General features: G+C 65.4%; 116 protein-coding genes and 1 pseudogene (2 of these 117 running past the window's edge). 37 read left to right on the forward strand and 80 right to left on the reverse strand.

Annotated elements, in window-relative coordinates; translation table 11 throughout:
* The 7 genes in view from ASF30_RS12210 to ASF30_RS12240 are tightly spaced (at most 41 nt apart) and all read left to right on the forward strand, a layout consistent with a single transcriptional unit that may run on beyond the window.
* Positions 1–2,578 carry the 3' portion of a CRISPR-associated helicase/endonuclease Cas3 gene (locus ASF30_RS12210; RefSeq protein ID WP_055906798.1) on the forward strand. The gene continues 218 nt to the left of window position 1, outside the view, so only the last 2,578 of its 2,796 coding nucleotides appear in the window; its start codon lies off the left edge, out of view; it ends in the stop codon at positions 2,576–2,578.
* A 41-nt stretch (positions 2,579–2,619) separates the two neighbouring features.
* Positions 2,620–3,510 (forward strand): helicase associated domain-containing protein, encoded by an 891-nt coding sequence (locus ASF30_RS12215; protein WP_055906801.1) that lies wholly within the window; start codon positions 2,620–2,622, stop codon positions 3,508–3,510.
* Positions 3,492–5,576: a type I-E CRISPR-associated protein Cse1/CasA gene (locus ASF30_RS12220; protein WP_162240760.1), complete on the forward strand. Its 2,085-nt coding sequence runs from the start codon at positions 3,492–3,494 to the stop codon at positions 5,574–5,576. The genes ASF30_RS12215 and ASF30_RS12220 overlap by 19 nt, the downstream gene beginning before the upstream one ends.
* Complete coding sequence (locus tag ASF30_RS12225) at positions 5,573–6,793, forward strand: type I-E CRISPR-associated protein Cas7/Cse4/CasC (RefSeq protein ID WP_055906807.1); 1,221 nt, start codon at positions 5,573–5,575, stop codon at positions 6,791–6,793. The genes ASF30_RS12220 and ASF30_RS12225 overlap by 4 nt, the downstream gene beginning before the upstream one ends.
* Positions 6,790–7,488, forward strand: coding sequence for a type I-E CRISPR-associated protein Cas5/CasD (cas5e, locus tag ASF30_RS12230; protein ID WP_055906810.1), 699 nt, complete (start codon positions 6,790–6,792; stop codon positions 7,486–7,488). The genes ASF30_RS12225 and cas5e overlap by 4 nt, the downstream gene beginning before the upstream one ends.
* Positions 7,485–8,039, forward strand: coding sequence for a type I-E CRISPR-associated protein Cas6/Cse3/CasE (locus ASF30_RS12235; protein WP_055906813.1), 555 nt, complete (start codon positions 7,485–7,487; stop codon positions 8,037–8,039). Before cas5e ends, ASF30_RS12235 begins: the two co-directional genes overlap by 4 nt.
* On the forward strand, positions 8,039–8,839 hold the full coding sequence (locus tag ASF30_RS12240; protein ID WP_055906816.1) for a hypothetical protein: 801 nt from the start codon (positions 8,039–8,041) through the stop codon (positions 8,837–8,839). The genes ASF30_RS12235 and ASF30_RS12240 overlap by 1 nt, the downstream gene beginning before the upstream one ends.
* Positions 8,840–8,900: 61 nt before the next feature.
* Here ASF30_RS12240 and ASF30_RS12245 read toward each other — a convergent pair whose 3' ends face one another.
* The 3 genes from ASF30_RS12245 to ASF30_RS12255 all read right to left on the reverse strand — a co-directional run bounded on the left by ASF30_RS12245 (position 8,901) and on the right by ASF30_RS12255 (position 11,754).
* Positions 8,901–9,233, reverse strand: coding sequence for a DUF4190 domain-containing protein (locus ASF30_RS12245; protein ID WP_055906819.1), 333 nt, complete (start codon positions 9,231–9,233; stop codon positions 8,901–8,903).
* 79 nt (positions 9,234–9,312) lie between these two features.
* Positions 9,313–9,888, reverse strand: coding sequence for a hypothetical protein (locus ASF30_RS12250; protein ID WP_157497325.1), 576 nt, complete (start codon positions 9,886–9,888; stop codon positions 9,313–9,315).
* Positions 9,889–9,915: 27 nt separating this feature from the next.
* Positions 9,916–11,754 carry a hypothetical protein gene (locus ASF30_RS12255; RefSeq protein WP_055906825.1) on the reverse strand — a complete coding sequence of 613 codons (1,839 nt, stop codon included), beginning with the start codon at positions 11,752–11,754 and terminating at the stop codon, positions 9,916–9,918.
* A 215-nt stretch (positions 11,755–11,969) separates the two neighbouring features.
* On the opposite strand from ASF30_RS12255, the gene ASF30_RS12260 reads away from it, so the two are divergent.
* Positions 11,970–12,824, forward strand: a complete 855-nt coding sequence (locus ASF30_RS12260) for a metallophosphoesterase family protein (protein WP_162240761.1) — start codon at positions 11,970–11,972, stop codon at positions 12,822–12,824.
* Here ASF30_RS12260 and ASF30_RS12265 read toward each other — a convergent pair whose 3' ends face one another.
* A complete protein-coding gene (locus tag ASF30_RS12265; protein ID WP_055906831.1) occupies positions 12,825–13,451 on the reverse strand; it encodes a hypothetical protein in 627 nt (208 codons plus the stop codon). It lies immediately after the preceding gene.
* Positions 13,452–13,517: 66 nt separating this feature from the next.
* Here ASF30_RS12265 and ASF30_RS12270 point away from each other — a divergent pair, with 66 nt between their 5' ends.
* The 18 genes from ASF30_RS12270 (at position 13,518) to ASF30_RS12355 (ending at position 24,145) form a co-directional block, all read left to right on the forward strand.
* Positions 13,518–13,769, forward strand: a complete 252-nt coding sequence (locus ASF30_RS12270) for a hypothetical protein (RefSeq protein ID WP_055906834.1) — start codon at positions 13,518–13,520, stop codon at positions 13,767–13,769.
* A 95-nt stretch (positions 13,770–13,864) separates the two neighbouring features.
* The gene (locus ASF30_RS12275; protein WP_055906837.1) at positions 13,865–14,113 is read left to right on the forward strand and encodes a hypothetical protein; all 249 of its coding nucleotides are present in this window, start codon (positions 13,865–13,867) and stop codon (positions 14,111–14,113) included.
* A 72-nt stretch (positions 14,114–14,185) separates the two neighbouring features.
* A complete protein-coding gene (locus tag ASF30_RS12280) occupies positions 14,186–14,479 on the forward strand; it encodes a hypothetical protein (RefSeq protein WP_055906841.1) in 294 nt (97 codons plus the stop codon).
* Positions 14,476–15,015 (forward strand): hypothetical protein, encoded by a 540-nt coding sequence (locus ASF30_RS12285; protein WP_055906844.1) that lies wholly within the window; start codon positions 14,476–14,478, stop codon positions 15,013–15,015. Before ASF30_RS12280 ends, ASF30_RS12285 begins: the two co-directional genes overlap by 4 nt.
* 65 nt (positions 15,016–15,080) lie before the next feature.
* Positions 15,081–15,881 (forward strand): thymidylate synthase, encoded by an 801-nt coding sequence (locus ASF30_RS12290; protein ID WP_055906847.1) that lies wholly within the window; start codon positions 15,081–15,083, stop codon positions 15,879–15,881.
* A gap of 21 nt (positions 15,882–15,902) precedes the next feature.
* Positions 15,903–16,175, forward strand: a complete 273-nt coding sequence (locus ASF30_RS12295; protein WP_055906850.1) for a hypothetical protein — start codon at positions 15,903–15,905, stop codon at positions 16,173–16,175.
* 118 nt (positions 16,176–16,293) lie between these two features.
* Positions 16,294–16,755, forward strand: a complete 462-nt coding sequence (locus ASF30_RS12300; protein ID WP_055906853.1) for a hypothetical protein — start codon at positions 16,294–16,296, stop codon at positions 16,753–16,755.
* A gap of 99 nt (positions 16,756–16,854) precedes the next feature.
* Positions 16,855–17,178: a hypothetical protein gene (locus tag ASF30_RS12305; RefSeq protein WP_157497327.1), complete on the forward strand. Its 324-nt coding sequence runs from the start codon at positions 16,855–16,857 to the stop codon at positions 17,176–17,178.
* Complete coding sequence (locus ASF30_RS12310; protein WP_157497329.1) at positions 17,175–17,675, forward strand: hypothetical protein; 501 nt, start codon at positions 17,175–17,177, stop codon at positions 17,673–17,675. Before ASF30_RS12305 ends, ASF30_RS12310 begins: the two co-directional genes overlap by 4 nt.
* Positions 17,676–17,696: 21 nt before the next feature.
* The gene (locus ASF30_RS12315) at positions 17,697–18,134 is read left to right on the forward strand and encodes a hypothetical protein (RefSeq protein ID WP_055906863.1); all 438 of its coding nucleotides are present in this window, start codon (positions 17,697–17,699) and stop codon (positions 18,132–18,134) included.
* 58 nt (positions 18,135–18,192) lie between these two features.
* A complete protein-coding gene (gene ligA, locus ASF30_RS12320) occupies positions 18,193–20,298 on the forward strand; it encodes an NAD-dependent DNA ligase LigA (protein WP_055906866.1) in 2,106 nt (701 codons plus the stop codon).
* A gap of 78 nt (positions 20,299–20,376) precedes the next feature.
* Positions 20,377–20,745: a hypothetical protein gene (locus ASF30_RS12325; RefSeq protein WP_055906869.1), complete on the forward strand. Its 369-nt coding sequence runs from the start codon at positions 20,377–20,379 to the stop codon at positions 20,743–20,745.
* A gap of 7 nt (positions 20,746–20,752) precedes the next feature.
* On the forward strand, positions 20,753–21,277 hold the full coding sequence (locus ASF30_RS12330) for a dihydrofolate reductase (RefSeq protein WP_055906872.1): 525 nt from the start codon (positions 20,753–20,755) through the stop codon (positions 21,275–21,277).
* Between the two features lie 147 nt (positions 21,278–21,424).
* Entirely contained in the window at positions 21,425–22,072 is a 648-nt protein-coding gene (locus ASF30_RS12335) for a hypothetical protein (RefSeq protein WP_157497331.1), read from the forward strand.
* 53 nt (positions 22,073–22,125) lie between these two features.
* On the forward strand, positions 22,126–22,404 hold the full coding sequence (locus ASF30_RS12340) for a hypothetical protein (protein WP_055906878.1): 279 nt from the start codon (positions 22,126–22,128) through the stop codon (positions 22,402–22,404).
* 61 nt (positions 22,405–22,465) lie between these two features.
* A complete protein-coding gene (locus ASF30_RS12345) occupies positions 22,466–22,999 on the forward strand; it encodes a hypothetical protein (RefSeq protein ID WP_055906881.1) in 534 nt (177 codons plus the stop codon).
* Positions 23,000–23,042: 43 nt separating this feature from the next.
* On the forward strand, positions 23,043–23,345 hold the full coding sequence (locus tag ASF30_RS12350) for a hypothetical protein (RefSeq protein WP_055906883.1): 303 nt from the start codon (positions 23,043–23,045) through the stop codon (positions 23,343–23,345).
* Positions 23,346–23,620: 275 nt separating this feature from the next.
* A complete protein-coding gene (locus ASF30_RS12355; protein ID WP_055906886.1) occupies positions 23,621–24,145 on the forward strand; it encodes a hypothetical protein in 525 nt (174 codons plus the stop codon).
* 11 nt (positions 24,146–24,156) lie between these two features.
* Here the strand turns inward: ASF30_RS12355 and ASF30_RS12360 are convergent, their stop codons facing one another.
* The gene (locus tag ASF30_RS12360) at positions 24,157–24,852 is read right to left on the reverse strand and encodes a hypothetical protein (protein WP_055906888.1); all 696 of its coding nucleotides are present in this window, start codon (positions 24,850–24,852) and stop codon (positions 24,157–24,159) included.
* A gap of 48 nt (positions 24,853–24,900) precedes the next feature.
* Here ASF30_RS12360 and ASF30_RS12365 point away from each other — a divergent pair, with 48 nt between their 5' ends.
* Both ASF30_RS12365 and ASF30_RS12370 read left to right on the forward strand, forming a co-directional pair.
* On the forward strand, positions 24,901–26,055 hold the full coding sequence (locus ASF30_RS12365; RefSeq protein WP_055906891.1) for a hypothetical protein: 1,155 nt from the start codon (positions 24,901–24,903) through the stop codon (positions 26,053–26,055).
* A 29-nt stretch (positions 26,056–26,084) separates the two neighbouring features.
* Positions 26,085–27,107, forward strand: a complete 1,023-nt coding sequence (locus ASF30_RS12370) for a hypothetical protein (RefSeq protein ID WP_157497333.1) — start codon at positions 26,085–26,087, stop codon at positions 27,105–27,107.
* 15 nt (positions 27,108–27,122) lie between these two features.
* Here the strand turns inward: ASF30_RS12370 and ASF30_RS22760 are convergent, their stop codons facing one another.
* From ASF30_RS22760 to ASF30_RS12385, 3 genes are all read right to left on the reverse strand, one after another.
* Positions 27,123–28,076, reverse strand: coding sequence for a hypothetical protein (locus ASF30_RS22760; RefSeq protein WP_055906897.1), 954 nt, complete (start codon positions 28,074–28,076; stop codon positions 27,123–27,125).
* Between the two features lie 83 nt (positions 28,077–28,159).
* Complete coding sequence (locus tag ASF30_RS12380) at positions 28,160–30,205, reverse strand: cellulase family glycosylhydrolase (protein ID WP_082467743.1); 2,046 nt, start codon at positions 30,203–30,205, stop codon at positions 28,160–28,162.
* An 83-nt stretch (positions 30,206–30,288) separates the two neighbouring features.
* Positions 30,289–31,041 carry a hypothetical protein gene (locus ASF30_RS12385; protein WP_055906901.1) on the reverse strand — a complete coding sequence of 251 codons (753 nt, stop codon included), beginning with the start codon at positions 31,039–31,041 and terminating at the stop codon, positions 30,289–30,291.
* A 26-nt stretch (positions 31,042–31,067) separates the two neighbouring features.
* Between ASF30_RS12385 and ASF30_RS12390 the strand changes: the two genes are divergently transcribed.
* Entirely contained in the window at positions 31,068–31,532 is a 465-nt protein-coding gene (locus ASF30_RS12390; RefSeq protein WP_055906903.1) for a hypothetical protein, read from the forward strand.
* Positions 31,510–32,163 carry a hypothetical protein gene (locus ASF30_RS12395; RefSeq protein WP_055906905.1) on the forward strand — a complete coding sequence of 218 codons (654 nt, stop codon included), beginning with the start codon at positions 31,510–31,512 and terminating at the stop codon, positions 32,161–32,163. The genes ASF30_RS12390 and ASF30_RS12395 overlap by 23 nt, the downstream gene beginning before the upstream one ends.
* 55 nt (positions 32,164–32,218) lie before the next feature.
* Here the strand turns inward: ASF30_RS12395 and ASF30_RS12400 are convergent, their stop codons facing one another.
* From ASF30_RS12400 to ASF30_RS12440, 9 genes are all read right to left on the reverse strand, one after another.
* Positions 32,219–32,518 (reverse strand): hypothetical protein, encoded by a 300-nt coding sequence (locus ASF30_RS12400; RefSeq protein ID WP_055906908.1) that lies wholly within the window; start codon positions 32,516–32,518, stop codon positions 32,219–32,221.
* 9 nt (positions 32,519–32,527) lie between these two features.
* On the reverse strand, positions 32,528–33,637 hold the full coding sequence (locus tag ASF30_RS12405) for a dATP/dGTP diphosphohydrolase domain-containing protein (RefSeq protein ID WP_055906911.1): 1,110 nt from the start codon (positions 33,635–33,637) through the stop codon (positions 32,528–32,530).
* Between the two features lie 139 nt (positions 33,638–33,776).
* Complete coding sequence (locus tag ASF30_RS12410) at positions 33,777–33,980, reverse strand: hypothetical protein (protein ID WP_055906914.1); 204 nt, start codon at positions 33,978–33,980, stop codon at positions 33,777–33,779.
* Positions 33,973–34,443, reverse strand: a complete 471-nt coding sequence (locus ASF30_RS12415) for a hypothetical protein (RefSeq protein ID WP_055906917.1) — start codon at positions 34,441–34,443, stop codon at positions 33,973–33,975. The genes ASF30_RS12410 and ASF30_RS12415 overlap by 8 nt, the downstream gene beginning before the upstream one ends.
* 72 nt (positions 34,444–34,515) lie before the next feature.
* Positions 34,516–36,111 carry an exonuclease domain-containing protein gene (locus tag ASF30_RS12420; RefSeq protein ID WP_055906920.1) on the reverse strand — a complete coding sequence of 532 codons (1,596 nt, stop codon included), beginning with the start codon at positions 36,109–36,111 and terminating at the stop codon, positions 34,516–34,518.
* A gap of 48 nt (positions 36,112–36,159) precedes the next feature.
* Complete coding sequence (locus ASF30_RS12425) at positions 36,160–36,933, reverse strand: exonuclease domain-containing protein (RefSeq protein ID WP_055906923.1); 774 nt, start codon at positions 36,931–36,933, stop codon at positions 36,160–36,162.
* A gap of 55 nt (positions 36,934–36,988) precedes the next feature.
* The gene (locus tag ASF30_RS12430) at positions 36,989–37,174 is read right to left on the reverse strand and encodes a hypothetical protein (protein WP_055906926.1); all 186 of its coding nucleotides are present in this window, start codon (positions 37,172–37,174) and stop codon (positions 36,989–36,991) included.
* A gap of 33 nt (positions 37,175–37,207) precedes the next feature.
* Positions 37,208–37,555: a hypothetical protein gene (locus ASF30_RS12435; RefSeq protein WP_055906929.1), complete on the reverse strand. Its 348-nt coding sequence runs from the start codon at positions 37,553–37,555 to the stop codon at positions 37,208–37,210.
* Between the two features lie 45 nt (positions 37,556–37,600).
* Complete coding sequence (locus ASF30_RS12440) at positions 37,601–38,179, reverse strand: HAD domain-containing protein (protein WP_055906932.1); 579 nt, start codon at positions 38,177–38,179, stop codon at positions 37,601–37,603.
* 54 nt (positions 38,180–38,233) lie between these two features.
* Here ASF30_RS12440 and ASF30_RS12445 point away from each other — a divergent pair, with 54 nt between their 5' ends.
* Positions 38,234–39,157 carry a restriction endonuclease gene (locus ASF30_RS12445; RefSeq protein ID WP_162240763.1) on the forward strand — a complete coding sequence of 308 codons (924 nt, stop codon included), beginning with the start codon at positions 38,234–38,236 and terminating at the stop codon, positions 39,155–39,157.
* On the opposite strand, the gene ASF30_RS12450 is transcribed toward ASF30_RS12445, so the two are convergent.
* The 4 genes from ASF30_RS12450 to ASF30_RS12460 all read right to left on the reverse strand — a co-directional run bounded on the left by ASF30_RS12450 (position 39,158) and on the right by ASF30_RS12460 (position 40,836).
* On the reverse strand, positions 39,158–39,463 hold the full coding sequence (locus ASF30_RS12450; protein WP_157497335.1) for a hypothetical protein: 306 nt from the start codon (positions 39,461–39,463) through the stop codon (positions 39,158–39,160). It lies immediately after the preceding gene.
* Between the two features lie 73 nt (positions 39,464–39,536).
* Complete coding sequence (locus ASF30_RS12455; RefSeq protein WP_055906940.1) at positions 39,537–40,322, reverse strand: metallophosphoesterase family protein; 786 nt, start codon at positions 40,320–40,322, stop codon at positions 39,537–39,539.
* A 29-nt stretch (positions 40,323–40,351) separates the two neighbouring features.
* Complete coding sequence (locus tag ASF30_RS22765) at positions 40,352–40,516, reverse strand: hypothetical protein (protein ID WP_157497337.1); 165 nt, start codon at positions 40,514–40,516, stop codon at positions 40,352–40,354.
* Between the two features lie 113 nt (positions 40,517–40,629).
* A complete protein-coding gene (locus ASF30_RS12460; protein ID WP_055906943.1) occupies positions 40,630–40,836 on the reverse strand; it encodes a hypothetical protein in 207 nt (68 codons plus the stop codon).
* A gap of 248 nt (positions 40,837–41,084) precedes the next feature.
* On the opposite strand from ASF30_RS12460, the gene ASF30_RS12465 reads away from it, so the two are divergent.
* On the forward strand, positions 41,085–41,756 hold the full coding sequence (locus ASF30_RS12465) for a hypothetical protein (protein ID WP_157497339.1): 672 nt from the start codon (positions 41,085–41,087) through the stop codon (positions 41,754–41,756).
* A 59-nt stretch (positions 41,757–41,815) separates the two neighbouring features.
* Here the strand turns inward: ASF30_RS12465 and ASF30_RS12470 are convergent, their stop codons facing one another.
* Positions 41,816–43,306, reverse strand: coding sequence for a hypothetical protein (locus ASF30_RS12470; RefSeq protein WP_055906950.1), 1,491 nt, complete (start codon positions 43,304–43,306; stop codon positions 41,816–41,818).
* Between the two features lie 60 nt (positions 43,307–43,366).
* Between ASF30_RS12470 and ASF30_RS12475 the strand changes: the two genes are divergently transcribed.
* A complete protein-coding gene (locus tag ASF30_RS12475; protein WP_055906951.1) occupies positions 43,367–46,114 on the forward strand; it encodes a hypothetical protein in 2,748 nt (915 codons plus the stop codon).
* Between the two features lie 70 nt (positions 46,115–46,184).
* On the opposite strand, the gene ASF30_RS22770 is transcribed toward ASF30_RS12475, so the two are convergent.
* Together ASF30_RS22770 and ASF30_RS12480 are read right to left on the reverse strand one after the other, a co-directional pair.
* Positions 46,185–46,331 (reverse strand): hypothetical protein, encoded by a 147-nt coding sequence (locus ASF30_RS22770; RefSeq protein ID WP_157497341.1) that lies wholly within the window; start codon positions 46,329–46,331, stop codon positions 46,185–46,187.
* Positions 46,332–46,440: 109 nt separating this feature from the next.
* Entirely contained in the window at positions 46,441–46,788 is a 348-nt protein-coding gene (locus tag ASF30_RS12480; RefSeq protein WP_157497343.1) for an NINE protein, read from the reverse strand.
* Positions 46,789–47,025: 237 nt separating this feature from the next.
* Between ASF30_RS12480 and ASF30_RS12485 the strand changes: the two genes are divergently transcribed.
* Entirely contained in the window at positions 47,026–47,373 is a 348-nt protein-coding gene (locus ASF30_RS12485; RefSeq protein WP_055906956.1) for a hypothetical protein, read from the forward strand.
* Positions 47,374–47,784: 411 nt separating this feature from the next.
* On the opposite strand, the gene ASF30_RS12490 is transcribed toward ASF30_RS12485, so the two are convergent.
* From ASF30_RS12490 to ASF30_RS12545, 13 genes and pseudogenes are all read right to left on the reverse strand, one after another.
* Entirely contained in the window at positions 47,785–48,105 is a 321-nt protein-coding gene (locus ASF30_RS12490; RefSeq protein WP_055906958.1) for a hypothetical protein, read from the reverse strand.
* A gap of 110 nt (positions 48,106–48,215) precedes the next feature.
* Positions 48,216–48,578 (reverse strand): hypothetical protein, encoded by a 363-nt coding sequence (locus ASF30_RS23350; protein WP_235480325.1) that lies wholly within the window; start codon positions 48,576–48,578, stop codon positions 48,216–48,218.
* 99 nt (positions 48,579–48,677) lie between these two features.
* Positions 48,678–48,776, reverse strand: a pseudogene (locus ASF30_RS23590) (DUF2510 domain-containing protein); the annotation flags it as partial.
* Positions 48,777–48,912: 136 nt separating this feature from the next.
* A complete protein-coding gene (locus ASF30_RS12500) occupies positions 48,913–49,935 on the reverse strand; it encodes a hypothetical protein (RefSeq protein WP_055906964.1) in 1,023 nt (340 codons plus the stop codon).
* 123 nt (positions 49,936–50,058) lie between these two features.
* The gene (locus ASF30_RS12505; protein ID WP_055906967.1) at positions 50,059–50,922 is read right to left on the reverse strand and encodes a hypothetical protein; all 864 of its coding nucleotides are present in this window, start codon (positions 50,920–50,922) and stop codon (positions 50,059–50,061) included.
* A gap of 98 nt (positions 50,923–51,020) precedes the next feature.
* The gene (locus tag ASF30_RS12510; protein WP_157497345.1) at positions 51,021–51,629 is read right to left on the reverse strand and encodes a hypothetical protein; all 609 of its coding nucleotides are present in this window, start codon (positions 51,627–51,629) and stop codon (positions 51,021–51,023) included.
* Between the two features lie 157 nt (positions 51,630–51,786).
* Positions 51,787–52,299, reverse strand: coding sequence for a hypothetical protein (locus ASF30_RS12515; protein ID WP_055906973.1), 513 nt, complete (start codon positions 52,297–52,299; stop codon positions 51,787–51,789).
* 87 nt (positions 52,300–52,386) lie between these two features.
* Positions 52,387–53,130 carry a hypothetical protein gene (locus ASF30_RS12520; RefSeq protein ID WP_055906975.1) on the reverse strand — a complete coding sequence of 248 codons (744 nt, stop codon included), beginning with the start codon at positions 53,128–53,130 and terminating at the stop codon, positions 52,387–52,389.
* Between the two features lie 78 nt (positions 53,131–53,208).
* Positions 53,209–54,138: a cation diffusion facilitator family transporter gene (locus ASF30_RS12525; protein ID WP_055906978.1), complete on the reverse strand. Its 930-nt coding sequence runs from the start codon at positions 54,136–54,138 to the stop codon at positions 53,209–53,211.
* Positions 54,139–54,326: 188 nt separating this feature from the next.
* Positions 54,327–54,647, reverse strand: coding sequence for a DUF732 domain-containing protein (locus ASF30_RS12530; protein WP_055906981.1), 321 nt, complete (start codon positions 54,645–54,647; stop codon positions 54,327–54,329).
* Positions 54,648–54,721: 74 nt separating this feature from the next.
* The gene (locus ASF30_RS12535) at positions 54,722–55,417 is read right to left on the reverse strand and encodes a hypothetical protein (RefSeq protein WP_055906984.1); all 696 of its coding nucleotides are present in this window, start codon (positions 55,415–55,417) and stop codon (positions 54,722–54,724) included.
* 41 nt (positions 55,418–55,458) lie between these two features.
* Positions 55,459–56,106, reverse strand: coding sequence for a hypothetical protein (locus ASF30_RS12540; protein ID WP_157497347.1), 648 nt, complete (start codon positions 56,104–56,106; stop codon positions 55,459–55,461).
* Between the two features lie 33 nt (positions 56,107–56,139).
* The gene (locus tag ASF30_RS12545; RefSeq protein ID WP_055906990.1) at positions 56,140–56,820 is read right to left on the reverse strand and encodes a hypothetical protein; all 681 of its coding nucleotides are present in this window, start codon (positions 56,818–56,820) and stop codon (positions 56,140–56,142) included.
* A gap of 160 nt (positions 56,821–56,980) precedes the next feature.
* Between ASF30_RS12545 and ASF30_RS12550 the strand changes: the two genes are divergently transcribed.
* Positions 56,981–57,424 carry a hypothetical protein gene (locus ASF30_RS12550; protein ID WP_055906992.1) on the forward strand — a complete coding sequence of 148 codons (444 nt, stop codon included), beginning with the start codon at positions 56,981–56,983 and terminating at the stop codon, positions 57,422–57,424.
* Positions 57,425–57,448: 24 nt separating this feature from the next.
* Here ASF30_RS12550 and ASF30_RS12555 read toward each other — a convergent pair whose 3' ends face one another.
* Positions 57,449–58,627, reverse strand: a complete 1,179-nt coding sequence (locus ASF30_RS12555) for a M23 family metallopeptidase (RefSeq protein ID WP_055906994.1) — start codon at positions 58,625–58,627, stop codon at positions 57,449–57,451.
* Positions 58,628–58,748: 121 nt separating this feature from the next.
* On the opposite strand from ASF30_RS12555, the gene ASF30_RS12560 reads away from it, so the two are divergent.
* Positions 58,749–60,437: a hypothetical protein gene (locus ASF30_RS12560; RefSeq protein ID WP_055906997.1), complete on the forward strand. Its 1,689-nt coding sequence runs from the start codon at positions 58,749–58,751 to the stop codon at positions 60,435–60,437.
* A 17-nt stretch (positions 60,438–60,454) separates the two neighbouring features.
* On the opposite strand, the gene ASF30_RS12565 is transcribed toward ASF30_RS12560, so the two are convergent.
* The 42 genes from ASF30_RS12565 to ASF30_RS12760 all read right to left on the reverse strand — a co-directional run bounded on the left by ASF30_RS12565 (position 60,455) and on the right by ASF30_RS12760 (position 109,019).
* The gene (locus tag ASF30_RS12565) at positions 60,455–61,303 is read right to left on the reverse strand and encodes a hypothetical protein (RefSeq protein WP_055906999.1); all 849 of its coding nucleotides are present in this window, start codon (positions 61,301–61,303) and stop codon (positions 60,455–60,457) included.
* Positions 61,304–61,326: 23 nt separating this feature from the next.
* Complete coding sequence (locus ASF30_RS12570) at positions 61,327–62,001, reverse strand: hypothetical protein (protein ID WP_055907002.1); 675 nt, start codon at positions 61,999–62,001, stop codon at positions 61,327–61,329.
* 101 nt (positions 62,002–62,102) lie between these two features.
* Entirely contained in the window at positions 62,103–63,164 is a 1,062-nt protein-coding gene (locus ASF30_RS12575; protein ID WP_055907005.1) for an AAA family ATPase, read from the reverse strand.
* Positions 63,161–64,237 (reverse strand): hypothetical protein, encoded by a 1,077-nt coding sequence (locus ASF30_RS12580; protein WP_055907008.1) that lies wholly within the window; start codon positions 64,235–64,237, stop codon positions 63,161–63,163. Before ASF30_RS12580 ends, ASF30_RS12575 begins: the two co-directional genes overlap by 4 nt.
* Before the next feature lie 24 nt (positions 64,238–64,261).
* Positions 64,262–65,119 carry a protein phosphatase 2C domain-containing protein gene (locus ASF30_RS12585; protein WP_055907011.1) on the reverse strand — a complete coding sequence of 286 codons (858 nt, stop codon included), beginning with the start codon at positions 65,117–65,119 and terminating at the stop codon, positions 64,262–64,264.
* A gap of 35 nt (positions 65,120–65,154) precedes the next feature.
* Complete coding sequence (locus ASF30_RS23025) at positions 65,155–66,141, reverse strand: hypothetical protein (protein WP_055907013.1); 987 nt, start codon at positions 66,139–66,141, stop codon at positions 65,155–65,157.
* A gap of 6 nt (positions 66,142–66,147) precedes the next feature.
* Positions 66,148–67,044 carry a SprT-like domain-containing protein gene (locus ASF30_RS12595; RefSeq protein WP_055907017.1) on the reverse strand — a complete coding sequence of 299 codons (897 nt, stop codon included), beginning with the start codon at positions 67,042–67,044 and terminating at the stop codon, positions 66,148–66,150.
* 118 nt (positions 67,045–67,162) lie between these two features.
* Positions 67,163–71,287 (reverse strand): hypothetical protein, encoded by a 4,125-nt coding sequence (locus tag ASF30_RS12600; protein WP_055907020.1) that lies wholly within the window; start codon positions 71,285–71,287, stop codon positions 67,163–67,165.
* 370 nt (positions 71,288–71,657) lie between these two features.
* Positions 71,658–72,788, reverse strand: a complete 1,131-nt coding sequence (locus tag ASF30_RS12605) for a hypothetical protein (RefSeq protein ID WP_055907023.1) — start codon at positions 72,786–72,788, stop codon at positions 71,658–71,660.
* Positions 72,789–73,198: 410 nt separating this feature from the next.
* Positions 73,199–74,059 carry a DNA polymerase beta superfamily protein gene (locus ASF30_RS12610; RefSeq protein ID WP_055907027.1) on the reverse strand — a complete coding sequence of 287 codons (861 nt, stop codon included), beginning with the start codon at positions 74,057–74,059 and terminating at the stop codon, positions 73,199–73,201.
* Positions 74,060–74,108: 49 nt separating this feature from the next.
* Entirely contained in the window at positions 74,109–74,429 is a 321-nt protein-coding gene (locus ASF30_RS12615; protein WP_157497349.1) for a hypothetical protein, read from the reverse strand.
* Between the two features lie 72 nt (positions 74,430–74,501).
* Positions 74,502–77,618 (reverse strand): ABC transporter permease, encoded by a 3,117-nt coding sequence (locus ASF30_RS12620; RefSeq protein WP_055907033.1) that lies wholly within the window; start codon positions 77,616–77,618, stop codon positions 74,502–74,504.
* A gap of 12 nt (positions 77,619–77,630) precedes the next feature.
* Positions 77,631–78,161 carry a hypothetical protein gene (locus ASF30_RS12625; RefSeq protein WP_055907036.1) on the reverse strand — a complete coding sequence of 177 codons (531 nt, stop codon included), beginning with the start codon at positions 78,159–78,161 and terminating at the stop codon, positions 77,631–77,633.
* Positions 78,162–78,164: 3 nt separating this feature from the next.
* Positions 78,165–78,500 (reverse strand): hypothetical protein, encoded by a 336-nt coding sequence (locus ASF30_RS12630; RefSeq protein WP_055907039.1) that lies wholly within the window; start codon positions 78,498–78,500, stop codon positions 78,165–78,167.
* Positions 78,501–78,654: 154 nt separating this feature from the next.
* Positions 78,655–79,872 carry a hypothetical protein gene (locus ASF30_RS12635; RefSeq protein ID WP_055907042.1) on the reverse strand — a complete coding sequence of 406 codons (1,218 nt, stop codon included), beginning with the start codon at positions 79,870–79,872 and terminating at the stop codon, positions 78,655–78,657.
* Between the two features lie 68 nt (positions 79,873–79,940).
* A complete protein-coding gene (gene lepB, locus ASF30_RS12640; protein ID WP_157497351.1) occupies positions 79,941–80,651 on the reverse strand; it encodes a signal peptidase I in 711 nt (236 codons plus the stop codon).
* Positions 80,652–80,676: 25 nt separating this feature from the next.
* Positions 80,677–81,501, reverse strand: coding sequence for a DUF1524 domain-containing protein (locus ASF30_RS12645; RefSeq protein ID WP_055907045.1), 825 nt, complete (start codon positions 81,499–81,501; stop codon positions 80,677–80,679).
* Positions 81,501–81,665, reverse strand: a complete 165-nt coding sequence (locus tag ASF30_RS22775) for a hypothetical protein (protein ID WP_157497353.1) — start codon at positions 81,663–81,665, stop codon at positions 81,501–81,503. Before ASF30_RS22775 ends, ASF30_RS12645 begins: the two co-directional genes overlap by 1 nt.
* 19 nt (positions 81,666–81,684) lie before the next feature.
* Positions 81,685–82,242, reverse strand: a complete 558-nt coding sequence (locus ASF30_RS12650) for a hypothetical protein (RefSeq protein ID WP_055907051.1) — start codon at positions 82,240–82,242, stop codon at positions 81,685–81,687.
* A gap of 18 nt (positions 82,243–82,260) precedes the next feature.
* Positions 82,261–83,151 (reverse strand): hypothetical protein, encoded by an 891-nt coding sequence (locus ASF30_RS12655; protein ID WP_055907054.1) that lies wholly within the window; start codon positions 83,149–83,151, stop codon positions 82,261–82,263.
* Positions 83,152–83,165: 14 nt separating this feature from the next.
* Entirely contained in the window at positions 83,166–84,068 is a 903-nt protein-coding gene (locus tag ASF30_RS12660) for a hypothetical protein (protein WP_055907057.1), read from the reverse strand.
* Positions 84,069–84,098: 30 nt separating this feature from the next.
* Positions 84,099–85,559: a hypothetical protein gene (locus ASF30_RS12665; RefSeq protein WP_055907060.1), complete on the reverse strand. Its 1,461-nt coding sequence runs from the start codon at positions 85,557–85,559 to the stop codon at positions 84,099–84,101.
* A 23-nt stretch (positions 85,560–85,582) separates the two neighbouring features.
* Entirely contained in the window at positions 85,583–87,058 is a 1,476-nt protein-coding gene (locus tag ASF30_RS12670) for a hypothetical protein (protein WP_055907063.1), read from the reverse strand.
* An 18-nt stretch (positions 87,059–87,076) separates the two neighbouring features.
* Complete coding sequence (locus tag ASF30_RS12675; protein WP_055907065.1) at positions 87,077–87,457, reverse strand: hypothetical protein; 381 nt, start codon at positions 87,455–87,457, stop codon at positions 87,077–87,079.
* Positions 87,454–87,702 carry a hypothetical protein gene (locus ASF30_RS12680; RefSeq protein ID WP_055907069.1) on the reverse strand — a complete coding sequence of 83 codons (249 nt, stop codon included), beginning with the start codon at positions 87,700–87,702 and terminating at the stop codon, positions 87,454–87,456. Before ASF30_RS12680 ends, ASF30_RS12675 begins: the two co-directional genes overlap by 4 nt.
* Before the next feature lie 20 nt (positions 87,703–87,722).
* On the reverse strand, positions 87,723–90,542 hold the full coding sequence (locus ASF30_RS12685; protein WP_055907072.1) for a helicase-related protein: 2,820 nt from the start codon (positions 90,540–90,542) through the stop codon (positions 87,723–87,725).
* Positions 90,543–90,579: 37 nt separating this feature from the next.
* On the reverse strand, positions 90,580–91,677 hold the full coding sequence (locus ASF30_RS12690; protein WP_055907075.1) for an ArdC-like ssDNA-binding domain-containing protein: 1,098 nt from the start codon (positions 91,675–91,677) through the stop codon (positions 90,580–90,582).
* Positions 91,678–91,752: 75 nt separating this feature from the next.
* Positions 91,753–92,628, reverse strand: a complete 876-nt coding sequence (locus tag ASF30_RS12695) for a hypothetical protein (RefSeq protein ID WP_055907077.1) — start codon at positions 92,626–92,628, stop codon at positions 91,753–91,755.
* Positions 92,629–92,671: 43 nt separating this feature from the next.
* Positions 92,672–93,412 (reverse strand): hypothetical protein, encoded by a 741-nt coding sequence (locus ASF30_RS12700; protein ID WP_055907080.1) that lies wholly within the window; start codon positions 93,410–93,412, stop codon positions 92,672–92,674.
* Positions 93,413–93,422: 10 nt separating this feature from the next.
* Positions 93,423–95,789, reverse strand: a complete 2,367-nt coding sequence (locus ASF30_RS12705) for a M23 family metallopeptidase (protein ID WP_055907085.1) — start codon at positions 95,787–95,789, stop codon at positions 93,423–93,425.
* On the reverse strand, positions 95,783–96,247 hold the full coding sequence (locus ASF30_RS12710) for an HNH endonuclease (RefSeq protein WP_055907088.1): 465 nt from the start codon (positions 96,245–96,247) through the stop codon (positions 95,783–95,785). The genes ASF30_RS12705 and ASF30_RS12710 overlap by 7 nt, the downstream gene beginning before the upstream one ends.
* 21 nt (positions 96,248–96,268) lie before the next feature.
* Positions 96,269–97,261: a hypothetical protein gene (locus ASF30_RS12715; RefSeq protein WP_055907091.1), complete on the reverse strand. Its 993-nt coding sequence runs from the start codon at positions 97,259–97,261 to the stop codon at positions 96,269–96,271.
* Positions 97,262–97,372: 111 nt separating this feature from the next.
* Positions 97,373–97,921, reverse strand: a complete 549-nt coding sequence (gene ssb / locus ASF30_RS12720) for a single-stranded DNA-binding protein (protein WP_055907094.1) — start codon at positions 97,919–97,921, stop codon at positions 97,373–97,375.
* A 119-nt stretch (positions 97,922–98,040) separates the two neighbouring features.
* On the reverse strand, positions 98,041–98,319 hold the full coding sequence (locus ASF30_RS12725; RefSeq protein WP_055907097.1) for a hypothetical protein: 279 nt from the start codon (positions 98,317–98,319) through the stop codon (positions 98,041–98,043).
* Positions 98,316–98,966 (reverse strand): exonuclease domain-containing protein, encoded by a 651-nt coding sequence (locus ASF30_RS12730; protein WP_055907100.1) that lies wholly within the window; start codon positions 98,964–98,966, stop codon positions 98,316–98,318. The genes ASF30_RS12725 and ASF30_RS12730 overlap by 4 nt, the downstream gene beginning before the upstream one ends.
* A 26-nt stretch (positions 98,967–98,992) precedes the next feature.
* The gene (locus ASF30_RS12735; protein WP_055907103.1) at positions 98,993–103,114 is read right to left on the reverse strand and encodes a DNA polymerase III subunit alpha; all 4,122 of its coding nucleotides are present in this window, start codon (positions 103,112–103,114) and stop codon (positions 98,993–98,995) included.
* A 22-nt stretch (positions 103,115–103,136) separates the two neighbouring features.
* Positions 103,137–103,295, reverse strand: a complete 159-nt coding sequence (locus ASF30_RS22780) for a hypothetical protein (protein ID WP_157497355.1) — start codon at positions 103,293–103,295, stop codon at positions 103,137–103,139.
* 97 nt (positions 103,296–103,392) lie between these two features.
* Positions 103,393–103,986: a YgjV family protein gene (locus ASF30_RS12740; protein ID WP_055907106.1), complete on the reverse strand. Its 594-nt coding sequence runs from the start codon at positions 103,984–103,986 to the stop codon at positions 103,393–103,395.
* A gap of 40 nt (positions 103,987–104,026) precedes the next feature.
* The gene (locus ASF30_RS12745) at positions 104,027–104,662 is read right to left on the reverse strand and encodes a hypothetical protein (RefSeq protein WP_157497357.1); all 636 of its coding nucleotides are present in this window, start codon (positions 104,660–104,662) and stop codon (positions 104,027–104,029) included.
* A gap of 88 nt (positions 104,663–104,750) precedes the next feature.
* Positions 104,751–105,374, reverse strand: a complete 624-nt coding sequence (locus ASF30_RS12750) for a LemA family protein (RefSeq protein WP_055907112.1) — start codon at positions 105,372–105,374, stop codon at positions 104,751–104,753.
* Between the two features lie 43 nt (positions 105,375–105,417).
* A complete protein-coding gene (locus ASF30_RS12755; RefSeq protein WP_055907114.1) occupies positions 105,418–105,942 on the reverse strand; it encodes a hypothetical protein in 525 nt (174 codons plus the stop codon).
* The gene (locus tag ASF30_RS12760) at positions 105,942–109,019 is read right to left on the reverse strand and encodes a hypothetical protein (RefSeq protein ID WP_055907116.1); all 3,078 of its coding nucleotides are present in this window, start codon (positions 109,017–109,019) and stop codon (positions 105,942–105,944) included. Before ASF30_RS12760 ends, ASF30_RS12755 begins: the two co-directional genes overlap by 1 nt.
* 671 nt (positions 109,020–109,690) lie before the next feature.
* Here ASF30_RS12760 and ASF30_RS12765 point away from each other — a divergent pair.
* A protein-coding gene (locus ASF30_RS12765; RefSeq protein ID WP_055907119.1) for a ParA family protein crosses the window boundary here: on the forward strand, positions 109,691–111,484 show its 5' portion. The gene runs 414 nt beyond the window's last position; 1,794 of the gene's 2,208 nt are visible here — the first part of the coding sequence; the start codon lies at positions 109,691–109,693; the stop codon falls past the right edge of the window.

A 111,484-nucleotide genomic window follows, 5' to 3' on the forward strand; every position in this document is an offset into this window, starting at 1 on the left:
GTTCGCTGCTCTCGCCGGCGTCCACGACATCGGCAAGATCAACGTCGTCTTCCAAGGACAGCTCGGCGCTGAAGGGTCCGACTACTACCGCGGTGACTTCATCGCCGACCACCTTGCAGCCCTGGCTGCAGCAGGGTACGACACCGCCGCTCCGAAGAACGGACGCATCGGCGGAGACCTGGACCTGGACGGCCCGGCCGGCCGAGCCGCCCGCCGCCACGAAGCCCTCACACTGCTGGTCGTCGCCGGCGCCTGGCCGGGGAAGTTCGACAAGGTCGCGGACAGCTGGGCTGCTGCAGTCCTCGGGGCGCACCATGGCCGGTACCACCCGAACGACGCGTCCTTCGATCAGGAGCACTCTCGTGCCGGGTTCGGCATCGACAAGAAGCTCGCCCAGTTCACCGCCGGTCGCTGGGGCGAGCAGCAGCAAGCCCACATCCACGCCGTCTGCGACGCTGCCGGCGTCGCCCCGGCGGACCTCCGCACGCCACTGCACGCCCACGGGTCCACCGCTGTCATCCTCCTGTCCGGGCTGGTGTCCCTCGCCGACTGGGTCGCATCCACCGGCCGCACCATCAGTGGTGGCCGTAACGCCGCCGCCGACCCGGTCGTTGACCCTTCCGGGTATCTGCAGGAACGCACCGGTGACCTCCCCGCCATCCTCACCGCCACTCTCGGCGTGTACCAGGACATCAAGGACCCGGTCGCGGATGTGATGCGTAAGCACAAGGACAACCTCAGCCCGCTGCAGAAGCAGTCGTTGACGGTCGGGCGTGGGTTGTGGGTGGTGACTGTCCCTGCCGGTGACGGGAAGACGGAGGCGGCTCTGCTCCGCCATTCGAACTGCCCCGGTGAGGGTCTGCTGTTCGCGTTGCCGACTCGTGCGACCACGGATGCGATGTGGGTCCGTGTGCGGAGGACGTACATGCGCACCCCGAACTACGCCGCCATCCTGCACGGCCACGCCCAGCTGAACTCGTTCTACGCCCGCCGCGCTGACCAGCGCGTGCACGTCGTCGATGACGGCTGCTCCGGCGATCACGGCCTTACCCCGAACGACTGGCTGACCGGTTCCGCGACTGCGCTGCTGGCGCCGTTGAGCGTGTCCACCTGCGACCAGGTGCTGCTCGGTTCGTTGGCGCAGCGGCGTTCGTACATGCGGTTGACGGCGATCGCGAACCGTCACGTCGTCCTCGACGAAGTCCACACCTATGACACCTTCCAGGCGTCCCTGCTGGAGCAGCTGTTGGCCTGGTGCGGGAAGACCGACACCCGGGTGACGATCCTCAGCGCTTCGCTTCCGGAGTTCCGTCTGCAACGGTACTCGGACGCGTACGGCGGCACCGCCCCGGAGCAAGCCATCTACCCCGGCACCACGTTGGTGACGTCGGAGCTGACGACACAGTCGGAGGTGAAGTCCCGCCGTTCGTTCGACCTGCAGTACCGAATCCACAACATCCCCGCGAAGGGTCTGGTGAGCAAGCACGTCCAGCTGGCCCTGCACTACCGGCGGGAGTCCGCCAACGCCCGCATCGGCATCGTCGTGAACCAGATCGACCGCGCCCAGGAGATCGGTGAGATCCTCGCCGTGCAGCACGGGCAGCGTGTCATCGTCATGCATTCGTTGATGGGCGCCGGCCACCGAAAGCTGATCAGCGACGAGCTGGAGCTCCGCCTCGGACCGGATTCGACGGAGGGCGGACTGATCGTCATCGGAACCCAGGTGATCGAAGCGTCCTTGGACATCGACTTCGACTGCATGATCTCGGACCTGGCTCCCGCTCCGTCGCTGATCCAGCGTGCCGGCCGCATGTGGCGCCATTCCGAACCGACTGACGGTGTGTGGGACCATGTCCGACCTCGCCGCGGTGACAACCCGGTGCTGGACATCCTCTGCCCGTTGGATGACGCTCACCGGGACACACTGTCCCCGGTCGCCCGGTACCCGTACCTGATGGCTGAGCTGAAGCGCACGAAAGCGTCGCTGGAAGCTCGCGACGGTATCGTCGCCATCCCCGAGGATGTGCAGGCGCTGGTGGATGAGTCCGCGATCACCGCCGAGGAAGCGGAGTACGAAACCCATGTGTCCGCGGAGGACGAGAACGACGAGTACTACGAGGAGCTCCGCCGGAACCGGAAGGCCGGCAACGTCGTCATCCCGTTCCGCGGCCAAGGCCACAACCGTCCTGTCCTCTCTGACGAGCTCGACTACCTGACGCTGTCGAAGACCACCACGAAGCATGACCTCGATGAGGCTGCGACCCGGTTCATCGACCAGGACCAGGAGACGTTTGTGATGGTCGACCCGAACGGCGTCATCCCGTTTGCGTGGGTGGGAACCGCTGAGGAGGCGATGGAGGCGACGGGCGAGAACGCCCGTGAGCTGCTGAAGTCGACGTTCACGATGACCCGGAAGCGCTGGAATCACCTGCCGGAGCTGGTGGAGCTGATCGAACCGGACGACTGGGTTCCGGCTTCGGCTGCGTTCCGTGGCGTGCGGGTGGTCACGCTCACAAACCCGGAGCTCTACTCACCTCTGCTGGGGCTGCTGAGGTCCCGTCCGGTGTTCTCCGACTGAGCATTCCAACGCTTTTGCCGCATTCCGCACATGAGGGGTATATGACTTCTCCGCTCCCTTCCCTGTTCGCCGTCCGCGTCGACGAGCTGAACCGCTTCGTCAACGACCACGGCCGCCTCCCGAACTCCCAGGTCGGCGACACCGCTGAAGCCACCCTGGCGAAGTGGTGCCAGGCGCAGCGGAACCGAACCGAAGGCCGTCTCGGAACCATGACCGACGCCGAAGCCGACGCGCTCGAGGCGATCCCCGGCTGGTACTGGCAGGCCCCGGACGGCAGCACCGTCTGGAAGGACCGCCTCGCCGAACTGCAGGCGTTCGTCCTCACCCACGGCGACATCCCCCGCCGCCGTGGCGACACCGCCGCTGAGAAGTCACTCGCCAACTGGGTGCGCGTCCAGCGTGCCAAGAAGACCAACCCCGAGACCGTCGGCACCCTCACCGTCGAGCAGTCCGACGCACTGGAGGTGATCCCCGGATGGTGGTGGTCCGGCCAGCCGACCTCAACGTTCAAGTCCGCCGCCGACGACCTGCTCGCTTGGGTGAAGTCGACCGGCACGTTCCCGAAGGAGTACACCACCGACAAGGAGGAGCGCCGCCTCGCGTCGTTCGTCACCCGGTACCGCGACTCCTTCCGCGCCGGCACCCTCGGCCGCCCTCAGGCGGAACAGCTGGAAGCCATCCCCGGCTGGGACTGGCAGATCGCCCCCGCCGAGCAGTGGTGGGACACGTTGATCTCCGTCGCAGCTTGGGTGACCGAGAACGGACGCATCCCCCGCGGCAAGTGCGACGACGAGACCGAGCGCAAGTTCGGTCGCTGGTGCGAGCACGCCCGCCGTGCAGCGAAGCCCGGCTCCGCGTCCACCCTGAAGATGACCGACACCCGCCGCCGCGCCCTGGAGGCTTTCATCCCCGGATGGTACTGGTCCAAGTGAGTTCCCCCGCCCTCGCTTCCGCGCAGGGCGCAGCCTCCACGTTCAACGTCCGCACTCTCGACTGGGTGCCGGTCAGCGTCGGCGGCCGTCACCTGCGCGTCACCCTCGAACATGCGCTGCTGAACGCGCACACCATCGACGGGCTCGACACCCGCGACCCGCTGGTCCACGCAGCGCTCACCAGGTTCCTGATCTCCGTCGCCGTCCTCGTCTGCCGTGAAGGCGGCATCGAGGAAAGCAACGCATCCCGGTTCGTCGCTGACGGCTTCCCTCCTGCCGCCATCACCGCCGCCCTCAACCGGATCGACACCCATCTGCACCTGATCGACGACGCCACACCGTTCCTCCAACTGGCGTCACTGGACGGTTACGACCAGCTCGCCAACCCGGAGAGCAGCGGAGCCCTCCCCGCAGCGACGCTGCACCCCCGCACCCCCGGACCGGCATCGAAAGCGTGGCTGGAAGTCGCCGGAGACCATTTCAACCCGGAGTCCCTGACCCCGGCGCAGACCGCGGAGGCGTTGGTCACCAACTGGTTCTACGGATGCGCTGCGAACCTGTTCACCAGGACCACCGAAGAGAAGGACGGACCGAAGTTCCGCTCCTCCGGGTCGATCGGCATGTTCGGAGCGGACACCATCGACGGGTCCAAGTCAGGGCTGACGTTCTTCCGCACCGGGCGGACCCTGGCAGCCACGCTGCTGCTGAACATCTCCCCGAACTGGCTGACGGACGGCACCCTGCCGGCGTACACCGAACCGTTCCGAACCGACTGGGGACCAGCTTCCCTCGGCGAATGGACCTTCTCCGGATCAGCCGCCCTCGCCCAGTACGACGGAGCGGCCGGGCTGTTCACCACCGTCCTCCGCGGAGGCTTCCCCGCCCCCGAGCTCGGCGACCGGTACAAGCAAGCAGTCACCGACCAGCTCCGCTCCGCCGCCACCAACGACCCCACCCGAGTCTGGGTGGACGTCGACGGCCAGGACCAGAAGCTGTTCTCCGGCATCTCCCGCACCAGCTCCACAGCCCAGCACCTCCGAGCCTGGCATGTCGACGCCGCCACACCGAGACTCGGCCGCGGGCTGCTCTCCACCCACGGCACCACCATCCAAGTGCTGGAGGTGGCAGCCACGAACCGCGGCGCCGTCGACCCGGTGCTCGCCTCCACATTCACCGTCGAATCAGACCTGCTCGACGTCGACGCTGAACAGCTGGACGTCATCCGCGACCTCGCGAACAGCGCAGCCCGGAACCCGGAGGCGGCGCTCTTCCACGCCCTCACCGCAGTGTTCCCCGCGACGGAGAAGGACGGGCGCACCATCCGGTCCCCGCACCTGAAACCGACACTGAGGACCGCGGTCGGCCAGCTTCACTCCACGTTGGAGCCACTGCTGTCCGGAGCCATCTCCGACATCTTCGGCGGCACCGAACCGACCAGCCTCGTCGCCGACATCCAAACGGCGAAGTTCGCCGCGTTCGACCGGGCCGTTGAACCATTTCTGACCGCACGCACCATCCAGCAGATCGCCGCCGGCCGCTCCCAGTTGGGCCGCGCCATCATCGCCGACGAGCTCGACCCGTCAGATCTGACGACCACCGTCGCCGAGTACATCCGCCGTATCGGCACCGACAACTCCTACAGGTTCGACGTCCGCAACCGGGTCCCCGCCCGCCACCGGAAGCTCCCGACGGCCGGGTGGGAGCGGGACGCCGTCCTGGAAGGCTTCTCAACCCTTGCCCTCCACCCGAACCTGCAGCACGCCGCGACCCTCAGCTTCGCCCGAGCTCTGCATGTCCTCACCGAGACCCTCGACCAGGATTTCAACTCGAAGACGGGCATCCCCGCCCGCATCGCCCAACTCATTCAGACGGACGGACAGTCCGCCGTGCAGACGTTCGACAGCCTCCTCCAACGCCTGGACAAGGCCCACATCTCCGTCAACTTCCACAACGTCATCACCACCCTCCGGTACTGGGACCACCCCGACATCGACCTTCGCCGGTCGCACCGCCACGGATTCGCGTACCGCTACTTCACCCGCACCAGACAGGCCCTCGCAGCATGAACCACGACTACCTCACCGTCCACATCCTCACGGCAGTGCCGCACCATGCACGCAACCGTGACGACCGCGGCGCCCCGAAGTCACACATGGAAGGCGGCGTGCTCCGCGGCATCCTGTCCTCCTGGTCGCTGAAGCGAGCAGCTCGTGTGAAGTACGAACGAGCCGCAGCCGGCAACGTCATCTCCTTCCGCTCCCGCGCGCTCGGTGAGCACATCCTCGACCGCGCCGCACAAATCGCCGAGCAGGCGAACATCCCGTTCGACCGGGACGCCGCCAGCCGGATCGTGAAACCGTTGATCCTCGACCTGACCGTCAACATCGAACGTGCCGACAAGGCCGCTCTCGTGAAGGCGCGGAAGGCCCGCGCTCACCATGAAGCGAAAGCACCGGCCGACGCCTCCCCGGAGGAACTGGCTGAGTTCATGGCCATCTACGACGCGAAGGTCGCAGCGAAGCTGGACGCCCAGATCGACAAGGCTGAGCGTGACGCTGAAACCGCTGTGTGGCTCTCCGCTGAGGAGGTCGAAGCGATCGCCCAGGGCGTCGTCGCCGACGGCAGCACCGACAACGTGTTCAGTGCCCGTTCCTCGTCACTGGCGATCGCCGGGTTCGGGCGGATGCTCGCCCACCGCCCCGAATGGTCCTCTGAAGCGGCGATCGCCGTGTCCCCTGCTACCACCACCCATTCGATCGCGGTGGAGTTCGACCTGTTCACCACCGTCGACGACCTCATCCCCCGAGGCATCTCCCACCTGAACCAGTCCGCTCACACCACCGGCGTGTACTACCGGACCGTCACGTTCGACCGGAAGCAGCTGCAGCGCTCCTGGACCGGGATCACCGCCGACGCCGCCGACGAGCAGCTGACCTCCTTCGTCCGCACCCTCATCGAAACGCTCCCGCAAGCGGGGAAGAACAACTCTGCAGCGGAGCCGCTCCCCGCTGTCGTGATCGCCGAAACCCAGCTCAGCCGCACCGGGTACGAGTTCGACAAGCCTGTGCAGCTGGGCGCAGACGGAGGCTACCTCGCCCCGTCCATGGAACACCTGTACCAGCAGGCGCGCGCCGCCCGCCTGTACGACCCTGAGTTCTTCGGCGACACCCTGATCTCCGGCGTCAACGCCGTCGGCCACGACACCGGCATCCCCGGAGCCGACGTCGTCGGGATCCGCGGCATGGTGTCGTTCATCGTCGGTTGGGTCAAGGCGGCCGCATGAAGTCCGCCGTCATCCGGCTCGCCGGGTCCGGGCAGTCCTACGCGAGCTCCCCGTTCCAGATGAAGTCCACCGAAGGCGTGCCGACTCGCAGCGCCCTGCTCGGACTGATCGGTGCTGCTCTCGGCATCCGCCGAGGAGAAAACCCCGCCTGGTTCGAGGACCTGACCATCTGGGTGCGGGTGGACCGCTCCGGCACCGTCGAGGTGGAGTACCAGACGATCTCCGCACCGCCGGAGGATCTGGCCGAGTCCCGATCCAAGGACAAGCACGCCTCCACCCTGTACTCCGGGCCGGCACGCACCTCCAACTACACAGTCCCCCGCGGCCAGGGCGGCCGCTGGGAGGTGCGCGGAGCCACCACCATGGAGACCCGTCGGGCGTACCTGTCCGGTGCTGAGTTCATCGTCGCGATCTCCCACCCGGACGACGAGAAGGTTGCTACGGTGGCGGCCGCGCTGCGCAGCCCTGAGTTCCTCACCTACCTAGGTAGGCGCGTGTTCGCTCCCACGTTCCCGTACGCCCTCGGCATCCACGAGGGATCACCGGAACAGCTGATGGAGAAGCTGCCGACCGGGTCTGCACGTGCCGCCCTGCCGGTGCACCGGATCGTCGGAGACAAAAACTACGTGTCCGCACATGTATCTCCTGAAAGACGAACCACCCCCGCAGATCTCTGGAAAGGCTGGAAGCCGTGACCTACCTCACACGCGTCCCCGCCGAACGGATCGAGAACCACGGCGAGACGTTCCACCAGATGGTGATGTCGCTGTTCCCTGAGACCCTCCCCGGTGATGTCGGCACCAGACGCTCACAGTCGAACATCCTGTTCATGGTCGACGGGCCCAACGTCATCATCAGCTCCGACGTGCAGCCCGACCCCGACAAGCTGCCTTCCCCGTCCGCGACGATCCGTCCGAGAACAGAGTTCGCTGAAGGTTCCGTGATCAGGTTCCGGGCTGCCGTGAACCCGATAGCTCGCCGCCGAACCGGCGGTGTCCGAGTTGTCGACACCGAAACCTGGCTGGCGGAGAAGACCGCCGGCGCGCTCACCCATGTGACCGTTCACACATCCAGACGAACCACAGTCGACTCCGGCCGCTCCCCCGTGATCGTCGACACCGTCGACGGGGAAGCCGTCGTCACCGACCCCACCCAGCTCGCCCGCCTGCTCAGGACCGGGATCGGACGGCAGAAGCCGTTCGGTTGCGGGCTGATGATGGCCACAACAAAGGAGGTGGCTGCCTGATGCGCACCACACCACTCACATTCACGAAGACCGCCGGTGTCCACTACGCCCAGATCGACTACGCCCGACTGGTGAAAGCCCGCGGCGGCGTCGCAGTCGTCGGCATTGAGGATGAGGACGGCGACGTCGCCCGTCAGGCTGTCCCGATCCCCGACGGTGACGTCATCGTCGGGTTCGGGCCCAGCGCCTCCCCTACTGCCGCCGGCGCCCGCCAGCTGGCAGATCTCGGCATCCGATCCCTTTCGACCACCGGAGCTCCCGGGTTCAGCCCCGCCCCACTGGAGGATGTCACCTACGCCGTCAACCAGGCGTACCTGTTCACGAAGGTCACCGAAGGCGCCCGCCGCGTCTACGCGTTCCGTCTCGGCGACGATGGCGCCTCAGCGACAGCTCAGAAGGCGTCGCTTGCCGAGCTCGACGCGCAGCTGGTGGAGGAGGTGTACGAGAAGCACACCGCCCGGTTCCGGGTCGGACGTTTCTCCCGCACGCCCGGCGGCCGCGACTTCACCAACGTCGCGATCGACGTCGCCCAGGCGAAAGCTGTCCGGATCGCCGCGGACGTCTGCACGCTCCTGGGTGTGTCGTCCGCTCTGGGTTTCATCCACCGCGGCGACCGGCTCTCGTTCGCCTACGACCTCGCATCCGCGTTCGAGATGTCCGACGTCATCCCCATCGGGTTCCTCGTCGGCGCCCGGAAGTTCGCCGACCTGGCCGATGTCGAAGCTGTGGTCGACGAGGAGCTCCACGACCGCCGTGTCGCATCTCGGATGATCGAGGCTGTCAGCCGCATCCTGGCCTGACTGCAGGCATGAAGAAGCCCCGCCCGGAAACATCCGAGGCGGGGCTTCTTACTGCGACGGGTCAGTGGCCGCTGAGAGTCCCGATGACGATCACGATGACCACGAGGAGCGTCCACAGCGCCGCGAGGCCGAGGCTGATGTAGCCGAGGATCAAGCCGGTGAGTGCGAACTCACGCCCCTTCTCACCGGTCTCCTTGATCTGCTTCAACGCCAGGTGGCCGAAGATGACGGCAGCCAGCGAGACGAAGAACGCGGAAACGAACGACACGATGGCGAACGTGTTCATCTTCGGGGCCGAGGTAGCCTGCTCACCCGGTCGGGGTGCGTAGGCGGGAGCCGGATAGTGGGCGTACGGGGCGGGCGCCGCATCCGGGTGGATGTTCTGGTCGGTCATGTCGGGTCTCCTTCTGAGAGGTGGGAGACGGCAGCATCAGCTCCGTCCAGGAGGCAGACATGTGGCAGAGCCAGCCGAGTCACTCCGGGATCGACCGGTACCGGGACAGGATCTCGGACCCCTCGATGAACGCTTCCAGGTCGCGGATCCGTTTCCGAGCCGCTTGGATCATGCGATCAGCGTCCGGGTAGCCGGGGTCGCCCTGGCGGAGGCCGGCGAGTGTTCCGAGGAGGTGGTCGTACTGCTCCTCTGCTTCCTCGAGCTGGGCGCGGCTGTTCACAACGGCGACCTTCCCTCGGAGGCGGAGCAGCTCCTCTGTCTCCAGGAGCGCCGCACGAGTCTCCTTCTGTGCTTCGACGAGTCGCTCTTCGGCGGCAGCGACACCAGCGGCAGCAGCCTTCCCGGCCGGCTGAGCTTTGGCGTCCCGGGCCGCCTCAGAGGCCCGGTAGTGGTTGAGTGAGGCCCCGATGCTCCGGGCGCGGTTCGCGTCCATCAGCATTTCCACCTCAGCGGAAGTCGGGAGCATCTCGAACTGGCTGGTGACGGTGCGGTCCACTTCGGACTGCCGACGTTCCCCGAGCCGGCCGTCGGCCCCGCGGTTCTTCTCGAACTGGTCGGCTGCGGCTCGGCTGAACCCTTTCCATGGCATCTTCATGCCACGTAAGTGTGCGGGGTGCGGCGACTAACGGATCACCTTCGCGGTCGCTCCTGATGCAACTGTGATCGTCGGGTACCCAGACAGCGACCCGGTGACCTTCGCTGTGATCTTCTTCCCCAGCTGGGCGGTGGTCAGCTTGAAGGACGACGATGTCGCCTTGCTGATCGCGACACCGTTCGCGTACCACTGGAACTTGAACGACGTGCCGGGCGTCCACGTTCCTGTCGTCTTGGTCCCGGTCGCCACAGTCAGAGTCGAGCCGACCTTCGCGGTTCCGGAGATCTTCGGCACCCCCGAGGTGGCCACCTTCAGGGTCGCTGCAGACTTCTGGGTGATCTTCTGGTAGCCGGCAAGTGTGCCCGAGACGGCGACAGTGATCCGCTTGCCGGTATGCGTGGTGGATGGTTTGAACGACGGTGACGTCGCCCCGGTGATGGCGACCCCGTTCGCGTACCACTGGAACTTGAACGATGTTCCCGCAGTCCATGTTCCGGTGACCGCAGTCAACGCTGAGCCCACCTTCGCAGTGCCGGTGATCTTCGGGGTGGCGGTGGTCGCGACCTTGACCGTCGGCGCCGAGGTGAGAGGAGCAGCTGCGGCGTACCCAGGGAAGGTGGCCGACATCCGCACTGTCACAGTCTTGCCGGCGGCGGCCGAGGTCAGAGGGAAGTTGAACTTGGTGGCTCCGGGGACGGCGACGCCGTTCAGCAACCACTGGTACGTCTTCGTAGCCCCGACCGGGTAGACGTCGGTTGCGGCCGCCAGAGTTCCACCGACACGCACTGTCTGGCTGATCGTCGGGCGGAGGATCGTTACGACGCCCTCTTTGAACGGACGGATGGAGATGCCGGTCGTTTCCTTGCCGGTGTCGACGCGGATGCTCCGGGCTTCAGTGATGGAGGTGATGCCGTAGTCTCCGGCGGCGTACGTGCTCGGGTAGCCGGTGAAGGCGTCGTCCGCACCAGCCGATGCGTACACCTTGTAATTACCGGACCACAGCCCGGACGCCAACCAGCTTCCGTCGGCTTCTGCCCTCACCGTGGTGACCGGGTCACCTTCCGGAGTCACGACGTTGATGTTGCCGGTGATGGGAGCCAGGACACCGTCGACGATTGCGTACAGACTCCCGCTGATCGCCGCTCCAGTCATGTACACGCCGTTGATGTTGATGGCGTCAACCCCGGGGGTGACGATGATCGGGGTGGCCGTGGACATGGTGGTCTTCGATCTCCACCATTGCGTGGCCATGGCCCCTGGGGTGCTGGTGTAGCCGCTGAACCGCACCTTGTACGTTCCAGCCGGGAGGGTGGCCGTTTGCCACTTGCTGCTCAGCATCGACGGGAAGGCGACAACGTCTCCCGCTTCATTGACGACGAGTATCGACACTCCAGAGACTGTGTTGCCGTTGCTGGTGGTGAACTTCCCGCTGATCTTCGCTCCGCGCTTCAGTGTGAAGTCGAGGAGGGAGGTTCCCGCGGCGAAGTTGGTGAATGCAGCCTTCTCCTTGGTGGTGGAACCGTCTGAGGCTTGTGTGTAGATCGGGTCTTGCGACGACGGAGCGGCGTACCAGAGGAAGTACGAGCCGGGCAGCAGGTTGCTGACGAAGTACTGCCCCTTCGAGTTGGTGGTGACATACCTCGGGACGGACTGGTCGGTCTTTGCGATGACCTGAAGTCTGACTCCAGCTGCCGGAGTGGGAGCCTCAGCGCCGACGCCCTGGGTGAGGACGGTGCCGGTCAAAGTCGTGTACGGGGTGTCCGATGCGGCCGCCGGCACGGCGGTCAAGCCGACAAGCAGAGCAGCGAGTGCGGTGATGGCCGCGAGTTGCGCCCGCCCCCGACCGGGTTGTGATCCGTAGCTCATGGTTTCCGATCTGTTCGAGAGCTGGTCTTCATCGACGCTCGCCTGTGCACCAGCATGGTGGCCGCGATCGGGCCGACACTCGAGTGTTCCAACCCAATGTCCCACGCCATCATTTCCTGGCCAGCACCCCAGTTCGGGATCGTGACCCAGCGTTGGTGGAGATGGAACCCGACACCACGTAAGTGTGCGGGTCCGCGCATGTAGGGTGCATGAGCATGCACGCCCCCTCAATCGACCGGGGTGACCGAGTCATCGCGGTCGCCGGAGATTGGCATGCCAGCACCGCCTGGGTGAAGCAGGTGATCCCAAAGATCGCCGCCGCGGGCGTCCGCACAATCCTCCACGTCGGTGACTTCGGCTTCTTCCGAGGCTCGACACCCGCCGACCACTACCTCGACACCGTCTCCGCTCTCTGTGCGAAGCACGACATCGAGATCTGGGTAACCGACGGGAACCACGAGGACCACGCCTGGCGTCTGGAGCTCGAAGCTGCCTACCGCGGCCGCCCGGCACCGCTCCGCCCGCATGTGTGGCTGCTGCCCCGGAACTTCCGGTGGACCCACGCCGGCAAGTCGTTCCTGTCGTTCGGCGGCGCCCCATCCGTCGACTACGCCAACCGGTTCCCCGGCCGCGACTGGTGGTCCGAGGAGGTCGTCACCGAACGCCAGGTCGATGAAGCGATCGCCGCCGGCCACGCCGACATCATGGTCGCCCACGACTCCCCGAACCCGTCAACCTCCACCATCGACCTGATCCGTGCTGGCAACCGCGGCAACTGGCCTCTGAAGGCGCTCGCGTACGCCGCTGAAGGCGAATGGCGGGTCACTCGCGCCTACGATGCGGTGCAACCCGACCTGTTCGTTCACGGCCACTACCACGAGGACGACGCACGCTCCTTCGACGACGGTCGCACGATCGTGTCGCTGAACCGCGACCGGTTCGCCGGCAACGTCATCATCGTCAACCTGGACACCCTCGATTACGAATGGTTGGACGTGCCCGGAGCTCAGGGGTACGTGCGGAAGCTGAAGAACTGGGACGCGGCGTTCCAGGTGGACCCGGAGTCTTGATCAGGGCCGGTCGTCCTCGGATGGCTCGTTGTCAGCCCATCTAGCGAGCTGCGCACGGATCCCGTCCACCTCAGTGGAAGCGTTCTCGTAGTCGCGGTCCGCGACTTTGCATGCGGACAGCGATGTCGTGATCTGCAGCATCTTCCGGCCGTAGTCCAAGTCTGAGGGCGCCATCGGCTCAAGCGCTGCCTTCAGCTCTTCGTGGGCCGCGTACCGTTCCTTCTGCAGGGCGCGGGATTCGGCGGCGTCGATCATGAAGTTGTTGAGCAGCGCTTCGAACAGAGCGCGGCGGGCAGTCAGCGCAGCCACTTCGGCGGCTTCGTTCTCGGCGGTCTGACGCTTCAGTTCGGCGCCCTTCCCGCGGAACCATTTCTGCTCCTGGGTGTCGGTGAGGTTGCGTGAGGTCCTCCCCCAGTTGTCCCACTGCTTCCACCGATCTCGGCCGAGACGTTCCATCGTCTCCGGGGAGATGCGGACGGCGGGCGTCTGGAACTGGTCCGTGACCGCACGGTCGGGGTCCTCGTGTGTGCGAGCTCCGAGATGGCCGGTTCGCTTGTCACGTCGAGCCTCGAACCCGGCGGCAGCTCCACGGGAGAAGCCGTTCCATTTCCGTTCCTGTTTCACCATTCCGCCTAGGTGTGTGGCCCGACGATCGCCACATGCCCTACAGACACCCCGACAGAAAGCACCGCCATGACCGCCGCCACCATTCCCGCTGAGAACCTCTCCGCACTTGTCGTCCTCCGCGACGACGAGGAGATCATCGCCGAGATCGCCGAAGCCCTCTACCCCGGCTCCGAAAAGCTGGTCGGACTCAACCGCGCGTACGTGATTGGGCGCGCCGAAACGGTCTGGCACGACACGGTCGACCAGTTCATCGCCGGCACGGCACAGCTCAGCACATGCGTTTGCAAGGGCGGCTGCCCGACCTCCGCAGCGGCGTAACCGACAGCCGGGCTCCCAGCCCGCGCATAGGAACAGTGACGCGGATGCCCTGATGGCATCACCCGCCGCGGACACTTTCCCAGGAAGGCACCACCATGAGCAAGCTCACCACCGCACTCACCGCCGATCTCACCGCCAAGCTCGACGCGAAGCAGACCCAGGGCCTCGCGATCAGCGTCGCCGCGTTCTCCGGCTTCATCGGCATCGCCGGCGGCCTCATCGGAGGACCGGCGTACATCCTGTCCCTCGCCGGTCTGTTCGGAGGCCTCGTCGCGCTCCGCATCGCCGGCCCGAAGGACGCGAAGTCGTTCCGTCTGTACCGCAACGCCAAGGCAGCTTCGTAACTGCAGCTGTCGACGAAGCCCGGTAGGGGTTCCTGCCGGGCTTCGGGCCCGCCCGCCACATGTCTTGAGGGCATGACAACCGAACGTGACGGCGCCGCTACCAGCCGAGAAGACGCGATCAAGATCCACCTGCAGGGCGCGCTCCGCGGTGACGTGTACGACGAATGCGGAACCCTACTGATCACCGTCACCCCGGCATCGCCCACGAGCGAACCAGCGGCGACCAAGAAGGGCGTCAAGGACTACGGGTTGGGCATCGATGAACTCCCCGAACACGACATCAACGTCCACGCACGCAGTTGGTCCGAGCTGACCGACACCCAGAAGTTCCTGTACTCACTCATAGAGGACACCCAATCCGCATGACCCTTGATACGACCCCGCACAGTTACGCCACCTGGTACATCAAACCTCTCGGCGACCGCTGGCTGCACACCGAAGCCGTTGCAGCGAAGGTGGCAGCCGTCGCCCCGCTGCTGGGCTTGCGAGAGTTCGAGCAGAACCTCGCCGTCGGCATCGCCTGGCTGCACGACCTCGGATACGCGTTCCCTGACGTCCACCCGTGGCATCCACTCGCCGGCGCCCTCTACCTCCGCGAGAACTGGAACGCATCCATCGCCGGGTACGTCGCATGGCATTCAACAGCCGAGCATGAAGGGCCGATGCTCGGGTACGGCGCCGAGCTCATGGAGTTCGAACGCCCACACAACCTCATCCAAACCGTTGTCGACTGGGCCGACATGACCACCGGGCCGAGAGGGGAAGCATTCACCCTCCAAGAGCGGCTCGCCGAGATCGGCAACCGGCACGGCAAGGACTCCACCCAGTACAACGGCATGGTCGCTTCATTCGACCGGTTGAACACCGGCCGGAAGATCATCCGCCGACTCGTCACAGCCTGACAGCGTCGCGGCGAGGCCGCTCGCCACATGTCCCTTCAGCACCCGCCCCGATTAGGAGACTCCTCTTGACCGTCCCCACCCCCTACGAAGACCTCCTCGCTGACGTCCTCGCCAACGGCACCCACAAGACCGACCGCACCGGAACCGGCACCACATCGGTGTTCGGCCGGCAGATGCGGTTCGACCTGGCCGAGTCATTCCCGCTGATCACCACGAAGAAGGTCCACTGGGCGTCCGTCGCCTACGAGCTGCTGTGGTTCCTCCGCGGCGACTCCAACGTCCGATGGCTGCAGGAGCGCGGCGTCCGAATCTGGAATGAGTGGGCGGACGAGAACGGCGACCTCGGGCCCGTCTACGGCGTCCAGTGGCGCTCCTGGCCCACCCCAGACGGCGGGTCCATCGACCAGATCACCAAGGTGATCGAGCAGATCCGCACCAACCCGGACGGCCGCCGCCACATCGTCACCGCCTGGAACCCCACCGAGATCGACAACCAGGCGCTCCCGCCCTGCCACGCCCTCTTCCAGTTCTACGTCGCCGACGGCAAGCTCTCCTGCCAGCTGTACCAGCGGTCCGCCGACATGTTCCTCGGCGTCCCGTTCAACATCGCCTCCTACGCACTCCTCACCCTGATGGTCGCCAAGCAGACCGGCCTGGAGCCCGGAGAGTTCGTCTGGACCGGAGGCGACGTCCACATCTACGACAACCACCGCGAACAGGTGGAACTGCAGCTGTCCCGAGACGCACGCCCCTACCCGACGGTGGAGATCGCCGACCGCGGCTCCATCTTCGACTACGAGTACGACGACTTCCAGGTCGTCGGCTACGACCCCCACCCCCTCATCCGCGGCGCTGTCGCCGTCTAATCCCGACCAAGGACCTACCCCATGACTGACACCATCGACATCACAACCGACGAGAAGACCGCCAAAAAGGCGAAGCGGAAAGCCCAGAGACGCGCACGAGCGAAGCGCCGCGCCATCCTCGAGCTGGTCGTCGCCGGGATCCTGCTGGCCTCCTCGATCCTCTTCGTGGTGCAGATCATCACCGGCGTCTACAAGCCAGTGTCGATCGAAGTGCCGGCACCGTTCATCTACGTGATCGTCGCAGCATGCGTGTACGGATTCACGCTGACCGGGCGGGACAGAAGGCGCTACTGAGATCACGGGGCCGGCGCCGAAGGTCGCTATCTGCAGCCTTCGTTCCACCTGTTCACTCGCCACATGACTCCTCGATGACCCGGCCTGTTCGGCGGGCTCCCCGACCCAGAGGAACCCCATGGCAACCTACGAGCTGAGCAGCGAACTCGTCGAGAGACCCACCAACTTCATCAAATGGCCGCTGTTCGCGTTGATGGCGGTCGTGTCCGGGCTGGATCTTTGGGTCCTGGTCGGTGAGCAGACGGTGTCGTCTGACACTCCAGGCCCGATCTCGCTCACCTCCATCCACCTGACGGTCACCCTCGCGATCCTCTGGGCGTTGTTCCCGGCGGCAGCACTCACCGCATGCGTGAACGGATTCTTCCGAACCGGTGAAGTCACCAGCGGCATCTCGAACCTCTCCGCGTTCTTCATCAGCTTCGGCATCGCCATCCTCGTCACCTTCGGAGTGACGATCGCGTACATCACCGCACCCATCCCGGTGCTCCTGGTGCTCCCGATCGTGTGCGTCGGCCTGATCCTCATCGAAGTCGGACTAGACCGTGCGGAGCGCCGCTCCGACCGCGCGGCTGTCGCCTAGAACTCCTCCTGCTGAGCAACCATGACGCACCGGCCGCTTCGCGGACTCATCCAGCGAGGCGCCCTGGCCGTCGGTGCTCCGTTGCTGCATGGCGCGACGATGCCCGCCGCATTCCGGGCCCAGCTCGACGAGCTCCCTGAAGCGGTCTCCATCATCCACTTCGTCCTGATCGGAACCTCCGCTGTCACCGTCGCCGCGGTCACCTTCTACTTCGTGAGCCTGCGCCGGCGCGGGCGGAGCCTCCCGCTGCTGTCCAGAACCTTGATCTCAGCCGCCGTCGGCATCGGCTGGATCCCCATCGGATACGTCGGCGCCATGCTCGGTGACCTGAGCGTCACAGCCAACGCAGCAATCGCCCTCGCCATGGCGATCATCACCTTCATCCACGTAGCCCAACACCTCGAACACCGGAGCGAACCTTGAACATCCGCAACACCACCACCGAAGCCCATCACCCGTGGCCTGACGGGGTGCTCGTCCAAGGCGGCGGTCACGGCATAGTGTTCCGCCGTGACGGCGGTAGCGCCTACAACACTGCGTTTGTGGAGGCGTTCCCGGAAGGGACGTTCATCCGCGGTGAAGGCGCGACCATCGAAGAAGCTGAGGACGCCGCCTGGGCGAAATACCAGCAGTACGTCAGCTGCCCCACCCATGAATGGGAGCCGCGCGGTTACGTGAACGGCGCAGGGTTCTGCAAGCACTGCAACCAGTTCGGCTCCAAGGTGTTCACCCCGGAGCAGCTCGGCCTGCACTGCCACGTCTGCGGCATTCCCACCTACTGGTCATCAGCCGGCGGTAAGTTCTTCTGCCCGGACCACGAACTGTCGGTAAAGGAGTCCCGGGAGCTCGACGAAGCCGCCGGAGTTGAGCGCGGACCGCTGCAGCGACTGCTGGACGCGATGCGGGAATCGCAGGAGTGACCCGCCACATGCCCTAAGGGCATGGACAGCATCGCCGCGTACCGGAAGTCAGCAGACCTGCAACGCCGAATCGGGATCCCCGTCGGTGTCGGAGCTGGGATCCTGATCCTCCTCCACATCCTCCTCTGGCCGCTGGCTCTCCTCTCTGTCAGCGCTGAGCCTGGGGACGAGGGGTTCCTCCTGGCGGCGTTGATCTGGAACGGCAGAGATGTCGTCGGCTTCCTCTTCTCCGTCCTCGGCGTGTACTTCATCGCCTCCCGCCGGTTCAACCAACCGAAGTGGGGCGTCCCGATCGCCCTCGGGTTCGCGCTGGTCCTCGGCGGCGCCCTCGGTGTTCTGTGGACGATCTTCGGACCCAGCATCTACGGGCTCGCGTTCGACATCCTTCTCGCTGTGATGCTGTGGAAGCGTGTGAACGCTGACCGACGCGCTGCCAAGAAGTACCGCCAAACACACTGAGGCCCATGCCCCAAGCGAGCGTGTCAAACGCGCTGATCCACCACACACTTAGTCCAGCATGAACAACTCTTCCAACCGCCCGCGCGGCAACACCGTCCACGTGACCACCGATTCCGGAGTCAAGGCTCTCCAGAACGACGGCGCTTGGGCACCGCAACAGCTCTCCACCCCGGAGATCGCACCGCTCACCGCCAGCCTGGACGCCGACTCGTACGTCGACGCTGTGGTTGAAGCCCGTGACGCGGCAGCGCGCTACTACTACACCGATGTCGAGTTGATGACCGACCGGGAGTACGACCTGCTCGTCGCCCAGATCGCCGCGTACGAGGCTGCGCACCCGGAGGTGCAGCCGAGCGGACTCAACACCAAGGTGGCCGGCGGCATCCTCTCCACCGGCGACGTCGTCCATGACACCCCGATGCTCTCCCTGGACAAGGCGAACACGATCGCTGAGGTGCAGTCGTTCCTGGATCGGGCAGCCGCAGCCGGCTCCGCTGTGGTCGCAGAACCGAAGCTGGACGGCATGGCCATCAACGTCACCTACGTCGACGGGACGCTCACCCGGGTCGGAACCCGCGGAGACGGCCAGTCCGGCGAGGACATCACCGACCGGATCAAAGCCATCAGCCCAGCGAACCTCCCCGAGTCCCTGCCATACGAAGGCCGCGTGAATGTCCGCGGTGAGCTGCTGATGACGTCAGAGGACTTCGCCACGTCGAACGAGAACCGGAAAGCTTCCGGGAAGCCAGCGTTCGCGAACCCCCGCAACGCCACCGCCGGATCAGTCCGGGCGGAGAACCTCGGCTACCAGGTTGCCCTGAGCTTTGTCACCTACGACATCGTGTCCGCAGACGGAAGCGAGCTCGCCCCCGCCGCCGGCCTCCTTCCCGCGTCCGCGATCAGCTTGGGTTCGCCCGACGGGGCAACCGTGCTCGAGCAGCTGACCGCGTTCGGTGAGCACCGCCGCGACGACACCTTCGGCTACCCGACAGACGGCATCGTCCTGAAGATGACGGACCTGGATGTCCGCGACACTCTCGGCACCACCTCCCGCGCACCCCGATGGGCTGTCGCCTACAAGTACGAGGCGGAGACCGCTGTGACGAAGCTGCTCGGCATCGAAACAGCTGTCGGCCGCACCGGCGCGATCTCATTCACCGCTGTCCTCGAACCCGTTGAGGTGGACGGCTCCGTCGTCGGCCGTGCAACCCTGCACAACGTCGGGTTCATCCGCGACAACGACCTGCGCATCGGCGATGACGTCGAGGTGTACAAAGCCAACGACATCATCCCCCGCGTCGTCCGCTCCTTCCCGGAGAACCGCAGCGCGGACTCTGAGCCGTGGACCCCTCCGACCACCTCACCGAACGGCAGCCCCCTGGACACGTCCGGGGCGATCTGGCGGACCACAGACCCATCCGAGTCCCTCGGGTCGCTGCTCGCGTACGCCACCTCCCGTGACGTTTTCGACATCGACGGGTTCGGCACGGAGCTCGCGGACGCACTCGCCAACCACCCGGACGTGGAGGACCTCGGCGAGCTGTTCGAGATGACCGAGGATGAGCTCGCGATGCTGCCCCTGGACAACGGGCAGCGGTACGGCGCCGTCCGCGCCGCGAAGGTGTACGCCGGCATCCAGAAGGCGAAGGAGCAGCCGCTGAACCGGGTCATCACCTCCCTCGGCATCCGGAAGTCCGGCCGCACGTTCGGGCGCCGCCTCGCGAACCACTTCGGAAGCATGGAGGCGATCCTCAACGCCACCGAACAGGACTTCTACGCCGTCGAAGGCGTAGCCGGCGAACGCGCCCGCCTCTTCTACGAAGGCTTCCAGAACAACCGCCACGTCATCCACAAGATGCAGGCCGCAGGCGTGAAGATGCAGCACGCAGCCGCCTCGGCACCCGCTGGCGACAGCGGCGGTGCAGCCCTCACCGGGAAGACCGTTGTGGTCACCGGTGCGATGACCGGCCCGCTCGCCTCACTGAACCGCAACCAGGTGCAGGAGCTCATCGAAGCGAACGGCGGCCGCGCCTCCGGTTCCGTGTCGAAGACGACGAGCCTGCTGGTGTGCGGCGAGCCGGGTTCCTCCAAGTACACGAAGGCTGTCGCCCTGGGTGTCCCGATCGTGACGCCGGAGGAGTTCGCGGCGATGCTCGGCGTCTAGGCTGCGGCAGGAGGGTGACGCGCTCCGAGTTCCGGTGGCGTGTCACCCTCTGTAGTCTCCGCCACATGCCTTGAAGACATGACGGAGACACAGAGCACCGAGCTTGAGCCTTCTGGTGTCGACCCGTCATCGTCCGCTGAAGCACTCCGCACCTTCCACCAACGGGTCGCCGTCGCCGGCCTGATCTTCCTGATTGCGGCCATCGCCCTCGAGGCTGCGTTCCTCAATTCCGGCTCTGGGCTGATGTGGCTTGTCGGCTGGATCGCCGCACCGATCTGTGGTGTCGCGGCCATCAACTGCCTCTTCTGGTTGCTATGCCGTCGGCTGTTCATTGGAAACGAAAGCTGGATGCTTCTCCCCGTTGTGGTTCTCGCTCTGGCGAGTTTCGGAGGCGTCACCTGGCTGGCATTCGCACAGATCAACCTGTTCTTCAGCATCCACTTCTGAGAGAAGCATGACCGCAATCAACCTCATCTGGGCCCAATCGGTGGCCGGTGTCATCGGTGTCGACGGCCGCCTCCCCTGGCACCTCCCGGAGGACCTCGCTCGCTTCAAGGAGCTCACGGCTGGTCACGCTGTGGTCATGGGCAGGAAGACGTGGGAGTCCCTGCCTGCGAAACGCCGCCCCCTGCCTGGCCGACGCAACATCGTCCTCACCAAGACTGTCGACTACGAAGCGCCGGGCGCCCTGGTGGCGCAGTCCAAGATCGGCGGCATCCTCGCCGCGCACGGTGACGACGTCTGGGTGATCGGCGGTGCGGAGATCTACCAGCAGTACAAATGGCATGCCGACCGTATCGAGGTGACGGAGATCGACGTCACCGTCGACGGTGACGCGTTCGCTCCGGAGATCCCGCCGCACTTCAAAGCCGATCGTGGTGAGTGGCTGATTAGCGCTGGCGGGTTGAGGTACCGGTTCGTCACGTACACGCGTGCTGAGGCCGGGTATCCCGGTGTGATGCCGTTCCATCAGCAGTGATGAGTTCGTCCCCAGTTCGCGGCTGACGGCGGCGCGTGCGCCCACCGCTGTCGGACGTGCTGGCTAACGTCTTGAGCTGCGGCCACGGCGTCGCCACATGCCCGCCAGATGCCACCCACCGTCGGGCCGAACCGAAAGCGAGCCAGCGTGCCTCTCCCCTCCTTCCGCGCTCTCCCCCGCAAGAAGAAGGTCGCAGTTCTCGCAGCCGCTGGCGTCCTGGTTGTCGCGGCGGTCGCTGTCCCGGCGGCGTTCATGGTCGCCGCCCCTCACACCTCGCCTGCCGCCGCGGCCGCTCCTGTCCCGTCGGTGTCGCCGTCCGCAACTCCGAAGGCGTCTGCCTCACCGAAGCCGACGGCCACCGCTACTCCGACCCCGTCTGTCGTTCCTGTCGCTCCGGTCCCAGCTCCGGTGGAGGAGGTCGTGGAGGAGCCCGCCCCGGATCCCGTCGAGGAGGCCGTTCCTGCACCAGCGCCCGCTCCCGAGCCGGCACCTGCCCCCGCTCCCGCACCAGCTCCTGCCCCAGCTCCCGCTCCGGCCCCGTCCTGCACGTATGACTGCTGGCACGGTGAGCCGGCTGACCACACCACTCATCTGACCACCTGGGGGAACTGGTCCGCGTCCTGCGACGGCATCGAACTGTACTCACAGGAGACAGATCCGGGCAGCGGCATCATCGTGGACCCTACCGGCTTCGATGAAGACGGCTCGGGGAGCATGAAGGACATGCTCTACACAACCGTCACCTACCCGGTCATCGACTCCGGGTGGGGTGTGACGGTGTACGTCTGCGGGTAGGCAGTATCGGTTGCTACCGCGCATGAAGGTGGTAACCGAAAGGAACCACCCTCATGACTTTGACTGACGAGCAGGTCGTCTCAGCGATCCTCGACGTGTTCATGGACGCTGACAGCGACCAGGACGCTGTACTGATGGCTGCACTGGACACCCACTTCTCCTTGGGTTCGCTGGCGCAGTTCGTCGCCGATGACCTCACCTCCTACGACGACCTCGACATCATCGACCGGGATGAGTTCGCGACTCTGGTGTGGCGGAAGGTTGTCGCGGAGAGCGTCGACGCTGACGAGGCCCCGTTCCGTGAGCTGTCGGAGGACGACGAGCAGATCTAGCCGCTGTCTGCCGCTCCGAGTAAGGTCGGGGGCACCTTCGACCTTGACGACAGGATCCGCCATGCGACGTCGCACCGCCCTCAGTTCCGCTGCGACCGTCGCCGTGGCCGTCCTCGCCCTCACCGGCTGCAGCTCCGACGGTGGTGTGGGGAACCCACTGGCCCCAGCACCGGCGAAGACGATGTCTGTCGGTGAAGCCGAAACGCTCTACCTGGACACCATCTGCCCTCCGACCCGTGACTACGTCGGGATCATCAAGGAGATGCTCGGTGCGATGTTCAACACCGACTACGACTACACGGCGTTGAGCGATCAAGCGGCAACCGCCAGTGACTCCCTCGGTGCAGCCGCGGACGACATCCGGAACCCGGACGAGCATTGGCCGCCGGTGGTGGCTGATGACATGCCGGCTGTCGCTGACAACCTGGAAGCTCTCGCCGACTATGCGGTGGAGATCGGGAAGTCCACCTCCCCGGACGACCTGAAGAACCTGCCGTCGGCCCCGCCGAGTACCGACTCGACGGTTGCCGCGGATCTCGGGATCGAGAAGCCGCCGGAGGATAAGCCGTTCGCGTTCTGTGAAGGCCACGTCTGACCCGACGCTACGCAAAGCTGTCCGGTCCGCGCATGTAGGTGCCGTGACCAGAACTGTGACCGCGGACGAGCTCCGCTACGGACCGAAACCCGCCGACCCGCTGTTCTCCGACGTCGTCGACACCTTCGACGTGGAGAAGACCGTCATCGTCGACCGGAGAGTCCGCCGCCCAGCCCCTCTCATCGAACTCGCCGCCGTCCACCTCGACCGATACGCGGAACTGCTGGAGCATCTGGAGTCGATCGGGATGAGCTTCACCTGGGTGGACGAGGACGGTGAGACCCCTGGTGACAGTGCCGGGCCCCGTCAGATCGCCGCACGTTTGCGCGCGCCTTCCCTCCGTTAGCCACGAGTGCCGCCACATGGCTTAGGTGCGTGACTGTCAAATATGACTCAGTGAAGCTCCCGAACCCCCGCATCCCCTTTTCACCTGTTCCCTGGGGTGTAGCTACTCGGGTTCTTCTGGCTTTGACGACGGTCCTCGCCTGGGTGGTCGTCTCTCACAACGAGCTTGTCGGTGGTTCCGCCAACGTCCTGCTGCTGCTCTTGGTGCTGGGAACGGCGTTCACTTCAGCTGTGTGGCTAGCCGGATCCGCATGGGGTCGGGCGGAACGAGGTCTGATGAGCGCGCTCGGGGAGGGGCTCCTGTACGCCGCAATGGCGATCGTCCCGGGATACACAGCCGCATACGGCGGTGTGGGCTCCTACCCGATCTTCTTGGTCGCCGTGCTGGTGTTCGGGGCAGATACGCTCCGAATCGCGCAGCTGACGCCCGCCTGGAAGGACAGCCAGGCGCGAAGCACCGTCATGCTACTCCGAAGCGCAGCGGCCGCTCTGACCGTAGCCGCCGTCGCAGTCATCTACTGGGCGTTCTTCGTCCTCCCAGTCACACACCCCACCTCCGGCGCTGACGACCTGAACGTTGCTGTCGCCGGCGCCTACTGGGCGTCCATCGCCGTGGTTGCGTGTGTCAACGGGTGGCACTGGGCGAGATACGCTCGGAAGCTGTCCGGGCTCCCCGGTGAGGACCGCCGTGCCGCAGTCAGTGCGCGGTTCGCATGGATGATCGTGGTCAGCTGGAATGCGGCCTTCGGGTCGACGTTCCTGTTCCTCATCCCGATGCTCTACATGGTTCAAACCAGCTAGCGGCCGCGTCGCTAGCTGACGTTCACCACGATCTGACCGTGAGCGCCGGGGGTCCCGAAGGGGTTCCCTGCCTGCGGCACACGGGTGAGCGCGTCGTTGACCTGCCGTTCGACGTCCTGGAACTTCGACTTGAAGGCGAGGTCGTTGATGTCCAACCAGCCTCGGTCTCGGTCGTGGATGTCGTCGAGGACGTAGCCGGTCTCTTCCTTCCATCCGTGGACGTCGGTTGCTGCGCGGAGCTGGAACGCGTCAGCGTTCGGGTATGCCGCCCTGATGTGCGCGGCTGCGAGCCGGCGGATCTTCGAGTTGTAGTTGGCGGTGGCCCGGTCCAGCTCAGCCTTTGCGATGTCAGAGTCAGCGGTCGCAGTTTCGACCAGGCCAACCGGCGCCTGCTCGACGATGTTCGTGTAGTCGAACGGTTTCGTCGGGTCGGGCACCACTTTGTACCCGAGGCCAGCTGAGCCGACGGCGAGGTCGAACATGGCGACGAAGTGACGGTTGGCAAGGAAGTTGTCGTTCCCTGGGGCTGCTGCACGGAACGCCGTCCACGCGTCGAACTGGGCGATGACCGCGGCGTGCTGCGGGTTGTCGAGGTCCAGTATGCCGGCGCCCGGCGACAGCTCGAGGTCAGCCCCGGACTGAGGTTTCGGGAGGGACCCGGCGAGCTTCCCGGAGGTCTTCTGGATGTGGCGGCTGTCAGCGGTCATGCTCCGTAGGTGTGTGGCTGCACCGACCCAGCCACACACCTAGAAGCCATGCCCACAACTCAGACCGCCGAACGCGGCGGCTTCCGCGCCTCCGGAAAGACCGGCGGCACGCCCGGCTCGTACTCCGACAAGACCGGGCTCCCCTGCGACAACCATGTGACGGAGTCCATGCTCTCCGCAGATCAGGTGATCACCGACATGATGCCGGATCACACCGAAAGCATCCGGAAGTACTACGCCGACACTGAGAAGAAGCACTTCACCGGACACGACCAAGCCGGCTCCACCTTCCAGGAGGTCGGCTCTCTCCGGGAGCTGCTGCAGCTCGGGTTCGAGCAGCGAGGCGGACTCGGCGGCGACGACCGCGACGAGTTGATCGCGTTGGGCGCCGAACCGGACGGGTTCCTCGACGGGAAGCGGTACATCAAGATCGGCACCCCTGGGCTGCTCGGGATCACGAACACAGCGGGGATGAACGCCGACGACCTGGTCACGGTGAAGCGAACCAAGACCGGGGTCCCCTGCACGATCGTCGCTGACGTCGGCGAGCAGCCGGCCGTCGACTTCGGGGTGGCGATCATCGCCGAGGACACGATGGGTGTGAAAGGCGAAGGCGTCGGCGGCGACCTCCTGATCACCGCGTTCCCCGGGCTCCCGACGAAGCCTGTGGTCAACTCGAAGGACGCGGAGCTGGTAGGGAAGGTCGACGCCCTCGAAGGGCAGAAGATCACCGTCACCCAGATGCGTGAACTGCTGGGCGGCGACGTGTGGGCGAACACCCGCGTCCTCCCCACAGGGACAGTGCCGTTGGAAGTGGCAGCCGCGTACGCCCGCACCGGGCCCTGGTACACACCGACGTCGCCCCCAGTCCACGCGGAACGCCTGACCGAGCCGCTCACCTGGACTACCGGCAACGGCGACGCCATGACCGGTGAGCCGGGCGACTGGCTGCTGACCGATGGTGAAACCCGGTGGACGGTGAAGCCGGAGATCTTCGCTTCCAGCTACTCCCCCACCGGCGACGGCCGCCACGTGAAGACCGCCGGCGCGCACGCTGCCGTCGTGGAGAAACCGTTCACCATCCAGACGCTGGAAGGCATGGGCGCGGCGAACGTCGGCGACTACGTCGTCTGCGGGGAGAACGGTGACGCCTTCGTCCTCACCCGCACCAACTTCCTGAAACGGTGCGCAGCAGCCGCCTGAGGCTGACCTCCGCCACATGCCCATAGAGCATGAGCGACGCTGACCCCACACCGACACCGGCCCTCCCTGAGACCGCTCCGGCGGCCGCCGCCCAGATGCCGGTCTGGAACTTCTCCGCCCCGTCCGGCCCGCTCGTGACGCCTGTGCAGGAGCATGCGGCGCCGGCACCGGCTGAGCCTGTTGTTCAGACTGCTGCGTCTTCGCCGAGCTCGTCGAGCATTGTCGCCGCACGCGGCCCGCGGGTGACGTCAACGACGATGGACGCGCGCTCCCCGTACGGCCTCGGAGTGTTCCTTTACGCGGTCACCTGGCTGGCCTTCATCACTATTTTCGTCAATGCGGTGCTGTCGTTCTTCCCGTACTTCCCCCACAAGGAACTGGTGATGATCGCGGGCGCGTTCGCTGGGGCTTGGGTTCCTTTCGCTGCCCTGTACCTGAAACTGCTGGGCACCCGTTTCGGCCGGAACAACAAATGGTTGTCGGCCTACATCGCCAGCCCGATCGTTGCCGTTGCTTCGACGGCATTCACATTGATCGGGATGTGGCTGCTGTTCGCAGAGGCTCACCTCGCGGGGATGGCGTATTGCATCTACATCCCGTTCTTCATCTGGTTCCTGATCTCAGGTCGCGCCTACCTCGAGGACACCGTCCCCTACACGACACCGTCCGATGACGACCGATTCGCTGCAGCGATACCCACCGCCTCGAAGGTGTTGTTCATCATCGCCATCGTCGTCTTCGTGATCTCGCTGGCCGCGGGTGCACTCGCGAACGTACAGCTCGCTGCGGGAATCGCCACAGCCGTCGCGGGTGGCGACGCTGCATCAGTACTGAAGGGTGCGGGAATTGCCGGCGCCATCGGTTCGCTGCAACTGCTGGTTCCGCTGATTCTCGCTTGGCGTGGCGCACTGCCTCAGATCGGACTGCGGAGCACAGGGCGTCGCTGGCTGACTGTAACGGTCCGCATTGTCGGCACTCTGCTGGTCCTGGCATTCCCGTTCGTCGTCCCGGCCATCATCGCAGCTCAGTACATGCAGCTCGCCGGCCACTGACGGCATCCGCAAAAGCTACGGCGCAACTTGGAGCAGCTGCTCTGGGTGACCCGGTGAACCACCACCGAATCGCAGCTCTGGTTCCGGGGTCGGCGTCGGCGTCGGCGTCGGCGTCGGTTTCGGAGCAGGCGTAGGGGTGGGCGTCGGTTTCGGAACGTTCGTCGGGCCGGCCTTCGGTGCGATCGGCGAACCGAACCAGTCCGACCAGATCCGCCAGAAGTTCCGGTTCCCGTATGCCGAGCAGCTGTCCCCGGTGCCGTACATGTTGTTGAGCGCTGCCGCGTTCGGCGTGTACGGGGTGTACAGGTACAGTCCGGCTGTCGCCTGGTTCCGGATCGTCACACGGGCTGTGCCGCAGGTCGTCACCGGGTTGAACAGGATCGTGTTCACACGGCCGGCTTCGTAGGTGCGGCCGGCGGGTGCGGCGGCGTAGCGTTTGAACTGCAGCGCAGCCATCCACAGCTGGTTGAAGAACCCGTAGTAGAGCTGGTCGCAGCCGGTGGTGTCCGGGCAGCCGTACCCGGTCGCTGAACGGTACTGGCGGGTGGTCGGGGCGGCGGCCGTCACCAGGCTCTGCTCCTTCTCCATCAGCACCAGCAGGGTGCGGGGGCTGATAGTGCACGCCTGGGCGACATCCCAGATGACCTGCGCGGCTCGCTGACCGACAGAGGCTTTGTGCGGGGCGCATCGGCCAGGCTCCCCGGTTCGATCGGTGGTGTCGACGCGGATGTCCTTCAGACAGTCGGCGCCGGCAGTGTGGCATGTCGGCACGCGGGTGTTCAGGAACGTCTGGATCTCGGTGACGGTCATCGCGGTGTTGTCGTAGAAGTTCTCGTCGGACACCAGATGTCCGGCGTCGAATGTTGCGTTGGTCACAGCGTTCGCCCCGGCGGGGATGATCGTGAGGAGCGCAGCGATGACCGCAGCCGCGATACCGGCTGCGCTCCAGGTTCGGGTTCTGCGGCGCACAGCTGACAGACATGTGGCGCGGGTGCGCAGAAAGCCGTCCGGAGCAACGTTCACTCCGGACGGCTTCTGTTCGCGTGGGTCGCCTACTTGGTGACGGTCACTGCGAGGTCCTGGGCGGCCGGAGCTGCCTTCGAGTTCACCGTCAGTCCGAGGGTGCGGGACTGGCCGGCAGCAAGCGTGGTTCCGTAGTCGAAACCGGTGCAGGTGATGACCTTGCTGGCGAGGGTGCAGGTCATGCCCCATGCCGAGCTGATGCTGGTGGCGTTCGGCTCGTCGAAGGACACCTTCCACGTCTTCGCTGCGGCCTTCGCCGTGACGGTGACGTTCGCGGTGTACCCGCCAACCCACTTCGACGGGACGGTGAGCTTGCCCGTCACATCACCGGACGGCACCGGAGTCGGTGTCGGGGTGGGTGTCGGGGTGGGTGTAGGCGTCGGAGCCGGGGTGGTCGGCTTCGGGTCTGGGGTGACCTCGGTGGCCTGACCGTTCACCGCGAGAGCCTGCGCCTTCGGGGCGACAGCCGAGTCGACCGTCAGGCCGAGAACTGCTGTCTGTCCGGCGGCGAGCTTCGCTGCGTAGTCGTTGCCTTCGCAGGTGATGACCGGGGATGCGATCGTGCACTTCATGCCCCAGCTGTTCGCGATTCGGGTTGCCGTGGCGTCCGTCCAGCTGACCTTCCACGAAGGCAGAGCCTTACCTGCGGTGACAGTCACGTTGCCGGTGTACCCGCCGATCCAGGAGTTCGGGATGGTGAGCTTCGCGGTTGCGTCGGTCGAACCGGTGGGCGGCGTCGTAGGCGGCGTGGTCGGGTCGGTCGTCGGCGGTGTCGTCGGCGGTGTCGTCGGCGGCGTGGTCGGGTCCGTCGTCGTCGGCGGGGTGGTCGTTGCCGGTCCACCGTTCTGGTAGTTCGGGACACCGAGCAGCGGTGCGAGAGCGGCGAGCTTCGCAGCCTCCGGGGTGCGCCAGTCGGTGCCGACCAGTCCGCCGGTGTCGCCGGAGTTCGGGTTGTACGACCAGAACGCCCAGCTGATGCCGTTCGTCTTCATGTAGGTGGCGAGGGTGTCGAGCCACTTCTTGTCGGAGTCCGTCTTGTAGGACGTGCCGAACTCACCGACCCAGACGGGGGCGATGTTCTCCTTGACGAGGTAGCCCCAGTTCTTGTCCCACAGTGCGGGCAGGTTCGCCGGGTACTTCGGGTCGGAGAACCACTTCTGGTTGTACACCGACGCGGGGTAGTCGTGAGGCGAGTAGACGACCTGGTTCTTGACGTTGAGGTTGACGAGCTTCGTCTTGGCGTCCTTCAGGCCACCTCCCCACCAGGTCCAGTCGTCGCCGGACTGCGCTTCGACACCTTCGACGATGATGAGCGCCTTCGGGTTGACAGCCTGGATGGCGTTGCCGGCCTTCTCAGCGGCGAGCTTCCAGTCGGTCTTCACGTTGCCGGTGCCCCATGTTGCGGCGCCGTGCGGCTCGTTGTGCAGGTCGAAGCCGATGACGTTGGTGTCGTTCTTGTAGCGGTTGGCGAGCATCGTCCAGTCGGAGATCCACTTCGTCTCCGGGTACGCGCCGGTGTACCAGAGCTCAGACTGTCCGCCGTAGTCGGGGCGGTGACGGTCGAGGATGACGTTCAGCCCGTTCGCCTTCGCGGAGGCGACGACGGCGTCCATGATCTGGATGGGGGTCTTGCCGACGAGGCCCGGGTTGGCGTACTCGTTCAGGGAGTCGGGCCGGGCGGTGGTCAGGCACTGGTTGGCGTACGGGAGGCGGATGGTGTTCATCCCGAACGACTTGATCTGCTTCACGGTCTGGTCGAGGTTCAGCGTCCACAGGCCGTGAGGCATGCAGTTGCTGGTCTCCAGGCCGAACCAGGACGCGGCCTTGATCGTGTAGGTGGCGCCGGAGTCGGTCTTGATCTTCGAACCGTCGGTGTGCAGGAAGCCGGGGAGTGCGGTCTGGTCGACGGTGTCAGCGGCGTTCGCTGCGACGGCGGACAGGCTGGCACCGGTCATGCCGGCGACGGCGAGAGCGACTGCAGCGGCGATGCCGGCGATGGTGCGCCTGTGGCGGGCCCGTCCGGTTCGGATGTTCGGGCTATCTGGGGCGCTCTCGCGCTTTCGGGAGGTGAGCATACTGTGGTGCCATGTGGCGAAGGGGTGGTTCATCGGGTGGTGTTGCTTTCTGATGGTTCGGGTTCGGCTGGGGGCAGCCGAGTTCAGATCTGGTCGTTCAGGAGTCTCTGCAGTTCTTCCTCCACCTCCTCAGCGTGTCGGTCGGCGATGGTGGCGCGTGCCTGGTCGCGAAGCTTCGCGAGGCGGGTGGCGTCACGTTTCGCGGTGACGGCGGCGACGGAGTCGTCGTAAGCGTCAGCCAGGACCCATCCGGAACGAATCCCGTAGGGGAAGGTGACATAGGTGGGGTCGGTCGACTTGTCACGGAACGTGCCTTCCCGGACAGGACGGAGGACACCGTCGTCGACGAGCTCGGCGAGGCGCTTCTTCACATGGCCGGCCATGAGGTGCTCCGCAGCCCAACCTTCGGGGGTCTTCCCACCGAACTCTGCTGACTGACGGCCGATCGACGGGTCAAACCCGATCAGTGCGGCGGTGAGGACCTTGAAGCTGACTGCCCGGGGTCCGGCGCTGTAACTGGTATCGGCAGACAGGTCTGCGATGACGTCGCGGACAGCTTCCTGGGACGGCGACAGTTTCGGTTCGATGAGATCCGGCAGCCCGCTCCCGTCGAAGATGACGGACTTGGTGTGGCTGTTGACGTGGACCCCGCAGACGATGACGTCGACGGTGTTGTAGACGGCGCTGGGAGCCTCCCCGTACTTCTCCGTGCGGCGTTCCGTCTTCACGTATTCGACAGCGCCGACGATGGTGCGTCCGTAGGGGAAGACGACACGGAGACGGTCGCCCTCTCTGATCCGGGCGAACATCTCCTCGGAGAACGGTTCTGAAGTCATGGGGTTCCTTCCTCTTCAGAACCCTCATGTGCGGCATCGCCACATTCCTGCTGGACGTGAACCCGCCCGACGTCCTCGACCATGCGACCGCTCATCTGACGCTCCGGGCCGCTCAGGTCACCGCTGTGCTTCTCGTTGCGGCGGATGTGGTCCAGGTTGCCGCGTCGCGGATGGGCGCGGAGGATGCTGCCGGGTATGCGCTGATCGGCTCGAACCTGCTGATCGGTTGCGTCATCCTCGCCACCTGCTTGTCCATGCATGCGCTGCTCCGACCTGGCGGCCGATGGGCGCAGGCGGCATGGTCGGCGGTCCTGACAGCGGCGATGGTCGTGTTCCTGGCCCACAGCTACCTCGGCCCGTGGGGGTTGCTGATGGCAGCCCTGGTGGCAGCTGCAGCGTTCACCTGCGGATGGTCTGTTCGCCACATGCCTGACAGATGGCTTCGCCGCCCTGACCCCGGAAGAACTGATGGCATCGAACAGGAAATCTGAACGTCTCCTCGCTGAGGCGTCATCGTTCGAACGTGACGCCCGCCGCCATCTCGCGGTCGCGCAGGAGGAATGGAAGGACGCAGGCCGCTCCTGGCTGTCGGTTGCCGCTCCGTCGTACCGGTACTTCATCTCCGGTGCGCTGATGCTCGCCGGAGGTGCCATCTGGGATGCTGTCAGCTACCACACCGACTGGTGGCGCTCCCCCGGCCTCTGGGCGATGGTGATCGGCGGCCTGGTCGCAGCGTTCGGGATCGCATCCGTGCAGAACGCCGTCGACCGCCAAGCCGGCGCGAAAGGACGAGCCCGCGCCCATGAAGCCAAAGCTGAAGAGGCGACGAGGTTGTCGTTGCAGCTGCGCAGCCAGTCCTCGGATGCAGCCTCCGCTGAGCTCAGGAAAGCAGCTCTCCCGGCAGCGTCAGCGGCGATCGTCGCGAACATCGGCCGCAACACCCGCGACCTGACGAAGAACAGCGACGACGCAGAACTGTGGGCGATCATCACCAGCCATAAGGATGAGACGAAGCTGATGGAGCTCGCGTCCGCCCACGAGTGGGACTCGAAGACGCTGAAAAGAGTTCGAGCGCTGAATGAGTCATGGCGCACCACCATGCGCGGCGAACTGCGCGACTAGGACATACAGAAGAAGGGCCGAAGGTGATCCTCCGGCCCTTCTGTCATGTCACAGCTCAGACGTACTCGAACACCTTCTCGGTGACGAGGGCGTCCTCGATGAACGACGGTGCGAACACCTGCCCGTCCGGGATCGGCTCCAGCAGGTAGGAACGCCCGGCAGCGTCAGCGCAGTTGGCGCATTCCATCGCCCGGAGCACCGACCCGGCCGACTTCGCCCGGGTGGACTGCCCGGGAAGCTCCATCAGCTCCAGGAACGCGAAGCCGGCGTAGATCGGTGAGCACGACTGGCTCCCGTTGGAGGTGCATTCCACCCGGTTCCGGGCGACGCGGCGACGTGCGTGGACGGCGTCCATCGGCTCCTCCTAGAACTCGCTGGCAGCCAGGCGCGACGGCGTCGGGGTGCGAGGCGTCTGCGGCAGTCGTGCCGACGGGGTGGGGGCGACGAACTCGTCGTCCACGGGGTTGATGGAACCCGCCTCGAACAGCTTGTGGAGGGTCTCCTGGTCGTCGGCCTGGGTGGGCTCCTCGACGGGAGCTCCGAGGCCGCGCGGGTAGTCGCTGCCTGCGATCGTCGCGGGCTGCTGCGTTGCGGCCACCTCGACGTTGGCGGTGACCGTTGCCGGCTCTGCCTGCGGGGCGTTCGCGACGAGGCCGGGAGCGATCACCTCGGGGATGCCTGCAGGCTCGACCGGCTTCGCCGTCACAGGGACAGAGTCGAAACCGATGGGCGCGCCGAGCAGGAACCGGTCGTCACGGTCGGGGCGGCGGAAGGACAGCTCCATCGCCAGGAGACCGTACGCGGCAGCCCAGGCGAGGTTGCTGATGCCGGAGTCGGCGTCGACGTCCTCACCGGCCCAGTAGCGGTAGATCGCCGCCTGAGCCTGGCCGTAGTAGCTGCCGTAGGTGTTCTCGCCGAACTGTGCGAGCTCCGGGAAAGTGCCGAAGATCTCTGCCACCTGGGCAAGCGGGCGAAGGGTGATCAGGTCGTGACGGAGGTCCAGCGTGGCTGCCTCGTCGGCGACGGCGAAGCCGCGGTTGATGACCTTCGGGGCTGCGGACACGGACATGTACTGTTCCATGTCTGCCAGGCCGACACCGTCGATCTGGTGCAGCGGTGCTGCATCCTTCGGGTTGGTGGCGGCGCCGTACGGGCGGCTGTCGAAGCCGGGGTGGGTGATGTTCGACTCGATGATCGTGAAGCAGTGCCAGACGAACGACGACAGGTGGTGAACTTCAGTCTCGGAGTCGAGGTCCTCACCGGCCCAGAACAGGTTCGCGTGCCGCTGCGCGGCGGCGTAGGACTTGCTGGTCTCGTACCCGAGGCGGAAGTTGTTCGGGGAGTACTTCGCTGCTCCGCGGCCGTACAGCTTCGCGAGGTCGTTCACCGCGAGCGGTGGGATCAGGTCGTACGCCTGCTTCTTCACCCCCTTCGCAGCTCCGGTGGAACTGGTGGTGCGGGTCTCTGCTCCCATGGTTTCGTATCTCCTCTGAGGGGTCGGGGTGCCGCCTCTGGACAAAGGCTCAACACGTCCATGTGCGGATCTGGGACGTTTTGGTTGAGCTCGCGGCGGCGGGTTTCAGAGGGAGGACATGTGGCGACCCGCGAGATGCCTAGAGGCCGCTGACGATGAGGAGGATGCCGCCGGCTACGACGAGGAACCCGAGGAGCGGCCCGGCGATGCTCCATGCCTTGTTGCTGGAGCCGCGGTCGGCTGCCATGCGTTCCATGGCGCGGGCGCTCACCTGCGGCGGGAGGCCGGCGGCTTCCAAGTCCTTGTGGGCGTTGATCAGGGCGATGCGTGCGGTGTCAGTCATGAGTCTTCTCGGTGGTCTTCGTGTCGGTGTCGGTGTCGGTGTCGGTGTCGGTGTCGGTGTCGGTGTCGGTGTCGGTGTCGGTCGTGGTGTGCGCTTCAGCGGCGAGCTCGGCTTCGACAGCTGCGCGCGCCGCGGCGACCTTCGCTTCGAACTCCTCCGGGCTCATGGTCTTCTTCAGGTTCCTGGCTGCGACCATCGCGAGCCGTTGCTCCTCCACCCAGGTCGCGGTTGCGGTGTCCGTTGACGCGAGCTTCTTCCCGAGAGCGCTGACGACGAACCCGAGGATGACTGCCAGGCCGGCGGTGACCTTCAGGGCGGCGGGGCCGGAGAATGCGATCGCGGCGATCAGCGTGGTGCCGCCGAAGATGAGGATGATGGTGCCTGCGAGGAAGGAGCCGGAGCCGACCTTCCATTTCCATGTTGGGGTGGGGTCAGGCTGCGGGGTGAGCGTGTCGTTGACCATGATCTGTGGGCATGTGGCGACCACACGAAAGCGCCGCACCTCCGGTTGGGCGGTGCGGCGCTTCACGGGGCGTCAGGCGGCTGCGACCTTCCCGGCGGTGGCGTGCAGCTTCGGCATCAGCGACTCCAGGACGTCGATCGGCTCGTTGTACAGTTCCGCGTCCTGAGCTCGCATCCGGTCGATGATCGGGGACAGGTCGATCTCCGTGTCGGTGGCGGCGGCGCGGACGGTGGCCAGGTCGTTGTCCCACTCGCCGTCAGCGTCGAGCCAGTCGACGACCAGGGCAGCTTGCGACTTCCGGGCTTCCTGTTCCGCGGCGCTCAGGTGCTCGGTGGTGTTCCGGGGGACGGCGCCGCGTGCGATGCCGGTCTGGCCCTTGAAGGTGAAAGTGCCGTCGCCGAGACGTCCCTGCTCTTCGAAGTCGACGGTGTCGTCGAGTGCGTCGAGGGTGGCGAGTTCAGCGTCGAGTGCTGCGTCGGCTTCCGGGTCGTCGATCAGGTCGGCGAGGACGGAGTCGTCCGCTGCGCCGGTGAGCATCCGTGCGAGGCTGCGGTCGGCTTCGTCGATTTCGCGGTCCAGCTGCGGCTCAACCCAGAGGCCGGCGAGGCGCTCCTGCTCGGGGGTGGCGGTCACGCCGACGAGGGCGTTCGCGGCGTCCCATGCTTCAGCGGCGCGGGTCGATTCGGCGTTCTTCAGTGCTTCTGCTTCCATGATCTCTCGTTCGGCTTCTTCGGCGGCTCGGACTGCTGCCTTCTTGTTCTGGTCGGTGGTCTTCTTCGCGGCGTCCTGGGCGTCGATGTCTTCCAGGTGGGCGGCGAACTCAGGGTCGAAGGCGGCGACGGCGCGGTTCAGCTCCGACACCATTTCGGCGTGACGGTCGTCGCGGTCTTCCTGGGTGGGGGCGGTCAGCCCCTGCGCCTGGTACCACTTGTCGTACGGCAGGTCGTTGACGGCGTCGCCTTCACGGAGCGGCCAGCGCCAGTCGATGTTCTCGTTGCCGGCGCCTTTGTTGCGGAAGTACGCCTGCAGGCTGGCGGCCTGCTTCGCAGCCCAGCGTGTCTGGCGGGCCTGGAGCTGGTCCATCGTCAGGTCGCCTTCCTTCTCGGCGACCTTGTCGAGCATCTTCCAGGCGACCAGGCCGGCTCCGATGGCGTCGGCGTCCGCGGTGTGGGCGTTCTCCAGGTTGACGTCGTACAGCTTGCAGATGTTGGAGAGCTTCCGCGGTCCCTTGCGGAACTGGTCCAGCTTCTTGTCGATGATGAACGGGTCGATCATGGTGCCGAGGTCTTCAATACCGTCGAGGCCGTGACGCTTCGCGTCCCGGTGGGTGATCGACACGTCGAACGCTCCGTTGAACGCCGTGATGGGGATGCCGGCGTCGGAGGATGCCTTCAGGAGGCGGGTGATCTCTGCGACACCTTCCTTGTGGTTGGTGCCCTGGGTGCGGGCGATGTCGTTGGTGACACCGTGGACGTCGATGGCTACCTGTGGGATCTCCATCTCCGGGTTGAGGAGGAAGTTGTGCTCCTCGAGGACGTTGCCGGCACGGTCGATGGTGGCGATGTAGGCGGTGACGATCCGGTCGGTGTCGTTGACACCGGTGGTTTCCGTGTCGAACACGGTCAGGCGGTCCAGCTCGGAGATGCGGCGGGTGTTTCTCTTGGTCATGCGGACCTAAGTGTGCGGCCCGGCCGCATCTCCGAACGTCGGCGTGTCTTACGCTGCGGTGGTCTCCGTCAGCTGTGATGCGCGGCGGGACTCCCCCGCACGGATCGGCCATCCGCCGTCGACGACGGTCTCCGGGTCCTTGGTTCGGCGGAAGTACTCCTGCAGCGACGCAGCCTGCTCGGCAGCCCATGCCTTCTGATTCCGGTACAGGTCCTTCAGGGTCATGTCGCCGAACTTCTCGGTGAGCAGGTCCAGGACAGCCCAGCAGACCCCGCCGGTGGCGACGGCGTCTTCGCGGGCGTCGTGCGCACCGGTCAGGGTGACGCCGTAGTGGCCGGCGGTGTCGATCAGCTTCCGGGATCCGCGGCGGTACTTGTCGACTGCTTTGTCGACCACGTACGGGTCGATGACGCAGCCGAACGACGGGAACGCGCCGAGGTTGTGGCGGCGGAGCTCGGCGTTCAGCATCGACAGGTCGAACGCACCGTTGTACGCGACGATCGGCAGGCCACGGTCGATGGAGCGTCGGATCACACGCTGGATCTCGGCGATGCCGACAGCGGCAGGCTGACCTGTGGCGGCGACCTCGTCTGTGATCCCGTGGACAGCTGCTGCACCTTCGGGGATCGGGACGCCGGGGTTGATCAGCCACTCGTACTCGCCGGTGATCTCACCGGTGGTGCGGTTGATGCGGCCGAGGTACGCCGTCACAATGCGGTCCTCGTCGACGTTGATGCCGGTGGTCTCGAGGTCGAAGACGCAGATGTCTTCGATGTCGGAGATGACGGTTGGTTTGGGTGGCGCGGTTGTGGGTATGGTCATGAACCCGACATGTGCGGATTCTGGACTTTTTACGGCGGGTGCCCTGTCGGCCTGGTCAGAGGCGGATGAGGATGACGTTCACCGGGACGTGGTCCGGCACTTGGTTCAGTTCGCGGATCCGGGCGGACAGCGCATCCCGCAACTCATGTGGTGAGGCGGCCTCCATCCGGACGGACGGGTTTCGGACTGCACCGGTCCAGGTGCCGTCCTCGTAGGTGACGTCTGCAGCGAAGCTGCTCATGGGTGATCACTCTTCCACTCGGCGTCGTTTCTGTCAGCCTTCGGTGTGGAACACCCTGACGTAGCGGTGGAGCACGAGGGCTGCGTGGGTGACGGAGTCGGCGGCGGTGAAGTCGTCGGAGTAGGTGAGCGCGTTCGCGATCAGCCAGTACACGCCGTCTTCCGTGCTGTCCTGCTCGTCGGGGTCGTCGAGGTCCTCGAACCCGGGGATGAAGTACGTCCCAGCACCGGGTTCGGCGAGTTCGTCCCAGTGTCGGCCGAGCTGGTACAGCCATTCGACTGCAGCGGATACCGGGTTTTCGGACTCGGTGACGTATTCGCGGAACTCCGCGAGGATGAGGTTGGGTTCAGCTGAACCGAGCCCGGAGGTGAGCGTATTCATAGGTTCTCCATTCAGGATGGAGCCATGTGGCAGCTCGCCTGACGGTCAGCTGTGAGCTGTGCAGAACCTGTCGATGTCGGCCACATCCGCGGCGGTGATCCCGACAGCTTCATCGGTGGCGATGAGCAGGCCGGGGATGCCGGCGGCCACATCGTCGATGTTGAACGCCCGGTTGATGAGCCGTTCGCCGGCGATCTCGACGTCGTCCGCCCAGATGAACGGCTGGCCTGTGTGGGCGACCCGGGCTCGGAGGGCGTTCAGTTTCCAGCGGGCGTCGCGGAAGCCGCGGACCCGCGGTGGGATCTTGGCCAGCACGAAACCGCCGGCGAGCTTCCCTCCCAGGGCCTGGTCGACGAGAGCGCGGGCGTTCGGCCCCCAGGTGGTCAGCCACCCCAGCTCGATCTGGTGGGTGCGGATGGTGTCGTCGAGCGCTGCGATGATGTCGGCGTCGAAGTCGATGACGTACTTCTGCCCGTGCGCGGTGCGGACCAGCACCCGGGTCAGACGAGCGGACGGAGCCTTCTTCTTGGTGTTCTCCTCGAAGACGTTGATGACACCGTCGACGTCCAGCGCGAGAAGCGGTCGGGAGCCGTCGAACAGGTCGATCGGGAGGAGGGTTTCCATGCCACCATCATGTGCGGACGCGCAATGTCTTGCCTGCACGCTAGTCTCAGCGGCATGTCGCTGACTCAGCCTGATTCCTCGCGAGAGATCCCCCACAAACCGGAGTACGACGACGCGGTCGCCGAGGCAGCCCAGCTGGGTGCTGAGATCGGTGCGGACTACCCGGGTCTGTGGGAGCCGGACGAAGTGGTGGCGGCGAACCTCCGCGCCCTGGTGGAGACGCAGGTGAAGGCGCTCGCCCCGAAGCCCGCTGTGCAGAAAGGGTTGCACCTACTGAACGCGTTCCTGTTCGTGGTGGGGTTCGTCATCCTCATCTACGCGGCGGGGAACGGCAGCTCGAACGAGTACAGCCCGAACTACGGCCGGGACATGTCCGGCTGGTGGGTGGCGTACTGGATCGTCACTGCACTGTGGATTGGCGGTCTCTGGTTGACGATGTCGCGGTGGTCAAAGCGGGGTCAGGCTCACACCGGCCTGGTGATCCGGATCCAACCCGCCATGTTGGATGCTGCGATTGGTGCGTTCTCCGAACGGAAAGTCGACGCTCTCAACTACACGGCGGACGACGCTGCGACCGAGTTCACGCCGGGCGGGCCGATGCCGGCCCCGCAACCGTACGGCGTCTCCCATCAGGGTGCGGAGCAGCTGACGGCAGGGTGGATGCGGTTCTTCGGTGAAGCTGATGCTGTTGTGACACAGTTCACCGGCGATGGTGGGATCGACGCCCAGTCACAGCATTACATCGCGCAGACGAAGAACTACGCCGGGACTGTCGGTGTGGAGTCCGTCCGGGAGCTCGCCGGGGTGGTGGCCGCCGACGGCAGGAAAGGGCTGTTCTTCACCTCCGGCACCTACGCGGCCGGTGCGATCCAGTTCGCTGACCGGGTCGGGATCCTGCTGTTCAGGTACGACGCCGCGGCCGGGTCTCTGGAAGCGGCGAACGCTGCAGCGGAAGCGGTGTTCGTCCGTGGTCTCTAATCAGAGGACGCCGTCGTACCGTTCGGCGCTGAGTTCCGTCAGCCAGTAGTGCGTGCATCTGCCGTCGTGGGCGGCCGGGGTGATGGGTTCCAGCTGGTAGCGGACGACGTAGATCTTGTTGTCGCGGTTGGCGTACTTGTGCAGCACTCCGTCGATGATCAGCGGGGACATGGTCGTCCCCGTCCCGGCGAACCGGAACCATTCGCCGGTCGCGGAGACGTAGCCGAACCATCGGCCGAAGTTCCATTTGTCAGCCCAAGGGTCGACTGACGGCTTGGCGGCTGTTGATGCCTGGCTGGTGCTCACTGGCATGCCTTTCGGGGACGGTTGTCTGCTCTCGGCTCCTTCATGTGCGGCGCCGGCCTGTCTTGCCGAAGCTCTAGGCGAGCATCTCCACGTCGAGGGTGTCGAGGGTGAGCAACGCGATGTTCCCTTTCTGGGTGTCGCAGCCGAGGGAGTAGACGCGGCGGCCGTCTCCGTAGTCGCGTCCGTCCGGGACGTGCATGTGACCGTGGGCGAGGATGCTCGGTCGGAGCGCTTCCCAGACTTGGCTGACCTGGGCGCGGGAATGTGCTGAGTAGCGGAGTTCGTCAGAGTGGAACCCGATCGGGTTCGTCGCCAGCAGCTGCTGCACCTTCAACGTGCCGTCGTTCACGGTCTCGTGGGTCAGCATGACATCGACCGGGCCGCCGGTCATCGCTGCAGCGACCTGCGTGTCGGTGATCTGCTCTTCCAACCACCAGTCACGGTTGACGGTCCGGTCCATGTAGTCGACGGAGTTCGCCCCGCCGAGGGACAGGAACCGGGTGGCGCCGAGGCGGAAGAAGTACGGGCGGGGAAGAACATGGATGTGGTCGGTCAGTTCGATGACCTGGCCGGGACGGCTCGCCCACAGCTTCTCCATGCGTGCATGGTCTTCATGGTTGCCGAGGGTGACGAGGATCCGTTCGATGCCGGACTTCTTGCACCAGTAGTCGACAGACTTCAGGAACCCTTTCCCGCGCCGTTCCGGCCAGATGCCGAAGTCGCCGAGGTGCAGGATCGTCTTCACGTCAGGGGCGGCACGGTGCAGTTTCGGGAGGATCGTCTGCACCCAGGTGACGTTGCCGTGCCAGTCGCCTGCAAGCGCAACCCGGTGCTCGTCGGTTGAAGTGAGATCGTCCATGCCGCCATCATGTGCGGCACCGCCCGGTTTCAGCGCAGTGACATGACGACCGCGGTGCCGATCGCAGCCCACACCGGGATGCTCAGCGCCGCCCCGATCAGGAACCCACGGAACTTCGACACAGCCTTCTCCCGTTCGATCCGGTAGGTGCGCCAGACGACTTCAACGGCGGGCATGGGGAGGGTGTCGGTCATCAGGGCGGCTCAATCGTCTCGTGGTGTGGGTCGATCGTCCCAGTACAGGCTGAAGCCTTGTTGCTCAGGGGCTGTGAGCTACCGGTGCAACGGCCGTGAGGATGCCTCGGCTCTCAGATGAACTCGGACAACACCACGAGGAACAGCCCGACAAAGGAGATCACTGTGGGTATCACTGTCGACACTGAGTTCTGAGCCTCGATGATCGTGGATCCCACGACGAGCAGGATCATCCCGGCCAAGACCACAGCCAACGCCGGCAACGACATGCTGTCGAACTTGTCGGAGATGAAACTGGTGTGGATGGCGAGGTGATGCACGGGGGTGGGTCTCCAGGGTCGGTGATGTGCCACCGCCATGTGCGGAAATGAGGAACCCTGCGCGACACCGCCCGCTCTGGGGTAAGGCCCTTCGCACCTATTGACGGACGCCTCTGCACGTTTCGGTGCCCCTCCGCACATGCAGGTTCCATGCAACCGAGATCAGCCACCGAGGCTCCACCCCTGCCTGCTGTCGGCCCCGCGTTTAGGTTCGAGCCGACATCTATCAAGATCGAGGCCGTGAGCGCATGACAACATCGAAGACTGCTAGCCGGATCGCGATGGCTTGTGCACTCCTATTCATGGCTGTCGTCTGCCTTGCTGGCCTCGCATCATCCTCCCAAGTCAGCTCAACCCCTGTCAGCGTGGACATGTGGAAGTTCATCTCTAGGGCAGGCCAGATTGCAACTGTGGGCAGCGTCGTCGTTTCGGCGGTCGCCATCATGTCAGACCGCATGAACAGCGCGAAGGAGAGAGCCGCGCAAACCGGCATCCAGAGAGAAGCCGCGCGGCCTTATGTCACAATCGGGCTCACTAATCGAGTTCCCGAAATCATTCTGGTGGTCACAAATCACGGGTCGACTGCCGCACGCGACCTCAAGTTCTCGATCAGTCCTCGCCCTTACGAGACCGACCTCCACGAGATGCTCAACGAGTCGGTCATGATGACCGAGGGGCTGCCGATCCTTGCTCCAAAGGAAAGCGTAGCCACCCTCTTCGACGTTGTGGGCGAGTACCTTGCGCGCAAGAGCCCGAACCGGAAGTACAGAATAAAGGTTTCGTACGTCGGCCCCTGGGGTGATCGCCACCAAGACACCTTCACCCTCGACCTCGAGTCGAGCAGGGGGCTCTTGACCCCCGGTGATACGACGAAACAAAGGGGAGCTCACGCCCTCGGCAAGCTCTTCGAAGGCGTTTAATCAGCAGCCCGGCCAATGCCTCCTCCGAGGTCCCCTGGCCGGGCTTCTTGTCGCCGTGATTAGCGCACCGCGTCGTATGCCTCGACTGCATTGTGGGACCTGAGCTCAGCCTCGACGGCCTTCTCTTCCGTTTCGGCGAGCCGCTGCTCCGCTCGTTCGAGTGCGGTGGTGTTGCGTTCGATGGCGCTGAGGGCGTTCGCCTGCTCCAGCTTGGCGAGGTTGTCTGGGGTCATGACGGTGGATGCGCCGCCCTGCTTGTACGCCCAGTCGGAGAGCTTCTGACGTGCGCTGGGTGTGATCTGCTCGTAGTCGCTGGGGTGCACGTTCCCCTGCGCGTCGAAGTCGACGCTGAGACGCCAGAAGTTGGGGTTCTTGCTGTAGTCCTTGCCGTTGATGACGAACGGTGAGTCCTTGAAGTCCAGGGTGAACTTCTCTGTCCCGCCGAACCTCAGGCTGGCGCGCCCGAACGGAGTGTCGACCGTTGCTGGAAGGGTCGATCGGATTTCTGACGAGTCCTTCTCGAAGGTGTCGGCCCCGTAGGTCTGGCGGTAGCTTGTGGCGGCTTCCGCGGCCGCCTGCTTCTTCATGTCCAGGTCAGCCGCGGCTTCATCTCGTCGCTTCCGGGTGTGCCGGACGGAGCTGAGGGCGGATGAGAGACGCTTGGCGGTGAGGTTCTCCTCGGTCATGATCGCTGCGGCCCCACCTTGGGTGAACGCCCAGTCGGCGAGCTTCTTCTCAGCGGCGGGGGTGATGTTGCCGTAGCTGCTGCCCTCGGCCCGTCCGGACTTGACGAAGTCGACGCTGAGCGGGATGTAGGAGTCCGCTTCGCTGTAGTCCTTCCCGTTGACGACGAACGGGGAGCCCTTCTCGAACTTCAGTTGGAACATCGAGTCGTTGAAGTCGTCGATCCTGAGCTTGGCGCGTCCGAATGGGGTGTCGACGTGGGTGGGGAGCTCTTTGAGCGGGTCGGTCCTGTTCGCGAGGATCTCGTTGATCCGATCTTCGGCGGTGACTGCCGGCGCCGCCGGGGCGGTGAGGTCGACCTGACGGCCCTGCAGGATCGTTACTGACTCGCCGTTGCGGCCCTCCGCGGTGAGTTCGTAGTGTCCGGTGCCTTCGTTGTCCCAGTCGTCTCCGTCGACGGAGTCGAACAGGGCGACTGGCTGGTCGTCGGAGTTCGCGCGGGTGTCGATCACATCGAACCCTGCTTGGCCGGCGAGGGTGGCGATGTAGTCGTTGGAGTCATCGGCGTTCTTGATCTCGTCGGGGATGACACCGTTCGCGAACGGGTACTTCTGGAGCAGCTCGGTGCGGAGCTCATCCTTGCTGAGGACGGCACCGTCGTACTCGTACTGGGTGACCTTCTTCAGCGCCTCCTGGTACGCGGCGACGCGCTCGGGATCCCCGGCGATCTGAACCGGCACACCGCCGATGAAGATCTGCCTGCCGAACTGGCCGCCGAGGTTCTTCCCTCCGGCGCCGATGGAGCCTGCCTGCTGGCGTGCGGATTCACGGTTCAACGCTGTGAGCGTGTTGGGTGTTGGTGACATGCCGCGTATGTGTGTGGCTGCAGGGCATCAGGACCACCTAGTTCCGCGCATGTAGGTGGCATGACGATGGACAACTTTCCGCTCCCCGCTGACACCACCGGCATCACCGATGCGATCTCTCGCACCTCTGATGCTGTCGAGCTCGCGAAGAGCGCCATGGAATCGCAGCCCGGCACCGACCTTGCCATCAGCGGCGGCGGTGAGGCTGTGGACATGAAGCGTCGGTTCGCCGCCCAGTACGGTTCGCTGACCGCTGCCCGGTCGACGGCGTTGGTGGCGGCTGAGGAGGCGAAGGCGGAGATCAAACGTGTCCGCGACGCCGCTGATGCGATGATCCGCGCTGCTGAGGCTGACCTCCGAGCGAAGATGGCGGAGCTGGAACCTGTACTGAAGCAGGCGGAACGGCTGAAGGACGGCATCGCCGCCCTGAACCTGTACCTGGGCCGTGACGAGCACATCGAGACGTTGCGGACCGGGGAGCCGGCACCAGCTGACACCCCTGTCCACATCCGTCAGCTGGTCGTGGCGATGGATGAGGAGTCCGCTCTCGCCGCTGAGAACGGCGGCATCGACTTCCGCGACGTCGCCCTGTTCGACGAGTGGCTGCTCGCCGACCCGAAGAACCTGGACCAGGTGATCCCGGACCAGAAGGGGATCGTCGCTGCGATCGCCCGCCGCTCCATGGTCGACTACGGAGAGCCGTGGACGAACATGGTGATGAACGAGAAGAACCACGAGACGTGGTGGCTGATCCGGAACGGCGAGAACCTGTACCGGATGACGATCAACGAGTTCAACGTCGGGTCCCGCCTCATCCCCCGCGCTGACGAGTTCACAGCCATGTTCGAACGCACCGGGTACGACGGGAAGAAGTACGCGTTGGAGCCCGGCTCCCGCGACTGGCTGAAAGCGGAGGAGATCGCTGACCTCCGCACCCGCCATTTCATGAAGATCGCCATGGTGCTGCAGGGCCTCGTCGCCCGCACCCCGATCCTTCACCCGCTGCCCACCCCGGACCTGAACCTGCTGGAGCAGGCCGCATACGACGACGGCTTCGTCCGCCTGATCGCCGACGACGAGAACGCTCTCGGCACCGGACGGCCCGACTTCCACACCTGGCTGAAGGAGAAGAACGCGAACCTCCGCGTCGGCCTCCGCGTCGTCGGCGGATACTCCGCCCGCACCTACCGGGAAGGTGAGGAGGACGCCGTCCACCCGAGCACCGCTTCCGCGCCGAAGTCCGCGACGCTGCAGATCATCAACCGGGAGCTGCCGGACGGGCGCCTGTCGTTCTCGTACAAACGCACCGACAAGGTGTGGGGCCGTTACGGGGAGACCACCCCGAAGACGTCCGCGTCGTACCGGTTCAGCCGGTCAGCGACCGACGTCCTCGCGGTCGACTTCTGCACCGCGGAGGAGATCGCCTACTACCTGGAGTCCCGCTCCGAACGCCGCAGCTACCTGAAGATGTTCCCGGTGCTCCGCGCCGCCCTCGCGTTGATCCGTGACGAGGAGGAGCAGGAAGCGCCGTTCCGTGACCTGATCACCGCCGAGCTGATGAAGCGTCACAACCTCGACCAGGCCGACGCTCACACCCTCATGCAGGAGCTTGTCATCTGGTGGAAGACCGCGAACAAGTGGGGCCGCCCGCTGAACGGCGACCAGGACGCGGAAGCGAAAGCCGCCCGTGTCATCCTCGCTGAAGCGAAGCGCCGCGCAGCCTCCACCGGCACCAGCAACGAAGACGTCCTCGTCGCGTCCTTGGTGGAGCAGCACCCGGATGCGATCGTCGTCGCCCGCCGCACCAACGACTACGTCGTCGTCGAGCGCATCCGCCGGGAGTGGTCGCATGAGAACGACGAAGGGAACACCTGGCACCACACCGCTGTCCCCGGCAACGTGTTCGTCAACGTCCACACTGTGTCGAAGGCCGGGAAGGTCACCGGGACGAAGGAGTGGACGACGGTGAACCGCGCGCAGATCGCCAAGTGGGTCATCCTCCACCAGGCCGACGTCTGGGACAGCTGGAACATCGACGCGAAGGTGAAGGACTGGCTCACCGACGAGCAGATCACCGACCTGATCCTCGAACCGGTCCTCGCCAAGATCATCGACGGTGGCGGCACCCCGCTTCTGGTGTCCATGAACCACAAACAGCCGAGCTCACACCGGTTCATTGAAGGCCACATCCACTACCTGCCCGCCGGGTTCGGTGAAGGGGACCTGCTCCCCCGCCACTTCACCACCCCGAGCGCATGGTTCACCTACGGCCGCAACGGTGCACTGTACGTCGACGCCCACCCCACCCAGAAGTCGTGGGCAGGCGGATGGAACAGGGAGTATGAACGACCCTGGGAGGGGCACTCGGAGGCTCGGCAGATCGTCTGGCAGGATGAGCCCGCCATCGTGTCGACGGAGAAGCACCGTGACGCGTGGGCGATGCTGGATAAGGTCCGCACAGCCAACGAGAGAACCACCGAGGCGCTCATCGATTCGATCAACGACGGATACCGCGACCGGGTAATCGCCGCTGAGAAGCAGAAGTTCATGGACGACTTCCACGACGACACCCTCTGGGAGGGTCACCTGTCCACCCTGACGATCAAAGCGCCTCGGGATCAGCGATGGACGGGTCCGTCCTGGGATCAGAAGCGCACCTGGGGTGAGCTGTGGGGCGCGGTGAGCGCTGCAGTCGCAGCCGGCCGTGACCTGCACGGGCTCACCGTCGCGGAAGCGTTCGGTGCCGAAGCCGCAGCAGCATTCCCGGACGATCTTGCTGAGCTCCGTTTCGCGGAGGCGTCCGAGTAGGCACCACGGCACGAAGAAGCCCGGCCGGTCCTCATGTGAGGCTCAGGCCGGGCTTCTGTCGTGAGGCGGGTCAGTACACGTCGTTCCCGCAGTACGGGCACTTGTACTCAACGCTGGCGTGCATCTGGTCCTTGAACACCGTGTGGTTGTTGACGCAGGAGGCTTGCAGGTTCCAGTTACCGGTGCTGATCTTGGACGCTTCGGTCTTGAATCCCATCGGGCATCTCCTTCATCTCGGGTGTGCGCAGGAAAGGTGGGCCTGGAGAAATGCGCTGGCCCCAAGGTATCGGTGCGAACGCGCCAACGTCACCTTCGGCGTCTGGGACTCAGGACCGCGGCACCGCGAGCTTCCCCGCTCGTGCCGATGCGTTCGCGTTTCGAACCCGGCGTGGGATCTCCACCAGATCTGTGAGCCACCAGATGAAGAAGGTGATCAGCAGGACCAACCCGATCCAGATCAGGAAGTTCAACGCTGACACCATCGAGCCGATCACCATGCACAGCACCCCCAACGCGACCAGCCCAAGCTGCCCGCCGGCATTGCCGTACCGGCCGATGTACCAGTTGTGAGCGGAGACGAAGCCGAGGAAGATCGCGAACACGTACGCAACACCGACCGAGTAAGCCTCCTCGGGCTCCGTCGGAACCGGCGGCGCATACACAGGGCCGGTCACTCTAGGAACCGGAGGAGCAGCGGCCGGCGGTGGCGGCGCCGGAACGCCCCAGTTGTTCCCGTCCCACCACCTGAGTGTGCCACCAGGGTCGTGATACCACCCCGGCGGCGTCGCTGACGGGCCAGTCGGCGTTTCGGTCATGTTTGCCACCGTAGTGAACTGCTGTTCTCTCCGGAACCCGCCAGTTCGGGCCTCATCCACTTCCCGTTTCTCGGCCTCTCGAGGGAAACTGGTCTCATGGACGACATCCACCGCCTGCTCGCGATGCGTGACAAGTACGCGGACCTCCACCCAGACTTCGTGTGGGACGAGGAGATCTCCGCCTGGTTCGTGAAGGATCTCGACGACCGGACCCGCGTGTGGGTGTCTCCGCTGATGTTCACGTTCGCTGTGATCGTCGGCGAGCCCGACGAACCGTTCTACGACGACCGGTGGTGCTTCGAGACGTCCGATGTAGCGCTGGCAGCGGCTGTCGCCTGGCAGGGCCCGTACCCGGGCTCGGAGCCGGTCGGATGGCATCGGCATCCGACGTCCGGGCGCCGGCGCGCGGAAGGTGACCCGGCTTCGGAGTACGTCGCCCACTGACGTTCACTCGGCGGAGAACTTCTCCCACCATGCACGCCGTCGCCCTTTCGGTTTCTGCGACGTGAGATGCCAGAATCCGCGGCAGGATTCGCATGGGTACGGGGCGACCGGCAGCTTCCCAGTTGGTGTGCCGTTCCGGCGGATCGCCTTCAACGCGGTGATCGCGTCACCGATCGACGTGTAGCGGCGTTTGGTGCAGGTGTGCTCAGGCATGCGTGTGCAGCCCCTCTCTTTTCCGGGGTTGGGCCTGCACTGCGAACCGGCCCTCCAAGATCGGGGACGGCGGCCTGACTACGTGGCGCTTCGTCGCGTCACGGTCGAGTTGAGATTAGCAGCAGCCGGACATCCGGCTGGTGGCGGCACAAAGCCCGGCCTATCGGGATGACAGGCCGGGCTTTCAAGCGCATCGGATCAGTACTCTGCTGCGTACTTCGGGCAGGCGACCTGCATGCCGGCGATCGCCGTGTACCGGGCGACGGAGTCGCTGCCGAGCTCGGGGGCGGTCCGGTAGAGCATCGCCTTCCAGGTCGGCTGCTCCGTGCCGTCTTCCGCCTCGTCGCAGCCCACCTGGATCAGACCGCGGATGGCATCGTCATCCATCAGCGTCTGCGGGATGTTCTGGTTGGTCCGAGCGGCGTCCACGGCTTCCTGGCTGACGCCGGAAGAAGCGCATCCGGCGAGGGACAAGGTGATCAGGGCTGCCGCGGCGACGGCGAAGATGGGTGAGCGCATAGAGGTTCCTTCAGTTCTGCTGTGTGTCGGCTGGATACCGGCTTGCAGAGTATCTGGAAGCTCCGACATTGGCCGGGCGGCGCTCCAGAACCTTGCCGGAGCGGCGCGGCTCAGAGGTCTTCGAGCCGAGGATCGTCGAGCTCGAAGTCGAGGAGCCCCCGCTGCGAGGCGTCCGCGCACAGTTCCGTGTCGGACGCCTTCACGCAGAGAAGGGCGAGGAGGCCATGTGCGTCTTCGTCCGTGTACGTTGTCAAAGCGCCGGCGCCGGGATGCGCCTTCAGCGCTGCCACCCACTCGTCAGCAGTGGAGCATCCGGTGGCTGTTCTGAGAAGCTCGCGATCGTTGTTGAGCTCGGCGACGTCCGCCGCATCAGCCATTGACGTGTCGCACGACGGCGAGATCACCGGGTCGTCGAACGACTGAACGAGGAAAACGCCGATGCCTACCATCGCGGCGAGGCCGAGCATGATCACGTTGACGCCGAAGCAGCCGATCCGACCCTTCGTTGCGGTCACCGCAACCTCGGGTGTGGCTGCGGGACCCGAAACCGTCGAGTCCGCCACGACAGTTGGCCTGGCGTAAGCCGTCCATTCGTTCCCGTCCCACCACTGTTCCACGGTTGGATCGGAAGGATGCGGGAACCAGCCAGCGGGAGGGAGCGAATCAGACATCGGTTGAAGTCTGCCAGCTCGCGCAGCTGACCGGCATGACGCGTAAGGGGGCCAGTCCCGCGGGCATTCGGCGGGTGCTCGGTGAGACAGCAAACGCCCCACCTGATCCAGGCGGGGCGTTCACGTGTGGTGCTGACTACATAGGCTCGGGGAAGGCTTCTGCCTTCTCGCCGCCGGCCTTGAACTTGAGGGTGCCGACGATTGCGCCGTCGCGGTGCAGGTTCCACGCCTTCGCGGTGATGGCGAAGCGGTGGTACGGGGTCGCCTTCTTGGCGGATGCGCTGTCGCGAGCGAGGAAGTTGCGGAGGGCGAGGATGGGGTCACCCTCGGCGAGCCCGCTGCCCTTGATCAGCTTCTCGAAGAACGCCTTGCGGTCCAGCTCAGACTCCTCGTCGATGCGGTCGAACGCCCAGATGAGGATGGCGAGCTGCTTCATGGTGAGGCCGGGGACGCGCTTGGAGAGACCCTGGGCCTCGCGTGCGATGTCGCGCAGCTCGGGGTGCTGGCGGAGGAACTCGACTCCGGTGTTGATGGTGATCTTGCCCTTGGGGGCGCTGCCGGGGACGCGCTCTCCGAGCTCCCAGCCCTGGATCGCCTTGATGGCGGTGGCGAGGCCGATGGTGTTGACCTCGCCGGCGTATTCGAGGATGTCGATGAGGGTGCGGGCCTTGCCGGTGTCGACGTTCTTCACGTTCTCGTCGTCGACGCCGGTGACGACGACGTTGCGGATGGAGACGCCGGTCTCCATGCATCCGAGGAGGCGGTGCTGGCCGTCAGCGATGAGGCCGGTCTTGGTGATGCTGATCGACTGGCCGTTGAAGACGTAGTCGCCGTTGTTGAGGTCGGTGATGATCTTGTTGAGGTTCTCGGCGGACGGCTTGCGGTTCCTGGTGTTGCGGCCGATGAGCATCCTCGCGTCCTCGGACGTGATGGTGACGACTGCGGCGTCTTCCTCCGCGAAGATGAACATGTGACCGTCGATGATGACGGAGTTCTCATCCATCCAGCTGGTGTCGGCTACGGCGTCCTTGATGACGACCTCGGCAGCTTTCTTGGACACGGTGCGGCGCTTCGGGGCTGCCTTCTTGGCGGTGGCGCCGGCGGCGGCGACGGCTGCCTTCTTTGCGGTCGAGCTGGTCGTGGTGGCTGCAGCAGGCAAGGGTGTGGTTCCGTTTCTCGGAGGGGTAATTGTCTAAGCCAACATGCGCGGACATGCGGAGAAATGCAGAGCAGCCCCGAACCATTTCAGGTCCGGGGCTGCATCAACGGCTTTCTGACGCTATCACTTCGCCTTCGGGAACGACTCCGCACGGGTGCCGCCGCCGACGAAGGTCAGGTTCTTCTTCACGGTCTCACCCGACCGGTACAGGTTGAACGCCTTCACCGTGATCGCCAGCACCGTGCGGTTCGGGAGCTTGCTCATCGCGTCCTTGTTCACGATGAGCTGCTCACGCAGGACGAACACCGGGTCACCCTCGCCGTCGCTGTAGCCCTTGTGGAGCTTCTTGAAGAACTCAGCGGAGTCCTCGGTACTGACCGGGGCGAAGATCCACAGGAGCGTCGCGACCTGCTTCGTGGAGAGGAAGCCGAGCTTGCGGGACAGGTTCTCCGCGTCCGATGCGATCTGCTTCACCGACGGGTTCTTCGCCAGGAAGTCCAGGCTTGCCGGGATGGTGATCGCCGGACGGAACGGGTCCTTCTCCTGCTCGAACTCGCCGTTCTCGTACTCCTGGATGCCGTTCAGGGCAGCCTGCACGGCGTTGGCGCGGGTGATGCCGTTGTTGACTAGTGCGTCCTTCAGCTTGAACTGGGCGCCGCTGTCCATGGCGTTGCGTGCGGCGTAGGAGATGCCGGTGGCGATCGCCACCTTCACCGGAGTGTTGGCGCGGATGATGGCGGACAGCACGGCGGCGCCGTCGATCAGCTTGCCGTCGGGAGCGAACTTGATCGGGTTGCCGGTGAACATGAAGTTCCCGCCGCGGATGTCCGTCAGGATCTTCCGGACCGACTTCTGCGGCACGGGGCGGAGGTTCGCCGACGCGGCAAGGTAGCCCTCCGCGATCTTCGGGGTGACGATCGCGGAGATCGTCTTCTGGCTGGCGTGGTCGAGCTTGTCGATTGCGGGGGCGTTCTTCGTGTTGGTCACAGGTGGGGTCCTTGGTCCAGTGGGGCGGCGCGATTGCGTCCACTGGTCCTATGCGTGACCGGAGATGCCGGCTGTCAGTTTCTGCTCCCGGCGAGCGGCTACGGGCTGACGATCAGGGCGCCGCGGTTCAGCACAATCAGGTAGTCGTGGTGGTCGGCGTCGGTGATCGCGTCGTATCCGAGGGCTGCGGCGAGAGTGCCTTCGTTCCGCCAGACAGAACCGGAGAATGACTCTCGGTCGTCGAGGAGCCCGTCCTCGTTCTGCGGCAGGGAGTCCATGTACTCCTGGCGGAGGTCATGGATTTCCATCCAGTCGGCGATGTTCGCAGTGTCGGGCAGGGCGGCGATGATCCCGGTTCCAGGACCCTCGCCGTACAGGTCGATGGCGGTCGCCCGGTTCTCCTCGCCGCACATGAAGTAGGTGCCGCTCCCGGAGTCGCCCTTGCCGGGCCAGTACTCCCCCGACTTGAACGCTGCCGCCTGCTCCGGGAGGGCCACCCCACGGCTCAGCAGTCCGAACCTGGTCTTGGCGGCCTCCCGGTACACAGCGACAGTGTCGGTCGCCTTCTGCGGGAGCGCATCGAACCCTTGGCGTCGGGCGATCTCAGCGAGGACAGGGTCGGCGCCTCGTTCGAAGATCCCGTAGTGGTCGTTGTCGGCGGGGACGAACAGTGCCTTCATCTCCTCGGACAGCTCATGGCTGTCCACGGAGCCGACACCGACAGTGAGCTGAAACACGTCTCGGGCGGGGTTGTTCGGGCAGTTAGCCCAGGCGGGTGAGTCCTCGAAGTGGAACGAGTCCACACAGGTGGTGCAGGGACGCTTCACGCGGCCAGTAGCAGTGGCGAGCATGGACATGGTCATGTCACCAGCTCGCGAGGCCGACGTGGACGTAGTCGCTGTCCTCGTCGAAGCGGATGACGGTGGCGGAGAAGGCGCTGTCCGGCTGGTAGCCGGCCCATCCGTCGTTGGAAAACGTCTCCGACCCGGATCCCCAGCCGGCGTTGTGTTCCGTCGCCTGGAACTCGTGGGCGTCGTACCAGGAGCCGTTGAGCTCGAACAGGCGCATGTCGTACGACTCGTCGCCTTCGTCGATGTAGTCGAACTGGGAGGCGACCTCGCGGGGCACCTCAGCCAGCGACTGCAACGCGATCGGCTCCACCGTCTCGCTCATCGACACTTCACCGAACGGTGTGGTGAGCTTCCGCTCGGTCATCTCCACGGTTGGGGCGTCGACGGTGAGTGTGAGCCCTCCGGTGGTTGAGGCGCCGGGCTTGCAGCAGTCCTCCCACCCCTTGTCCTGGTAGTGCCAGTCCGGGTGGTTCGGTGCTGTGCTGGTGCAGAGGACCTGGTTCAGGCCGAGTTGCAGGGTGCTCATGGTCGATCTCCTTCTGTTCCGGGCGGGAATGCGGCCGCCCTATTTCGGAGACGTAGGTGTGTGGCTGGCTCTGGCGCGGACCGGTTCCTAGAGGGTGATCTCGGGGGCACCGAAGCCGCGGGGAGCGTAGGAGCCTGCTGTCGACTTTCCGGTGGTCTTCGCCCGCGCTGCTCCGGAGCCCTGGCTTGCAGGTGCTTTCTGGGGTCCGCGGTATCGGGTGAAGGTGTCCGCCTGTTTCCGGGCGGCTTCCACCGCAGGCGCACGGTCGGGACCCTGCCAGTTGTAGCGGTGGAGTTTCGTCGCGTCGGCCATCTCTGTCAGCCGTCGGCCGGCGTCGCGCATCACGGTTCGGACCTGCTTGCGTTCCACGTCGGACGCGGTCCGCATCCTGGCGTCGAGCTCCTTCGTCCACTCTGCGATGCGACGGTTGGGCAGGTTCGCGTACCCGCCGAGCTTGTAGGAGTGCGCTTCGATCTGGGCGTTGGTCAGATCCTTTGCGATGTACTGGATAAGCCGTCGCTTCGCGGGGCCGTGATAGATCGCACCGTCGGTCTGCGCCTTCGCGGCCATGTCGTCAAGCCCAGATATTTCCAGCGTGTCGTAGACGACGTTGTGGCCGCCGGGGTTGCTTCCCCGCCATGCGTCGTGCGCTGCCTCCTGGGAGGGGTGGCCGGTGCTCACCCACTGGAACGACGACCATTCGTAGTCGACATCCCATTCCGGGTCGTAGTCCTCGTCGTCGTAAGCGTCGTGGGTGTTGGCGGTGTAAAACCCTCGGTTCCAGGTGCCGTCCGGGGACTGCCAGATGACGTTCTCTCGGTTGAAGCTCATGCAATCTAGGTGTGTGGCTCGGGGGATGCAGGAAGCCCGCAGAACCGAAGTTCCACGGGCTTCCGCACACTGCCGAGGTCAGGCGGTGGCCAACTCGCTGTCCCGGTAGACGTCCGGTTCGATGTAGATGACCTTTGCGCTGGGCACTGCGGCGCGGATGCGCGCTTCGATCAGGTCGATCGACGATGCGACCTCCTCGAAGGAGATGCCGGCTGGGACGCTGACCTTGACCACTACGAGCAGCTCCTCAGGGCCGAGGTGCAGGGTGCGCATGTGGATGATCCGGTCTGCTTCGTCGCCGTTCAGGACGGCGTCGCGGATCGCGTCGACGTCGGACGGGGATGCGCCCTCGCCGATCAGGAGACTCTTCGTCTCGAAGCCGATGATGATGGCGACTCCGACGAGCAGCACTCCGATGAGGATGGTGCCGGCAGCGTCGAAGATGCCGTTCCCGGTGATCACGGTGAGGCCGACGCCGAGCAGCGCGAGGATCAGTCCGGTGATCGCAGCGAAGTCTTCCAGGATGACGACGAGGAGCTCCGGCGCTTTCGCGTCGCGGATGAACTGAGGCCAGGAGGCTGAGCCGCGCAGCTTGTTCGATTCCTTCATCGCTGTGCGGAGCGACATGCCTTCCAGGCCGATCGAGACGACGAGGACGATCACGGGCAGGAGCCACACCTCGATCGGTTGCGGGTGGGACAGCTTCTCGATGCCTTCGTAGATGGAGTACAGGCCGCCGACGGTGAACAGGATGAGAGCAACCAGGAACGCGTACACGTACCGTTCGCGGCCGTACCCGAAGGGATGGTGCTCGTCGGCTTTCCGGCGTGACTGGCGGCCGCCGAGGAGAAGCAGCACCTGGTTGCCGGAATCGGCGAATGAATGGATCGCTTCCGCGAGCATTGCTGCGCTGCCGGATACAGCGGCGGCGATCGACTTCGTCACGGCGATTCCGAGGTTCGCGGACAGGGCGGCGAAGATCGCTTTGTTGCTTCCGCTGGTGCTCACAGGCTGGCCCCCTTGATGTTCGTGGCCTGGCTGGAGTGCTTCATGTCGTTCTCGGCTTTCGGTTGTGGTGACGGTTTCACTACCTCCATGGGCGGATTCGACTGCTTTCACGCGGTCTCGGGTTCCTGTCCAAGGGAAGAAGCCCGGCGCCTTCGTGGGCAGCCGGGCTTCTCCTTGTTCTGATGGGCTCAGCCGAGCTGGTCCAGCTGGTCCAGCTTGTCGGGGCAGGCGGTCTGCATCCCCAGGGTGGCGACGTTCTTCGCGCCTTCAGCTGACAGGGCGGCGGGGTTCTCGGCGTAGACCTGCTCCGCCCATCCGCTGTAGGAGTCGGAGTGCTCGACTCGGTCGCAGCCGGAGTGGGTGATCGAGGCGAGCTGCTCGTCGGTGAGCCCGTCGATGTTGAGGCCGGTGGAGCGCATCTCGTCGACGAGCGCTCCGTCGTTGGAGCATCCGGCGAGGGAGAGGACGATGGCTGCTGCGGCCGCGAAGGCGAGGATGGGTTTACGCAAGAGGCTTCCTTCAGGTTTGCTGTGTGTCGGCTGGATCGCCTCGGGAAGGCTATGGGTGGCCGCCGACACCAACCTCAGTGGAACGCGTACCGTTCGATCGGTTCGATCAGCTGGCTGTACCGCTGAGCTTCAGCGTCCCAGTGCGGGTCCTGCGTCCGGTGCTGCAGGATGAGGGCGCTGTCGCGGGCGAGGACGAGCTGGTTGTACGCGTGCCCGTAGCAGGCGGCGATGCTCTGCAGGTCCTCTGCCGGCTTCTCCATCGCCTTGCCGATGTACTCCCAGTACTCCTTGTCGGCGCGCTCCGCGACACCTTCGACGGAGTCGGTGGACACGTTCGGGTGGCGGATCACCTTCTCGAGGATGCCGGGGCCGGCGTGCACGTCGTCGACCAGCTTCGCCAAGGTTCCAGCGCCGGTGTTCGGGAGTTCGGTTGCCATGAAGCGGACGCGGGGACGGTTGTAGACGTCCTTCCGGTTCAGCTCGCGGCTGACAGCCGATTCGATCTCCTCCGCGGTCAAGTCCGGGTTGGAGAGGGCGTGCATGCGGTCGTCGGCGGACTTTCGGCCGTCGTAGGCCGGGAACGGGGAGAACACCCGACCGGGACGGATGAACTGGTTCTCGACCGGCGACACCGACTCCGGCAGGTGCCCGCCGACGGGGATCTCCTCCCCTGCGGTGTGCTGCGCCTGGCGGAACTTCCCGTCCTTCGCGTGCGGGTGCTTCTGGTGGTGCTCAACGAGCTCCGCCCCGGTCAACGTTCCGTCCGACATGTGATGCCTTTCCTTTGTGGTCAGAGACGTAGGTGTGTGGCCTACCTGCGGCGCCGGTTGGTTTCCAGGTCGTGGTCGTCGGCGATGATGCGCAGGTCCTGGAGGATCTCCCCGATCGCGAGCGAGTCCCCGTCGAATCGGCGGCTGCTGCGGTTTTCGGTGTCGAGGTCGTCCAGGTCGGCGGCGATGTCGTTCACTCGTTCCACCTTCACGCGGGCTTCGTCGAACGGGTCGTCGGTTCCGGTGGGGGCGTCGAGGGTATCGATGATCTTCTGCACCCATGCTGCTGGGCCGTCGTCGATGTCATGTTCGATGCTGCTCATCTGGGTGAGCATGTCCCGAAGCCCGTCGCCGTGCTGGTCGAGGGTGTCGGCGACAGCAGCGGTTCGCATCGCAGCTCCGACAGGGTCGACGTCGTCCATCCGCACGGCCATCGCTTCACGGATCCTCCCGACCAGTTCGATGTTCGCGATCGGGTCTGCAGTCACCGGCAGGATCTGCTGTCGTTCCACGACACCGTCCATTGTGAGAACCACTCCGCGGTACTGTCCGGCCGATCGGGCGCGGTCTCCGCGCATCGAGCACAGCAGCTCGTCGTTGGATCCGGCCATGTGTGAGGCTTTGACGCCGCAAGCTTCCGGGTGCGGGCAGGCCACCTCGTTCTTCGGCAGGGTTCGTTGGGGGTTCATGATGATCCTTTCGGTGGTGAAGTCGGGTGGCACTCAGGCCTGTTGCCGCTTGGCCTGCTGGTTCAGGGCTTGGTAGTGGGTTGCCTCTCGGCTCCAGTGCATGACGGCGTTGTCGACGTTCCGGCTGGCGAGGACGGCGGCGACCCCGGCGAGGTGGCCGGTGGAGCGTTCCAGCTTCCAGTAGGCCGCGTTGAGCTCGTCGGCGTCGGTGGCGTCGGAGATGGAGTCGATGGCGTTCTGGTAGGCGGCGAAGCCGTCGACGCGGAGGCGTTGGATGGTCTCGTTGGACGTGTTCGGGTGGCGGAGGACGTTCTCCCGGATCCCGAGTCCTGCGGCGCCGCCGGAGCTGATGAAGTCGAGGAGCGTGCGCGACGAGTTCGGGTGCTCGGACGCGATCATCTTCACCTCGTCGAAGTGCAGCCTGTCTTTCCGTGACAGCTCACGGAACACGATCTGCTCGAGCTCGTCGCCGAGCAGTTCCGGGTTCCGCAGTGCGTCCATGCGGACGGATCCTTCGTGGCGGTGGTTGTACTTCTCGTACGGGACGGCGCGGCGCCGGGCTGCGGTCGGGGACGGTTCGATGAAGCTGAGGACGGGCGTTTCGCCGGGGACCTCACGGAGGGTGGGGAACTGGCCGGTGCGGGCGTCGTGGACGGTGCCGGACTTCTTCGAGAAGGTGACGGGGGCGGTGTAGCGCGGGTCATTGATCGGCATGAAGACGTAGGTGTGTGGCCGGCCTGGGTGAATCGCGCGCGGACCGGTAAAAGCAAGCCCTTACCCGCTCATCTTCACCGACAGAGAGCAGCCTGAAAGCTTCGATGTCGGGAGGTGCTGGGATGCTCACCATCCCCACCCACGACACGAAGGGCCATCCTTGGCAGAACAGACCCTCGACCGCGACTACCTGTCCGAGATCACCGGCCTCGACGGAGCGGTACAGCTGACCAGCCGCCTGCTGGCCGGCCTGGTGTACACAGGATGGCAGACCCGGTTCATGGAGAGCCCCGCCCGGATCCGGAAGCTCGGAGCTGAAACTGCAGAGCTCCGAGGCCGGGCCGCCGGAGACCGGGACAGGATCCCCACCCCGATGGTTCAGCAGGTGTCGTGGATGATCGCCGAGCACGCCGAAGCTGTGACCACCGGACGGACCGACATGAACAGCCTGGTGCTGATCATCGACGGTGACTGGGTCCGCGCCGGAGTGCACGACACCGAAACCGCCCCGTTCGTCATGGTCCGCGGCGGGTACAGCCGACCGACATTCGTTCAGCTGGCGATCGCCCTAGCCACGCTGAAAGAGCGGATGCTGGCCAGCTGACACGCGCCGGAAGCCAGGCTCAGCTCAGCCGAGGCCTGCGCCGACCGCAGCCATGAACGGTTGCGGGTTGATCCGGGCGCCGTCCTGGAACACTTCGAAATGCAGGTGGCAGCCGGTTGACGCACCCGTCGATCCGACGGAGGCGATGTTCTGCCCGGCGGTCACATGCTGCCCGACGGTCACGTAGATGCCGCCATCGACAATGTGGGCGTACCCGGTCTCCGTTCCGGCGCCGTGGGAGATCCTGATGAAGTTGCCGTACGTGCCGAGGGGACCAGCCCACACCACCGTTCCGGAGTACGCAGCGAAGATCGGGGAGCCGCACGCAGCGCCGAGGTCGGTCCCGTAATGGGTGCCGCCGGAGCAGCCCCCGGCGGTGCAGATGACAGACCTGGGGCCGAACCGGTCTGTGATGCTGCCAGCGGCGGGGCGGGCCCACCCCGACGTCTGCACGATCCCCGGCAGCCCAGCTGTTCCGGAGAACCCAGCCACAGTCGCTGTCTCCGTCGCCTGCAGGAACTTCAGCTGCTCCACCATCTGGGCCACCTGAGCCGCCTGAGCGGTAACAGCAGCCTGAGCGGCCTTCTGCAAGGCGGTCGCCTCGGCGAGCTTCTTCTTCGTGGAGTCCCGCAGCTTCTTCGTGGCGGCCTCGGCGGCCGAAGCGTTCCGGTCCAGTGCGTCCGCAGTCTTGGACGCTACGGTCGCGGACTCATACAGGTCGGCGGTGCCGTCAGCCAGCTTCGACAGACGACCCAACTTCGACAGCATCTCGGTGGCGCCACCCTCATCGCTGAGGAACAGCTTCGCGGTGGTAGCCGAGGGGTCCCCGCCACCCCGATACATCTGCGCTGCGATCCTCCCGGCCTGAGCTTCGGTGCGGCGAGCTTCACGTCGGGCGGCATCCGCCTTCACCTGCAAGGTGTCTGACCGTTCCGCGGCAGCGTCCAACTTCTGCTGCGCTTCCTCCAACGCGGCCGCGGCGGTTGTTGCGGCTTTCTGGGCGGCGGCTGCCTTCCCCTGCTGCTTGGCGAGGAGCGCCTGCAACTGGCCGACCTTCGCCACTGTCTGTTCGGTGGAGGTCTTCGCTGCAAGGACATCGTCCCAGTTCGGTGCGGTGTCGGCAGCTGCCGGGGTAGCGACAAGGAGCACAACTGCGACTGCAGCGACAACGGACGCGGCGATCCGGCTGGTGCGGTTGGGCATGGATTGGTGCTCCTGGGTGGGGTGTGCCGGGCGGGTGGACGGCGACATGAAGACATGTGGCAAGTCCTCAGATGCCGAGGTTTGCCACATGTCTCCGCGGTGAACCCGAAAGGCATTTCCCGTGTACCGCAACGCCCGTATCCCTGCCCGCCGTCTGATCTCGAACGTCAGGGCCGCGATCGACTTGGCGTCGATCATGGTCGGTGTCCTCGTCATCGCCATCGTCGGAGGGGTGATCTCAACGTCGCTCTTCGCCGTGGTCCCCTGGGCGCAGGATGAGGCCGCAAAGCAGTCGCTAGGTGCCGTCATGGATGCGGAGTCAGCGGAGCGGGGAGCCGGAGATGACCATGCATTCAAGTCGACAGACCAGCTTGGCCAGTACCTGCACGACCCCACCGGCGTCGCCGTAGATGCGAACGAGGACGGCAGCTGCTACGTCGCAGCCTCACGGTCGGCCACGACAGAGACGTTCTACGTCACGTCGACCAACCCGAAGCCCGTGAAGTACGAGTACGGGGTCACCGACACATCCAGCTGCGTCCCGTTCTCAGACGTGCTCGCCCAACTGCCGGCAGTCGCCGTCTCAATGCCCGGCTCCGGCCAGTACCTGAAAGAGATCGTCGGGACCGCCAACGACTACGCCGTTGCCCCGAACCTCGGAGCGATCGAACGAGGTCTTGTCACCGACCCCGGGTTCAACAACACCCGCGCCGCGCACCCCGAGATCACCGCACCGTGGACGGATGTGGCTCCCACCGTGAAGCCCGCCTCGAACACCCAGTTCTCCATCGGTTTCGACGACGGTCAGGCACAGCCCAGCGGCAGCGACGTCAACTTCGGCAAGCGCGTCGGAGTCGTCACATTCGACAAGGTGTACGTCGGCGCCGTCCAGGTGTACGGCGGACAGAAGGTGCTGTGCACGCTCCCCGAGGAGATCAACACCGCGAAGGCTTTCCTTGACGCTGTCGGTGCAGACCTCACCTGCCCGACATCGACCAGCGGACAGGCGATCGTCAGCATGTGGGCGTGGGGCAACTCAGTTGCACCGACCGCCGACGCCCGCGGCAACGGATATGGAGAGATGACCCCCGAGAACATCGCGAAGTTCGCCTCCGCCCGGAGGCTCACCTCGGTGAACGTGTCAGTGCCCTGGGCGGCATCCAACGCCGGCCCGATCCGAGACTGGGTGCACAACACCGTCGAAGCGCTCCACAACCGCGGCATCAAGGCGTACGCACTCGGCGGCGAGAACACCTGGGTCGACTCCCCCATCCTCGCGGCAACCTGGGCTGAATCAGCGCTGGCATCAGGAGACTTCGACGGCATCCAGTTCGACATCGAACCGTGGGTTCTCGGCTACGACGCTTCCGTGTACGCCCCGAAGCTCGCAACGCTGTTCGATGCGACCCGTGCAGAGATCGGCGGGTCCGTCCCCGTCAACTCCGACCTCCCGTGGTGGCTCGCAGTCACCGACGCCGGCGGCCAGTCCGCAATGGACGTCATCCTCCCCCACATCGACTCAGCAGCAGTCGTCGTGTTCATCGACCACGCAGACGGCGCGGGCGGCATCATCCAGATCGCAGCCCCGGCTGTAGCGAAGATGGCAGCGTCAGGCAAGCCGTGGACGGTTGGTGTAGAGACGGAGAACCCCGTGACTGTGAACATCGGCCCGGAGTTCACCTTCTACGAAGAAGGAGCCAAGGCCCTCAACACCGAAGCGAAGAAGGTGAAGACCGCGTTCAAGAACATCGCCGGGTTCAAGGGTGTGACCGTGGAGCACATGCGCAGCTGGGCTCAGCTCCGCCCCTGAATTGCTCCTGCGCCGGCTCAGCCGCGTCGGAGGAACGACAGCAGCGTGCGTCGCTTCGACGCGGGCGCGGGCGCGGGCACGGTTTCGGATCGGGGCGGCAACGCCGGGACGTCGGCCAGGACGAGCGGCGTCCGCTCCGGAAGGGGCGGAACAGGCGGCAGGTCGTAGATGACCGGCTGGGTTGCGGCAGGGCGCCACGGAGGCAGCGGCGGAACCGGGACCTCCCCGACAGGAGCGATCCGCTCCCGCGGTGCGGGTGCCGGCTTCAGGTGCTCCGGAATGGTGATCAACTTCGGGCCGCCAGGTGCGGTTGCCGCAGGCTGGAGACCTCCGGGCGGCGCCCATGGGCTCTCTGCCGGATCAGTTTCGGACAGCTCGTCCCATGCCGGCATCTGGATGAGCCCGGAGACGACAGTCTCGGAGGCCAGGCGCGCCTGCAGGACGTGGTCCTCGGCTGAGCCGACGACGCTGAGGGCGGAGCCGCTCATGCGGGTCTGGTTGCGGAGGTACTGGTCGTCGACAACACGGGTGGGGTCACCGTCGATCCACCATTCGTCATCTCCGGCTTTCGTGTATCGGTAGCCGCGGGACAGCACATCGGTCTTCGCCGGCACGTCGGACGGGTCAACGTCGGCAGCTTCGTATGAGAAGTCGACTTCGATCTCGTCGGCAAGGACCGGGGTTGAATCCAAGACGGTGGTCGACGCGTCGTGTGGTGCTGCACCGTGCCAGGCTGCAGCAGGCACGCCTCCACCTTTGCCTTGGGCGCGACGGATGTTGCCGTCTGAACCTTTCACGCACAGGCCGTAGCCCGGGATGAAGCGGGTCTCGGATGGAACTGTCGGGGTCTTCTTGGTTTTCGGCATGCGATGTAGGTGTGTGGCGCCAATCAGTAGTCGTACAGGTCAGCGACGGACGCGGCGAGGTCATGGACGTGTGCGACGTCAGCCCAGGGGCGACCGTCGATGTCGGCGACTCCGCGGGCGGCGAGGACGTTGGAGACCAAACCGATGTGCTCGGCGACTCGTGAGAACGACACCTTCGCTTCGTCGATGCCGGCGGCGACGCCTTCCCGGTGGGCGTAGAAGTTGGAGACGGCCTCCTGGTAGAACCGAGTCAGTGTCTCCACGCTTGCTTCAGGGTGGACGGCTGCGGCGTTTCGGACAGGCAGGTGGGCAAGCCCAGTGTGCTGAGTGATGGCGTGCAGCAGCCCGCAGTCGGCGGACGGGTGCGATGCGATCGCGGCGAGGGCCGGGGCGGACTTGTACGTGTTCCGTCGGCCCAGCTCGAACTGGGCCGCTTCGGTGATCTCTCCCAGCTCGAGGTGGGGGTTGGCGAGAGCGTCGAGGCGTGCGTATTCAGCAGCGTCCGGCACGTAGATCGGGTACTCGTCGAAGTCCGCGAAGGGGCGGGTGTAGTCGTGGTCCTCGTCGGTGAACTCCAAGTAGGCATCGGCGGGGTGACCGACGACCTTCTTGAACTGCATGGTGATCGGGTCTCGGTCGCGTGCGGCTTCGAACTCGGCGAGGCTCCGGCCGAACAGTTTCCTGGTCTTCGATGGCATAGCGGTTGTGCTCCTTCTACGGTTTCGGATCCGTATGTGTGCGGGCGGATTCCGGCTGTGTCGGTCCGGGCGTTTCGCCGCGCCGGGGAGACATGTGGCGACTAGGCGGTGGGAGCGGTCCTGGCGAGGTTTTCCAGCATCTGGATCTCCTGCGACCAGTCGTTCGACTTGTCGGTGGACATGAACCCGATGACGGTGTCGGTTACGGACGGGAGCAGCATCGGGTCGTCGATCGCGGCTTCCAGGTCGTCGATCTCGCCAGCCCAGTCGTTGCTGTCATCTCCGTGCAGCATCTCGGTGACCATGGAGATCGTCAGCTCGCGGTGCTCGCGCACGTCGATGCGTTCATTCGCCGCTGCGTTCACAGGGCGGGCGGCGTCATCGATCGGCAGCCCCTGCTTGAAGGTGAACGTCCCATCGCCGAGACGGCCCTGGTCCTCCGAAGGAGCGGCCACGCGTCGTGCGCGGTCGACGATCCCTTGCAGCTTGGTGACTGCCAGGTCGTTCTGCTTGTGGAGCGCTTCGGTGAGCTGTTCGTCGGTCGGGTCGGTACCGGCCAAGCCGGCGCCGCTGATCAGCTCGTCGCGTCGACGGCGCGGCGTGATGTCCTGCTCCTGGGCGGTCGGGCGGATGTAGCTCGGGATGGCGCGCAGATTCGCGGCGTGATACACCCCGACGGGGAGGTTGTCGTGGTTGTCCTTCCGGACCTTCTCCAGCGTGCGGATGACGCCTTCGCCGACCCCGCGGCCGCCTGCGGCGATCCGGGCTGCGTCACGAGCGATGGCGACGTCGACGGGGATGGGGAAGTCGATGACGTGGACGATCGCGCCCAAGCTGTTCGCGAACGCTGCAGTGTCATGCAACGAGCCGGTCTTCACGTGGGTGTTGTCGAGGATGACGTCGTGGCCGGCGGCGACAGCCTGTCGGACCAGCTCCTCAGAGGCGAGGGTCACCTGGTTCTCGTCGATCTCCGGACCCCAGTAGGTTCCGAACATGTCGAAGCGGAGGTCATCCCGGTTCACCCGGACGGTGTGACCATCCGACGATGCTTCCTGCAGCTTCGCCCAGGTGGTCTTTCCGGAGCCGGGGATCCCGCGGGTTAGGTAGACGCGCGGAGGCTGTGCGAGATCGCGGGAGCTCTGGTGTGCTTGTGTGAGAGTCATCGGAGGCCCAACGCCTTCGCGATCTCATCCGTGGACATGGCGGCGACTTCCGCCTTCGCCTTCTTCGCAGCGGCGCGCTTCGCAGAGGCCTTCGCCTTCTCGGCGGCTGCGTACTCCTGGTCGCGGTCGGTGGCGGTGCGGACGAACGGGATGAACGAGCCGCTGGCTCGGGTGTAGTCGCCGCCGCGGTCGATGGTGTGACGACCGTACTGTTCGATGATCGCCTCGAGTCGCTTCTCCATCCGTGCGGTTCGGTCGTTCAACGCGTACGGGGCGTACTCCTTCGGGTCGCGGGTTTCCGCGTCGGTGAGGCCGTTGATGACGACGTGGATGGACTGCCCGCCGGCGTACTTGTCCGTGTTCACTGTCCAGGTGGCGTGGTCTGGGATCAGTCCGGCCTTCTGGGCGTACTTGAAGTCCTGGCGGACGCTCGCTGCGACCTTGGCGACGTCGGGGTAGGTGCCGTCGTACTTTGCGCCCCGGAACTGTCCATTCCAGGCGTCGCCGAGGTACTCGTCACCTTCGGCGAAGATGTCGTACTTCACTCCGTCGCGCCACCACTCCTCTGACCCGTCCGGGTGGACGACGGCGGGGTCGCCGAGTCGGTGGGGCTGCCCGTCGTGGAAGTAGCGGTGGACGCCGCCCTCTTCGATGTGGGCTTCCCAGGAGTGGCCGTCTTCGTCGTAGGCCCAGTACTGGGTGCGGATGCCGTCGGCGTCCGTGTGGGTGTAGCGGAGCTCCAGCTTGACGTCGTCGGAGAAGGGCTCGAACAGGTAGTTGCCGTCGAGCATGTAGTACCCGCCGCCGTCGCGGTAAACGACTGCGTGGCCGTCTTCGCGGTGCAGAGCTCGGGAGCCGTCTGCCGAGGTCTTGAAGTATTGAGTGGTGCCGTGCTCGTTGACCTCGACGGTGTCGTACCCGCCGGCGGCCGTTGAGGTGAGCTCGCCGAAGTCGGCGTCGCTCAGGACGTGGCTGACGAATGTGCCTGGCTTCGCAGTGCTGTTGGCGGCGGCGTGGCCGGCGCCGTTCCGGTCGACGGTGGCGGGGCCGGTGAATGTCTTCTGATTTCCCATACGCCGTAGGTGTGTGGCGTCGCCCTAGCCGCGGCCGACACGCACGTGGACGGCGGTGATGTCGTCGACATGCTTCGAGCGCGGGTAGGTGATGAAGTCTGGGTCGTTGTCGTACGCCTGCAGGAGCCGGATCGCAGGGATGTGCAGGGAGGTTTCGGTGACGGTGCGGCGAAGGTGGTCCCAGTCATCGAACAGCCCGATCTCCACCGCTGCCGCGTACCCGTCGGTGGCGAGGATGACGTCGGTCACCTGTGTGGCGTCCCACTCCCGGTAGGTGGCCAGCGGGATGCCGGCGCCGTCGAGGGTGAGGACGGAGTAGCCGTGTGGGGTGTTCATGTGTCGGCGTGCGAACACTTTCGCGTCGTGGACGTACTTCATGCCCTCACGGGCGGTGATTCCGCGAGCGTCGGCTTCCGACTGTGCGGCGGCGAGCATGTCGGCGTCCAGCTGGAGAAGGACGGGGCTGTTCAGCTCTTCGAAGGTGCCGTCGGTGAGGAACACCACCGCTGACACGTCTGCGAAGGACAGCACTTGCAGCTTCCCGTCGCGGACTCGAGCGATGGCGCCGGCGGCGGACGGTCGGAACTCGGTCGGGCGGGACGGGTCTGAGAGGGTTCGGCCGGGTTCGGTGTCGGCGACGGCCGCCACGGCTTCGGCAGCGATGTCGTGGAGGGTGCCGGGGCCGGATACGGTGGCTGCGAGCTGTTGGGTGAGGGTGTGGGAGAACCATTCGACGTCGGTGCCCCAGTCGGTGATCTGCTCCCCTCCGAGCCCGGAGGCTCCGTCTAGGACGATCGCTGCGTCGCTAGTGACGGCGAACGCGTCTTCAGAGAATGAGCGTCGGCCGCGGGCGTAGGTGCTGGAGCTGAGGTTGTGTGCCACGCCCTGAAGGCATGTGGCGGAAGCTTCTCGCCCTGTCAGGCGAATCGGAGGTGGACGGCGGTCATGTCGTCGATCGCCTTGAACCGCGGGTGCTTCTCGAAGTCGGGGTCGGCGGTGTACGCGTCGATGATCTTGTCGGCGACCGCAGCGAGGCCGTCCTTGTTGATTGCGGTCAGCAGCTCGCTGTAGGTGTCGTACACGCCGGCGCAGGTGACCGCGGCGGCGTACCCGTCTGTGAGGAGCAGCACTTCTTGTACGGTACCGGCGGGGTAGCTGGCGGACAGTCCGTTCTGGACTCCGGACCCGTCCAGGCTGAGGACCGGGTAGCCGTGGTCTTCGTCGTTGATCAGGGTCCGCTTCCGCACCTTCAGGTGGCCGATGTGGTTGACGGCTTCTCGGAAGGTGATGCCTTGCTCGTCAGCGATCTGACGGGCGGCGACGAACATGGTCTCTTCGATCTGCGGCAGGACGGTGTCTGTGATGACGTCGACACCGCCGTCGTGCCGGACGACGGCTACGACATCCGCGAGGACGTGCACCTGGACGTTTCCGCGCCAGACGCGGCATGCGGTGCCGGCGGCCGCGGGCTGGAACTCGACCGGGTGTGTTCCGTCGATGAGGGCGCTCGGGGAGACTGAGTGCAGGTCTGCGAGGCTTCGGGCGAACGCTTGGGCGACTGTCGGTGCGCTCTGCAGGTGACTGGTGGTGCCGATGGCGGTGTTGTGGGCGAACCATTGGGAGTCGCTGGACCAGCCTGACTCGTTCACGTCGCCGAGCCCGGAGGCGCCGTCGATGAGGACGGCGGAGTTCGCGGTGACGGAGAATGCATCCTCGGAGAAGTCACAGCGGCCGCGGGCGTAGGTGTTGATGGTTGGGTGGCGCACATCGGGAAGGCATGTGGCAGAAATGCTGGCATCCTTGGCCGCCGGTGTATCCAGCAGGCCGAGGAATGACAGGTTGAGCGGACCGCCGCGAAGGGCGTTGACGCCAGCCTCGCGACGGTCCGAGTTGATGATGGTCACGGGCGTCTAGGCCGCCTTGGGGGCGAGCCGGACCATGTCCTTGGGTGCGTTGATGCGACCGACGCCGGGGATCTCCACCTTGTAGGTGACTCCGTTCACCTTGACGATCTTTCCGACGAGGCCGTGGTACTTCGGGGAGCGGGGCGCGTAGATGACGACCTGCGAGTCGTTGGGGATTCGGTATCCGGTCGGGACGGGGCGGGCGTCATCCGCGGTGAATGCCGCCTTGGTGGCAGCAGGCTGCAGCGCGTGGAGAGCGGCGCGAACCTCGGCGGCGCTCTTCCCGGGGACCGGGTGGTTGGCGCCGCGGCCGCCGACGACGAAGTTGACGTTCTGGAAGTGGATGGTCCAGCGGGTGCCGTCCATCTTCGCGAACTCGTACTTGGTCTGTCGGGGCTGGACGATGATGCCGACTTCGCCGGTCTTGGTGATGATCTTGTCGCCGCGGCGGGCGAGCGGCGTGAATCGGCCCTGGAACACCTCGCGGTAGGCGGGCTCGCCAACCTCAGCGCCGGCGTTGTCGATCTTGGCGGCGTTGATCGCCTTCTGCTTCGCGGTGTAGTACGGGTTGGATCCGCAACGCTCTCCGGTGCAGCCGATCTCGCGCGCCTTCCGCTTCCACTCGGCGCCGTGGTGGACGGACTTGCCGCGGCTTCCGTAGTAGGAGCGCTCGTAGGTGACCCCGACGAGAGCGTGCGCGATCTCGTGGAGGATCGTGTTGAGGACCTCAGCCTCGGTGGCGACCGCTGCGTACTTGCGGCTGATGGTGATCCTCTTGGACGCGAAGTGGCAGCAGCCCATTCGGCGTTCGGCGTTGTCCCACTGGAAGCGCCAGCCGGCTTCGATGAGGTTGTGCTCGGTCATCTTCTGGTGGGTGAGGGTGCGTGCTGCTGTCAGGTCCATGAGGTTCTCCTTCTTCTCGTCACCTTCATGTGCGGCATGCGGAGAAAATGGTGAACAGCGACTCGGCGGACGAAGAAGGGCCGGAGTGCGAAACCCCGGCCCTTCCTCTACCTAGCTATCAGGCGGTACGTCGACGACGGATCCACAGGACCATTGCGGCGACCAGGAACGCGATCGACAGCAGGGTGCCGGCGAGGATGCCGCCGTAGATCAGCTTGACGCTGACGCCGGAGTACTCGATGACGTCCATGAGGCCCTTGATGCGGGACCGCTTCAGGGTGGTGCGCTCGTGGAAGTCGGTGAAGTCGCCGGCGGAGATCACGGTGCCGTCAGCGGCGTGGAGAGTCGCGACCCACTGGACCTTGCCGAGCTGGGTGACGAGCTGTCCGGCCGACTTGACGGTGATCACTTGGTCGTTGGACTCCTGACCGACCTTGGAGACGCCTTCTCCGTTCACCGGGAACTTCTGCTCATGCCATGAGGCGTTGAACAGGTGAGCTTCGTCCTGGACGAGCTCCTCACCCTGCGGCGCCAGGTAGGCATCGAAGGTGAGGTACGAACCCGGGGCGACGATGCCGGTGACGGTCGCAGTGTCGTAGGCGTCCTCGCCGATGTAGCCCTGGGCTGCCTCGGTGGCGAAAGTCGGCCACTGGACGCTGGTGATCTCGTCCTTCTGACCGCACTCTCCGGTGTGGATGACGGTGTCGTTGACCGTGGCGACTTCCTGCCAGAAGATCGTTCCGACGTCGGTGGCCTTCACAGCGAAGTCCTCCGAGGTGACGTCGCCTTCCATGTCGAGGTGGTGCGTCTTCGTGGACTGAAGGACACGGTTGTCTGCTGTGCAGACAGGTGCTGCTTCAGCGTCGGTGTCCTCGTCGGCCGCGGCGGGCTGAAGGTAGGCGTTGAACTGGATGTCGACACCTTCGGGCGGGAGGAACCCTTCCACCTTGGCGTTGTCGCGGACGGTGGAGAACGGTGTGGCGAACGGCTCAGCATTGGTCGAGACCTTCGGGACGCTCAGCTTGGAAGCTTCGTCGGGGTTCTGGCCGCAGACGTCCTTCCAGATCTCCACGTCGCCGATCTTGGCGGTGGCGACCCAGAGGATGGTGGACTCGGTGAACCCGTCACCGACGTCGGACATGACAACCTTGAACGCTTCGGACTTCGCCTCCCCTGCCTCGGTGAGGTGGGTGGGGGCGGTCGAGTTGTAGACCCGGTTCTCCGGTGCGCACACCGGGGTGCCGTCACCGTTCGGGTCCTGGCGGAAACCTTCGAAGGTGATGTCGATGCCCTCAGGGCGGAGGAACCCGGTGACGGTGGCAGTGTCGGTGACGGTGGATCCGGGCACGGACTGGTCGAGAGCGTCGGTGACGACGTTCGGGACGGACACAATCGTGGTTTCATCCGGGTCGGTCCCGCAGCCGTCCTGCCAGACCTGGACTCCGTTGATGGAGCCTGTCGCGACCCACAGGATGGTGCCGGCGTGGGACATGTCCAGCTTGAAGTCGTCCGAGCGGGCCTCGCCGGCAGTGGTCAGGTGAACAGCGGATGCGTTGGTCAGACCAGCGCCGGCGGTGGTGACGTCGCAGACCGGGGTGGTGTACCCGGCAGGCTGAACGTAGCCGGCCCAGGTGACGTCGACTCCTTCAGCGGGGATGAACCCGGAGACGGTAGCGGAGTCGAACACGGTGGAGCCCGGCGTGGACTGGTCGAGCGCGTCCGTCTTGAACTTCGGGACGGAGACCTTTGTCTGCTCGTTCGGGTCGGTGCCGCAGCCGTCCTGCCAGACCGGAACGGTGCCGATTCGGGCGGAAGCGACCCACAGCAGGGTGCCCTGGTGGCGCATGTCGAGGTGGAACACTTCGGACTGGACATCACCGGACGCGGTGACGGGGGTCCACGCTGCGCTCTTCAGGACGCTGTTCGCGGCGGTGCAGATGGGAGTGGTGTACCCGTCGGGCTGAACGAACGCTTCCCAGCTCAGGAACACCTTCTCGGCGGGGATGAACCCGTTGACGTTGGCGGTGTCGACCGCGGTGGACCCGGGAGTGGATTCGGTCGTGGCGACAGTCTTGAACGTCGGGACCTTCACTGCGGTGCGCTCGTCGGGGTCGGTGCCGCAGCCGTCCTTCCACACCTCGACCGTGCCGACTTTCGCCGTTGCGACCCAGACGAGGACGCCGACGTGGGACATGTCGAGGTTGGTGGCGTTGGAGCTCTTGGTTCCGGCGGTGGTGAAGTGCTGGGTGCCGGGGGTGACGCCCGGCCATACGGCCAGGTTCGCGGTGGTGCACGTCGCGGTGGTGAAACCAGCGGGCTGCACGTACGCCGCCCAGGTGACGTCCACACCTTCCGGTGAGATGAAGCCGGTGACGGTGATCGTGTCGGACGCGGTCGAGCCTGGTGCGGACTGGTCGGTGGCGTCAGTCTTGAATGTCGGGACTGACACGATGGTGGTTTCATCCGGGTCGGTGCCGCAGCCGTCCTTCCAGAACTGCGTGGTGGTGCCGCCGAGGTTGGCGGTTGCCACCCAGTAGATCTTGCCGACATGGGCTTTGGTCAGCCCGAAGGGGTCAGTGGTGAGCTTCTGAGGTGTGGTGCCTGCCGCGAGGAACTTCTTCGGGCTCGTGTACAGCAGGGTCTTCCCCGTGCCTGTGTCGACGCAGGCAGGCGTGGTGGCGCCGGGCTTCTGCAGGTACGCCTTGAAGGTGACGTCGATCCCCTGTGCGGGCACGACACCGGTGATGGTCACCGTGTCCTTCATGGTGGAGCCCGGTGTGGCCTGCACGGTCGCGTTGGTGGAGAAGGACGGGATCACGAACGGGGTCTCAGCGGTGAGTCCGAATGCGTCCTGGTCGACGTACCCGTCGGGGAGGAAGTTCTTCACCAAGGTGGTCTGGTCTGCCTCTGCGACCTTCCACACCCAGGTGTAGTAGCCGGTGCCGGCCACCGTCTTGATCGCAGCGCCGGTGCCAGGGTCGCGGGCAATCGCGGAGTAGGAGATGTTGGGGCCGTCGGCCGCGGTCGTAGTCACCGTAGCTGTTCCTGCGACCTTGGACAGGGCGCTGGCGGGCACGGTGGTCGACTGGGTCGGCTTGGTGCTGAAAGGCCCGTACAGCGTCCCCTTGGCCTTCAGGACGATGAAGTTGCCGCCGTTGGTCGCCCAGGTGGTTCCGTTCTTCACTCCGAACGTGACCGTGTCGGCGAAGTTCTGCCCGGCTTTCAGGTAGGCGGTGGGGACGGACGTGGTGACTGTCGGCTCGAAGTTCACCTGGCGGTTTACGGGGTCGGTGCCGCTGATCTTGAAGCTCTGGTACTCGGCGCCGGTTCCGTTCACAATGCGCTGCTGATCCGCGTCAGAGTAGTAGACGTTCACCGAGTCGGCCGTGGTTCCAGCGTTCGACTGGAAGGTACCCGTCGCCGAGATCTTGTAGGAGCTCGCTCCTGTCGGTGGGACGCCGGTGATCGCGTAGGCGACGCCGGGCTTGATGTCGGTGCGGGTGGCGCCGGCGCCCTTGAACCGGCCGTTGGTGAGGGTGACAGTGCCCGCCTTGGTGTTCGCGGGGGTGTTCTTGACGGTGATGGTTCCGTTGTAGTTGTTGTTCCCGTCGACCGCGAAGGTGATCTGACCGTAGCCGTCGGGGATCTGGTAGTTGTAGTTCGCGAGCGTCTCCGCCCAGATCCAGTCGACGTCGGCCTGGATTGCTCCGTCTCCGTTGGACCAGAAGCGTCCGTCGGGGTTGGAGGCTGAGCCGCGGTGGTCGTTCAACGAGGTGAGGTTGTACACGGAGGCGCTGACCGCGGCGGCGGTCGAGTTCGCCATCGCGGCGCCGTTCTCCTGGCCCCAGCGGTTCAGGATGTAGTTCAGCTTTCGGGTGTCGTCGCTTCCGAGGTATCGGGAGGTGGTGCCGCGCCCGTCAAGGTGACCTGACGAGAGGTTCGGTCCGCCGGTGGCACCGGACGGCCAGTCGTTGACGGGGTCGATGCAGTACGCCCAACCCCAGCTTCCTGTTCCGTACGCGCCGAGGTCGCCGCCATAAGGGGTGACGGTGCTCGAGTGCGGGCCGTTGGATGCAGCCTGGACGGTGATCGCGGTGAGTGCTCCACCGGAGATGACGGCGACGACAGCGGCGATCGCCGTGATGGTGCGTACGATGCGGCGGCGCGGAGACACAGCTCCGGCGTGGGAACCGGCGGCAGCACTGCGGGCGGCGCGACCGAACAGCTTCTCTGGAAGCTTCACAGGTCACCTCATTTTCTACTCAGGCGGAAGATCTTCACTGAGTAGGTATGTGGCGAATGCTGGGGTCAGGTACTGGCGGCCGGCCAGCGACAAACCATGCGTTTCCGCGCATGCAGGTGTCGAAGAAAGATAGACGAACTGGGTCCAGAAATTGCTCGTGAAAAGCGAACAAAAGCGAACAGGCCCGCACATGTTTGTAATGAAGAAGGAAGACACATGCGAAACGAAACGGAGCAGTCGATGATCGAGAGAAATCACCCCGTATCGCGCATGTTGTTCACGTCAGGGAGACGCGCAACTCCCTCAAATACCACCTGTGGCTTCCACCCCGGCTCTCATGCCGGGAGCCGGGATGCCGCCACGGGGAAGCTCACTCAGGAATGTCGCAACCGTAGACGTTGACCGTCTGGCCGTCGATTGAGTAGTCGTACGCGTAGTCGACGTTGATGATCGACGTGCCACCGGCACCGGGGTTGTGGCTGTACATGAGGAACGACGGGAAGCCGTCGCAGCCGGGACGGTAGTCACCGTTCGCCTGAACGTAGACGTTCTCGTCGAGGACGGGAGGAGCCGGGTTGCTGGGAGCGCCACCATCTGAGCTGGGGGCACCGCCGGACGACGGAGCACCACCAGACGAGGGCGCACCGGAGCCGCTGTCGCCCGAGCCGCCGTCGCTGTACTCAGAGTCGTCAGAGTAACCGCCCTCGTCGGCCTGAGCTGCTGCATCCGCTGCAGCCTGTGCTTCTGCTGCTGCCTTCGCGGCAGCTGCGGCGGCAGCGGCGGCTACCGCGGTGGCCTGGGACTTGTTGACGGCGTCGTCGGCGGTCTTGACCGCGGCGAGGGCCTTGGCGACATCACCGTCGCCGGAGATGGCCGCGTTCAGTACCTTCACGGCCTTCGCGACAGCGTCCTTCGAGGCCTTGTCTGCCAGCGTCTGCTTCTTGGTGACCTGGTCGGCGACCGGGCCGGCTGACTTCGCAGCTGCGAGGTATGCGGCGGTGACGGCCTTCTTCGCCTTGGCGATCGCCTTGATGTCGTCGCCGGCGGCTGCCTTCACGAGTGCGTCGCGGGCTGTTTCGAATGCTGCAGCCTGCTTCGGGTCGATGTAGCCCTTGTAGGTGGCGCCGAACTTCGCGAACGTGTCGTTGTAGCTGGTGGCGTCCTTCTGGGCGGCGGTGAGCTCGGCGGCTGCCTTCAGCTCGGCGGCCTGCTCGGCTGCGAGCTGCTCGGCGACGACCTGCTTGTTGTGCTCGTCGACGGCGGTGACGGTGACCGGGATGGCGACGGCGGAGATGACGATGACGGCGGCTGCGACAGCGGCGATGACCTTGGTCGGCTTCGGCAGCTGGTTCCAGAACGCCGAGGCCTTGCCGGTGAGTGTGGCGGGAGCGGGAGGTGCGAATGTGGGCACCTCGACCTGCTCGGTCGATGCGGCGGTGGGCTCAGCCCAGGCGGCCGCCTCGGTGGGGGCGTCGGTGGTCGGCGTGGTGTTCTCGGTCATCGGTACTCAATCTCCTTGTGCTGCACAGTTGGGTACCCTGATGCCGGCTAAGGGGAAATGATATCTGCGTGTCCGTTAGTCCTCGTCGTAGTCTCTTCAGCCGTTTCAGGGTGTCGCGTTCCGGCTTTTCCGGTTCGCGACTTTCTTGCTTGATACCTGCATGTGCGGCACTCCAGGGGTTCTGCGGAACGCAATGACGGATCCGTCCGGTGTCAAATCGGGGGTTGTTGCGGCGCGTCGCCTTTAATAGAGCCGATCTGCGGGGTTCTGCACAAAACACCAGCACCCCCACAACTGGGTACAGTTTCGGGTCTCAAAGCCGACAGAACAGACCTGATCCGCACATCCGAACGCGCAATGGGCGGCAGGTCCGAAGACCCACCGCCCAATCTGGTACCCCTGATCTGGTGTCAGGCGAAGCCCCACGTACGAAGCTGAACCCGGGTCAGCCAGGAGTCTGCCCATGCCTGGTCGCCGCACTGAGGCAGCGAGGTGGATGCCATGCCCGACTCGATCTTCGCCTCCAGCTCCGCCCCCTCCGCGAGGACATCGTCGAGCGACCGGTCACCGCGACGGATGGCACGAATCGACTCGGCCACATCCTCAGGAAGCGGAATGTGGAGCGTGCCGTCGTTCAGGACGCCGAGCCCCTGATGACCCAGACGGATGTAGTGGGCGGCGAACTTCGAGTCGAACCCGTGGGCGTCGATGAGCTCCGGTCGGGAGATCCGGCGGTTCTTCTTCGTCGCCGACACGTTCTCCTTCTGTCGCTGCATGTAGTGGAAGTGAGCCTTGACCAGCTCCACGGACATGAACCTGTGGCGGTTCTCCCGAAGCTCAGCACCGAACTCATTCTCGAATAGCAGGTAGGACTCGTCCACGAACAGCGGTGTGAGGACGCTGGGGTTGCCGTTCACGGCCAGCGACGCCCACTTCCGGGCCGGGTAGATCTTGATGTCGAAGTCGCCAGCCAGTGAACGCGGAGCCTTCCTGCGAAGCTCCGATTCCTCATGAGCCAGAGCCTCGGGTGTCCTGGCCCGGAGAAGTGCCTCCTTCTGCGCTCGCTCCACAGCGGTGCGGTACGTCCACTGGGCGGGCGACATGCCGGTGCCGAGGACGTCGTTGATAGCTTCAACCGCGATGCCCAGGTGGTCGATGTCGGAGTTCCCGTCGGACAGGGCCGTGCCGTGCACCTCGGACCCGTCGATGGTGCGCAGAAGAATAGGGAGCGCGTCGAGCTCCTCGAGGCTGAGCCGCTGCTCTGAAGGCATGATGGGGTCCGATCGTTCAGGTGATTTCTTCATCACCTACATGGGCGGATCAGACCAGTTCTGCGGCAGCCAGCTCGTCGATACGGGTGACCGTGGTGGTCACTCGGTGGGTGCCGGCGTACCCCTCGTTTGCGTCGAGCCCGCCGATGATGAACTGGGCCGGGCGACCGACCGTGCAGTCGATCAGCTGGAAAAGTTGCACCGCATCGCCGTCGCGGCGGAGCGGGGATGACGGGTCCGCGAGTTCGATGTCGGTGATGCCGACGCTCGGCAGCCGGGTGAGGGTCCTGCCGTCGATGTCGATCAGGTATTCACTGCCACTGGCAGTCGCGACCCGGTAAGCGCCGGCCACAGAGTTGAGGGTTTCCATGCCACGGTCATGTGCGGACAGACGCAGAAACGGCCGCCGGTGTGCACCGACGGCCGCCTCATCTGCCGTGTGTTACTGCTGGTTCTTGGTCTTCCACTGGTCGAACGCCTGAGCGTCAGCCAGGTTGGTCGACGCGGCCCGCTGCTGCGCGAACACCGGCTGGAGCGTCGGCCCGGCCGGGGCCGGAGCCTGCTGCGGTGCCTGCTGCGGGGCGGCGCCGGGAACTGCTGCGCCCGGAGCGGGTGCTGCAGGTGCGCCACCCGGGTTGGTGCGCTGCGTTGCAGCCTTCGCCACGTGCTTCTCGTACTCGGTCTGGCCTTGGACCTTGTCCGAGACTTCCTTCGCCTTCAGGAGCCGTTCTCGGATCTCGGTTTCCTGTGTCGCGTAGGTGTCGGCCTTCGCGCTGTCCGCCAGGGTCATCTTGTCGGACACCTTCTTGTGCAGCTTCACTGCACTGTAGGCAGCGATTCCGACGGGACCTGCGATGACGGCCGCTGTTGCCGGCAGGCCGTGCTTCAGGGCCCAACCGGTGCCCTTGGCTGCTTCCTTCGTCACGGAGCCGAGCGCCTGCTTGGAGAACTTCACCGGGTGCTTCGCGAGGTCCCGGAGGTCCTCCCCTGCCTGGTCCTTCCAGTTCCACTTCGGGTCGCGGAGCTTCTCGCGGCCTTCGGGTGTCGCTGCTTCCTGCGGTGCGGTGAGCACCGACGCGGCGGAGTCGCCGTCGTGGAGCAAGTCGTCGAACGGCTTGGCCTCCTTCTCGTCCGGGGCTTCCGGTGCGAAGCTGCCGTCGATGGTGGAGTCGCGGCCGAACTCGGTCGACGCTGCAGCCATGTCTGCGGCTGCTGACGGGTTCGTCGGTCCGGCATCGTTCGCGGCGGCGGTGCCTGCAGCTGCACCCGCAGCGGCGGCAGCCGCGGCGGCCGCGGCGGTGTCGTCCTTGCCGAAGAGCTCCTCCCGGATGCGTGCTTCCATGGCGGTGGTGTCGCCGGTCTGGTCGAACAGCTTCCGTTCCTTCTTCGCGGCGTTCGCCTCGTCCTTGTTCTTCTTCTCCAGGGCCTTCGTCTCAGCCTTGGTGCGGGGCAGGTCGCCGGAGCCGGAACGGTTGCCGGCAGCACCGGATGCTCCGTTTCCGCCGGGGCCGGAGGTGATGCCTCGGCCGGTCGCCAGGGGGTTGCCGTTCTCGTCGACGCCGCCCTTGTTGCGGTTCAGGCCGAGGGTGTCGCGAGCCTTTCCGGTCGCCTTGTTCCAGGTGCGGTTCTGGACCGAGTTCACCAGTGCGCCGCCGGCTGCTGCAGCTCCGCCGCCCCACGCCATCATTCCGGCTGGGGTCATCGGTGACGGCTTCTTCAGGACGTTCTTGAACAGCATGTGGAGGCCGACCATGGCGAAGATCGGTGCCATGCCCACCCAGACGATGCTGATCAGGGTGCCTGGTGCGGCGAGGACCAGCCCCATGTCGATCATCGACTGGGTCATCCAGGTGACGAGGACGAAGATGAGGGTGCTGGCGGAGGCGAGGACGGTGAAGCCGACGACCTGCTTCAGCATGCTGGCGAGCTTCGCTCCGGGGCCCTCGCGGGAGAACATGGAGGCGATGAGGGTGATCATCATGGTCATGACTGTGAGGACGGCCATGATCTTGGCGAACATGATGATGCCGGACAGGGCAACGCCGAGGATCAGCGTGACGACGATCGTGGACAGGTAGGACATCAGGATGAGTCCGAGGGATGCGAACCCGTCGCCGGAGTTGACGCTGTTGACGAAGTTCGTCACCTCAGGGTCGTTGCTGTACTCGTTGATCTCGGCGGATCCGCCTTCGCCGACGCCGATGCGGAATCCGCTCCAGTAGTCGTCTTCGCCGTCAGCGCCGTCCATGCCGTTGCCGGACACCTGGGTGTCGTGCTGCCACCAGGTCTTGCAGTACTGGGCGTCCATCCAGGGCTTGCTGGTGTCTCCGAAGCGGTACTTGAACGCGTCCTCGATGTACCAGCTGTCGCCGTCCCAGTTGCAGGCGGCCCAGGCGATCATCGACTTGGCTTCGTCGGCGTTGTTGTACTGGTGCCATGCGCGGGACTTGTCGCCCGTGTTGTTTCCGGCTTCTGCTGAGCTGGCGATACCGGGGACGCCGTCGGTGGTCAGGTTGAACTGTGTGGTGGTGCTGACACCGATGAGCTGGTCGGCGCGGTGGCACCAGACCTTGTTGGCGTAGGGGTTGCCGGCGCCGAACTGGACGGACTTCCAGGTTTCCAGGGCGGTGGTCTGCCAGAGGGAGCTGATCGATTCGAGGGTGGCTGAGGAGCCGTTGGATTTGAACGCGGACTGCTGGGCGGCGGCGATGTTCGCTTCGTACCTGTCGCAGGAGAGCTGCCCGCCGAGTTTGCCTTCGACCTCCGCGGTGCCGGTGGACGGGTCGGAGAAGTTGATGGCGTTCAGGGAGCTGAGGGCGGCGTTCATGCCGTCGTCGAGGAAGCCGGTGGTGGTTTTCAGCAGCCAGGCCGGCGATCCGGTGCCGGGTGTGAAGCCGGCGCCGGTGCCGTGGCTGGCTGTAGCTCCGGTTCCGAGCATGCCGATGAAGGCTACGGTGCCGACGACGCCGAGCATCCGCTTCCACAGGCGGGAGGAGTCACGGCCGCGGGCTTGGTTCCAGAAGATGGCGCCGAGCAGGGCGATCGCCACGGCCACGAAGATGAGCGGCTGCGACCAGACGGCGTTCTTCAGCTTCTTCGTTCCCTCGTCGATCTTCTCCCCGAGAGCGTCGATCGGCTGCATGTCTGCAGCGAAGTCGGACAGCATCCCGGTGAGTCCCCAGAGGAGGCTGAGCCCGGAGAGACACATCTCCTTCATGGACTTCTGGACGTTGAGACCGGCGGACTTGAAGATGTCGTCCGGCTCGCGGACGTACAGTTTCGACGTGATGTCGGACCAACGGTTCAGCCCGATCCACTCGCTCGTCTTCGGGTCGTCGCTGCCGGACGGCTTGACCGACGGCGACGGGTCGCCGAGGGCTGCCGACGCCTGGACTGACGTGGAAGCGAGCTCGACCTGAGCTGACGCCACAGACTGGGTGATCTCGGACTGGTGGCTGATGACTGCGGCGTTTGCGGCGGTCGGTGCGAAGACGATGGACAGCGCGATGAACGCCCCGATGAGGGTGGCCAGTCGAGTGCGTCTGGTGGGGGTGTTCATGGAGTCTTCGTCCTAGTCGAGAAGGTCTGAGCGTGTGGTGGGGGTGGCTTGGGTCTTGGCCGTCTTCCCGTAGGCGGGTGCGAGGGAGACATCCCGTCGGGTCTTCCCCTTCGCAGGCAGAGGGTCGGGGCCGAACAGGTCCGGCCCGGGGATGGAGGTCCCGCCGAGCACCGCCTCCGAAGAGGAGACGACCCGGCCGATGCTGGAGTGCTTCGGGAGTGGGACGCCGCAGACGAGGATCTGCTTCGACAGCTCCTTGGCGGCTTTCCGGTCGACCAGCAGTTTGTACATCGGCATCTGCAGGCCCTTCTGTGCCCTGTACCGGAACAGGAACCATCCCAGTACAGAGCACAGAGCAGGCACGATGACGAGGGCGGGCATGCCGATGATCGCGTAGACGATGATCGTCGGGAACAACGAGGCGATGAGCGAGAAGATCGTGATGATCGTCGTCGTCTTATCAGCCTCGAAGGTCAGGATGATGATCTTCCGGTCGACGTTCTTCTTTCGCCCAGTGAGGTGCGTGAGCGAATAGAAGTACATGGCTTACGCGGAGGTGCCGGAGATCGACTGCAGCAGCTTCACTGCGGCGTTGATGACGAGCTGGAGGGCTGTCAGGATCGCCGGGATCAGGAAGTTCGGGCCGATCATCAGTCCGCCGAGGGCCAGGGTCCACCAGATGGGGCTCTGGCGGGCGCCGCCTCCGCGTCGCTTGTCCCAGAAGAACTTCAGGATGGACCATGCGATCAGGGCGACGCCGACGATGGTGACCGTCGTCTCGACGGCGCTTCCCTCGTAGGAGCCCGACACCTTCTGCCAGAAGGTGCTCCATGCGCCCTTGAGGTCCAGCGTGCTGGAGGTTCCTGCGGTGTGGATGAGCATTATGTGTGCCTTTCAGGTCGTTGCGGCTTTCCAGCCGGGGCTGACCGCAAGACATGTGGCGAATCGCCGGTGTCCTTGTAGGTCAACCGGAGGCATAAGTGTGCGGCCGGTTCAGGAGTCCCGAACCGGCCGCTGGTGGTGCTTGTGACGCTGCTTAGACGAGACGGCGCGTGCGCTTCTCGGCTCCTTCAGTCGCCAGGTGGAGTGCGGACTCCCACAGCTCGTGGGCGTAGTCAGCGCGAGCGCGGACCATCTCCACGAAGTCCTCCTTGGCGGACTGGGTGATGTTTCCGAACGGGGCGAACAGGGCGTCCGAACCGTCGGTCTTGTAGCCGAACATGAAGTCGCTGCAGGCGTCGAGGACGTCCTCCTGGTTGCGGAGGGTGGCGGCGACCTTGCGGCCTTCCTTCTCGGTGAAGAGGTCGGAGACCGGTGCGGGTGCGTCGAACGCGACGGCGACAGCCGGGTAGAAGTTCCGTCGGGTCTGGGCGAGGCTGAGGTTCCCGACTTCGCGGGCTTCCAGCATCTGGTCTGCGACGGAGCCCTCGCCCACGTAGGTGGTGCCGCGGCCGTAGCCGGAGTCCTCCATGACCTCGTCAGCGAACGTCTCCGAGTACGCGTCGAGGCTGGTGTTGCCTCCGGCGAGGTACTTCTCGAACCCCTTCTCCGGGCGGTTGCGGGGGTTGAAGTTGGAGCCGACACGCATCTCCTTGGCGAGCAGCGACACCTCACGCTTGGTGTAGCTCACGCCGACACGCTCAGCTTCGTCGATGGCCTGCTTCAGCAGACCGATCGCCTTCTTCGTCTCGTGGCGGACGCCTTCGTTGATGATGCGCGACGGGATCTTGTTCCCGACGGACTGGATGACCTTCTTGTTGACGACCTTGCCGACGTGGACACGGTCGTACATCTCGGCGACGAGGGTGCCGGCGGCTTCCGTCATCTGCTCGTACGTCATCGGGGTGCGGCTGTAGATGCCGGCCATGACCTTGTTGGCTTCGTGGAGCAGCTGGCTTGCGCCTTCGCGGACGATCTTGTTGTCGGAGGAGCGGATCATCGCGGTGAAGTTGGCGTAGCCTTCGTCGTCGATGTCGTAGTCGTCCGACTCGTCGTCCTCGTCCTCAGCGACGTTCTCAGCGTCGACGTCGTTCAGGTCCTCGTCGGCGTCCGGCTCGGTGAGGTGCTCGTAGGTGGCGAGGAGCTCGTCGAGGTTCTCCGGCTCGACGATGTCGGTTCCGAGGACCATGCCGTCGACGCGGTAGGTCTTCTCGCCGTAGCGTCCCTTCTCGCCCAGACCCTGCTTGCGGGGCTGGACCGTCTGGACTGCAACGAGCTTCGGAGCGGCGGTCGTGGAGGTGGTGTTTTTCGTCATGAACCGTAGGTGTGCGGCACATTTCGGGTCCGATTCGGTGACGGCGTGTCGCCAGTGCTGACGCGGAATTAGCCGTTCAGGCCGGGGACCAATTTCAGGTCCGCGAGAGGCCACAGGACCACGGCGGCTCGCCCCATGACGAGGTCTTCGTCGACGTACGGTCCGGACGGGTCGTCCTGGTGGAATCGGGAGTCCGCGGAGTTCTCCCGGTTGTCTCCCATGACCCACAACTTCCCGTCGGGGACGGTGATGTCGAACGGGACTGTGGAGGCGCTGGTGACGGTCCTCGGCAGGTACGGTTCGTCCAGCGGGGCGTCGTTCAGGAGGAGGACCCCGTCTGATCCGACGGCCACGTGGTCGCCGGGGAGGCCGATGACGCGTTTGACGAGCAGGTCTCCGTGGGTGTCGGCGATCACTTTCGCGTCCACCAGGAACTCGTACAGCGGGTCCGGCATGGTTTGGGTGTTCGGAGGAAGCCATCCGCCCGGGTCTTCGAACACGACGACGTCGCCTCGTTCGATATCGAATACGTGCCCGGTGAGTTGCTCCACGCCGACCCTGTCGCCGACCTTCAACGTCGGGTCCATCGATGCGCTGGGGATCAGGGCGAGGGTGAACAGGTACTGCCGGATGAGGACGGCGGCGACGATGGAGACGGCGATCACGATCGTGTAGCTCAGCAGGCGTCTCCACCCGCGGCCGCGTCGCTGCTTCGTCATCGCCTTCCGGCGCGTCGGCTGTGCGCGGCGGCCCCGCGACTTCTCTGTCTCATCCGTCACACGGGAAAGGCATGTGGCGGAACGGTCAGGTTCGGCAGCCGACCAGGATCGCTTTCATGGACTCCCGCTCGCCGTCTGTGACGGTCAGCGCGTACTTCGTTTTCACGGTGATCTGGCGGGCCAGGAAGTCGCAGGCGTAGGTGACGTCCGGTGGGGCCCACTGGTCGGCGGGACGGCCGGCCCGAGCGGACGAGGATGCTTCGTCGACGGTGATCATGTTCAGCGGGTCGTTGGCGAACTTCACCAGCTTCACCGGGTTCCAGGTGCTCGCCCCGGACTGCCAAGCGTCAGCGAGGCCCACAACGCGGTCCACGGTGATGGAGGCGGGGCTCTGCTTGCTGGTGTACTCCACCTTCGCTCCGGTGTACGGGTCGGTCAGCGAACCGGACTTCACCGTGCAGCCGTCCTTCGACTTCACCACTTTGGTGAGGTCGCGGTCCAAGGTGTCCGCGAAGGTGTCGCAGCCGTTCCTGTTGATGTCGACCCATCCGTCGCCGAACTCCGATGCGTCGAAGTTGTCGGCTGGGTCGTCTGTCGCGCCGAGCTTCTCCAAGCTCTTCAGGGCGCTCTTCGCTGAGATCGTCAGCTTCTTCGCCGGGGTGGCGGACTTCTTATCGTCGATGGTCTGCTCCACCTCAGCGGGTTCGCCCGGCGGGGCGTCGTCCGCTTCCTCTTCGGCGGTGGTGGACCCGGTGACAGACATGATCGCTGACGCGACTTCGCCGAGGGCGGCGTTCACTTTCGGCATCTGTCCGGAGGTGCTGAGCAGCACCACCAAGGCGATGACTCCGAGGAGGACGACGAAGCCGTTCTGGAAGAACCCTCCGCCGTTGTTCTGTCCGGGGCGCATCAGAACGGGACGGTGACGTCGATGGGGATGAACGGTCGGTCCGACAGCTGCACGGCGTCCAGGAAGACTGTGACGTCAGGCTGCGCCGCCTCATCGAACATGCTGGCGAAATCATCCGCGTTGATGGAGTCGGTGACGGCGTCCGCGTCGAAGAAAATGTCCATGAGGCTTACATGCGCGGTTTCACGCAGCAATGCGGGAAACAGGGCTCAGCTGGATCGGGGCCGCCCCGATGCCGGCAACCTCCAAGGTGCGCTTGGCGGCAGCAGCCACGACAGCGTCATCGGCGTCGGAGAGGAAGTCCAGGATCTCCGGGTGGAGGCACCTGTTGCGGGCGGCGACCAGCTGCTCCTCGGGGAACGCTTCGTCGACCAGGTCCAGCTGCACTGTGAACGGGAGCTTCCCGAAGCTCGGGTTGGCGAACGCGCCGGCCGGGACCAGCAGACGGCTCTCGTGAAGGTGGAGCAGGTCGCCGGCGTTCAGCGATCGGTTCGACTGCGCAGCCTCAGCGATCAGCAGGTTCTCGTCCGCCGCCATGCTGAGCGCCGCCCGCCGGTCAGCCCAGGCGGCCTCCTGGGCGCGGGCGTCGTCGTACCGACGGAACCCAGCCTCCCAGTCGGCGGTGAACTCGTCAGCTTCCCATTGGAAGTCGGGGAGTTCAGCTTCGTGGCAGGGAGCTGAGGAGTACCGGCCGTTGCTGCTGCGGGGCTGGTCGATGAGAGCTGAGTCGGTGGTCTGCATGAGTTCTAGGTGTGTGGCTCAGAAGTGCAGCGGCGCGCCTTCGTAGCCGCCGAAGTTCCGGTTCGTGAACGAACCGGCGGTGGACGCAGCGGAGGTCTTCCCGCGCTGGGTGCGTGCCGGCGACTGCCCCTGTGACTTCAACGCCTGGTTCAAGTTCCGGCGGCTGGCTGCGGCAGCTGACCGCGCCAGCTTGTCGTAATCACCTCGGGAGTAACGCTTCCCGTCAGTCATGACGAACTCGTCTGTCTGCCACGGGGCTTCGATCGCACCGATCGGCCCGAACCCAACGGTGACGTAGTTCCCGCCGTTTCCGTAGTCCCGGCCCTCACGGTTGTACTCGTCGTTGCCGGAGATCACGCCCCCGGTGTTCTTCCGCCATTTGACGTCGCGGAGCGACTTGAAGAACGCCTCGGCGACAGCGCCGCCGCGTGCTGAACTGACTGCGTGGTTGTTCTCGCCCACGGACCAGGTGACGGTACCTCTGTCCTTGTTGAAGGTGATGCATCCGCCATGAGGGGACGCGCTGAACTCCGTGGTGCGGTTGGTGGGGAAGTTCATGTCTGACTTCAACACCCGCGTCGGCTTGTCCTTGAATGCTCGGCCGTACTTGACCACCGCTTCGATGTCGTCAGAGAGGTCCACGTCGATGGAGACGCCGGAGGACCACCGGGATGGGGCGCTGATCACCTTCTTGGTTCTGGCGTGCTTGTCGCAGTAGTCGTCGAACGCTTTGTTGTACTCGCCGCGGTCCGACTTCTGCTTGGCGGTCAGTCCAGCCCAGAACTTCTGGGTGTGCTCGAACACCACCTCCTTGTGGGCGCGGTCGGCTTCTTCGACGGCTTTGCGGAGCTGGGCGAACCCGGACGAAGGAAGGGTGATGGTCCCCTCCTCCCATTCGTACTTGGACATGTTCTAGCTCCGGCTCAGACGGCAGCGTCGTAGTAGATCTCGAACTCGATGTCCGAGCCGAACGGTGGAACCAGGCGGGTGCCGGCGGTTCCCGTGCCGGCGCGGTCGGTCATACGAACCGGGGAGCCGTTCTCGAGGATGTCGGGGAGGTCATCCTCGGACTTGCCGAGAGCTGAGACGACATCGGAGGTGTGCGCCTTCGTGGAGTCGAACCAGAAGATGAACGACGACGGGGTCTCGCGTGTCGGGTCGCCCAACGCTTCACCGCGGACGGTGGCGGCATGGGCATAGCCGAGAGCTTTGGCGAAGCGGCGCATCTCGTCGTCGTCCAGAGGGCGGGTGGTCTGGATACGGATCTGGCTGGTGTCGTAGGTGGGCTGAGCGCCGGCGCCGGAACGGCGGAACACGGTCCCGTCGTCGGTGATGACCGTGTCGTGGAACGAGCCGAGGCGGGCGGCCTCAGCTGCGTTGGGGAACGAATACGTCGTAGTGGGTGTGGTTTGAGCAGCGCGAGCCGGCGTCGGGACGGCGACGGGCGTCACGGGTGCGGCGACATGGAGGCCGAGGACCTTCTCCAAGCTGACAGCGACGTCCACACGGCCGGACGCAGCGAGCTCGTTGATGAGGGCGGACACACGGGTGGCGTCCTCGTCGGAGTACCCGTGCTCCTCCTCGAACAGCTCTCGGTACAGGTCGGCACGGACCAGGTCGTTGTCGGCATGAGCCTGGTTCAGACGGTCCGCGAACTCCTCTGTTGCCGTCAGGCCCAGGGTCTTGCCGTTTCGGGCCAGCCAGTCGGAGACGTCGGCGGCGCTGACGTTCTCGCGGATGGTGGTCTGTGCTGCCGCGAAGGTGCGGAAGTCGGCGCGGCCGTTGGCGGCACGGTTGGTGTGGATGCTGGTGTCGAACTTGCTCATGACGTTCTAGGTGTGTGGCGCAGCCCCAGGTCAGCTCAGGCCGTCCCGGTAGTTCTCTTCCGTCCAGGCCCACTGGTCGATGATCGGCGAGACTTCGTAACCGGCGGCGATGATCTGCTGCTCGTTCTCGCTGGTGCGGGCGCGGTACGGTTCCCCCGCCGCCCACAGGTCCGGAGTGTCGATGTGCAGGTGGGCGACGTCGATCGGGATTCCTGCGCGCTGGACGAGTCGGAGTCGTCCCGGGGTTCCGCCGGCAGTGACGAACGCGGCGACACCGTTCGCGGCGGCAGTGCGAAGACCGGAGCCGTGGTGCTGGTTCGAGCGGCGGCCGTCGGCCAGGGCCATCGTCCACGGTGACAGGTCAGTCAGTTTCGCATCCGCCAGCGCACCCCATTGGGCGGGTTCCGTGAACCCGGAGTTCCGGTACGCGGCCGCCTGGGTCGGGGTGGTCCGCCCGAGCGTGACAGCGTTGACGATCCGGTCGGCGTTCCGGGAGCCGGACGGTGCTGAACCGAGCAAGTCACGCCATGCCCGGAACTGGGGAGCGCTGGTGACGCCAGCTGCAGTCAGGGCGGTGAGCTCGGCGATGCTCAACGACTTCTCGGCGGTGCGCAAGCTCTTCGCGTGCTGGCCTTCGACGCCAGCAGCGACCAGGGCGGCGACGTCAGCCGGTGCGAAGTTCGCGCCGTACAGCTTCGCGGAGCCCGCAGACACCATCCATTCCGGCTTACGGGCGTACCGGAGGTTGTGGTCGATGTACTTCGACACCAGGTCAGGCTTCAGCTTCGACTCGGCCGCGAACTCATCGAAGTCGTGCGGGTTGAACGCGTCGGGGTGGCCGGCGACAACCCACGGTTCCACGCCGGTGTTCGCGTACGCGGCGGCGTCATCCGGGGTGATGCCGGTGTCGTGCAGGGTTCGGAGCAGTGACCAGTCGCGAGCCCAGAGGCGCAGCTTCGGGTTGTCGTTGATCGCAGCCATCCAAGTGGCAGCGTCATCATCGTCGAGGTCACCGAGTGCGACAATCGGGTCAGGGGCGCCGGAGAAGCCGAGCTCCATCAGACGGTCGATCCGGTCCGAGGTGATTCCCTTCTCCAGCAGCGGCTGCAGGTGGCCGCGGTACCGCTGGTTGTCGCGGGTGGCGACCGCCATCAGGTCGTTGACGGTGAGGCTGTTCTCGTCCAGGAACTCCGCCGACGGCACGCCATGAGGCTGCCAGCCGAACGTCGGCACAGTCGCCTCCGCATACTCGGCGTAGAACCGGGCGTCGACAGAAGAGTGAAGGGAGCGTTGGATGTCCCGCTGGGCGTGATGCCGGGCACCGGTCTCGGTAAATGCCCCCGTCGCCATGTACACGTCGAAGATCCGCTCCTCGGCGCTCTTCTCGGGGACCAGGTCGGCGAACTCCTTCGCGGACTGAGCCTTATCGGAGAACTCGCCGATGACGTTGCGGTTGACGTCATCCTCGCTGAAACGCTTGATGGTGGGCATGGGTTCTACGTGTGTGGGGCGTGTCACACCTGGTAGGTGTCCTCGGACCACTGCAGAGGCGTTCCGGCTCCGCGGCCGAACCGGGCCGGCTCCTCAGCTTCCAGCTGCGCCTGACGGGCCCGGAACTTCTCCCCCGCCTTCCACAGGTCGCGGGTTCGGATGAACCGGTGCGCCTGATCGATCGGGATCCCGGCGCGCTGCACGATCCGAAGCTGGTCCGGGGTGCCGCCGGCCGCGGCGAACGATGCAAGACCGGCCGCCGCCGGGCCGTACAGGCTGAACCCGTGGATGCTGTTGGCGCGGCGGCCGTCGAGCAGAGCGGCGTGCCAAGGGGTGAGATCGTCGATGCCGGAAGCGGCGATGGTGTTCCAGTGCTCAGGCTGGTCCCAGCCGAACTCCTTGTAGTGGGCGGCGCGGCGGGCGGTGGTGCCGGCAGCGGCAGCCAATCGGGTGATCTTCCCGATCCGCTCCACGTCGGCGTTGTACCCGTACTCGGGGACGCCGGCGAGCTCACGCCATCCCTTCAGCTCGTCACCAGAGACGATCCCGGCAGCGGCGAGTCTCAGGAGATCCTTTGCGCTCAGGCTCTTCTCCGCGCCGCGGAGGCTTCGCATCTGCTTCGGGTCCATGCCTTCGCTCGACAGCCACGACATGTCAGACGGGTCGAAGTTCGGGCCGTACGCGACAACGACCTCAGGTGAGACAGCACGGAGCGAGTGGCGGATGTTGTGTTCTAGGAATGCTTCCAGCCGCGGCGTCTTCAGTTTGGACTTTGAGGCGTACTCACGGATCGCCTCCGGTGTGACACCCCATGAGCTGTACTGGGCGATGAACGAGCCAGAAACGCCGGTCCCGGCGAAGGACTTCACCAGGTGAGGATCGAGCCCCTTGTCGACCACAGCCTTCAGGTCACGGTACGTCCGCACCGTCTCGCGCAGCTCCTTGTGTTCCTTCAACGCCAGAACCCAGCCTTGCACCTGCAGTTGGGTGGCGTTCGAGTAGGCGAGCAACGCCTCCGGCTGAGCGGGGACTCCGAGCGCGATGTAGTCCTCCACCTTCTCTGCGGTCATCCCAGCAAACAGCAGCTTCTCGGTGCTGTTCCGGTACCGGCCGCCGTCCAGCTCAGCCAACGCCAGCATCTCCTCGACGGTGTGACCGGAACCCCACAAGCGGATCAGGTTCGGGAGCCCGAAGTTGTCCCGCCGGCCGATGGTCGCCACCCGGTAGTCGGCGCCGAACTCAGCAGGGATCCCGCGGCGCTCGAAAGCCTCCAGGTCACGATCAGCGATCTCACGCGCAGCATGCTCGGTGTACGAGCCCAGACTCATGAGGGTCTGGAAGATCCGCTCGCCCTGCTCCGACGTGACAGTCGGCATGGCGTCCAGCGGTCCGAACTCTGCAGCATGCAACGCCTCAGCGGCCGGGTCCAAGGCGTATTGGCCGGACGCGACGAAGATCAGCTGGTTCTTGTTGTTGCGGCGGGTGACTTTGTTGGGCATGCACCCATAAGTGTGTGGCTACGCGGCCTCAGCGGGAGCTTCATCCGTGGCGGCAGCCTTCGTCCGCGGCGCAGGAGCTCCAGCCTTCACAGCCTTGCCGACACAGCCCAGAGTGAGCGTGCATTTCGTCGGGACGGTGCCGGTGCCGATGAACGCCACCTTGTCGCACTCCTTGCACCACGTCAGGGTCACCGGGGCGCCCTTCTGGACGCTCAGGAACGACACCACCGACTGCTCATACTCACGAACCAACGCCAGCTGCTCATCAGTCAGGCGCGGCTCAACACCGGTGCGGACCAGCTCCTCCCACGTCTCGCAACGGTTCTTCGCGATCGCGACCAACGCGATCTCCGCAGCACGGAATGCCGGGTGGACAGGCTTCTCAGCAACCTCAGTCATCGAACATCTTCCTCTCGTGCGTCCATGACGACGCTGAACAGAACCCACAGACCGGCAGCCAACGAGAACAGCACCGCGAAGAACAGACCGTTCATCGACGTGCTCCCGGAAACGAACTGCACAGCGCCGAGCAGCAACCCGACCGTGGTCAGCGCAGCCCCCAGCGCGGTTGCGCGGCGGCGACGGAAATCAGGGGTGGTGGGTGCGGCCGCCGTGTCGGGGTGGGCGGCGGTCATCGTCTTCATGGCACCAACATGTGCGGATCTCATCTCTTCTTCCGCTTCTTCTCGACGACGGCGACGGTGAGCTCGCGGACGATGTCGGACGCTGACTTCATGTCTTCGACGTTGTCGACGACGGACACATCGTGGTCACCGCCGAGGACGGCGCTGAGCGTCTTCCCCTTGGTGTTCTGGACCTTCTGGATGCGTTCGTCGAGTGTGCCGTAGGCGACCAAGGTGAGGGTGGAGGTGGTTCGTTTCTGGTTGACGCCTTGGATGCGGTCCATGGCCTGCAGCACGTTCATCGGTGTCCAGTCGGTCTCCACGAACCAGGCGTCCGAGGAGCGGGTCAGGTCGATGCCGACACCGGCGGCGATGATCGAAGCGGCGAGCACCGGGATCTCCCCTGCCTGGAACCTGCGTACGACGTCGTCCTTCTGCTTCTGGCTCATGCCGCCGATGATCATGGCGGAGCCTTCGACGTGGCCGTCGAGGGCGGATGCCATCGCTTCGGTGACGTCTCGGTGGTGGGTCCAGACGATCAGGGGCCGGTTGTAGATGGGTCGGCCGTCGGGGAGGTACTCGATGGTGTTCTTGACGTGGTCGATCACCATCTCCGCAGCTCCGGGGATCTTCGACATGCCGGCTGCGCGGCGGAGGATGGAGAGCAGGCCGATGTTCTCGTTCGAGAACTGGTCGATCGCTTCGTCGTTCGGGAGGGACCCCATCTGGTCGACGTACTTGTCGACCCATTCGCCGATCTCGTCGTTGACGGTCTCGTGGGCTTCGTTGAACAGTTTCAGGTCGACGTCGAGGATCAGCTTGTCGTGGGTGCCGGCTGTTCCGATGCCGACCTGCGCCTTGGAGCGTCGCACCCACACCTGGTCGCGGAGGAGATTCTGGAGTCGCAGCTGGCCGGTCTTCTTCGCGTGGAGGCGGCCGAACTTGTCCCGGGTGCAGAACAGCTTCAGGAACCCGTCGACACCGCCGAAGATCGGGCCGAGGTGGCCTGACATCTCCAGCAGCGGGGTGAGCTCCATCGGGCTGGCGGCGATCGGGGTTCCGGTCAGAGGGATGACCATCTTCTCGGCGACTGCGGCGATGTCGAGCACCGCTTCGCAGCGTTTCGTCCCGTAGGTTCCTTCGCGGTGGGCTTCGTCGACGATGACGACCTGCGGGGACCAGGCCATGATCTTCTTCTTCAGCTCCTCGCGGGCGGCGATCAACGAGTCGGAGACGATGACGACCCCGGTCTCCGGGAGCTCCGGCTCTTTGCGGCCGGACTTGAACACGGCGATCTTCCCGTCGGACTTGCCGCCCCGGTTGTACAGGCCGGACTCTTCGACGTTCACAGACCAGTTGGTGAGCACCAGCGGGGGTGTGATGATCAGGGTGCGGTGCGACTTCAGGAGGGTCGCGGCGGCCAGTGACGTGCGGGTGTTGTGGGTGAGGACGTAGTCGCGGGTGACGAACAGGCTGTCGGGGGCGTCCACTTCGATGCACTGGCATTCGACGGGCTCGGCGAGCTGTTCGATGCTGGTGATCCACCGCTCAGGGGTGGTCTGTTCCCACAGACCGGAGAGCTGGTGGGATTCGTGGAACGGGTTCATCGGGGTGGTGAACACCACCTCGGATGGCCCTTCGAGGTGCTCGGCGACACCGCCGAGGGAGCGGATCAGGTCGATGGTGGTTCTGGCGTGCTCAGGACCGGCGACCTGGATGGCTGCGCCGCCGCGGTTCCAGATGAGACCGTTGGAGTTCATCTGGAAGCGTAGGGCGTTCACCCTCACGTCGACCGGCTTCAGCAGGAGGGAGTCGGTGTTGAGTTCGGTGTCGAACTGGATCGGGTTCACGACCGGCACCTGCCACGGATCCCCAGTGGTCGGGTCCTGCAGGCCGGAGTTCAGGATGTCGAGCGTCGTCATGATCCGGGTGCCGGATCCGTGCACCTCCCAGAGGTGCTCGCCGTCGGCGATGACGTAGGCGCCGTCGGAGAAGGTGACCCGGTACACGTCACGGGCTCCCTGGTAGAAGACGCCGGTGATGTTGTGCGGGACCCCGTCGGATCCGATGACCTGGTCGCCTTCGACGAGGTCGCCCATCGGGCGGAACCCGGTCGGGGTGAGGACCGGCTCGGTCAGCGGCAGCGCCTTCCCGACGCGGGGTTCGTCGAACAGGCCGTTGTGGCCGGCGGCGACGGCGTAGGCGCCGATCTCCTGGAAGTCGAACATCGGCAATCCGAACCAGGGTGCGAACACGCCGTTGATCCGCTTAAGCTGTTCGTTCTCCTCAGCGGTCAGCGACGCGAGACTGGTGGCGGATCCTGCCTTGGAGAGAAGGGCGACGTTCTCAGGTGCGACGTTGACGCGGCTGCGGAGCCGGATCGCTTCATCGATGGCGTCCTGGTGGTGGTGGATGCCGGGCCTGAGGGTGCCTTCCATGGTGAGCATGTCGATGGTGGGGACCATGAACAGGCCCCGCTTCTTGTCCCAGATCGCGCCCCATCCGAGCAGCTCAGCTGCCAGGTCGAAACCGAGGAATCTGTGCCGGACCATGGTGCGGCGTTTGTTCGGGTGGAGCTTCGCGATCGGGGTGACGAGGTCGTCGAGGTTCCGGCAGTCGTACAGGTCGGAGGCTGGGTCGTTCGCCCAGATGATCCGGAAGCCGGCGTCGGTGATGATCTGCTGCGGTGTCGGGCCGATGCCGGTGACCACCCAGCCGCCGAGGTCCTTGTCGAACCGGCGTCCGGGGAGGGCTTTCACCCATGGCTGCAGGGGCTTCCGGGTGCGCGAGTGAACGGCGTTGCGTCCGAAACGGAGCAGCAGTTCAGGGTTGCGTCGGGATCCGCGCAGCAAAGCGTCCATATGGTTCTATGCGCGACGGAAGTGCCCGGCTGTCCTGTTAGGCGGCTTTCTTCGTGGCGGGGCGACGCTTCGCGGCGGGCTTCCGGGGGCGAGGCTTCGACGAGCCGACGTACTCGACCTTCCCGGGTGACGCCATCTTCAGCGGGCCGTCTGCCAGGACCCCGGCGACAGCCTTGGAGACAGCCTTGGCGGAGTCCTTGACGGTGTCGGTTCCGTTCATCGACCAGCCGGCGACGTAGGTGGACGCTGCCCCACCGATCTGCGGTGACATTCCGTGGGAGCGGGACAGGACGTAGGAGAAGGATTCAGCTTCCACCTCCATGACTCCGCGCTTCCCGCCGTTGTGGCCGGTGTGGTATTCGTCGAGCCGCTCGAGGTGGCCCATCTTGATGTGGCCGAGCTCGTGCGCGAGGGTGGTGACTCGTTCTGCCGGTGAGAGGCGGGCGTCGACGACGACCTGCTTCGTGGACGGACGGGTGAACCCGTGTGCGTTGCCGGCGATCGGTTCGTACGCGACGGTGAACCCGAGGCCGGTGATCTCCTGTTCGATCGCTTGCTGGAACCCTGCTGGCGGCTCTTCCGTCAGCTCCTCGTACGCTTCGGGGAGCGGGTCGCCGTCGGTTTGGGAGACGTCGAACACCTTCACGGACTTGTACGCCCAGAAGGTGTCCTCGACGTCGTTGCCGGAGCTGTCCTTCTTCGTCTTCGTGATCGGGGTGCCGGCGAGGATGACGATGCCCTTCTCCCCCGCCTTCGGGTAGCGGCCCAGCGACTTCCAGGTGCCGGATCCGGCGACTCGGGTTGCGTCGGGTCGCTGGAACATGATGAGCAGCTGGTTGTTCGGGGAGTAGTGGTGGAACTTCGACATGGTGCGGAGGTACGCGTTCCAGTTGTCGTCGTTGGCGAGTTCGCCGACCCGGCGGGCGAGTTCCTCCTGGACGGCTTTGGTGCGGTCCTCGATCTTGTCGTAGTGGCGCTGGTACACGTCGTCGGCGTACGGGTCGGAGGGCTGCAGCGCATCCGCTTCGAACTGGCTGAAGACATGCTCCGTGTACTTCCCGTCGACGGAGTGGTGGTCGCCGTTGCCGTCCACGGATACGGTCACCTGGGTGTTCGCTACTGTCGCTGTCGCCATGCTCTGTAGGTGTGTGGCTGTGAGACGACGAAAGGGGCGGCCGGTAGGCCACCCCTTGTCAGTCGTGCATACGGGTCAGTCAGCTTCGAAGAAGAACTCGAACACCGGCGGCTTCTCGATGCCGGAGAAGCGGCGCGATCCGGCCGGGGCGACCTTGTCGGACTTCCGTTCGCGGGTGCCTTCGCTGACGTAGGCGCGCAGCCAGCCGAGGTACTCGTCGACGTTGTCGGCCTTCAGGACCGGCGGGAACGTGACGATGAGGGATGTCGGCGAGTCCGACTTCTCGAACACCACGTCGCCGTCGACGGCGTGGAGTTCAGCCGCCCAGCCGTGGTTGGCGAGGTTGAGGAAGTGCTCCCGCTCGTCATCGGTGAGTGGTCGGCTGGTCTGGAACCGGCCGCGCTGCGGGAACATGGGGGCGCGGCTGCCGTCGTGGTAGCGCTCGAAGACGGTGCCGTCGTCCTCCACGAGGAAGTCGAACAGTTCGCCGGCCTGGACGCGGGGGTCGTTGATCGACGCGGTGGTTGCACTGTCGGTGTCGAGGATGTTGACGAGTGCGATGCGGTCGACGGCTTCCTTCAGGCTGGAGGCGAGGGAAGTGTTACCGGTCTCCTGCAGGATCTCAGCGGATGCGGCGGCTACGGCGTGGAGGGTGCGGAAGTCTGCGTCGTCCTTCACCCCGCCGAGCTCGTGAGCGACCTCGCGGTGGACGAACTGGAGGGTGAGGTCGTCGATGACGTGCACGTCGGTGAGTCGTTCCACCATCAGCTCACGGCCTCCCTCGGGGAGGTCGTTGCCGGGCTTGGCGAGCCACGCGTCGATGGTCTGCTCGAACGTCTGCGCGTCGAGGCCGCTTTCGGCGGCGCTGAGCTCGCGGCTCTCCCAGAATCCGGGGTTGATGAGGCTGTTCACCTGACGGGGCTGGTTGGTGGTTGCTGGTGCGGTGTTCATGGTTTCCTAAGTGTGCGGCCGGGGTACGGCTGCGTTCCTTTCTCTAGTTGAGGACGGTGGGTTCGTTGAATGCGACGATCCGCATGGTTTCTGGGGAGACGGTGATCTCCCAGACGCCGGTGCGGATGACGGTGAGGGGTTTGCCGTTGGAGAGGTAGTGGGCTGTGTAGGGGGCGACGACGGTGAGGGAGAATCCGGAGTCGTACTGACCGTTCACACCGGTCAGCGGCTCCCGCCCCCAGTCGATGCCGGTCAGGTCGACACCTTCGTTGTCCCACGGGTTGGAGATCCGCGGTTCGGAGGTGAGGTAGCTGGAGCCATCGGCGAAGTACGGGGCGAGACGTGCCGCCCGAGCCGCTGCGCTCTCGCCGGCGACGATCGTGGAGTACTCCTTCACCGCAGCGGTGCCGAGTGCTTTCAAGGCGGGGACGTCGGCTGAGTCGGACCCGCCGCCGGTCCCGTCTTCGAACCCGTCGGCGCCGGTCGCGGACTCACCGTCGTGGGTGTGCTCACCGTCGGTGCCGGGATCTTCGCCGTCTTCGCTGTCCAGGGGCCCTTGCTCGTCCTCACCGTCGCTGGGCTCCGGCACTTCGGTCGGCTTGTCTGTGTTGCCGCCGGTGCTGCTGCCGGGGATCTCCACAGGTGCGGAGGTGCCGCCGGACGGAGCCTTCGTCTCCTCCGGTTCGGCGGGTTTGGTGGGCCCGGAGAGCACATTGAATAGGATGACCGCGATCGCAGCCACCACACCCAGCACTCCGAGGATGATCTTCGTTCGTTCGTTCATGGTGGCTTCCTTAGTAGGGCTGGGTTCCGCAGCCGAGCGGGAACTTGGTTTGGTCGGTGAGGTCGATGCCGTGCTGCAGGAACATCGGGACGGGGTCGCGGGTGGCGAGCTGGCCGTCGTCGACGTTCCAGCGGATGTCGAAGTGGAGGTGGGCGCCGCCGGTGTCGCCGGTCAGGCCGACCACGCCGAGCTGCTGGCCGATGGTGACTTTGTCTCCGGGGTTGAACGCCGGGTCGTCTTGCATGTGCAGGTAGCGGGCGTAGACGGGGTGCCCGTTGTCCTGGATGCCGTGGTTCACCATCACGTAGTTGCCGGCACCGTCGGTGTTGTGGCCGACGCGGACGATGATGCCGCTGGTGATGGCCAGCAGTGGGGTGCCGACAGGCATGGCGAAGTCGACACCGGTGTGGGCGCGGCCGCCGCGGCTGCTGCGGTCGTTGAACTGGCCGGAGTACCAGTCGCAGATGAGCATGGGCGCTCCGACCTGGTAGGGCAGGATCATCTCTCCGGATGGGGCGACGCAGGCGTCACCGGCAGCTGCGGGGGCGCCTGGCCTGTTGACGCCGTTCAGGTCGATGCCGGGGTACACCGGGACCGGGTCGGAGGTCGTCCAGAGGGACGCGACGACCTTCTCGGCCACCGGCATCTCCTCCGTGTAGCGGAGCGGGAACGCGGAGCCTTGGACTTCCTGGGCGACAACTCCGGGTTCCTTCGTTGACCAGTCGATGATCTTGAACAGGTGGCTGAGGAACTTGGTGGTTGCGTACACCGGGTCTTGGATGAGTTCCGGTGTTCCCCACCCGGCGGCGGGGCGCTGCTGGAACAGACCCAGGGAGTCCAGGTCGCCGTAGTCGAGGTTCTTGATCCCGGATTCCACGATCGCGGTGGAGATGGCGATGTTCGCCACGCGGATCTGCTGCTGCGGGTCGGTGATGGTGTTCGTGGCGGACTTGACGACACCGATGATGGTTTTCGCGTTCGCGGTCTGCTCCGCGTCGAGTGTGTTGTCGCCGACAGTCACCGGTGCCGGTTCTGGTGCATCGCAGGTGGTGGTCTGGCCAAGGGCGATGGTGATGGCGAGCTTGTAGATGGTGGTTGCTTCGGACTCGCTGACGCCGGTGTCCTGCAGAGCTCCGACCCACGCTTCCTTCACCTTGTCGGCGGCTTCATGCCCGGCCTTGTTCTCGTCATCGTCGCGGATGACTTTCACGCCGCCGCTGTCAGGCTTGTAGCTGGCGCCGGTGGTCAACGACCGGTACTTCTTCTCCGGGTCGGTCTTGGCGATCCCCCGGTCGATAGCCTCCCCGTTCAGCTCGTCCTTCTTGGTGATGTCGTACGCGACGAACAGCTCCCAGGGAGCGTCGGAGATGTCAGCGGCATCCTTGGCGGCGCTGATCTGTTCACCAGTCGCCCCGCTCTTCAACGCCGCTGTTCGCGCCGGCTTCTCCTCCATACCGATGGCGGAGTTCACTGCGCTGATGACGGACACCGGGACGACGATGGACACGCCGATGGTGAGCAGCAGGACGGCTGCGATCACCGGGATCGTCACCCGGTTGCGGAGAGTCTTGTTCGTCCAGAAGGTCTTGAGGACTGCAGCGCCGGCGCCCGCCCAGCCACCAGACGCCGCACCCTTGATGGCCTCTTTCGCGACGTCTTTCGCTACATCGGCGGCTTCCGCCTTCTTGTCCTTCGGGGCGCCGGCTGCGTTGCTGTCCTTCGCGCCACCGAGAGCGGAACCGAGCTTGGAGCCGAGACCCTTCGCTGCTCCGTCACCGCCGGCGCTGCCTCCGGTGCTGCCACCGAGGACTTTGTCCTTCAGCATGCTCTTCGCGCCGTCGGCGAGCTTGGACTTCGGGCTCGACTGTGCGCCAGTGGCCTTCGAGATGTCTGCTCTTGCGGATGGCTTGCTCTTGCTGCTCGGGGTTCGCTCGAATGGGTTGATGGTGGTGCCGGCTGCAGGATCCTCCGATGATGACGAGCCGAGCATGCCCCCGAAGCGGCGAGACAATCCACCCTGACCGCCGTCGTCGTCGTCGTCGTCGTCGTCGTCGTCGTCGTCGTCGTCGTCCTGGCTGGCGCGCGCGATGTCGGTCTTCGACTTCGAGGCTCCAGCTTCTTGGGATCCGAAGATGGCCTCGATCGGCCCTTCCGTCAACGGGTGTCTGTCGGCTTCCCCAGCTTCGTCGTCCTGAGCTTCCTCTGCGGCGCGGCGTCTGTCCCAGCTTTCTTCGGAGTCAGCTTCACGCTTCTTACGAAGCCGATCGGTTTCGTCGCTGGAGCTCCTGGCCTCAGCCTTGTCCTTGGCAGCAGCTTCGCTCTCGCGCTTGTCCTTCGAGCTGCTGGAGTCCGACTTCGAGTCGCTCTTGCTCACCATGCCCGATCAGCCCGCCATTCGACCTTCCCGGACACACCGGCCGGGAAGTAGCGGGCGCGGCGTCGTTCCAGACGCCAGATGTAGGTGCGGGTGGGGACGGTGGCGGACTTCGCCAGGTTGTGGGTCGGGCAGAGCATCTGCAGGTTCGACATGGCTGTCGCCCCGCCTCGTGAGTGCGGGTAGATGTGGTCGCCGTGAGTGCCGGGCTTGGAGCAGCGGAACCACATCGGGTCCTTGTGCTCGCACCGGCCTCGCCCTGCCCGGCGGGCGCCTTCAGCCTTCTGGGCGGGTGTGAAAAGTCGTGCTCCGTCGGGGCGGTGGCCGCGACGGTTGAACGCCTTCTTCGCCTTCGACCACCCGCGGAACAACGCGATCAGGAGCACGAACCCCAGCGCGGCTGCGAACATCGGCTGGTCGCCGAGGAACTGGAATGCAGCGTCAACGTTCGGTGTGTCCATGCCTTCGAGGCATGTGGCGAGTTACTCGCAGTCGCCAGAGAATTGGCTTTGGATGTCGGGTGAGATTCCGGAGTAGGTGGCTGTGTACACGCCGGCGCCGCCCTTCAGCACCTTCGTCAATGAGCCGCTACCGGTGATGGTTCCTCCGCCGGTAGAGCCGGCTGGTCCCTTGACAGTCAGGGTCAGTGTTCCCGATCCGCCAAGACGGAAGCTGACGGTGTTCCCGCTGGAGTAGCACTCGGTGGTGAACGTGGACGACGCCGATGTTGGAACTCCGGGCTTCACGACTGGGTTGCCGCCACCACCGCCGCCACCGCCGGAACTGGGAGTCCCCGGGTCGGCAGGTGCCGGCTGCACGGGGGCCGGCTGCACAGGCGCTGGCTGCTCAGGCGCGGGCTGCTGAGGTGCGGGCTGCTGCGGTGTTTGCTCCTCGGCCTCGTTCTTGGCTGCTTCCTCCGCCGCCTTCTCCGCTGCGGCCTTGGCGTCGGCAGCCTTCTTGTCGGCGGCGGCCTTCTTGTCAGCCGCCGCTTTCTTCACCGCGTCGGTCTTCTCGTTCAGCCCGTCGGTGGCGTCGGCGAGCGATGACGTGCAGGAAAGGATCTCGGCCGGGCTCGATGACTTCTTCACATAGTCGGTGCACCGGTCGAACCACATCTGCGGTGTCTTCAGGTCCGACGCTACGACTTTGGCTTTCGTCGCGTCGGAGAGCGCTTTCGCGGACTTCTTCAGTTGCCCTTCCGCTGCTTTCTTCGCTGCGTCCAGGTCGTCTTTGTTGACGGTCGGTTTGGCGGTCTTCGAGGTGCCTGCGACATCGCCGGCGGTCTCTTTGACCCAACCGGAGACGGTGCCGTACAGGGGTCCCCACTGGGTTCCCACTCCCGCGGTCAGCGAGCCGACGATGACGGCGGCGAGGAGGATCCGCGCTGTCTTCGTGCGGGCGTAGTACTTGGCGGTGTCACGTTTCCGGCGCAGCAGGACGACGGGTGCGTCATCGGCGTGGTCGGTGCGTTTCACGCACCGTTGACATGTGGCGACAGGAGGGTACGAGAAAGCCCCGCACCCAGGTGAGGGTGCGGGGCTTTCGACTTGCTGTTCAGATCACAGGAGCGAGCTCCTGCTCACCTGCTAGAAGTCGTAGTCGTCGTCATCCACGGCGACGGCCGCGGGGGCGGCAGCGACGGGGACGGCGACGGGGGCTGCCACGGGGGCAGCGACGGCCGGAGCTGCGACAGCAGCTGCGGGTGCAGCCACGGCGGCTGCGGCGGGGGCGCCGACGGGAGCGGCGGCGACGGCGGTCGTCGGCGTGTTCTTCGCACGGCGAGTGAACGTCGTGGTGCCGAAGCGGAGCGTGGGGCCGACCTCGTCGACCTCGAGCTCGATCACGGTGCGCTTCTCGCCCTCCTTCGTCTCGTACGAGCGCTGCTTGAGCTCGCCGATGGCGAAGACGTTGTCGCCCTTGTGGGCCGACGCGGCGAAGTTCTCCGCGTACTCACGCCACAGCGAAGCACGGATGAACAGCGGCTCGCCGTCCTTGAACTGGCCCGACTCACGGTCGAAGACGCGGGGCGTCGACGCGATCGTGAAGTTGGCGACTGCCACACCGCTCTGGGTGTAGCGGAGCTCCGGGTCAGCGGTCAGGTTGCCGACGATGGGGAAGCCGTACTGGTTCGTCATTTCTGGGTATCTTCTTTCGTTTCGTATCAGTGAATGGCGGCGTGTGTGCTGCCACATCCTTCATGTGCGGATTCAGCACGTTTTGCTGAAACCGGTTCTTCCGGCGGGTGCCGGCAGGTTTATAGGTGTGCGGTCTCGTGAACGAGGGTCCGTCGGATGGTGGAGAAGACCTTCTCCTCGCTGGCGCCGGTTTCGTTCTGCACCAGCTGAATCAGGAGACGGCTGATGTTGGAGAGCGCGTGGACGCGACGCTCCAACGTGAGGCCGGCGGATGCGTAACCGGCGGCGGTTGCGTCGTCGTGGCTGAGTGCCTCCAGGGCGGCGAGCATCTGGAGTGCGTCGTCGGCCGGGTTCAGCCACTGGGTGGTGTCGGTGTTGTCGGAGACGATGGTGCTCATACGGCTACTTCCTGGTGTGCGACACGCTGTGCGTGGGCGCGGTACATGTCCGCTTGGATTCGGGCTTCGGCGAGGTGGAGGCGAATGTCGACGATGGCGCGGTGGTTCTTCCCGTCGTTCACGCCGGTCAGGTCGGTGCCGGTTGCGCGGCGGTATGCCTTCCGGACGAGGCCGACGTCGTTGGTCTCTCGGTCGTCCAGCAGGGAACGCAGCGCCGGGGTCTTGTGGAGCAGCATCTTCGTGTCGTACTGCCAGACACCGGACCCGGACAGGACCAGGGTTCCGTTGTGCGGGTAGCTCTTGATCAGGTCGATGATCTGACGCTCGACGAGCTCGACGGTGGGGAGCTCCTGTCGGAGGATCGGGTCGGAGATGATCGCCATCAGCCCGTTGCCGGTGTGCATCTCGCGCACCGGATCGTTCGCGGCGGCGCGGTTGACGGCGGCTTCGGAGGCGAACACCACAGCTTCGTACTCGAACAGGGTGTCGAGGTTGTTGTTGGTCCCGATGACACCGAACTCGATGATGTCGTCCAGGACCGGGTCGAGCCCTGTCGCTTCCAGGTCGACCCAGAGATGGGTGAGGGTGTTGTCGGTCATGGTGGTGTGGTCTGCCGGGACGGCAGCCTCCATTCGGATGTAGGGCATGGGGTCTGATTCCTTCATGTGCGGACTCACGGGATAATGAAGCCGCCGAGGATGCCGCCCGTCCTGCGGTCCAACTTCGAGTCGGGCATGTGGAACGGTTCGGGCTTCTTCGGCTGGTTGACGCCGTTCTTCTTGAACAGGCTGGAGAGGGCTGCACGGTCGGCGGCGTCCTCGTCGTCGTCACCGTCAGCTGCAGGAGCAGCCTGTGCAGGTGCCGGCTCCGCGGGGACGCCGAACATCTCCTCGTCAGACAGCTCATCGCCGAGAAGGTCGAGAAGGTCGTCGGGGACGTCTGCGGGGATGTCGAACTCGTACATGTCGACCGGTGCGTCCACGGGGAACGGCAGGTCGATCAGGTCGTCCGGGACAGACGGTGCGGTCGGTGCTGTCGGCGTCTGGTCGACGGCAGGCGCCGCGGGCAGTTCCGGTGCGGGGAGGCGGGAGTTGTCCTTCGCGCGTCCGTTCGGCCCGACAGCAGGTGGCTTCGACTTCGCCTTCTCGACGGGGGTCTTCACCAGCTTCAGAAGCTGCAGAACCGGGACTTCGGGCAGTTCACGGGGTGCGCTGCGGGCGGTGTCCTGGATGAACGCTCCAACAGCCGGGTCGGTCAGGCTGATCGGGAACACCCGGCGGAACGTCATCTCCTTCGTGGTGACGGTTTCGATGACGTTGCCGTCCTCATCCTCGACGTCGCGGGAGCGCATCTGCACGGAACCGAACGCGGCGACGATCGAACCGACCTCCGGGGCGTTCCTCACCGTCTTCAGCGCGTCGTCCCACATGACGCCGGCGATCCGAGCGCCAGCAGCTTCGAGGGTGATGTTGGCGCGTCGGCCCTTCGCGTACGGGGACTCCGCCCACTGAGACAGCAGCCCTGCAGTGAGGACGTCGGCGTTGTGGGTGTCGGGAATCTTGTTGACCGGCTTCGCGCGGGCGCCCTGGCTTCGGGACACCTTCTGGAGGCGCCAGTCGTCGTCGAGCTCCACACCGGGCAGCGTCCACGCCATCATCTGCTCGCGCAGGGACCGCAGCGGGTGTTCGCCGAGCGAAACTCCGAGACGGGCACGCTGACGCATCGACTTCTCCAGGATCCCGAACTCGGCGTCCGGGATCGGAAGCCTGGAGTTGCTGCGAAGCGCTCGGACCACCATCAGCTGGCCGAGGCGGGGGCCGAATGAGTCCATTGCTCCGGCTTCGATCAGGCCTTCCAGGCCTGCGATCGACGGAGCCTTCTTGTCGGGGACGTTGTAGAGGCGGGTGACGAGCGTCCCGAGACCGGTGAACGGAACCTTCGCGTGGTCGCGGATCTCTACGATGTCCTCGCCGAGCTGGCCGACCTTGTCGATCTCAGCAAGGCCGATGCGGACGGAGAGGCCTTCCGGCGAGGTGACCTTCTGGGAACGGTTCACGTCGGGCGGGAGGATCTCCACGCCTTCCTCCTGGAGGGCGTCGATCGCGGCGAGGCGTCGTTCCTTCTCGCTGGTGGTTGCGAGGATCGCAGCGCCATACTCAGCCGGCCAGTTCGCTTTCAGGAACGCGGTGATGTACGAAATCTGGGCGTACGCGGCGGAGTGTGAGGCGTTGAACAGGTACGAAGCCGAACCCTTCATCGCCTCCATCAGCTTCTCGGCGGTCTCCCGCTTGAACTTGATGCTGGTGACGTTTCCGTTCTCGTCACGGAACTCCTGCACGGCGCCGTCGAGGAAGTACTTGGTGACCTCCGCCATGACGTCGGCCTTCTTCTTCGCCACCGCCTTGCGGAGCTTGGAGCGGAGGACAGCATCGAAGCCGGCGACGACTGAACCCAGACGCATGAGCTGCTCCTGGTAGACCCATACGCCGTAGGTCTCACCGAGGACGGACGCGATGGCTTCCTGCTCTGCAGGGTCGTCGGTGAACTGGGAGTAGTCGACCTGGGCGGTGCCGGCCTTACGGTCGGAGTACTGGTCGACCATGCCTGCGGACAGGGGTCCGGGGCGGAACAGGGCGAGGATGGCGGAGAGGTCGTTCAGTGACTCCGGTCCGACATCCTGTGCGACCTTCTTCATGCCGGACGATTCCATCTGGAACACACCGGCGGTCTGGCCGGCGCGGAGCACCGAGTAGGCCTTGTCGACGCGGGAGTCGCCCTTCGTGTTCGGGTGCGGGAGGTTGCGGGCGTCGAGGTGCTCGCCGGTGGTCTCCTCGATGAACTCGATCGCCTGGGAGACGATGTCGAGGTTGCGGATGGAGAGGACGTCGAGCTTCAGCAGGCCGACGCCGGGGAAGTCGACGATGTCGGGGGCGTCCCATGCGGTGACTGCAGTCAGGCCGCCGGATGCCGCCTTCGACCGGTCACGGCGGAGAGGGATGAGTCCGCGGAGCGGCTCGTCGGAGAGGATGATGCCGCATGCGTGGATGCCTTCACCCTTCAACGTGCCGTTGATCTTCCGGGCGAGGTCCACGACGGTCTGCCCGTTCTCGCCGAGCTCGGCGAGTTCGGATCGGAACTTCTCGGTGCCGCCGTTGGTCAGGTCGAACAGCTCGTCGAACGTCGTCATGTTGGCGATCACCTTCGTCAGGCGGTTGCCGACGTCGGGGAGTTCCAGGACGCGAGCGGCGTCCTTGATGGCTGCTTTCGTCTGGGCGACAGCGTGGGTACCGATGCGGGCCACCTTGTCGCGGCCCCACTTGTACGCCAGGTAGGCGCGGACACGGTCGACGTAACGCTTCTCGAAGTCGATGTCGATGTCGGGCATGTCCTTGCGGCCAGGCTCCATGAACCGCTCGAACAGGAGGTTGTTCTCCAGAGGGTCGATGTCGACGATCTCCAGGCAGTAAGACATGACGGCACCTGCCGCGGAGCCGCGGCCAGGCCCGACGAGGATGCCCTTCTCGATCGGCTCCCAGTCGGGGAGGTTGCCGTCCTCGCGGGCCCACTTGATGAGGTCCCACACGATAAGGAAGTAGTCGTCGAATCCCTGGCTGTGAACGATCTCCGTCTCCATCTGGAGACGTTCGCGGATCTCCGCGGTCATCCCGTCCGGGTAGCGCTTCTTCGCGCCTTCGCGGATCAGCATCTTCAGGAACGAGTGAGCGTCGGCGTAGCCGTCCGGCACCGGGTACTTCGGCAGGTGCAGCTTCGGGACGGGGAGGACGTTGTCGTCGAACCGTTCCGCCACCTTCACGGTGTTGTCGCAGGCGACCTGCCACCACGGCTCCGGGCGGAGGGCACGCATCTCAGCTTCGGAGCGGAGGTGGTAGCCACGGCCGTGGAACTGGAACCGCTTCGGGTCGGACAGGACGGAGCCGGACTGCACAGCAAGCCACGCGCCGTGGGTGTCGTGGTCGTCGGCGTGGGTGTAGTGGGCGTCGTTGGTGGCGACGACGGGGAGGTTGTACTCGGCTGCCAGGTCCACGGCCGCCTGCAAGGCGATGGACTCGGACTCGATGCCGTGCTCCATGATCTCCACGTACACGTTGTCGTGACCGACAGCGTCGATGACTCGGTCCAGGCCGCGGCGGGCTTCAGCCATCGCGTCATCAGCCTTCGCCTGCCAGTCCGCGGCACGGGCCGGGTCGGAGATGACCTTGTTGAGGGCGGTGACGTGACGGGATACAGGTCCGAGGACAGGGCCGCCGAGGCAGCCGGTGAGGGCGATGATGCCTTCCGAGTACTGCTTCAGGAGGGTGTAGTCGATGCGCGGCTTCATGTAGTAGCCGGACTCCTCGGAGATGTCCATGATCGTCGCGAGGTTCTTCCACCCGGTCGGCGTCGTCGCGAACAGGGTGAGGTGCTGGTAGTACTTCCGCTTCTGGTCGCTCTTCTTCGAGCCGCCACGCTCTGCGGCGTCCTCATCGACGGAGGACTCATCGTCCCGGTCGACGAGCATGGAGTCGCGCTGGGTGCGGTCAGGCTCCTGCTGCCAGGTGGGGGCGACGGCGACGTACACCTCAACACCGACGAGCGGCTTGATGCCGGCCTCGCGGCAGGCGTTGTTCAGCTGCCATGCTCCGCCGACGGTTCCGTGGTCGGTGCAGGCGAAAGCGGGCTGGCCGTCAGCGACGGCGAGCTTCACACCGTCCTTGATCTTCACCATCCCGTCCAGAGAGGAGAACTCGGTGTGGACGTGCAGGTGCACGAACCCGCCGGTGGTGGGTGCGTTCATAACGGCCTCGTGTGCTGAAAGATCAGTGGTTGACAAGAGCGAACACCGCCCCCGCGGTGACCAAGATCCAGAACGGAGCGGCAAACAAGAGGCCGAACCCGATTCCGCGGAAAGTTGTGACCGATTCGCGGAAGTCGAGCTCGGCAGAGCCGGCGTGCTGGGCGGGGGCGATGTTCTTCATAGGGTTCTATGCGCGGGCAGGATGGCCGGCTGTCCATTTCGTGGACAGGCGCGCTCACGAGGACGGAAGACCATCGGCCTCGAGGCGCGTCCGTCCGCTACGACGGCGGGGTGTTCTCCACGGTCGCCGGAGCTGCATCGTCAGCATCTGGAAGCCCGGCCCGTCGGCGCTTGGTGATCCGCACGATCGACGGGATCAGAAGGATGGTTGCCGCAACCTCGCCGGGCAGAACTCCCCACAGCCCGAACCACGCCTTGTAGATGATCCAGACGACGGACCCGGCGAAGATCATCCATTTGACCGTCAGTACGTCACGCAACCCCAGGCCCACCACGACGAACCCACAGCCGAGGATGGGCAGCCACTCGAAGCCGTTGTCCGGCCAGCCGTTCGCCCACACGTAGGCGACCCAGATGGCGACGAGGAAGAACCCGGTCACCGTCCACCGCGCCGCCTCAGACTTCAGCTGCCACCTTTCCACCACGATGCCGCGGACGAAGTTCACCACCGATACCGCCACCGCACCCCAGGCTCCCAGGACCGCGTCGGACACAGCGAAGAACGCGGCGGCCGCGACGTTGGAAGCCACAGTCCGTTTCCGGGAGATCGTCCACGACGAGTACAAGAGCAGACCGCCGGCAACAACACCGAGAGCCTGACCGACCCACCACCAAACGTTCGAGAAGTCCATACCGGCCAGCCATGTGGCGTGGCGTGTACTCGCGAACCGGTCAGCCGGCGGTCGGCACCAACTCCATGGACCCGGCGATCGCCTTGAACGTGTCGACGGACTTGCCGGAGCGTTCCGCGACGTCGTAGATCCGGTAGGTGTGCTCGTCGGTGACGACAGTCAGCTGGAACGTGTCCGGGTGAGCCCACCCTGCCGCGTCATCTTCGGTGGTGTCCACAGCTGACGTCTGGCCGTACACGGCGTACGCCCCGTCGACGGGAACAGTGAAACGGGAAGCCGGTCCGATCGGTCCGTCCTTCGGGTAGTCGAACTCGACGGTGGATTCACGGTCCGAAGCTGACACCCACATGGTCGCCGGCGACTTCCGGTCCTCAGGGCCGAACAGCACGAACTCGTGGCCGAGGTCGGCGCTGATGTCAGCACCGTTCCCCGCCTGCAGATCCACCCAGGATGCCGGCACCTTGAAACGGAGCTCACCGACCGTCAACGGCTTCCAGTCATCGCCGGGCTCAACAGTTGCCAGCGTGGGGAGCTTCCCGACCGGAGTGTCGACGGTCGCGCCGGACGCTTCGAACGCCGGGGCGGTTCCCGTGGGGAGCAGCGCGCAGCCAGCCAGCGACGATGCGATGACAGCGGCGGCCACCAGGGCAGCGACAGGGCGGGCGGTGATCTTCATGACGGACTCCTTCGTGGTCTGCAGGGAAGCCATGTGGCGGGCATGCGAAAGGCCGGGCAGCAGCTGCCCGGCCTCCACATGTCACGTCCTACTTGTCGAACGACACCTCAGCGGCGTCCTCGGAGCCAGCTGCGGCCTGGAAGTACTCGAACTTCTCACCCTGGCCGAGCAGGTTCGCGACCAGCACCGTCGGGAACGAAGACACCTGAGTGTTAAACACACGGGCGGCGTCGTTGTAGTCACCGCGGGCGACCGTGATCCGGTTCTCGGTACCTTCCAGCTGCGACTGCAGGTTCAGGAACCCATCCTGCGACTTCAGCTGCGGGTACGCCTCAGCGACCGCCAGCAGCTTCCCGATGCCGGCACCCAAGTCAGCTTGCGCCTTCTCGAACGCGGCGACCTCAGCCTCCGACGGGTTCTCGCCCAGGTGGACGCCGGTCGCCTTCGAACGCGCCGCAACCACCTCAGACAACGTCGTCTTCTCCACCTCCGACGCTTCCTTCACCGCAGCGACCAAGTTCGGGATCAGGTCCGCGCGGCGCTGGTACTGCGCATCCAAGTCAGACAGGGTGGCGTTCACCGTCTCACGCGAGGACACCACACCGTTGTACGTGCCGACCACCGAACCGGAGGACAGCATCACCACCAGGGCGGCGCCGCCGATCCAGAACCACTTCGCGTAGCTCTTCGGGGAGGTTGTCTCGTCGCCCATCAGGGCCTCCAAATGTTCAAGGCACGCATCGCGCGCAGAGTGGTCAGGCTGCAGTTGCAAGCCGGGCGCGGCGGTACGCCGCAACCCAGGTGCCGAGCGGAGCGACATAGATCGTCGGCGAACCCGCCCGGGTGACGATCCCGACAGCGGCGTCCGGGGCTGGGTGCTTCTTCGCCCACTCGGCCGCGGCGGTGGCCGCTTTGTGTTCGACCGGCGGCGCTGTGAGGTCCTCCGGCCATTCGACGACGGACGCGAGCCACTTCTGGTGCGGTCCGCGGGCGTTGTGCATCTTCACCATGCCGAGCGCGTAAGGCTGTTCGGCGTTCTTCGCCTGGTCGACACTGGTGACTGCAGCGTCGTACATGGCCTTCGACAGGTACTGCGGCTTGAACACCTTCACCTGCACGGCCGCGTCGGGGAAGACGCGGAGGTCACCCTCGTCGTCTTTCCGGCCGGCGCCGAGCATCCGGCGGGGGTTGCGGACGACGAGGTCTGGACAGAGGGCGACGAGGAACTCGACTGCGTCACGCTCCCCCTTGTCGCCCTTGTTCTTGTTCGCGTTCACCATCAGTCGAACTCGCTCTCGACCTCGACGGGCTTCGCCTCGGGCTCGGGGAGCTCGTCGTTGAGGAGCAGGTCGACGTGGATGGGAACTCCGCGCTGGCTCTTGCCACCGTTGCGGAACACCTTCGTGGCGCGGTTGCCGTCACGGTCGGTGTAGCGCGGGTGGGACAGGCCCTCGTTCCAGACGCTGTTGAAGGAGACGCTGGCCATCGTTCCGGACGGCAGCAGGTGCGGGTAGGCGCGCTGTGCCATCTCGAACGCGTTGGTGGCGTTCAGCATCACCATGTCGTCTCCGACCAACCAGCCGATGGAGGTGCCGAGCGGGCGGAGCTTGTCCTGGCTGTCGGCACGCCATCCCATCTGGTTGTTCATGAACGGGGTTCCGTTCGGGTACGGCGGGATGCCGGGGTCGTTGGCGTTGAGGATGTGGGCGCGACCGGACGCGATCAGAAGACGGATCGCCTCCATGAGCGAGCGTCCCGGGGTGACCTCGGCCTGCGACTGGAACGATCCGGAGACGAGCTGGGCGATGAGCTCCAGCAGGTTGCCCTTCTTCTTCGGGTCGAGGAGCTTCAGCCACTCCTTGTCGCCGACCATCTCTGCGAGGACCTCGATGGAGAGCAGTCCGAGCATCAGGTCGACAGCCATGCCGATGTGACGGTCGGGAGCCTTGCCTTCGATCTTCCGACCGTCGGAGGTGACGGCGGTGATGACCTTGCGGGCAACCTCCTCGTACCGGGCCGCCGCACCGCGAACGATGTGCTCCAGCGTGTTGGCCCACCCGTTGTGGACGGCGAGGGTCTGGTATGCCTGCACGGCTTCGACGGTGATCCGTCCCGGGGTGGCGTCGTGGTCGCGGAACTCAACCATGTCGGTTGCGTGCTCGTTGAGGGCGTCCTTGTCGAGGTTCAGGATGACGGTGCGGTCGCGGACCGAGTTGACGGTGTGCTCGTTCTCGGCGGTCGCGATCAGGAGAGCCTTCGGCTCGAAGACCTCTCGGGCCTTCAGCTCGGTGCCGGATCGACGCTTCGCGGTCTTGTTGTGGACGGAGCGGACGATGTCGCCGAGCTTGGACTGCTCCATCTCGGACTGGCGCTTGTCTGCGGAGGGGGCGAGGTCGTCCATGACCCAGATGTTGGTCTGGGCGAGGGCCTGCTCGACGGAGGTGCCGGTGTCCTTCATGGATCCGGGGAGCATCTTGTTGGACCAGGTCTTGCGGGCCTGCCAGAACGCCAGGATCATCGACACGGTCCAGGACTTGCCGCCACCTGGTGCGCCGACGGCGTACAGGACGGTGGTGTTGGGCACCGGGACGGTGGGGCGGAGTCCGCCGGCGATGACGGCTGCTGCGATCTGCTTGTTCGTCCATGCGCCCTTGGTGATGAAGCGGTCGCGGAGGGTGTTGAGGTCTGTTCGGACCAGCTCCTTCCATTCATCGGTTCCGGGCTCGGGGTCGACGACGGGGAGGCTGAACTTGGCGGATCCGGGGAGGACGACCTCGTTGACTCCGGGGATCGTCTTCAGGCGGTCGGATTCGCTGGCGGCGATGACGGTCTTGCCGGAGATGAACGCGCAGACCTTGGAGCCTTCCACGGGGACGTAGCCCATGGCGGACCAGGAGACGTGCTCGCGGAGAGGGGTGTCGCGGTTCGCCTTGATCGCCTTCAGCCAGCTGCTTCCGGTCTGGCCGGTGTAGGGCCACTCAGGGTGGATGAGCAGGCTGTTGGGGATGTCAGCCTTCCGCTTGTGCCACTCCGACGGCGGGTCGGCGAGGATGGTGGAGGGGCCGGTGACGTCGGCGGTCATCTCGTCGCCGTCTTCGTTCAGCCACTGCAGGTGGATACGGACGATCGAGGAGGACGGGACGTCCTGCTCCTGGACGCCTTCACCGAAGACTGCAGTCTCGACCTCACGCTCGGTGGGGGCGCGGTGGGTTTCCAACGCGGCGATGTAGCCGCCGATGTTTCCCTGGGTGACCCACTGGGCGATCTTGTTGCCGAACGGGTCTTCCTTCTCGACGTACGCTGCGACGGAGTTCCCGTCCTCGGCGACGCGCCATGTTCCGACGGGCTCGTCGTCGCGCTTGATGGCCGGCTGCGGGGGCAGCTGCATGGTGAGGCGGGCGAGGATGTCGTCCCAGTCGCCGTGGCGGACGAGGAAGTCGTCGATGCCGACCTTCTCCGCCTTGACGGGGGTGTTCGCTCCGGTGGACTTGGCGTTCTCCTCGTCGATGAGGTTGGCGACCTTGTCGTCGAAGTCGACGATGTCGAGGTCGACGAGGTTGACGATGGCGCCCTTGCCCTGGGTGTAGCCCCACAGGTCGTTCGCCTGCTTCCAGACGTTGTAGTTGGTGGCGATGTCACCGTCGAACGCGAGCAGGAGCTGGCGGCCGCGGAGCGGCATGCTGATCCAGACTTCGTTGTTCTTCCAGTTCGCGACTCCGACGAAGGACAGGATGGTGACGCGCTTCTCCTCGGGGATGCTCATCATCAGCTTTCCGAGCTTGTCGATCGCCTCGACACGGGTGAGCCCGTTGTTCTGGAGCTCCTCCTCGGGGATGCCGTTGGCGCGGAGCTGGGCGGTGAGGGCGGCGTCGCCCTTGATGACGCCCTCGGTGATGAGGAGCTTCGGTGAGGACGAGTACCACTCCAGCGGGGTGCCGGGGTTGACGTCGATGACGGACGGCTGGTCCTTCAGGTTCTCGTACTTCATCAGCTTGCCGGTGGCGGGGTTACGTCGCGGGCTGCCCGGGCGCAGCTGCATGCTGGTGAAGATGGGCGGCTGGGAGCGGCGGTGGGCTTCGGCGACCTGGTCGGCGGAGTACCACAGCAGGACGAGTGCGTCGGCGTACTGGGTGACGGTGGCGACCTGGTTGTACTGCTTGGAGTTGGCGTTGCCGAGGCGGTGCTGCTTGGCGAAGTCCTTCACCTGCTCGGACTCGAGGGTCTCGTATCCGCGGGCTGCTGCCACGAGCGGAGCGACGCCGGAGTCGGCGAGTTTCTGGGCGCCAGTGAACTTGATGCCGGACGGGGCGTAGTCGGCGGAGATCCAGGGGGTGCGCGGAGTGGATGAATTGGTCATGGGGTCTCTATGCGCGAGCCGGAGTGCCGGCTGTCCACTTTCGACCTCTGATACCGAAATCACCCAGCGTCACCACCGCCGGGTTACAGGTTCTCCCCTTATGGCTGCTGGGAAGAACCCTTACTACTACTACTGATTACCCAGTTACCAAGTTAACAAATACCCCTTAAGGGAAAAGCAATATATCCGCTGGCTCTCTCCAGCTATATATCTATGGCCCCTAATACTTATGCATGCTGTTCCGGTGGGTAATTCGGGTATCAAGGCTGTTTTTGCCCTTCTGATCTGCCTTTATACAGGTACCACGGGGTTGGTTACAGCTGGTGATCTGGGTGATTCTGGTCGGTTACGGACCGGTTTGTGCCGTCGCCGAAGTTGACAGCACCCTCGTTCGGGTGATATTCGCGCGCGCACGCGCGGGCGCGCGCGTTCCTACTTAATACGTGCACCCTGCCCCCAAGTCGGGGGTGATTCCGCATTTCAGGTGTAATGCGAGCGATCCTCACCGCTCCACACCTACGCGCACAGGCGCGCGACGCGCGCGTGATCACTACCTCCATGTGCGGACGCGCGCCAATTTGCGCAGCACCCTGCACTGCTCCGCCTCCGCCACATGTCCTACGCGGACGCGTAAATGACAGCCGGCACTCCGGCTCGCGCATAGAACCCCTATGGACAACTTCACCCCGCCGACACTCGGCATCATCGAGCTGCCCGAGCTCAGCGAGCTCCTCCGCCAGCTCGGCTACCGGATCGTATCCGGACCCAACTTCCAGAACGCCGCAGCCGCAGTCAAGGCAGAGATCGACTCCGCCAACGCACGCGGAGACGCCAACGGCAGCCGCTTCCCCGTCGTCATCGCCGACGGCCGCAAGCCCGGCATCAAGGCGTGGACGCAGAAGCTCTCAGCCACCTCCCCGGTACTGATCCTCCGCGACGGCGACCCCCGCTCCCACTACATCATCGCGGAGGGCACCCGCGAGCTGAACCTCCCCGCCACCGTCGGCGAGATCCTCGGCTCCATCAACTTCCCCGTCCCTCAGGACGAGAAGCTCACCTGGTTGGTCGGGGTCGACGGTTCCGTCCGCCCGTCCAACGCTGCTCCCTCCCCCGCACCCGCATTCCCCGCGGCCACGACAGCAGCGCCCCTCCCCGAAGCCGCGCCGCAATTCCCGGCCGCAGCACCTGCGTTCCCCGGAACGGCGCCGTCCGCCCCCGGCTTCCCCGGAACTCCGGCCGCCGCAGAACGCGCCCCCTGGGACAACCGACCCGTGGCCGACGAGGCGTTCCACCAGCCGGAGGTCGATCCGTCCATGTTCGACCGTCCCGCTCAGACCATCTTCCCCGACGCACCGCAGGCAGCACCTGTTCAGCCGGCATGGGCCGTAGCCGACCAGGCAGCAGCGCCAGCACCGGCATGGGGTGTCCCGACAGCTCCCGCCGCCCCCGCAGCGCCGGTCGCACCTGCCCAGCCGGCCGTCCAGCCCGACTGGTCTGCCAACTCACCGGCCGGATGGCCGGCAGCCACGGCATCCTTCCCCGAAGAGGTTCCTGCACCGCAGGCGCCGGCTCCATTCGAGCCGCTCGCCCACGGACGACGCTCCCAGGAGCCGGACCAGACCTTCGACGGTTGGGCACAGCCCGCAGAGACAGCGGCATCCTTCCCCGAAGCACCCGCGGCTCCCGCCACCCCGGCATGGGCTGCGCAGTTCGAAGCACCGGCCGCCGCTCAGCCGGCCGCACCCGCATGGGCTGCGACGCCTGAGGCTGCTCCTGCCCCCTGGGTTCCCGAGCCGGCAGCGCCCGCACCGACGTTCCAGGCTCCCGCACCGGTCGCCGTTCCGTCCTTCACGTCACCGATCGAGCAGCAGGCACCCGCCTGGGCTGCAGCAGCCGAGCCGGACTGGGCGAGCACTCCCGTGCAGCCGGCCGCACCCGCAGCACCGGCCTTCCAGGTTCCGGTGCCAGCAGCCCCTATCTACACGAACCCGGTCGAGCCGGAGATCTTCGAAGCAGCGGTAGTGAACCACGCCGGCGGCCCGGTTTCACCGATCATCTTCGACTGGGCGTACAAGGGCGGCGTCAACAAGACCAGCCTCAGCCTGCAGTTCGCCCACCGCGCTTCCGAGTGTGGGATGAAGGTCGTCCTCGTCGACATGAACCGCGGCCAGGGCGGTGTTCGCACCATGCTTCGCATCAGCGACGACGCTCCGATTCCATCCGCGTTCGACGCAGCCCAGACCGGCGACCCGTCAGCCGCGGTCGTCCTCCCGAACGACATGCAGCGCCATCGCGCGAACACACTCGCCCCGGTGCAGTTCGGCGTGGTGCTCGCACCGCCCCGTGCGGTAGCCAGCGCAGACGCCACTCCGTACACCGCTTACAAGAAGATCATCGATCACGCCCGCCGCACCGCGGATCTCGTCATCGTCGACACCCAGAACGTCGAAGCAACGGACAACTCC

The sequence above is a fragment of the Leifsonia sp. Leaf264 genome (assembly GCF_001422325.1).
Lineage (GTDB): Bacteria > Actinomycetota > Actinomycetes > Actinomycetales > Microbacteriaceae > Orlajensenia.

What these genes read in the sequence shown, in the direction of transcription:
- ASF30_RS12215 (WP_055906801.1), top strand. Translation starts at nt 2,620, where the DNA reads ATGACTTCTCCGCTCCCTTCCCTGTTCGCCGTCCGCGTCGACGAGCTG.
- ASF30_RS12220 (WP_162240760.1), top strand. Translation starts at nt 3,492, where the DNA reads ATGGTACTGGTCCAAGTGAGTTCCCCCGCCCTCGCTTCCGCGCAGGGC.
- ASF30_RS12225 (WP_055906807.1), top strand. Translation starts at nt 5,573, where the DNA reads ATGAACCACGACTACCTCACCGTCCACATCCTCACGGCAGTGCCGCAC.
- cas5e (WP_055906810.1), top strand. Translation starts at nt 6,790, where the DNA reads ATGAAGTCCGCCGTCATCCGGCTCGCCGGGTCCGGGCAGTCCTACGCG.
- ASF30_RS12240 (WP_055906816.1), top strand. Translation starts at nt 8,039, where the DNA reads ATGCGCACCACACCACTCACATTCACGAAGACCGCCGGTGTCCACTAC.
- ASF30_RS12245 (WP_055906819.1), bottom strand. Translation starts at nt 9,233, where the DNA reads ATGACCGACCAGAACATCCACCCGGATGCGGCGCCCGCCCCGTACGCC.
- ASF30_RS12250 (WP_157497325.1), bottom strand. Translation starts at nt 9,888, where the DNA reads ATGAAGATGCCATGGAAAGGGTTCAGCCGAGCCGCAGCCGACCAGTTC.
- ASF30_RS12255 (WP_055906825.1), bottom strand. Translation starts at nt 11,754, where the DNA reads ATGAGCTACGGATCACAACCCGGTCGGGGGCGGGCGCAACTCGCGGCC.
- ASF30_RS12260 (WP_162240761.1), top strand. Translation starts at nt 11,970, where the DNA reads ATGCACGCCCCCTCAATCGACCGGGGTGACCGAGTCATCGCGGTCGCC.
- ASF30_RS12265 (WP_055906831.1), bottom strand. Translation starts at nt 13,451, where the DNA reads ATGGTGAAACAGGAACGGAAATGGAACGGCTTCTCCCGTGGAGCTGCC.
- ASF30_RS12270 (WP_055906834.1), top strand. Translation starts at nt 13,518, where the DNA reads ATGACCGCCGCCACCATTCCCGCTGAGAACCTCTCCGCACTTGTCGTC.
- ASF30_RS12275 (WP_055906837.1), top strand. Translation starts at nt 13,865, where the DNA reads ATGAGCAAGCTCACCACCGCACTCACCGCCGATCTCACCGCCAAGCTC.
- ASF30_RS12280 (WP_055906841.1), top strand. Translation starts at nt 14,186, where the DNA reads ATGACAACCGAACGTGACGGCGCCGCTACCAGCCGAGAAGACGCGATC.
- ASF30_RS12285 (WP_055906844.1), top strand. Translation starts at nt 14,476, where the DNA reads ATGACCCTTGATACGACCCCGCACAGTTACGCCACCTGGTACATCAAA.
- ASF30_RS12295 (WP_055906850.1), top strand. Translation starts at nt 15,903, where the DNA reads ATGACTGACACCATCGACATCACAACCGACGAGAAGACCGCCAAAAAG.
- ASF30_RS12300 (WP_055906853.1), top strand. Translation starts at nt 16,294, where the DNA reads ATGGCAACCTACGAGCTGAGCAGCGAACTCGTCGAGAGACCCACCAAC.
- ASF30_RS12305 (WP_157497327.1), top strand. Translation starts at nt 16,855, where the DNA reads ATGCCCGCCGCATTCCGGGCCCAGCTCGACGAGCTCCCTGAAGCGGTC.
- ASF30_RS12315 (WP_055906863.1), top strand. Translation starts at nt 17,697, where the DNA reads ATGGACAGCATCGCCGCGTACCGGAAGTCAGCAGACCTGCAACGCCGA.
- ligA (WP_055906866.1), top strand. Translation starts at nt 18,193, where the DNA reads ATGAACAACTCTTCCAACCGCCCGCGCGGCAACACCGTCCACGTGACC.
- ASF30_RS12325 (WP_055906869.1), top strand. Translation starts at nt 20,377, where the DNA reads ATGACGGAGACACAGAGCACCGAGCTTGAGCCTTCTGGTGTCGACCCG.
- ASF30_RS12330 (WP_055906872.1), top strand. Translation starts at nt 20,753, where the DNA reads ATGACCGCAATCAACCTCATCTGGGCCCAATCGGTGGCCGGTGTCATC.
- ASF30_RS12340 (WP_055906878.1), top strand. Translation starts at nt 22,126, where the DNA reads ATGACTTTGACTGACGAGCAGGTCGTCTCAGCGATCCTCGACGTGTTC.
- ASF30_RS12345 (WP_055906881.1), top strand. Translation starts at nt 22,466, where the DNA reads ATGCGACGTCGCACCGCCCTCAGTTCCGCTGCGACCGTCGCCGTGGCC.
- ASF30_RS12355 (WP_055906886.1), top strand. Translation starts at nt 23,621, where the DNA reads ATGAGCGCGCTCGGGGAGGGGCTCCTGTACGCCGCAATGGCGATCGTC.
- ASF30_RS12360 (WP_055906888.1), bottom strand. Translation starts at nt 24,852, where the DNA reads ATGACCGCTGACAGCCGCCACATCCAGAAGACCTCCGGGAAGCTCGCC.
- ASF30_RS12365 (WP_055906891.1), top strand. Translation starts at nt 24,901, where the DNA reads ATGCCCACAACTCAGACCGCCGAACGCGGCGGCTTCCGCGCCTCCGGA.
- ASF30_RS12370 (WP_157497333.1), top strand. Translation starts at nt 26,085, where the DNA reads ATGAGCGACGCTGACCCCACACCGACACCGGCCCTCCCTGAGACCGCT.
- ASF30_RS12380 (WP_082467743.1), bottom strand. Translation starts at nt 30,205, where the DNA reads ATGCTCACCTCCCGAAAGCGCGAGAGCGCCCCAGATAGCCCGAACATC.
- ASF30_RS12385 (WP_055906901.1), bottom strand. Translation starts at nt 31,041, where the DNA reads ATGACTTCAGAACCGTTCTCCGAGGAGATGTTCGCCCGGATCAGAGAG.
- ASF30_RS12390 (WP_055906903.1), top strand. Translation starts at nt 31,068, where the DNA reads ATGTGCGGCATCGCCACATTCCTGCTGGACGTGAACCCGCCCGACGTC.
- ASF30_RS12395 (WP_055906905.1), top strand. Translation starts at nt 31,510, where the DNA reads ATGGCATCGAACAGGAAATCTGAACGTCTCCTCGCTGAGGCGTCATCG.
- ASF30_RS12400 (WP_055906908.1), bottom strand. Translation starts at nt 32,518, where the DNA reads ATGGACGCCGTCCACGCACGTCGCCGCGTCGCCCGGAACCGGGTGGAA.
- ASF30_RS12405 (WP_055906911.1), bottom strand. Translation starts at nt 33,637, where the DNA reads ATGGGAGCAGAGACCCGCACCACCAGTTCCACCGGAGCTGCGAAGGGG.
- ASF30_RS12410 (WP_055906914.1), bottom strand. Translation starts at nt 33,980, where the DNA reads ATGACTGACACCGCACGCATCGCCCTGATCAACGCCCACAAGGACTTG.
- ASF30_RS12415 (WP_055906917.1), bottom strand. Translation starts at nt 34,443, where the DNA reads ATGGTCAACGACACGCTCACCCCGCAGCCTGACCCCACCCCAACATGG.
- ASF30_RS12420 (WP_055906920.1), bottom strand. Translation starts at nt 36,111, where the DNA reads ATGACCAAGAGAAACACCCGCCGCATCTCCGAGCTGGACCGCCTGACC.
- ASF30_RS12425 (WP_055906923.1), bottom strand. Translation starts at nt 36,933, where the DNA reads ATGACCATACCCACAACCGCGCCACCCAAACCAACCGTCATCTCCGAC.
- ASF30_RS12430 (WP_055906926.1), bottom strand. Translation starts at nt 37,174, where the DNA reads ATGAGCAGCTTCGCTGCAGACGTCACCTACGAGGACGGCACCTGGACC.
- ASF30_RS12435 (WP_055906929.1), bottom strand. Translation starts at nt 37,555, where the DNA reads ATGAATACGCTCACCTCCGGGCTCGGTTCAGCTGAACCCAACCTCATC.
- ASF30_RS12440 (WP_055906932.1), bottom strand. Translation starts at nt 38,179, where the DNA reads ATGGAAACCCTCCTCCCGATCGACCTGTTCGACGGCTCCCGACCGCTT.
- ASF30_RS12445 (WP_162240763.1), top strand. Translation starts at nt 38,234, where the DNA reads ATGTCGCTGACTCAGCCTGATTCCTCGCGAGAGATCCCCCACAAACCG.
- ASF30_RS12455 (WP_055906940.1), bottom strand. Translation starts at nt 40,322, where the DNA reads ATGGACGATCTCACTTCAACCGACGAGCACCGGGTTGCGCTTGCAGGC.
- ASF30_RS22765 (WP_157497337.1), bottom strand. Translation starts at nt 40,516, where the DNA reads ATGACCGACACCCTCCCCATGCCCGCCGTTGAAGTCGTCTGGCGCACC.
- ASF30_RS12465 (WP_157497339.1), top strand. Translation starts at nt 41,085, where the DNA reads ATGACAACATCGAAGACTGCTAGCCGGATCGCGATGGCTTGTGCACTC.
- ASF30_RS12470 (WP_055906950.1), bottom strand. Translation starts at nt 43,306, where the DNA reads ATGTCACCAACACCCAACACGCTCACAGCGTTGAACCGTGAATCCGCA.
- ASF30_RS12475 (WP_055906951.1), top strand. Translation starts at nt 43,367, where the DNA reads ATGACGATGGACAACTTTCCGCTCCCCGCTGACACCACCGGCATCACC.
- ASF30_RS22770 (WP_157497341.1), bottom strand. Translation starts at nt 46,331, where the DNA reads ATGGGATTCAAGACCGAAGCGTCCAAGATCAGCACCGGTAACTGGAAC.
- ASF30_RS12485 (WP_055906956.1), top strand. Translation starts at nt 47,026, where the DNA reads ATGGACGACATCCACCGCCTGCTCGCGATGCGTGACAAGTACGCGGAC.
- ASF30_RS12490 (WP_055906958.1), bottom strand. Translation starts at nt 48,105, where the DNA reads ATGCGCTCACCCATCTTCGCCGTCGCCGCGGCAGCCCTGATCACCTTG.
- ASF30_RS12515 (WP_055906973.1), bottom strand. Translation starts at nt 52,299, where the DNA reads ATGAGCACCCTGCAACTCGGCCTGAACCAGGTCCTCTGCACCAGCACA.
- ASF30_RS12520 (WP_055906975.1), bottom strand. Translation starts at nt 53,130, where the DNA reads ATGAGCTTCAACCGAGAGAACGTCATCTGGCAGTCCCCGGACGGCACC.
- ASF30_RS12535 (WP_055906984.1), bottom strand. Translation starts at nt 55,417, where the DNA reads ATGTCGGACGGAACGTTGACCGGGGCGGAGCTCGTTGAGCACCACCAG.
- ASF30_RS12540 (WP_157497347.1), bottom strand. Translation starts at nt 56,106, where the DNA reads ATGAACCCCCAACGAACCCTGCCGAAGAACGAGGTGGCCTGCCCGCAC.
- ASF30_RS12545 (WP_055906990.1), bottom strand. Translation starts at nt 56,820, where the DNA reads ATGCCGATCAATGACCCGCGCTACACCGCCCCCGTCACCTTCTCGAAG.
- ASF30_RS12555 (WP_055906994.1), bottom strand. Translation starts at nt 58,627, where the DNA reads ATGCCCAACCGCACCAGCCGGATCGCCGCGTCCGTTGTCGCTGCAGTC.
- ASF30_RS12565 (WP_055906999.1), bottom strand. Translation starts at nt 61,303, where the DNA reads ATGCCGAAAACCAAGAAGACCCCGACAGTTCCATCCGAGACCCGCTTC.
- ASF30_RS12570 (WP_055907002.1), bottom strand. Translation starts at nt 62,001, where the DNA reads ATGCCATCGAAGACCAGGAAACTGTTCGGCCGGAGCCTCGCCGAGTTC.
- ASF30_RS12575 (WP_055907005.1), bottom strand. Translation starts at nt 63,164, where the DNA reads ATGACTCTCACACAAGCACACCAGAGCTCCCGCGATCTCGCACAGCCT.
- ASF30_RS12580 (WP_055907008.1), bottom strand. Translation starts at nt 64,237, where the DNA reads ATGGGAAATCAGAAGACATTCACCGGCCCCGCCACCGTCGACCGGAAC.
- ASF30_RS12595 (WP_055907017.1), bottom strand. Translation starts at nt 67,044, where the DNA reads ATGGACCTGACAGCAGCACGCACCCTCACCCACCAGAAGATGACCGAG.
- ASF30_RS12605 (WP_055907023.1), bottom strand. Translation starts at nt 72,788, where the DNA reads ATGACCGAGAACACCACGCCGACCACCGACGCCCCCACCGAGGCGGCC.
- ASF30_RS12610 (WP_055907027.1), bottom strand. Translation starts at nt 74,059, where the DNA reads ATGCCTTCAGAGCAGCGGCTCAGCCTCGAGGAGCTCGACGCGCTCCCT.
- ASF30_RS12615 (WP_157497349.1), bottom strand. Translation starts at nt 74,429, where the DNA reads ATGGAAACCCTCAACTCTGTGGCCGGCGCTTACCGGGTCGCGACTGCC.
- ASF30_RS12620 (WP_055907033.1), bottom strand. Translation starts at nt 77,618, where the DNA reads ATGAACACCCCCACCAGACGCACTCGACTGGCCACCCTCATCGGGGCG.
- ASF30_RS12625 (WP_055907036.1), bottom strand. Translation starts at nt 78,161, where the DNA reads ATGTACTTCTATTCGCTCACGCACCTCACTGGGCGAAAGAAGAACGTC.
- ASF30_RS12630 (WP_055907039.1), bottom strand. Translation starts at nt 78,500, where the DNA reads ATGCTCATCCACACCGCAGGAACCTCCAGCACGCTGGACCTCAAGGGC.
- ASF30_RS12635 (WP_055907042.1), bottom strand. Translation starts at nt 79,872, where the DNA reads ATGACGAAAAACACCACCTCCACGACCGCCGCTCCGAAGCTCGTTGCA.
- ASF30_RS12645 (WP_055907045.1), bottom strand. Translation starts at nt 81,501, where the DNA reads ATGCGCCCCGGACAGAACAACGGCGGAGGGTTCTTCCAGAACGGCTTC.
- ASF30_RS22775 (WP_157497353.1), bottom strand. Translation starts at nt 81,665, where the DNA reads ATGGACATTTTCTTCGACGCGGACGCCGTCACCGACTCCATCAACGCG.
- ASF30_RS12650 (WP_055907051.1), bottom strand. Translation starts at nt 82,242, where the DNA reads ATGCAGACCACCGACTCAGCTCTCATCGACCAGCCCCGCAGCAGCAAC.
- ASF30_RS12655 (WP_055907054.1), bottom strand. Translation starts at nt 83,151, where the DNA reads ATGTCCAAGTACGAATGGGAGGAGGGGACCATCACCCTTCCTTCGTCC.
- ASF30_RS12660 (WP_055907057.1), bottom strand. Translation starts at nt 84,068, where the DNA reads ATGAGCAAGTTCGACACCAGCATCCACACCAACCGTGCCGCCAACGGC.
- ASF30_RS12665 (WP_055907060.1), bottom strand. Translation starts at nt 85,559, where the DNA reads ATGCCCACCATCAAGCGTTTCAGCGAGGATGACGTCAACCGCAACGTC.
- ASF30_RS12670 (WP_055907063.1), bottom strand. Translation starts at nt 87,058, where the DNA reads ATGCCCAACAAAGTCACCCGCCGCAACAACAAGAACCAGCTGATCTTC.
- ASF30_RS12675 (WP_055907065.1), bottom strand. Translation starts at nt 87,457, where the DNA reads ATGACTGAGGTTGCTGAGAAGCCTGTCCACCCGGCATTCCGTGCTGCG.
- ASF30_RS12680 (WP_055907069.1), bottom strand. Translation starts at nt 87,702, where the DNA reads ATGAAGACGATGACCGCCGCCCACCCCGACACGGCGGCCGCACCCACC.
- ASF30_RS12685 (WP_055907072.1), bottom strand. Translation starts at nt 90,542, where the DNA reads ATGGACGCTTTGCTGCGCGGATCCCGACGCAACCCTGAACTGCTGCTC.
- ASF30_RS12690 (WP_055907075.1), bottom strand. Translation starts at nt 91,677, where the DNA reads ATGGCGACAGCGACAGTAGCGAACACCCAGGTGACCGTATCCGTGGAC.
- ASF30_RS12695 (WP_055907077.1), bottom strand. Translation starts at nt 92,628, where the DNA reads ATGAACACCGCACCAGCAACCACCAACCAGCCCCGTCAGGTGAACAGC.
- ASF30_RS12700 (WP_055907080.1), bottom strand. Translation starts at nt 93,412, where the DNA reads ATGAACGAACGAACGAAGATCATCCTCGGAGTGCTGGGTGTGGTGGCT.
- ASF30_RS12705 (WP_055907085.1), bottom strand. Translation starts at nt 95,789, where the DNA reads ATGGTGAGCAAGAGCGACTCGAAGTCGGACTCCAGCAGCTCGAAGGAC.
- ASF30_RS12710 (WP_055907088.1), bottom strand. Translation starts at nt 96,247, where the DNA reads ATGGACACACCGAACGTTGACGCTGCATTCCAGTTCCTCGGCGACCAG.
- ssb (WP_055907094.1), bottom strand. Translation starts at nt 97,921, where the DNA reads ATGACGAACCAGTACGGCTTCCCCATCGTCGGCAACCTGACCGCTGAC.
- ASF30_RS12725 (WP_055907097.1), bottom strand. Translation starts at nt 98,319, where the DNA reads ATGAGCACCATCGTCTCCGACAACACCGACACCACCCAGTGGCTGAAC.
- ASF30_RS12730 (WP_055907100.1), bottom strand. Translation starts at nt 98,966, where the DNA reads ATGCCCTACATCCGAATGGAGGCTGCCGTCCCGGCAGACCACACCACC.
- ASF30_RS12735 (WP_055907103.1), bottom strand. Translation starts at nt 103,114, where the DNA reads ATGAACGCACCCACCACCGGCGGGTTCGTGCACCTGCACGTCCACACC.
- ASF30_RS22780 (WP_157497355.1), bottom strand. Translation starts at nt 103,295, where the DNA reads ATGAAGAACATCGCCCCCGCCCAGCACGCCGGCTCTGCCGAGCTCGAC.
- ASF30_RS12740 (WP_055907106.1), bottom strand. Translation starts at nt 103,986, where the DNA reads ATGGACTTCTCGAACGTTTGGTGGTGGGTCGGTCAGGCTCTCGGTGTT.
- ASF30_RS12745 (WP_157497357.1), bottom strand. Translation starts at nt 104,662, where the DNA reads ATGAAGATCACCGCCCGCCCTGTCGCTGCCCTGGTGGCCGCCGCTGTC.
- ASF30_RS12750 (WP_055907112.1), bottom strand. Translation starts at nt 105,374, where the DNA reads ATGGGCGACGAGACAACCTCCCCGAAGAGCTACGCGAAGTGGTTCTGG.
- ASF30_RS12755 (WP_055907114.1), bottom strand. Translation starts at nt 105,942, where the DNA reads ATGGTGAACGCGAACAAGAACAAGGGCGACAAGGGGGAGCGTGACGCA.
- ASF30_RS12760 (WP_055907116.1), bottom strand. Translation starts at nt 109,019, where the DNA reads ATGACCAATTCATCCACTCCGCGCACCCCCTGGATCTCCGCCGACTAC.